Origin of the sequence: Hominibacterium faecale (genome assembly GCF_020734085.1) — a bacterium.
GTDB classification, from domain to species: Bacteria; Bacillota; Clostridia; order Peptostreptococcales; family Anaerovoracaceae; genus Hominibacterium; species Hominibacterium faecale.
On the sequence record NZ_JAJAGH010000003.1, the window covers coordinates 1 to 115343 of the forward strand.

At 46.9% G+C, this 115343-nt stretch carries 98 protein-coding genes, 2 tRNA genes and 1 pseudogene (1 of these 101 running past the window's edge); 80 read left to right on the forward strand and 21 right to left on the reverse strand.

The window, feature by feature from the left end:
• The first annotated feature begins 314 nt into the window (after positions 1 to 314).
• Together LG211_RS02930 and LG211_RS02935 are read left to right on the forward strand one after the other, a co-directional pair.
• The gene (locus LG211_RS02930) at positions 315 to 851 is read left to right on the forward strand and encodes a flavodoxin family protein (protein WP_148396751.1); all 537 of its coding nucleotides are present in this window, start codon (positions 315 to 317) and stop codon (positions 849 to 851) included.
• Positions 852 to 1514: 663 nt separating this feature from the next.
• Positions 1515 to 1682 (forward strand): annotated as a pseudogene (locus LG211_RS02935) (D-alanine--(R)-lactate ligase); the annotation flags it as partial.
• 24 nt (positions 1683 to 1706) lie between these two features.
• On the opposite strand, the gene LG211_RS02940 reads toward LG211_RS02935, so the two are convergent.
• A complete protein-coding gene (locus LG211_RS02940) occupies positions 1707 to 3452 on the reverse strand; it encodes a helix-turn-helix transcriptional regulator (protein ID WP_269476974.1) in 1746 nt (581 codons plus the stop codon).
• A gap of 220 nt (positions 3453 to 3672) precedes the next feature.
• Here LG211_RS02940 and LG211_RS02945 point away from each other — a divergent pair, with 220 nt between their 5' ends.
• From LG211_RS02945 to LG211_RS02990, 10 genes are all read left to right on the forward strand, one after another.
• Positions 3673 to 4896, forward strand: a complete 1224-nt coding sequence (locus LG211_RS02945; RefSeq protein WP_269476975.1) for a saccharopine dehydrogenase family protein — start codon at positions 3673 to 3675, stop codon at positions 4894 to 4896.
• Between the two features lie 34 nt (positions 4897 to 4930).
• Positions 4931 to 6565: an APC family permease gene (locus LG211_RS02950; protein WP_148396747.1), complete on the forward strand. Its 1635-nt coding sequence runs from the start codon at positions 4931 to 4933 to the stop codon at positions 6563 to 6565.
• Positions 6566 to 6791: 226 nt separating this feature from the next.
• Positions 6792 to 7586, forward strand: a complete 795-nt coding sequence (locus LG211_RS02955) for a TetR/AcrR family transcriptional regulator (protein ID WP_148396746.1) — start codon at positions 6792 to 6794, stop codon at positions 7584 to 7586.
• Position 7587: 1 nt separating this feature from the next.
• Entirely contained in the window at positions 7588 to 9012 is a 1425-nt protein-coding gene (locus LG211_RS02960) for an MDR family MFS transporter (RefSeq protein ID WP_253019348.1), read from the forward strand.
• 40 nt (positions 9013 to 9052) lie between these two features.
• The gene (locus tag LG211_RS02965; protein WP_148396744.1) at positions 9053 to 9685 is read left to right on the forward strand and encodes a cytidylate kinase-like family protein; all 633 of its coding nucleotides are present in this window, start codon (positions 9053 to 9055) and stop codon (positions 9683 to 9685) included.
• Between the two features lie 58 nt (positions 9686 to 9743).
• Entirely contained in the window at positions 9744 to 10859 is a 1116-nt protein-coding gene (locus LG211_RS02970; RefSeq protein ID WP_269476976.1) for a cysteine desulfurase family protein, read from the forward strand.
• A 32-nt stretch (positions 10860 to 10891) separates the two neighbouring features.
• Positions 10892 to 12079, forward strand: a complete 1188-nt coding sequence (gene thiI / locus LG211_RS02975) for a tRNA uracil 4-sulfurtransferase ThiI (RefSeq protein WP_148396742.1) — start codon at positions 10892 to 10894, stop codon at positions 12077 to 12079.
• 104 nt (positions 12080 to 12183) lie between these two features.
• Positions 12184 to 12564, forward strand: a complete 381-nt coding sequence (locus LG211_RS02980) for an STAS domain-containing protein (RefSeq protein ID WP_148396741.1) — start codon at positions 12184 to 12186, stop codon at positions 12562 to 12564.
• Between the two features lies 1 nt (position 12565).
• Positions 12566 to 12991, forward strand: a complete 426-nt coding sequence (gene spoIIAB / locus LG211_RS02985; protein ID WP_265333419.1) for an anti-sigma F factor — start codon at positions 12566 to 12568, stop codon at positions 12989 to 12991.
• Entirely contained in the window at positions 12981 to 13727 is a 747-nt protein-coding gene (locus LG211_RS02990; RefSeq protein ID WP_148396739.1) for a sigma-70 family RNA polymerase sigma factor, read from the forward strand. Before spoIIAB ends, LG211_RS02990 begins: the two co-directional genes overlap by 11 nt.
• 40 nt (positions 13728 to 13767) lie before the next feature.
• On the opposite strand, the gene LG211_RS02995 is transcribed toward LG211_RS02990, so the two are convergent.
• Positions 13768 to 14397 carry a hypothetical protein gene (locus tag LG211_RS02995; RefSeq protein WP_148396738.1) on the reverse strand — a complete coding sequence of 210 codons (630 nt, stop codon included), beginning with the start codon at positions 14395 to 14397 and terminating at the stop codon, positions 13768 to 13770.
• A 14-nt stretch (positions 14398 to 14411) separates the two neighbouring features.
• Positions 14412 to 14942, reverse strand: coding sequence for a cysteine hydrolase family protein (locus LG211_RS03000; protein WP_148396737.1), 531 nt, complete (start codon positions 14940 to 14942; stop codon positions 14412 to 14414).
• 98 nt (positions 14943 to 15040) lie between these two features.
• On the opposite strand from LG211_RS03000, the gene LG211_RS03005 reads away from it, so the two are divergent.
• Positions 15041 to 15775 carry an alpha/beta fold hydrolase gene (locus LG211_RS03005; protein WP_227754838.1) on the forward strand — a complete coding sequence of 245 codons (735 nt, stop codon included), beginning with the start codon at positions 15041 to 15043 and terminating at the stop codon, positions 15773 to 15775.
• On the opposite strand, the gene LG211_RS03010 is transcribed toward LG211_RS03005, so the two are convergent.
• The 4 genes from LG211_RS03010 to LG211_RS03025 form a co-directional block, all read right to left on the reverse strand.
• Positions 15764 to 16270 (reverse strand): DNA-deoxyinosine glycosylase, encoded by a 507-nt coding sequence (locus LG211_RS03010; protein WP_253019350.1) that lies wholly within the window; start codon positions 16268 to 16270, stop codon positions 15764 to 15766. The two genes, LG211_RS03005 and LG211_RS03010, sit on opposite strands and share 12 nt — an antisense overlap.
• Before the next feature lie 117 nt (positions 16271 to 16387).
• Positions 16388 to 16462 (reverse strand) — tRNA-Thr (locus LG211_RS03015).
• A gap of 84 nt (positions 16463 to 16546) precedes the next feature.
• The gene (locus LG211_RS03020) at positions 16547 to 17788 is read right to left on the reverse strand and encodes an MFS transporter (protein WP_227754840.1); all 1242 of its coding nucleotides are present in this window, start codon (positions 17786 to 17788) and stop codon (positions 16547 to 16549) included.
• An 86-nt stretch (positions 17789 to 17874) separates the two neighbouring features.
• On the reverse strand, positions 17875 to 18519 hold the full coding sequence (locus LG211_RS03025; protein ID WP_269476977.1) for a TetR/AcrR family transcriptional regulator: 645 nt from the start codon (positions 18517 to 18519) through the stop codon (positions 17875 to 17877).
• A 237-nt stretch (positions 18520 to 18756) separates the two neighbouring features.
• Between LG211_RS03025 and LG211_RS03030 the strand changes: the two genes are divergently transcribed.
• The 3 genes from LG211_RS03030 (at position 18757) to LG211_RS03040 (ending at position 25821) form a co-directional block, all read left to right on the forward strand.
• Positions 18757 to 19410, forward strand: a complete 654-nt coding sequence (locus tag LG211_RS03030; RefSeq protein WP_269476978.1) for a hypothetical protein — start codon at positions 18757 to 18759, stop codon at positions 19408 to 19410.
• Positions 19411 to 19421: 11 nt separating this feature from the next.
• Positions 19422 to 20102: a TIGR00266 family protein gene (locus LG211_RS03035; RefSeq protein WP_269476979.1), complete on the forward strand. Its 681-nt coding sequence runs from the start codon at positions 19422 to 19424 to the stop codon at positions 20100 to 20102.
• Between the two features lie 1090 nt (positions 20103 to 21192).
• Positions 21193 to 25821, forward strand: coding sequence for a leucine-rich repeat protein (locus tag LG211_RS03040; protein WP_269476980.1), 4629 nt, complete (start codon positions 21193 to 21195; stop codon positions 25819 to 25821).
• A gap of 237 nt (positions 25822 to 26058) precedes the next feature.
• On the opposite strand, the gene LG211_RS03045 is transcribed toward LG211_RS03040, so the two are convergent.
• On the reverse strand, positions 26059 to 26367 hold the full coding sequence (locus tag LG211_RS03045) for a helix-turn-helix domain-containing protein (RefSeq protein ID WP_148396730.1): 309 nt from the start codon (positions 26365 to 26367) through the stop codon (positions 26059 to 26061).
• Positions 26368 to 26606: 239 nt separating this feature from the next.
• Between LG211_RS03045 and LG211_RS03050 the strand changes: the two genes are divergently transcribed.
• Complete coding sequence (locus tag LG211_RS03050; protein ID WP_269476981.1) at positions 26607 to 28592, forward strand: fibronectin type III domain-containing protein; 1986 nt, start codon at positions 26607 to 26609, stop codon at positions 28590 to 28592.
• A gap of 123 nt (positions 28593 to 28715) precedes the next feature.
• Complete coding sequence (locus LG211_RS03055; RefSeq protein ID WP_148396728.1) at positions 28716 to 29444, forward strand: NAD-dependent protein deacylase; 729 nt, start codon at positions 28716 to 28718, stop codon at positions 29442 to 29444.
• Between the two features lie 7 nt (positions 29445 to 29451).
• Here LG211_RS03055 and LG211_RS03060 read toward each other — a convergent pair whose 3' ends face one another.
• Positions 29452 to 30195 carry a ZIP family metal transporter gene (locus LG211_RS03060; RefSeq protein ID WP_227754846.1) on the reverse strand — a complete coding sequence of 248 codons (744 nt, stop codon included), beginning with the start codon at positions 30193 to 30195 and terminating at the stop codon, positions 29452 to 29454.
• 96 nt (positions 30196 to 30291) lie between these two features.
• Between LG211_RS03060 and LG211_RS03065 the strand changes: the two genes are divergently transcribed.
• The gene (locus LG211_RS03065) at positions 30292 to 31122 is read left to right on the forward strand and encodes a 4Fe-4S binding protein (protein ID WP_269476982.1); all 831 of its coding nucleotides are present in this window, start codon (positions 30292 to 30294) and stop codon (positions 31120 to 31122) included.
• Between the two features lie 76 nt (positions 31123 to 31198).
• On the opposite strand, the gene LG211_RS03070 is transcribed toward LG211_RS03065, so the two are convergent.
• The 3 genes from LG211_RS03070 to LG211_RS03080 all read right to left on the reverse strand — a co-directional run bounded on the left by LG211_RS03070 (position 31199) and on the right by LG211_RS03080 (position 32777).
• The gene (locus tag LG211_RS03070; RefSeq protein WP_227754848.1) at positions 31199 to 31348 is read right to left on the reverse strand and encodes a hypothetical protein; all 150 of its coding nucleotides are present in this window, start codon (positions 31346 to 31348) and stop codon (positions 31199 to 31201) included.
• Positions 31349 to 31509: 161 nt separating this feature from the next.
• Positions 31510 to 31586, reverse strand: a tRNA-Arg gene (locus LG211_RS03075).
• 291 nt (positions 31587 to 31877) lie between these two features.
• The gene (locus LG211_RS03080) at positions 31878 to 32777 is read right to left on the reverse strand and encodes a LysR family transcriptional regulator (protein ID WP_148396725.1); all 900 of its coding nucleotides are present in this window, start codon (positions 32775 to 32777) and stop codon (positions 31878 to 31880) included.
• A gap of 228 nt (positions 32778 to 33005) precedes the next feature.
• On the opposite strand from LG211_RS03080, the gene LG211_RS03085 reads away from it, so the two are divergent.
• The 4 genes from LG211_RS03085 to LG211_RS03100 all read left to right on the forward strand — a co-directional run bounded on the left by LG211_RS03085 (position 33006) and on the right by LG211_RS03100 (position 36692).
• Positions 33006 to 34256 carry an MFS transporter gene (locus LG211_RS03085; RefSeq protein WP_148396724.1) on the forward strand — a complete coding sequence of 417 codons (1251 nt, stop codon included), beginning with the start codon at positions 33006 to 33008 and terminating at the stop codon, positions 34254 to 34256.
• Positions 34257 to 34625: 369 nt separating this feature from the next.
• Positions 34626 to 35087, forward strand: a complete 462-nt coding sequence (locus LG211_RS03090) for a methyltransferase family protein (protein ID WP_465250772.1) — start codon at positions 34626 to 34628, stop codon at positions 35085 to 35087.
• 31 nt (positions 35088 to 35118) lie between these two features.
• Entirely contained in the window at positions 35119 to 35418 is a 300-nt protein-coding gene (locus LG211_RS03095; protein WP_148396722.1) for a DUF1330 domain-containing protein, read from the forward strand.
• Between the two features lie 428 nt (positions 35419 to 35846).
• On the forward strand, positions 35847 to 36692 hold the full coding sequence (locus LG211_RS03100; RefSeq protein WP_269476983.1) for a pentapeptide repeat-containing protein: 846 nt from the start codon (positions 35847 to 35849) through the stop codon (positions 36690 to 36692).
• 73 nt (positions 36693 to 36765) lie between these two features.
• On the opposite strand, the gene LG211_RS03105 is transcribed toward LG211_RS03100, so the two are convergent.
• Positions 36766 to 37194, reverse strand: a complete 429-nt coding sequence (locus tag LG211_RS03105; RefSeq protein ID WP_269476984.1) for a hypothetical protein — start codon at positions 37192 to 37194, stop codon at positions 36766 to 36768.
• Between LG211_RS03105 and LG211_RS03110 the strand changes: the two genes are divergently transcribed.
• The 5 genes from LG211_RS03110 (at position 37163) to carB (ending at position 44429) form a co-directional block, all read left to right on the forward strand.
• Positions 37163 to 38110 carry a 2-hydroxyacid dehydrogenase gene (locus LG211_RS03110; RefSeq protein WP_269476985.1) on the forward strand — a complete coding sequence of 316 codons (948 nt, stop codon included), beginning with the start codon at positions 37163 to 37165 and terminating at the stop codon, positions 38108 to 38110. The genes LG211_RS03105 and LG211_RS03110 overlap by 32 nt on opposite strands.
• A gap of 15 nt (positions 38111 to 38125) precedes the next feature.
• Positions 38126 to 39388, forward strand: coding sequence for a D-serine ammonia-lyase (locus LG211_RS03115; RefSeq protein WP_269476986.1), 1263 nt, complete (start codon positions 38126 to 38128; stop codon positions 39386 to 39388).
• 72 nt (positions 39389 to 39460) lie between these two features.
• On the forward strand, positions 39461 to 39919 hold the full coding sequence (locus LG211_RS03120; RefSeq protein ID WP_148396719.1) for a PaaI family thioesterase: 459 nt from the start codon (positions 39461 to 39463) through the stop codon (positions 39917 to 39919).
• Positions 39920 to 40150: 231 nt separating this feature from the next.
• Positions 40151 to 41260, forward strand: a complete 1110-nt coding sequence (gene carA / locus LG211_RS03125) for a glutamine-hydrolyzing carbamoyl-phosphate synthase small subunit (protein ID WP_465250773.1) — start codon at positions 40151 to 40153, stop codon at positions 41258 to 41260.
• Complete coding sequence (gene carB, locus LG211_RS03130) at positions 41253 to 44429, forward strand: carbamoyl-phosphate synthase (glutamine-hydrolyzing) large subunit (RefSeq protein ID WP_148396718.1); 3177 nt, start codon at positions 41253 to 41255, stop codon at positions 44427 to 44429. Before carA ends, carB begins: the two co-directional genes overlap by 8 nt.
• A gap of 84 nt (positions 44430 to 44513) precedes the next feature.
• Here carB and mutM read toward each other — a convergent pair whose 3' ends face one another.
• Positions 44514 to 45353 carry a bifunctional DNA-formamidopyrimidine glycosylase/DNA-(apurinic or apyrimidinic site) lyase gene (gene mutM / locus LG211_RS03135; protein WP_148396717.1) on the reverse strand — a complete coding sequence of 280 codons (840 nt, stop codon included), beginning with the start codon at positions 45351 to 45353 and terminating at the stop codon, positions 44514 to 44516.
• A 39-nt stretch (positions 45354 to 45392) separates the two neighbouring features.
• Positions 45393 to 45941: a metallophosphoesterase gene (locus LG211_RS03140; RefSeq protein ID WP_227754854.1), complete on the reverse strand. Its 549-nt coding sequence runs from the start codon at positions 45939 to 45941 to the stop codon at positions 45393 to 45395.
• A 100-nt stretch (positions 45942 to 46041) separates the two neighbouring features.
• On the opposite strand from LG211_RS03140, the gene LG211_RS03145 reads away from it, so the two are divergent.
• Positions 46042 to 46602, forward strand: coding sequence for a radical SAM protein (locus LG211_RS03145; RefSeq protein ID WP_148396715.1), 561 nt, complete (start codon positions 46042 to 46044; stop codon positions 46600 to 46602).
• Positions 46603 to 46686: 84 nt separating this feature from the next.
• Here the strand turns inward: LG211_RS03145 and LG211_RS03150 are convergent, their stop codons facing one another.
• Together LG211_RS03150 and LG211_RS03155 are read right to left on the reverse strand one after the other, a co-directional pair.
• Positions 46687 to 46866: a (2Fe-2S)-binding protein gene (locus tag LG211_RS03150; RefSeq protein WP_148396714.1), complete on the reverse strand. Its 180-nt coding sequence runs from the start codon at positions 46864 to 46866 to the stop codon at positions 46687 to 46689.
• A 64-nt stretch (positions 46867 to 46930) separates the two neighbouring features.
• Complete coding sequence (locus tag LG211_RS03155) at positions 46931 to 47620, reverse strand: MgtC/SapB family protein (protein WP_227754855.1); 690 nt, start codon at positions 47618 to 47620, stop codon at positions 46931 to 46933.
• Positions 47621 to 47784: 164 nt separating this feature from the next.
• Between LG211_RS03155 and LG211_RS03160 the strand changes: the two genes are divergently transcribed.
• The 26 genes from LG211_RS03160 (at position 47785) to LG211_RS03285 (ending at position 81122) form a co-directional block, all read left to right on the forward strand.
• Positions 47785 to 48510 (forward strand): Fic family protein, encoded by a 726-nt coding sequence (locus tag LG211_RS03160; RefSeq protein WP_148396712.1) that lies wholly within the window; start codon positions 47785 to 47787, stop codon positions 48508 to 48510.
• A gap of 58 nt (positions 48511 to 48568) precedes the next feature.
• A complete protein-coding gene (locus tag LG211_RS03165) occupies positions 48569 to 48934 on the forward strand; it encodes an Hpt domain-containing protein (RefSeq protein WP_148396711.1) in 366 nt (121 codons plus the stop codon).
• 52 nt (positions 48935 to 48986) lie between these two features.
• A complete protein-coding gene (locus tag LG211_RS03170; protein ID WP_269476987.1) occupies positions 48987 to 52721 on the forward strand; it encodes a sensor domain-containing diguanylate cyclase/phosphohydrolase in 3735 nt (1244 codons plus the stop codon).
• A gap of 36 nt (positions 52722 to 52757) precedes the next feature.
• Complete coding sequence (locus tag LG211_RS03175) at positions 52758 to 53444, forward strand: Crp/Fnr family transcriptional regulator (RefSeq protein WP_227754857.1); 687 nt, start codon at positions 52758 to 52760, stop codon at positions 53442 to 53444.
• A gap of 70 nt (positions 53445 to 53514) precedes the next feature.
• Positions 53515 to 54282, forward strand: coding sequence for a formate/nitrite transporter family protein (locus LG211_RS03180; protein ID WP_148396708.1), 768 nt, complete (start codon positions 53515 to 53517; stop codon positions 54280 to 54282).
• Positions 54283 to 54284: 2 nt separating this feature from the next.
• Complete coding sequence (gene asrA, locus LG211_RS03185) at positions 54285 to 55307, forward strand: anaerobic sulfite reductase subunit AsrA (protein WP_269476988.1); 1023 nt, start codon at positions 54285 to 54287, stop codon at positions 55305 to 55307.
• The gene (gene asrB / locus LG211_RS03190; RefSeq protein ID WP_269476989.1) at positions 55294 to 56088 is read left to right on the forward strand and encodes an anaerobic sulfite reductase subunit AsrB; all 795 of its coding nucleotides are present in this window, start codon (positions 55294 to 55296) and stop codon (positions 56086 to 56088) included. Before asrA ends, asrB begins: the two co-directional genes overlap by 14 nt.
• 12 nt (positions 56089 to 56100) lie before the next feature.
• A complete protein-coding gene (gene asrC, locus LG211_RS03195) occupies positions 56101 to 57066 on the forward strand; it encodes a sulfite reductase subunit C (protein ID WP_148396705.1) in 966 nt (321 codons plus the stop codon).
• Positions 57067 to 57376: 310 nt separating this feature from the next.
• On the forward strand, positions 57377 to 58042 hold the full coding sequence (locus tag LG211_RS03200) for a response regulator transcription factor (RefSeq protein WP_269476990.1): 666 nt from the start codon (positions 57377 to 57379) through the stop codon (positions 58040 to 58042).
• A gap of 11 nt (positions 58043 to 58053) precedes the next feature.
• A complete protein-coding gene (locus tag LG211_RS03205; RefSeq protein WP_148396703.1) occupies positions 58054 to 59085 on the forward strand; it encodes a sensor histidine kinase in 1032 nt (343 codons plus the stop codon).
• Between the two features lie 80 nt (positions 59086 to 59165).
• Entirely contained in the window at positions 59166 to 59933 is a 768-nt protein-coding gene (locus LG211_RS03210; protein ID WP_227754862.1) for an ABC transporter ATP-binding protein, read from the forward strand.
• Positions 59923 to 61965: an FtsX-like permease family protein gene (locus LG211_RS03215; protein WP_227754863.1), complete on the forward strand. Its 2043-nt coding sequence runs from the start codon at positions 59923 to 59925 to the stop codon at positions 61963 to 61965. The genes LG211_RS03210 and LG211_RS03215 overlap by 11 nt, the downstream gene beginning before the upstream one ends.
• A 56-nt stretch (positions 61966 to 62021) precedes the next feature.
• On the forward strand, positions 62022 to 63392 hold the full coding sequence (locus tag LG211_RS03220; protein ID WP_148396700.1) for a YjiH family protein: 1371 nt from the start codon (positions 62022 to 62024) through the stop codon (positions 63390 to 63392).
• Between the two features lie 144 nt (positions 63393 to 63536).
• The gene (locus LG211_RS03225; RefSeq protein WP_269476991.1) at positions 63537 to 64826 is read left to right on the forward strand and encodes an O-acetylhomoserine aminocarboxypropyltransferase/cysteine synthase family protein; all 1290 of its coding nucleotides are present in this window, start codon (positions 63537 to 63539) and stop codon (positions 64824 to 64826) included.
• A gap of 397 nt (positions 64827 to 65223) precedes the next feature.
• The gene (metA, locus tag LG211_RS03230) at positions 65224 to 66141 is read left to right on the forward strand and encodes a homoserine O-acetyltransferase MetA (RefSeq protein ID WP_148396698.1); all 918 of its coding nucleotides are present in this window, start codon (positions 65224 to 65226) and stop codon (positions 66139 to 66141) included.
• Positions 66142 to 66520: 379 nt separating this feature from the next.
• Complete coding sequence (locus LG211_RS03235; RefSeq protein ID WP_148396791.1) at positions 66521 to 67246, forward strand: hypothetical protein; 726 nt, start codon at positions 66521 to 66523, stop codon at positions 67244 to 67246.
• Positions 67247 to 67786: 540 nt separating this feature from the next.
• Entirely contained in the window at positions 67787 to 68590 is an 804-nt protein-coding gene (locus LG211_RS03240) for an MBL fold metallo-hydrolase (protein ID WP_148396697.1), read from the forward strand.
• A 435-nt stretch (positions 68591 to 69025) separates the two neighbouring features.
• Positions 69026 to 69478: a cysteine hydrolase family protein gene (locus LG211_RS03245; protein WP_227754865.1), complete on the forward strand. Its 453-nt coding sequence runs from the start codon at positions 69026 to 69028 to the stop codon at positions 69476 to 69478.
• 125 nt (positions 69479 to 69603) lie between these two features.
• Positions 69604 to 70044, forward strand: coding sequence for a GNAT family N-acetyltransferase (locus tag LG211_RS03250; RefSeq protein WP_148396695.1), 441 nt, complete (start codon positions 69604 to 69606; stop codon positions 70042 to 70044).
• Between the two features lie 25 nt (positions 70045 to 70069).
• Entirely contained in the window at positions 70070 to 70642 is a 573-nt protein-coding gene (locus LG211_RS03255) for a DUF6434 domain-containing protein (RefSeq protein WP_269476992.1), read from the forward strand.
• 476 nt (positions 70643 to 71118) lie between these two features.
• Positions 71119 to 71451, forward strand: coding sequence for a DUF3795 domain-containing protein (locus tag LG211_RS03260; protein ID WP_269476993.1), 333 nt, complete (start codon positions 71119 to 71121; stop codon positions 71449 to 71451).
• 387 nt (positions 71452 to 71838) lie between these two features.
• A complete protein-coding gene (locus LG211_RS03265) occupies positions 71839 to 73788 on the forward strand; it encodes a fructose-1,6-bisphosphatase (RefSeq protein ID WP_148396693.1) in 1950 nt (649 codons plus the stop codon).
• A gap of 16 nt (positions 73789 to 73804) precedes the next feature.
• Entirely contained in the window at positions 73805 to 74392 is a 588-nt protein-coding gene (locus LG211_RS03270; protein WP_148396692.1) for a hypothetical protein, read from the forward strand.
• Positions 74389 to 76029, forward strand: coding sequence for a GH3 domain-containing protein (locus LG211_RS03275; protein WP_148396691.1), 1641 nt, complete (start codon positions 74389 to 74391; stop codon positions 76027 to 76029). The genes LG211_RS03270 and LG211_RS03275 overlap by 4 nt, the downstream gene beginning before the upstream one ends.
• Positions 76022 to 78583: a diguanylate cyclase domain-containing protein gene (locus tag LG211_RS03280; RefSeq protein WP_148396690.1), complete on the forward strand. Its 2562-nt coding sequence runs from the start codon at positions 76022 to 76024 to the stop codon at positions 78581 to 78583. Before LG211_RS03275 ends, LG211_RS03280 begins: the two co-directional genes overlap by 8 nt.
• Before the next feature lie 79 nt (positions 78584 to 78662).
• On the forward strand, positions 78663 to 81122 hold the full coding sequence (locus LG211_RS03285; protein ID WP_148396689.1) for a DsrE/DsrF/DrsH-like family protein: 2460 nt from the start codon (positions 78663 to 78665) through the stop codon (positions 81120 to 81122).
• A 142-nt stretch (positions 81123 to 81264) separates the two neighbouring features.
• Here LG211_RS03285 and LG211_RS03290 read toward each other — a convergent pair whose 3' ends face one another.
• Together LG211_RS03290 and LG211_RS03295 are read right to left on the reverse strand one after the other, a co-directional pair.
• The gene (locus LG211_RS03290; RefSeq protein WP_148396688.1) at positions 81265 to 81936 is read right to left on the reverse strand and encodes a Crp/Fnr family transcriptional regulator; all 672 of its coding nucleotides are present in this window, start codon (positions 81934 to 81936) and stop codon (positions 81265 to 81267) included.
• Positions 81937 to 82043: 107 nt separating this feature from the next.
• The gene (locus LG211_RS03295; protein ID WP_148396687.1) at positions 82044 to 82694 is read right to left on the reverse strand and encodes a hypothetical protein; all 651 of its coding nucleotides are present in this window, start codon (positions 82692 to 82694) and stop codon (positions 82044 to 82046) included.
• 285 nt (positions 82695 to 82979) lie between these two features.
• Between LG211_RS03295 and LG211_RS03300 the strand changes: the two genes are divergently transcribed.
• The 20 genes from LG211_RS03300 to LG211_RS03395 all read left to right on the forward strand — a co-directional run bounded on the left by LG211_RS03300 (position 82980) and on the right by LG211_RS03395 (position 108602).
• Positions 82980 to 84122, forward strand: a complete 1143-nt coding sequence (locus tag LG211_RS03300; RefSeq protein ID WP_148396686.1) for an acyl-CoA dehydrogenase — start codon at positions 82980 to 82982, stop codon at positions 84120 to 84122.
• Between the two features lie 20 nt (positions 84123 to 84142).
• Positions 84143 to 84940, forward strand: a complete 798-nt coding sequence (etfB, locus tag LG211_RS03305) for an electron transfer flavoprotein subunit beta (protein ID WP_148396685.1) — start codon at positions 84143 to 84145, stop codon at positions 84938 to 84940.
• A 19-nt stretch (positions 84941 to 84959) separates the two neighbouring features.
• The gene (locus LG211_RS03310; protein ID WP_148396684.1) at positions 84960 to 86240 is read left to right on the forward strand and encodes an electron transfer flavoprotein subunit alpha; all 1281 of its coding nucleotides are present in this window, start codon (positions 84960 to 84962) and stop codon (positions 86238 to 86240) included.
• Between the two features lie 130 nt (positions 86241 to 86370).
• Complete coding sequence (locus LG211_RS03315; RefSeq protein ID WP_148396683.1) at positions 86371 to 88287, forward strand: leucine-rich repeat protein; 1917 nt, start codon at positions 86371 to 86373, stop codon at positions 88285 to 88287.
• A gap of 19 nt (positions 88288 to 88306) precedes the next feature.
• The gene (locus LG211_RS03320) at positions 88307 to 89764 is read left to right on the forward strand and encodes a 4Fe-4S dicluster domain-containing protein (RefSeq protein ID WP_148396682.1); all 1458 of its coding nucleotides are present in this window, start codon (positions 88307 to 88309) and stop codon (positions 89762 to 89764) included.
• A gap of 106 nt (positions 89765 to 89870) precedes the next feature.
• Positions 89871 to 90326, forward strand: coding sequence for a MarR family winged helix-turn-helix transcriptional regulator (locus LG211_RS03325; RefSeq protein ID WP_227754872.1), 456 nt, complete (start codon positions 89871 to 89873; stop codon positions 90324 to 90326).
• Positions 90327 to 90341: 15 nt separating this feature from the next.
• Positions 90342 to 91769, forward strand: coding sequence for an MDR family MFS transporter (locus LG211_RS03330; protein WP_227754873.1), 1428 nt, complete (start codon positions 90342 to 90344; stop codon positions 91767 to 91769).
• Between the two features lie 21 nt (positions 91770 to 91790).
• Positions 91791 to 92273 carry a CBS domain-containing protein gene (locus LG211_RS03335; RefSeq protein WP_148396680.1) on the forward strand — a complete coding sequence of 161 codons (483 nt, stop codon included), beginning with the start codon at positions 91791 to 91793 and terminating at the stop codon, positions 92271 to 92273.
• A 260-nt stretch (positions 92274 to 92533) separates the two neighbouring features.
• Positions 92534 to 93457: an agmatinase gene (speB, locus tag LG211_RS03340; RefSeq protein ID WP_148396679.1), complete on the forward strand. Its 924-nt coding sequence runs from the start codon at positions 92534 to 92536 to the stop codon at positions 93455 to 93457.
• Between the two features lie 183 nt (positions 93458 to 93640).
• On the forward strand, positions 93641 to 95014 hold the full coding sequence (locus LG211_RS03345; RefSeq protein ID WP_227754874.1) for a sigma-54 interaction domain-containing protein: 1374 nt from the start codon (positions 93641 to 93643) through the stop codon (positions 95012 to 95014).
• Between the two features lie 257 nt (positions 95015 to 95271).
• Positions 95272 to 96792: a BCCT family transporter gene (locus LG211_RS03350; protein WP_227754875.1), complete on the forward strand. Its 1521-nt coding sequence runs from the start codon at positions 95272 to 95274 to the stop codon at positions 96790 to 96792.
• A 29-nt stretch (positions 96793 to 96821) separates the two neighbouring features.
• A complete protein-coding gene (gene speB / locus LG211_RS03355; protein ID WP_148396676.1) occupies positions 96822 to 97742 on the forward strand; it encodes an agmatinase in 921 nt (306 codons plus the stop codon).
• A 203-nt stretch (positions 97743 to 97945) separates the two neighbouring features.
• Complete coding sequence (locus tag LG211_RS03360; RefSeq protein WP_269476994.1) at positions 97946 to 98401, forward strand: hypothetical protein; 456 nt, start codon at positions 97946 to 97948, stop codon at positions 98399 to 98401.
• Between the two features lie 116 nt (positions 98402 to 98517).
• Positions 98518 to 99543 (forward strand): carbon-nitrogen hydrolase family protein, encoded by a 1026-nt coding sequence (locus LG211_RS03365; RefSeq protein WP_269476995.1) that lies wholly within the window; start codon positions 98518 to 98520, stop codon positions 99541 to 99543.
• Positions 99544 to 99831: 288 nt separating this feature from the next.
• Positions 99832 to 101241, forward strand: a complete 1410-nt coding sequence (locus LG211_RS03370; RefSeq protein WP_148396673.1) for an MFS transporter — start codon at positions 99832 to 99834, stop codon at positions 101239 to 101241.
• A gap of 42 nt (positions 101242 to 101283) precedes the next feature.
• Positions 101284 to 102903, forward strand: coding sequence for an amidohydrolase (locus LG211_RS03375; RefSeq protein WP_148396672.1), 1620 nt, complete (start codon positions 101284 to 101286; stop codon positions 102901 to 102903).
• A 231-nt stretch (positions 102904 to 103134) separates the two neighbouring features.
• Positions 103135 to 103890, forward strand: a complete 756-nt coding sequence (locus tag LG211_RS03380) for a helix-turn-helix domain-containing protein (protein WP_148396671.1) — start codon at positions 103135 to 103137, stop codon at positions 103888 to 103890.
• A 211-nt stretch (positions 103891 to 104101) separates the two neighbouring features.
• Positions 104102 to 105523 carry an MFS transporter gene (locus LG211_RS03385; protein ID WP_227754878.1) on the forward strand — a complete coding sequence of 474 codons (1422 nt, stop codon included), beginning with the start codon at positions 104102 to 104104 and terminating at the stop codon, positions 105521 to 105523.
• A gap of 42 nt (positions 105524 to 105565) precedes the next feature.
• A complete protein-coding gene (locus LG211_RS03390) occupies positions 105566 to 106855 on the forward strand; it encodes a M28 family peptidase (protein ID WP_253019369.1) in 1290 nt (429 codons plus the stop codon).
• A 175-nt stretch (positions 106856 to 107030) separates the two neighbouring features.
• Positions 107031 to 108602 (forward strand): Na+/H+ antiporter NhaC family protein, encoded by a 1572-nt coding sequence (locus tag LG211_RS03395; RefSeq protein ID WP_148396668.1) that lies wholly within the window; start codon positions 107031 to 107033, stop codon positions 108600 to 108602.
• A gap of 128 nt (positions 108603 to 108730) precedes the next feature.
• On the opposite strand, the gene LG211_RS03400 is transcribed toward LG211_RS03395, so the two are convergent.
• Entirely contained in the window at positions 108731 to 109867 is a 1137-nt protein-coding gene (locus LG211_RS03400; protein WP_253019370.1) for a DUF1002 domain-containing protein, read from the reverse strand.
• A gap of 194 nt (positions 109868 to 110061) precedes the next feature.
• Between LG211_RS03400 and LG211_RS03405 the strand changes: the two genes are divergently transcribed.
• From LG211_RS03405 to LG211_RS03415, 3 genes are all read left to right on the forward strand, one after another.
• A complete protein-coding gene (locus tag LG211_RS03405; protein ID WP_269476996.1) occupies positions 110062 to 110931 on the forward strand; it encodes a reverse transcriptase family protein in 870 nt (289 codons plus the stop codon).
• Positions 110918 to 111358: a GNAT family N-acetyltransferase gene (locus LG211_RS03410; protein WP_253019372.1), complete on the forward strand. Its 441-nt coding sequence runs from the start codon at positions 110918 to 110920 to the stop codon at positions 111356 to 111358. The genes LG211_RS03405 and LG211_RS03410 overlap by 14 nt, the downstream gene beginning before the upstream one ends.
• A gap of 229 nt (positions 111359 to 111587) precedes the next feature.
• Complete coding sequence (locus LG211_RS03415; protein WP_269476997.1) at positions 111588 to 113948, forward strand: S8 family serine peptidase; 2361 nt, start codon at positions 111588 to 111590, stop codon at positions 113946 to 113948.
• A gap of 17 nt (positions 113949 to 113965) precedes the next feature.
• Here LG211_RS03415 and LG211_RS03420 read toward each other — a convergent pair whose 3' ends face one another.
• Positions 113966 to 114565: a Maf family nucleotide pyrophosphatase gene (locus LG211_RS03420; RefSeq protein WP_148396662.1), complete on the reverse strand. Its 600-nt coding sequence runs from the start codon at positions 114563 to 114565 to the stop codon at positions 113966 to 113968.
• 201 nt (positions 114566 to 114766) lie between these two features.
• Between LG211_RS03420 and spoVAC the strand changes: the two genes are divergently transcribed.
• Entirely contained in the window at positions 114767 to 115243 is a 477-nt protein-coding gene (spoVAC, locus tag LG211_RS03425) for a stage V sporulation protein AC (protein WP_148396661.1), read from the forward strand.
• A 9-nt stretch (positions 115244 to 115252) separates the two neighbouring features.
• Positions 115253 to 115343, forward strand: the beginning of a protein-coding gene (gene spoVAD, locus LG211_RS03430; RefSeq protein ID WP_148396660.1) for a stage V sporulation protein AD. The gene runs 992 nt beyond the window's last position; 91 of the gene's 1083 nt are visible here — the first part of the coding sequence; it begins with the start codon at positions 115253 to 115255; its stop codon lies off the right edge, out of view.

Here is a 115343-nt window from a genome sequence, read left to right on the forward strand (position 1 = left end):
GTCCTCAGAACCCCGCGTTTGCGGGGTTCCTGCGGAGATAGCCTGCGCAGAAGCATTCTCCTTTTAAGTGGGCGGCCTGGGTTGTTGGGAGGGGCCGCTGCGGTATGCTCTGGCGGCTGGTCCTCGGGGCCGCCGCCGGGACAACTCAGGATCAAAGAAAATGCGTAGATTCCATCAGAAATGGGCCAGATCACGGATCCTGGAACCAGGAACAGTTTCGAAACAGCTGCCGGGGCACTGTTTTTTTCGCCGCATTTGTATTATAATGAATCAATAATAGTTGATAAAAGTTTAATTGTTGAGGGAGGTAGCTAATGAAAGCGTTATTGTTAAATGGAAGTCCAAGACAAGGAAATACTTGCGCAGCACTGGAGGCTTTGACGAAGGGGCTGGAGCATATCCAGGGGATGGAAATTGAGGAAGTGAAAGCTGCGGAAGTATCTGTGGGACCGTGCATTGCCTGTGAATGCTGTGGAAGCAGTAGCCACTGCACATTCGATGATGATACCAATCAGATTGTAGATGCGGTAGCGGCGGCGGATATCATCGTTTTTGCTACACCGGTTTACTGGTGGGGCGTAACGGCACAGCTGAAAACAATTATCGACAAATTTTACTGCCAGTCTCAAACGCTGCACGATTTAAAGAAAAAAATCGGTGTAATCGTGATCGGAGAAGCTGAGCAGGGCGACGCCCAGTATGAGATCATTCCCAAGCAGTTTGACTGTATCTGCAATTATCTGGGTTGGGAAATCGCTTTTTCCAAGACCTATACGGCAGCAGCGCCCGATGATTTATCAAAATCCGCGGATGCGATGAACGAATTGGAATCGCTCTGGAAACTGTTTTAACAAAGAAATTTGAAAAAGGGGCATGTCACATCATCAAATGAGTGATGAATGTAATATGCTCCTTTTTTGTACACATTCTGCTAAGTTTGTTGGAAAGAGAATGATCCGTAAAACTCCATATTCTAGGCGTCTTGACTCAGATCGGGAAAATTTTATTAAAATGCTACGTTTTTTAACAAAGCCCAGGGTTTGTGAACCTGATCTTGAAAAACTTCATACATACAATCTTAATACTTTCATCACAATCCCATAAGAGATCCATAAGCTTGCCTTAAAACAAAGCAAGCTGACCTCTGTTACAATTTACTTGTAGAAAAAAAGTGTGTGAGAAAGAAGGAACAACCCATGGGGAGAAAACGGTTGACGGAAGTTTTTCCGTGGACACTGCCAATACGAAAAAAACAGAAAACCCTTTGCTATCAAAGCCTGAAAGTGTGCTGCCTGCCAAACAGGCAGAAGAAGGAGAGAAGACAAAATGAATAACAAAAAGAAAATTGCAGTATTGTTCGGAGGTCGCTCATCGAAACATGAAATTTCTATGCAATCCGCTTTCAGCGTGATTAGCAGCATGAACCGATACTGATCGGCATTACCAGAGAAGGAAAATGGGCGCAAAAGGAGGGATACCCTCTATTCGTAAAACCGGCGGCAGAAGGATCTTCCGCCAGAGTTGACCTCTTTCTCACGCCGGACGGAGAAATTATTTTTAATGAAGTCAACACCATTCCCGGATTTACAAATCACAGCCGGTATCCCAATATGCTGAAACATATCGGGCTTTCTTATGAAGATATCATTGAACGCCTGATCGAGACGGAGGTGGGAGCATGAAAACGGTTATGACCGGCCTTGTGCTTACCCTTCTTTAAAACTAAGCAAAACAAACGTATTGGGCGGAATGTCCAGGTCCAGCCTGGGATCAAGCTGGCATTTCAACTGAAAAAACTGGGTTTCCCCTGAAGCAGCGCGCCAAATGTGCTCCTTCAGGGGTTTTGTTATTTCCTGTGGGCTGCCTAGAGCCTCCAGCATTGCTGCGGGGCTGTGTTCCTTGCCAAAGCGCTGCTCGATCACTTGAACATCCCCTTGGAAATTATGAAAATGCAGGTGGGTGCTGAGGGCAAAGGCAGCATCTGTCTGATAGAGCAATATGAAAAGATAGGGAGCATGGGACACCAAAAGATATTGCTCCCGCCTTTCACAGATGCTCCCGCGAAGCCCTGCGAATAACGAATAGATGGTATAATAGGGGCTGGGAAGGCCATCATTGGTAAAAAGGGCGCAGGACTCACCGAAGAGCCGGATGGAAGGGTCGGGATCCTCCAGAATCGATGCAAACGCTTCTGAGATAGTGGCAGCGGGAGTATTGCGCAGATCCGGCGGTGTCTGCCAGATCTCCGGCTGGATTTGCGCAGGTAAAAGATCGGATAACAGTGCTTCTCCGCACGGAACCGCCTGCAGCGCACCGGCAGATATCCCCAATGCCTGCGGGGCCAGCGGCCGGAGCTTTTCCCAGCAGTAACCGAGGCGCGCCAAATCGCCGACAGAATCGACAAAGATGCGCAGTGAAAAATTACTCTGGAAGTCTCCGAAGGAAGAAGCCCCTGTCCGCACCGGGAGAAACATGTGGTGGGATGCGTGGTTTTGCACCTTGCTCCGCTGCTTTGACTGAAAGGCGTTCAGATAAGGCTTTAAGAGAGCAAGGGCCTCCGTTTGGCTGTAATCCTTGTGCAAGGCTCTTTCGCACAGCTGGAGCTGTTTGCGGTATTGGGACGGGGTCAAATGATGCCAGGTTTTAAAACACTTATTAAAGTATGAAGGGGAAGAAAAACCGCAGAATTCGCTGATCTGCGTCAGAGTCAGCTTGTTTTCGGCGAGAAATTTTTCTGCGTATTCCACCCGTACATAATTGAGGAAATTCTGAAAGCTCAGGCCGGATGTTTCCTTGATCAGATGGGAAACGTAGTAGGGGCTCAGATGCTCCAATTCGGCCAAGTCATCCAAGGTAATCTTTTGGTCGTAGTTGAGATAGATATATTTAATGATTCGGTACAGCCGGTCCAGATCGATGGAGTTCACCTCGTTATGGCTGGTTTTAAACTGATTATCCTCAATGAAAAAACCCTGGAACTGATTGACCATCAAGAAGATGAACTGGTGAATTTTTTCCATGAGCAGCTGGCTATTATCCTCCCTGGAGGCGGTCAGCGTCATGATTTCCGCCAGATGGTGCCGGAGAAAAGCTACTTTGTTCTGCAGCTGCTGGTGGCGGGAGGTCGATTCTCTGGCGCATTCTTCACAGGCAAAGATCATAAAGTCAATGTTGGGATAAAGATCATTGAAAAACTCCAGATCCACGTACATAGTCAGCATGAGAACATCCTCTGACGATTGGTCGATCCGGTGAAGATCCTCCGTATCGACGATAATCACATCGCCGGCTGACAGCTGATACTTCTGGTGATGGATCCGGTAACTGGCCGTGCCCCTGAGAATGAGAGCCATCTCCATTTCTCTGTGATAGTGGGGCGGCTCCTTTGCCACATTGGAAAAACCAATGGCAAAGGGCAGATTTTTTTCATAATTGATTTGCTCCGGTAACATAGGAAGGACCTTCCTTTCCTGGTAAGCTTAACATAAATATTCAAAATCTTCAAAGCAAAAACAACAGATCTTGCGAAAAAAAACCTCAAAACTTGCAAGCGTAATAATTATAATTTTCTGAAAATTATGTGCTTTTATGGCAAGGAACGTATATTTGTTATTTCTTTAACGGCTAGAATAAAAGATAGAGAAGGAAAGAAAGACAAATGAGGTGAATATTATGAAAAAGATTTTAATTTTAGGTGTCGGAGCACAAGGATCAACTGTGGCACAGCGCATGGATGAAGAACCCAATGTAAGTGAAATCATCTGTGCCGACTACGATGAGAAAGCGGTAAGTGAACTGGTGGGTATCCTGAAAAAAGGAAAAGGTATGAAAGTGGATGCTTCTGACATCGAGAGCATCAAAGCTGCCGCCGAGGGCGTAGACCTGATCGTGAACGGACTGCCGCTCCAGTTTGGTAAAAACGTGCTGGAAGCAGCTCTGGCTGTTAAGACAAATTATCAGGATTTTGCAGCTACCGAATCCATCCATAAGGACTGGGTGGAAGGAATTAAGATCATGTACGACGAATATGGAAAACGCTTTAAAGAAATCGGAAAGACGGCAGTCATCGCCACAGGATCGGCCCCTGGCCTAATCTGTGCTGCTGCCAGACGTACCATGCAATACCTGGATACCTGTGATACCATTTATAATATTGTCTATGAAGGAGTTGAGGCAAAGCGGTTTTTACCATTCTGGTGGTCCCCGGTGACGGCCTTAAGCGATATGGGCGGTATCCCCAATGCTTTTGAAAACGGCGAGATGATACAAACAGAGCCTTTCGGACGGCCGATTTATCGAACATATGACTATGTGGGCAAAGAAATCCGTTTTGTGGAGCACGACCACGATGAACCGGTACATATGGGACTGAACGCAAAAGAATTTTTTAAAGGGGCAAAGAATATTTACTTTAAGTACGCCGGCTCAGGCGTGACCTTCGCAGAGCCGATCTACCGGGCAGGGCTGTTATCCAAAGTGCCGGAGGAAATCGATGGGCAGCAGGTAATCCCGTTCAATGTGGTTTTGAAGCACATTCCGCCTGCACCGAAGTACAGAGACGAGATAAAAGAGATCATTGAAGAGGGCCTTGTAACGGACTCCGGGGCAATGGTGGTGGAAGCTATCGGTGAAAAGGATGGAAAAAAAATCAAAGTGGAAACCCATGTCTTTGCTCCCGGATTAAATGAATCCTTTAAGCGGGCCGGCATCACGTCAGAGATGTATCTGACCGGACAGGGAGGCGCTCTTTTCACAAAGATGTTTGTGGAGGACAAATTTACACAGACTGGACTCATATCATCCGACATGCTGACCTTTGATCAGGTGGATTATTATTTTAAGTGCGCGGAAAAATTAGATATTACCCTCGATACAAAGGTTACGGAGCTGAAATAGCTCCTCAAAGAAGTTAGGAAAGGAGCACACTGCTATGAAAGATCAACATCAGCCGAAGGTAAGAAGCGGCGTAAAAGATGTGGTGAAATCCAAAGTGGGGGTTCTGCCAGTTGTGGGAATGTTCTATGCGATTTGCTGCGCAGGGGCTTACGGTATTGAAGAGATGGTGCCGGAATGCGGGCCAGGGCTGACGATTGTTTTACTGCTGATTATTCCAATTGTCTGGGCGTATCCATACGGAATGATCTGTGCGGAAATGGGTGCTGCCAGGCCGGTAGAAGGCGGATCCCTCATCTGGGTAAAAGAAGCACTGGGTGAATTCTGGTTTGCGATTATGGCCTTTAGCAATGTGATCTGGAGCTTGGTGTGCAATACCGTATATGTGGTTCTGGCTATCAGCTACCTGGGGATCTTTGTAGAGCTGACTCAGGTAGAGGCATATCTTTTGAAACTGCTGATGATCGTGGTATTTTTTATCATCAATGTTTTGGGCATAAAAGAAGTGGGCGTTGTCAGCACGATTATGTCCATCATCATAATTTTGGCCTTTGCGGTAGTAGCTGTCGTCGGCTTTATGAACTGGAATCAGAATCCAATGGATCCCTTTGTACCTGATGACGTAGGCGTTTTGGAAGGCATCGGCGCAGGGCTTGCCATCGGAATCTGGATGTATTCGGGCTTTGATGAGATGTCTCTGCTCGCAGGAGAGATTGAAGGCGCCAACCGGGTTATTCCCAAAGCTCTGATGATTGTAATTCCGCTGATTTCTCTGACCTATATACTGCCCACATTGGCTGGAATCGCATCCATCGGGAATTGGGAAGAATGGACGACAGAGTCCGGTGGTATCGGTTATACGACTGTTCTTACAGAGAATGTTGGAGTGGGATTCGGCGCAGTCTTTATGGTTGTGGCGATCATCGGTCAGTGTTCCATTTTCAATGTGTGCCTGGCTACAGGCTCCAGGGGCATTCTAATTTTATCTGATGAACACCTGGGACCTCAATTCTTTGCCAGATTGACGAAGAAGAAAGGATCGCCCTATGTGGGACTGATTATTGTTGCTCTTGTCAGTGCAATTTTAATTCCCTTCAGCTTTTCGTTCCTGGTAGTGATCGATGTGTTCTTTATGGTAATTGTATCGGCGCTGACGGTCATTGCGGCGATTATTCTGAGGAGAAAAATTCCCAGAGAAGAGGTACCCTTCAAGATACCGGGAGGAACGCCGATGCATGCACTGATGTGCACCTGCGTTCTCATCATCTGTGTACTGACCACATTGCTCAACGGTACCGATTGGTTCCTGGGAGGACTTTTATGGATTCTCATTGTTCCCATCCTTTATATCCTGTGCAAGCGGAAGTTTGGCGGCTTGACCGTTAAGGAGCCGGAGCAATACCCGATCAACCCGCGTACCAGACTGGGTCCTTTGGATCTGCATAAAGCCGGATACTTATATATGGGAATTGGCATATATGCCATACTTGCCAGATGGTTCCTCCAGTGGTATGAAGGAGCAGACGCAGCAGAGTATTACCTTGATGAATGGGGCAGCGGCTTGTTCAGCGACTTCCCTCTGATGCTCAATGTAATAACTCTGACCGGTATGATCGTCTTTATAGTCGGCATTCTCTTCTATCTACTGGGGAGAAAGCTGGAAAAACAATAATTTCCTTCCGCCCGCTACTGCCAAGTTACACAGCGGACGACAGGCTTTATGAATAGGCGCTTCCCCTGACAATGAAAAGGCTGGGGGAAGCGCTTGTTTTTTCGGAAACCTCTTGACAAACGCAGAATAAATGCGCATAATAAAACTATAAAGTTTTAAAAAAACTCGCCGGTACTCGTCCGCAAGGCAGAGCAAGGGGGAGTTTTTCTTTGGGAGGAAAACATTCATGGATTTAAAAAAACAGCATATTCTGGAAGCTGCGGCAACCCTATTTATGGAGAATGGCTATCCGAAGACATCCATGCAGGATGTTGCCGAAGCCTGCAATGTTTCAAAAGCAACGCTTTATAAATTCTTTAATTCCAAGGAGAGTCTGGGAATTTTAGTCGTCTTTTATCTGACGGATCAAATGATGCAGAAGGTGGAAAAGATCACAGAAAATAAGGACCTTTCGCCTAAGAACATCCTGCGGGAGAGCATTATCGCCCGAATGGACCGGTTTGCAGAACGCAACCGGTTTATGGATGAGTTGCTTTTCTCTTTGACCCAGGATCAGCGGGAGAAATATCTGCCGGCTGTCAATAAGAGCCGATTTGACATCTTTGAACAGTTCTCCGGCATCATTAAGAAGGCATTCTCTTTAAAGAGCGAAACAGCGGCAGGAGAGCTGACTCTGAATCTCAACGGACTCATCAAGGAAATCACCTTCGTGGCCGGAGAAGATGTGATTGACCTGGATGAAAGGAAGATTGCCGACTTTATGGTTGACAGCCTGGAAGCGATCCTGGAGAAAAGGAAGGGCAAGCGACCGCTGATGACAAAAGAACAGCTTGCAGCTCTGCGCAAAGCCTTCAGTGATGAGGAAAAATGGCTGCAGCCAGTACTTAAGAAAAAACGGCTGATTCATTCTCTGAGGGGAACGCTGGATGATTATGAAAAAAACGGCAAGATTCTCAACTTGAAGGAAGCAGAATCGCTGATTAGCCAATTAAAAAAATTAGAAGAAAGCGAGGAATCATAATATGGTGGAAAAAAACGTAACAAACGGGAAGCCGGACCGCTACATGTTAATTATTGGCATCATGCTGTCGGGAGCCTTCATTGCTGTACTCAACCAAACCGTCCTCTCTCCGGCCCTGCCCAGCATTATGAGGGATCTTTCCATAACGGCTGTAGAAGGCCAGTGGCTGACCACGGCTTTTATGCTGGTTAACGGTATCATGATCCCCATAACCGCCTATCTGATCAACCGCTTCACAACCAGACAAATCTTTCTCAGTTCTATGATCCTGTTTACCGCAGGAACTGCTTTGGCAGGATTTTCGAAAGGTTTTTTGCTCCTTTTAGTAGCCCGCATTCTACAGGCAATGGCGGCAGGGGTTTTGATGCCCATGATTCAGACCGTTATTCTGCTCCTTTTCCCCAGGGAAAAGCGGGGATCAGCCATGGGAACCGTGGGAATCGTCATCGCCTTCGCTCCGGCCGTGGGTCCTACTTTGTCGGGATGGGTCGTGGATGTCTGGGGCTGGAACAGCATCTTTTTAATCATTGCGCCTCTGGCAGCCATCGACGTGATTCTCGGATTCGGGCTGCTAAAGAATGTAGGTGAGACGAAGAAGCTCAAGCTGGATCAGCGCTCGGTCATATATTCAACATTGGGATTCGGCGGGCTGCTCTACGGGTGCAGCTCTGCAGGAAGCTACGGATGGGCCCATCCCATGACTTTGGCTCCACTGGTAGTAGGCATCGTGTTTTTGGCAATCTTTGTCAGGCGGCAGATGAGGGCAGAGGCGCCGCTTTTAGAGCTGCGAATTCTAAAGACTAAAATCTTTGCCTACTCTACGATCATTGCTATGATTATCAATGCCTCTTTGATCGCAGGTACGATTATCACGCCCATCTACTTGCAGAATGTGCTTCATTTTTCCGCCCTTCAATCGGGTCTGATTATGCTTCCGGGCGCGGTGATTATGGGTGTCATGAGTCCGATTACCGGGAATCTGTTCGACCGTTTCGGGCCGAGGGGAATTGCCATTACCGGGCTTGCGATTATGACTGGATTTTCCTTCTTCTTTGTGTTTATCGATGAAACCTGGATTTTTTCACATTTGTGCATCATTTATACGGTGAGAATGTTCGGCATGTCCATGGTCAATATGCCCCTTACCACTTGGGGACTCAACTCCCTGGACAATAACATGATCGCCCACGGCAGCGCCATCAATAATACGGCTAGGCAGGTAGCGGGATCCATCGGAACGGCTATCCTGATTACGATTATGGCTATGGTGACGGCACTGAATCAGAGCGCCGGAGAACTTGAGGCTACGCTGCGGGGAATGCATGCTGCTTACGGCGTGGCTGCATCTTTGGGTGTAATCGCGCTGATTATGGCCATCCTCTTTGTGAAAAAAGAAAAACGCACCGATGATATCTTTTGCGACTGATTCTATGTTAAAATAAAAGAAAAGAACAGGAGGCAGAACAATGGAAAAGCATCATGTGATAACCATAGGCAGGCAGCTGGGAAGCGGCGGCTCAGACATGGGAAAGGCGATTGCGAAGCACTTTGGTTTTAAATACATAGACAAAGAGATTTTGGTCAAAGCGGCGGAAGTGATGAATATGACGGAAGAAAATCTGGCATACGTAGATGAAAAGAATACGACTGTTTGGACGACGCTGGCCCAGACCGCGGTGTATGAAATGCCCTATATCGCAGATGAATGGTATGTGCCCACCAGCAAACAGCTCTTTGACACACAGACCAAGATCATGCGGGAGGCGGTGGAAGAGGGTCCATGCGTTATCATCGGCAGATGCGCGCCTTATCTGTTCCGCAACTATGAAAAGCACGTCAGCATCTTCCTGCAAGCTGATCTGGAACCCCGGATGAAGCGTTTGGAAAAAACTCTGGGCAAACCAGTACGCGGAGATAAAGGTCGAAAGCTGATGGAAAAGGAAGACCGGGAGAGGGCGAGATATTATAATACCTTCACCGGAAAAAAATGGCTGGATTTGCGGGAATACGATTTTGTGCTGGACACAACGCCTTTTACCGATGAACAGATTAAAGAACTGTTAGTCCATTATATTAAGGTGCGGTTTCCAGAACTGTAAGGTTGACGCATTGGAACCAATGGGATAAAATAAATAGGTTACAGACAAAGGAGAACCTATGATTTATTTGGATAACAGTGCGACAACAAGACAGCATGATCGAGTGACTGAGGTCATGGTGCAATATATGCGGGATGATTTTGGAAACCCTTCTTCGCTATATAATTTGGGGATCACAGCGGAAAAGGCGGTTAAAGAGGCTCGGAAACAACTGGCCCGGGCCATGGATCTGCCGGAGGGCAGCCTGTATTTTACGTCCTGCGGCACAGAAGCGGACAATATGGCCATCTTCGGCGCAGCCTCGGCCCAAAGAAGGAGAGGCAGCCGAATCATCACCACCCAGGTGGAGCATCCGGCTGTGCTGGAGGCATGCGGCCGGCTGGAGCAGCAGGGTTTTGACGTGATCCGCATCCGCGTGGATCAGGACTGCCGCCTCGATCTGGATCAGCTGAAAGAGGCCATCAATGAGGAAACCATACTCATATCTGTCATGCAGGTGAATAATGAGACCGGCGCCATCATGCCCATCGATGAAATTGCAAAAATGAAGCAGAACGCTTTTTTGCACACGGACGCGGTACAAGCCTTTGGCAAGATCCCTTTAGCAAAATGCGCAGACTTGGTTACTGTCAGCGGCCATAAGATTCACGGACCAAAAGGAATCGGCGCGTTGTGGATCAAAAAAGATGTGCATATTCCTGCTTTTTTCGCGGGCGGAGGCCAGGAGTCGGGCATGCGGTCGGGCACGGAAAACGTTCCTGCCATCGCAGGCTTGGGCGAAGCCGCCGCGCTTTTGTCCGAAGAAGGTTCGGTTAAAGAGCTCAGAGACCGGCTGCTTTCAGGCATTCGGGACGAAATCAAGGATATTCGTGTCAACAGCCCGGACGACGGCTGTCCCTCTGTGTTGAATATATCCTTCCTGGGAACCAGGGCGGAAGTTCTTTTGCATACCTTGGAGCAGGACGAAATTTATGTTTCAACCGGGTCCGCATGTTCTTCCAATAAAAAAGGACAGAGTCACGTACTCAAGGCCATGGGCCTTTCCGACCGGGAAATTGAAGGAGCAATCCGATTCAGCTTTGGCAAGTATAATACGGCCGAGGAAATGGACCAAGTGGTGGACAAAGTGAAAAAGGCGGTAAGCCGTTTTCGCAGACTGGGCAGCTTCCGGTAAGCCACGCTGACAAAAATAGATAAGGAGAAACCATGAATCAGGAACACATTTTCATCGTGCGCTGCGGAGAAGTGGCGCTGAAAGGGATGAACAAACCATATTTTGAACGCATGCTGGCAGAACGCATCCGCAAGCTTCTTAAACGAAAGTTTGAACGCTTTGACGTGAAACGCCACGAAGGTCTTATTTTCGTCCGGGCAGATCAGCAGTATGATAAGGACGCCATTATCAAGGAAATTTCCAAGGTATTCGGCGTAGCTTCCATCAGCCCGGCCGTGGAAACCGAATCCAACCTGGATGCCATCGGAGAAGCCGCCGTGGCATATATGGAGGAACTGATCGAGGAGAAGGGAATCAAGACCTTTAAAGTCAACGCTAAACGGGCGGACAAGAGTTTCCCCGTAAAATCCCCGGAGATCGGCCGCATCATCGGCGCCAAAATCCTGATCGGCTGTAAAGTGCTGAAGGTGGATGTCCACGATCCTGACTGTCTGCTTTTCGTCGATGTGAGACATGATAAATCTTATATCTACCAGGACAAAATTGCTGGTTTCGGGGGGCTGCCTCTGGGAACCAACGGCAAAGGAATGAGCCTGCTCTCCGGCGGCATCGACAGCCCGGTGGCAACCTGGATGATGGCCAAGCGGGGAATGCTCATTGAGGCGGTTCACTTTCATTCTTACCCTTATACCAGCCAGAGAGCCCAGGAAAAGGTGGAAGATTTGGCAAAGATCGTCGCCACTTATTGCGGACGCTTTAAAATGCATGTAATCAATCTGCTGCCAATTCAGGAGCAGATTGTTGAACATTGCCCAGAAGAAGAAACAACTATTCTGGTACGACGATTCATGATGCGAATTGCTGAACAGGTGGCCCGCGAGACAGGCTGCGGGATGCTGATTACCGGGGAAAATTTGGGACAGGTAGCCAGCCAGACCGCAGAAGCGCTGGTGGTTACCGATGCTTCCGTACAGATGCCGGTTATGCGGCCGCTGATTGCCATGGATAAGGTGGACATCATGGATAAGGCCAGAGAGATCGGTACCTATGAAACGTCCATCCAGCCTTATGAAGATTGCTGCACCGTATTTCTGCCAAAACATCCGGCGACCAAACCAAAGCTGGAACGGATTCTGGCATCGGAAAGCAAGTTGAACGCAGAGCAGTTAATCGCAGATGCGGTCGCATCCCGCGAAACAATCGACATAAAACCAGAATAATCGCTAAAAATAGAAGAATTTCCTCCTTTTCTCTTAAGGACAAGCTGCAGGACACGTACTATAATTGAATTGTACGCTGCGGTTAGAGAAAGGAGGATTTTTATATGCATTTAAAATTTCAGATGACCGACAATATTCTCATTGCTTCGGCGTTCGGTGAACTGGATCATCACAGCGCCGGAGCAGTGAGAGACGAGATAGATGAAACGATGGAGGCCTTCCAATGCTGCCACTTGATCCTGGATTTTGCAAAAGTAACGTTTATGGATAGTTCGGGTATCGGCGTAGTGCTGGGCAGGTACAATAAAGTGACGAAAAAAGGCGGCAGGATTTTCCTGGCCGGTTGTTCGGACTTTGTCGAAAAGATTCTATACATGGCGGGAATCTTTACAGTTGTGGACAAGCAAAAAAACGTAGAGGATGCCATCTGTCTTATTAAGGGACAGGAGCAGCTGCAGATGGAGGTGACGCTCAGTGGAGAATAGAATGAAGATTGAATTTGCTGCCATGGCGCAGAATGAAGCCTTCGCCAGGTCGGCAGCAGCGGCTTTTGTGGCCTGCATGGATCCGACCATCGAGGAACTGACGGAAATAAAGACAGGCGTATCGGAAGCAGTCAGCAACAGCATCATACACGGATACAAGGAGGATTCCAGCGGGACCGTGGAACTGGAGTGTCAGATTCGTGAAGGGGGAAAGGTTGTGATTGTGGTGCGCGATCATGGCGTTGGAATTGAAGATGTGGACAAGGCAAGAGAGCCCATGTTCACCACAGGGAGAACAGAAGAACGATCTGGAATGGGCTTTACGGTTATGGAAAGCTTTATGGACAGATTGGAAGTAGAGTCTCGGGCCGGAGAGGGAACGACGGTGACGATGACCAAGCAGCTTGACCTGAGCGATGGCATCTAAATATGTGCCGGTAAAAAAGGAAGATACATACGCGCTAATAAAACGAGCTCAGCAGGGTGATGAAGACGCCCGGGAGCAGATCGTAAATCAAAACACTGGACTTGTAAAAAATCTAGCATTGAAATTTACCGGCTCCGGTTATGAACTGGATGACCTGCTGCAGATCGGATTTATGGGCCTTCTCAAAGCCATCGACCGATTTGACACAGGGTTTGACGTTATGTTTTCCACCTATGCCGTTCCCATGATCCTGGGGGAAATCAAGCGGTATATCCGGGATGACGGAAAGATTAAAGTCAGCCGTCAGCTGAAAATGGATATACGAAATTTAAAGCGAATAAAAGAAGAGTATTATAACAAGAACGGGACCTGGCCCAAGTTGAGCTATCTTGCAGAGGAAATGGAGCTGCCGGTTGAAAAGATTCTGGAGATTTTGGATGCGGGCGAAGCCTTGTCCAATGTGGAAAGTTTGGACAACAGTGAAATTTCCGAGGGCTATCGGGAGAAAAAGATCAGTCATATTTCGGAAGAAGAGAAAAACATCGATATGATCGATTTGAAAATGATCATCGGTACTCTGTCGGATCGGGAAAGACAGATTATTGTGCTGCGGTATTTTAAAGATATGACCCAGCAGCAGATCGCAGGCAAAATGGGGATTTCCCAGGTGCAGGTCTCGCGTATCGAAAAAAAGGTTCTCAAAAATTTGAGAGAAAAAATGGCAGAAACCGTCTAGGATCGAAGTTTGATACCTGGATGGTTTCTGCGGGCAAACGTTAATCGGCAGAAAACCATACGATAACTGCGCGGACAACGTCGAATTGGGAAAACTTGTCCGCAGATGGATAAGACTCAAGAGGCGGAGCCGCGCCTTCATCGGCATCGGTTTTGGCTCGGGCCGTCATGTAAACGGCGATTTCTTCATCCGGCTTGATTGGCACAGGTTTATCAATCGTGGATGCAACCAGACCGTCGTCGGGTGACAGTTTTGCAAGGCCGGTAACTTCACTGCTCAAAGATCCGCCTTCTTTATGGGATGAGGCGATGTGCGCCGTACGCCCTTCATCACCAAAGGTCACTAAAAGCTTGCCATTGAACTGGTCAAATTGGGAGTCTCCCGACACATCTTCCCATTTGCCTGTTTTACTTCGGTATTCCATAATTTTCACATGGAGCGTTGTTAGAGAGTCATCGACTTGATACGCGATCAGTCCGGTGCCGTCCGTGCCGTCCAGTCCGGCCATGGAAAGAAGATCCGCTTCATCAGTCGTCAAAGGTTTGGGACCGATTTCCATCTTTCCTGGACCTGCAGTCTTGCTTTCTTCTCCGCTGTTACCGGATCCACAGCCTGCCGTGGACAGGATAAGCAATAAGATGAACGAAACGATCAAAATCCGTCTTTTCATAATTTAATTCCTTTCTAAATAATCCTAATCTGACAGGCTTTCATAGCCTTCAGCGCGTTTTCATGGCTTTTGGGGGTCACTCCGGCGCAGCAGGAGCTATCTACTGTTACAGGTATTTCCGGAAGAAATGCCTTAATCATCAGAGCGTTGGAAATCACGCAGATATCGGTACATAGTCCCACCAGCTCGATTTCGTCAGGGGCGTTTCCCGCCCGTTCCAATTCCATCATCATGATTCCCAGATCTTTTGAGCCAAAGGTTTCTTTTTCAATCACAGGTGCATCCTGCGGGCGAAAGAGGCTGGCGCAGATTTCCCAGCCATCGCTTCCCTTGATGCAGTGGGGGACCGGCAGGTTTCGGCCTTCCTGGGTCTGCAAATAATCTTCGCCGTGGGTATCGGCGGTAAAGATGACCAGATCGCCTCTGGCATCGTATTCTTTAATTTTCTTGTTGACCGGTTCGACAATTTTTTCGGCTTCCGGGGTTCCCAGCGCTCCGTCGATAAAGTCTTTTTGCATATCGACAACAATCAGTAATTTACTCATTGATAACCTCCCTGTTTCTTTGTTATGAAAATCATATACCAGAAAGCCTTCTTTCGCAATGAAAATTTGCTATAATGAAAAGATGAGGTGAAGGAAGAATGAAAATGAAAGGATTGGTGCTTGTGGTGATCCTGCTGGTCACAATGGTCGGATGCGCCGCGGGCCGGGAAGAACAATACATCGATGTGAACGGGGTCAGTTTGGCCTATGTCCGGCAGGGAGAGGGCGAGCCTTTGATCCTGCTCCATGGAGGCGGCGGAAGCGGCCGCAGCTTTGATCATGTGATCGACAGGCTCAGCGAAACGTTTACCGTATATGCCATAGACAGCCGGGGGCAGGGGAAAAGCAGCGCTGTGGGCGAATACAATTATCAAGATATGGCGGATGATGCGGCGGCTTTTATAAACGAATTGCAGCTGGACCATCCGGCTCTGTACGGGTTCAGCGATGGCGGGATCGTCGGTTTGATCCTGGCGTCTCAGCATCCGGTTTTGCTGTCAAAGCTCATGGTCAGCGGCGCCAATGCGGATCCCAGTGGTATTGTAGATGAGGACCGGGCGGCCATGGAGAGAAGCTATTCCGCCACCGGAGATGGACTTTTGAAAATGGAGTTAACCCAGCCCCATTTGACTGTGGAGGATTTGAATCGGATCCGCATCCCTGTGCTGGTGACAGCCGGAAGCGATGATATGATCAAGGAATCCCATACCCGATTCATTGCCGAAAACATACCCGGCAGCCGCCTGGAGATTCTCCAGGGAGAAACCCATACCAGCTATGTTCTGGAAAGTACTCAGGTTGCCGATCTGATTGAGGATTTTTTAAAGAAATGAGCGGATGGCCTGCCAGTGGTCTGCTAGTTTGTCTAAGGTCCAGGCGGCGTTGGCCGGGCTGGTGGAAGGCAGTTTGACCGCCGGCCTGCCAGTGTGCGGCTGGCAGTATGTTTCATAAAGTTTATGGGATTTGGCTCCGTTGCAAAAAATCTGTGCAACAGGTGCTGCATCTAAAATTCTGGACAGGTCGTTTTGCACCACATTGCGGATGGTGCTGTCGCTGGAGCCTGCGATTTCACAAGAAGCGATTACGTCCCATACAGCGATGTTATTCTCAAGCAGGAAGGCTTTTTTCTCGTCAATGGTCTGGGGCACCGGATGACCTAACACCTGGGCCAGCACCTTCCAGAAACGATTCTGCGGGTGGCCGTAAAAAAACTGGGCTTCCCTGGATTTGACCGAGGGAAAGCTGCCCAAAATCAGAATTTTGGAATGGGCGTCGTATACGGGCTCGATGTTGTGAACCTGGGGAGTTGTTTTTGCTGTCTGCGCCATGAGGGGCTCCTTTCTTTGGAATGAATTGCCTAATAATTGGAATTTTTAAAGTGCGGAAAAACAAGAAAAAATCCCCTCAAACCTGTTGAAAACAATGGATTTGAGGGGATTTATCTTTGGAGCTACTGGTCGGATTTGAACCGACGACCTGCTCATTACGAGTGAGCTGCTCTACCCCTGAGCCACAGTAGCATCTGATACGATCAATATTATACAACGGAACGGGCAGCTCTTTCAATAGTTTTTTTCAAAAGTTTTCGAGAAATTTTGCCAGCTTTACCCCAGATTTTCCTCAGCGGTATTGTTGATATGGCTGAAAGCTTTTCTGGACGCGATGACAATGACAGCCGCGGCGGCCATGCTCCCGAGAATGATCCATTGGGGCGCCGCCCAGTCAAAGAGCAGACCGTAGAGGGCCTGGCCCAAAGGCTGGGAGCACATGGACATGGCCATAACAAAGGAAATCACTTTTCCGATCAGGCTTCCCGGCACCTCGCTCTGCACGAAAGAAAGCATCTGAACGCTGAACATGGTGGCGAGCACCATCATCAGGAAGTAACAGCAGACGATGACCAGATAGGAAACCATGGGAGGCGCATCAAAGAGCAGGCAGAGCGCCATGGGCAGCAGGGTTGCTGCGGCAGCCAGGAGCAGCTTCCATACTTTTTCGGCCCGCAGCCGGTTTGCCAGAACGCCCACGAGGATACCGCCCGCCAGGCCGCCGGCAGCGGATATTCCCTGCGCGTAGCCGTACAGCTGGCCGGACAATGCCAAATGTATTTTGATGATGACCGGAATGCCCACGATCACCATGGAGGTCAGTACCAGATTGAACAAGGCTACAATGATGATGACTTTTTGGATGACCGGTTTTTCTCTGTGAATGTAGTGAATGCTTTCAGCAAAATCCCCTTTTACAATGGAGAGAATACTGCCGTTCTCAGGAAGCTTGTTTACAGGAATGCGGATGAACAGCTCCATGACAGCAGACAAGAGAAAGCAGATTCCGCTGATGAGAACCACCTGGGTTACGCCGAAGGCTTCATAAACAATACCGCCCAAAACCGGACCGATGAGGTTTGCCAGGGCCGACACCTGATTGATGATAGCGTTGGCTGTCATCAGGTTTCCTTTCTCCTGCAGGAAAGGAATGCTGGCCTGAACAGAAGGCTGATACAGAGATTGAATTCCCGAAAGCAGCATCATTACGATGAGGACCAGCGCCTGAGGTGATAAGGAACCGTTGAGCAGGAGGAAAAGGCCGGTTAAAAAGGCGGTTAGAAAGTCTAAAAAAACCATAATATTCCGCTTGTTGACCCGGTCCGCAAGAAGGCCGCCTATAGGCGAGAGTATCACCATAGGAATAAAGGAACAGGCCAGAACGATGCCGAACAGGGATGACGACCCTGTTCGGTCCAGCAGATAAAGGGGCAGCGCGAACCGCAGCGTGGCATTTCCAAAGAGCGAAATGATTTGTCCGATTAATATCAGTGTAAAATTTCGATTTAGCAGTTTCATAAAAATCTCCTTTCATACATACGGTTGGTATGTTCAATCCCAATAAATTGCTTCCCGTAGGAAGCGATAACAAGTGAAAACGGACACTAATCGTCTAAGCATTCCCCATAGGACAATGCGGCAGCCATGACCTTTTCGTCCATAACCGGCAGGCCGATCTGGTCCAGGAGCGTCTTTAAAAAGCGAACTTTCTCCGTGAAGGCAGCCCGGGTTTCATGAAAGACCAGCGGATTGATCCAGATGTTGATAAGCAGCAAAAACACTTCCGCGGCCTCTTTGGGCTGGGATACGGTGATCGATCCATCCTCCACGCCTTCCTCGATGTAGGGCAGCAGCATCTGAGGCGAATGTTTCACAGACTCGAACACTTCCTGCGCGAGAAACTTTGGATTGTGATAATAGTCAGGCACTGCTTCCATCAGTTGATGCTGCTGGACGCTGGTCATACAAGCCAGGCAGATTTCCTTCAGTTTTTCCAGCCCGGTCAGTTGATCCTCACGGCCCTTGAACATAGACGCAAAGTCCACGTTCGCATACATCCGCTCGCCGACCGCCTGAATAATGTCTTCCTTTGATGAGAAATGATGGTAGATAGCGCCTTTGCTCAAATCCCCCAGATCATTCACAATATCCTGGATGGTCGTCTTTTCGTAGCCCTTTTGTAAAAACAGCTTTGTAGCAGAATCCAGAATCCGGTTAACCGTGACCTCCGGATATTTGTTCCTCGACATATCAATGGTCCTTTCCATACATACGTTTGGTATGTATAATAAATTATCACGGAAATGACCCCGTGTCAAGTGGTTTGCCGGGCAAACATATCAAGAGCGCCATTTGGTCATGAAAGGAACGCATTGTCTTTTGCAGGGCGGTAACATATAATAGATTTATTAAAGAAAGTGCCTGCGCCGGCGTTTTCGGGAAAAATGGGGGAATTGTCAGGCGTAATCAGAAAGAGAGGATAAGGAATGAAAAAGTGTATTTGTGTGTTATCAATGGTTTTAATTTTTGCTGTATCTCTGATCGGCTGCGGCCGGGATCCGGCAGATGTCCAGCTGAGCGATCAGCAGATAAAAAGTGTGACCGAGCAGCTTACTGCGAGAGAGCCTTACGATCAAGATGAGGCGGAATATCTGGACGTTCAAACTTTTGACTCGCTGAAAGTCTACGGCGCCCGCGAGAAAGAGGGGTATACAGAAATCTATGTCTGGGATCTGTCGGGAGACTTTGTGAAGTACAAGGATGCTGCTTATGAGCTATCAGGCAGCTCCATGCCGTTGACCTTGGTAACGGAGATCAGCGGAGAATCCGTAAAATTAATAAACGTGAAATTTCCGGAAGACGGCGACCGATATGGGCCTTCTATTGAAGCAATGTTTCCAGAAAAATATGCGAAAGAAGCGATTGGGGAGGGAAACGGGCTGGTGGGAAAGCTGAAAAAAGAGCAAAAGGAAAAGATTAAGGCGCTTTGGAACGTGGAAATCAGCGAAGATCTTTTTGATTTGAATCCAGATACGGGAGCCTTTACCATAACCAGAGTCGTAAATGATGGCAGCAGCGGTGCCGAAGATTTTAAGACAAAGGTGATAGAGAAAGGGCGTTTGACAAAAAAGGAATTATAAAGGAGGAGAAAATGAATTATCAGATGGTAGGCAAAACTGTTCCTGCGGTGGAAATGCAGTTGAACAGAGGAGAAGTTATTTTTACCCAGTCCGGCGGGATGGCCTGGCAGAGCGACGGGATCGCCATGTCCACAAACACCCGCGGAGGCGTGCTGAAAGGGCTTGGCAGGATGCTCGCCGGAGAGTCCATGTTTATCGCCCACTATGAAGCCGTCTGCGACAATGCGGTGATTGCTTTTGCCTCAACGGTTCCAGGGAGTATCCTCGATGTGGATGTCAGAGGCGCCAATGGGCTGATTATACAGAAAGGCGCATTCTTGTGCGCAGAAAATTCCGTGGAGCTGGAAACCGTGTTCACGAAGCGATTTTCTTCCGGCTTTTTTGGCGGGGAAGGGTTTATTCTACAGAGGCTGACCGGAAGCGGCAAGGCGTTCCTTGAAATTGACGGAGATGCTGTAGTGAAAGAGCTGGCGCCGGGGGAAATGCTGAAAGTGGACACCGGTAATGTGGTGGCCTTTGCGCCGACTGTGAACTACGAGGTGGAAACGGTAAAAGGCATGGGCAATATCCTCTTCGGAGGAGAGGGCCTCTTTCTTACAAAACTAACCGGCCCGGGAAAAGTCGTTCTGCAGACCATGAATTTTGCCGACTTTACAGGGCAGATTGCAGCCAGAATTCCATCGGGAGACTGAGGAAGCATAGGCAAGGAATGGCATTCGGTGCATTCGGGTTGATGGGAAAAGGACACTGGTGCGGTGAAAAGGCGGATTGTTTGATGATATTTGGAGCTGGGCCGGGCTATTGCATTTTGTATTACCGTGGAAAGGGGCGGTTGCTGAAGCGGCGCGGCTCAGTTCTGTAATTGCCGGGGATATATGTAAAATATTCCTATTTATATTCGAAATGGGTTGATTTGGAGGCAATGTCCATATAAATTTTGGATTCTAGAGGAAAAGATGGTAAAAAATTAATTTAAATGGAACTAATTGAAAATTAGTTTTGTAAAGTTAGTGCAAACTTTCTTGATTATACTTCCGAATTGACCGCAAATCGGTTCTTTTCAAGCGATTGGCGACGGAAAATGCTTTGTTTTTATATGGACCAGCACTCTGTTTTTGGTGATTTCGAATATAAATTGAGAAAATAAATGAAAATTCAGGCGATTGCGCCTGGGATATTCGATTTTGTAAGTAAGGTTAAGGCACAGGATAACAAGGCGGATAAATTGATATGTTTGTTGACTAATGTATTAGGCATAGCTGATCGGTTTGGGTCGTGGCTGTGCCTGATTTTTTTATTTTTTGATAGGAAGTAAAGTTGGAATCGGATTTTGATTTTTGATGAGCCTGCATCAGGGTGAGGGAGTGGAAGACATAGGACGTCCGGGACATGAACGCTGGAAAATTGGAAGCATGCTTTTTGGGACCTTTTCCAGACCCATTTCCAGACCTGGCAGTGACGCGGCGTAATAATTGTTGACAACAGGCATTATATATATATAATATGATAGATTGTATATACTAAATTTATATGAATTAAAAAATGATGCTCGATCAAAGTGAGCGATTATAATGGGGGAAACGGGGTGCCTTAGGGTACTCTTTTTTGTTTGGTTCCAAGTGTTACATTTTGAGGGTTAAAGGTTACGGATTGTTGTAACGGAGGACAGTGAGGGTGAGTGTATAAATCGCTGATCGTGAAAGTTGTGCTAAGCATACAGCAACATAAAAAAATTAGGGTTGAAAACATATAATTTATGTCGGTTAAATAAGGAGCGGTATTATGAAAAAGAAATGGATAAGTTTGATGACTTCAGTGATGATGTTTGCAACAATATTAGCCAATCCGGCGATTGGGGCTGCGGCTGAGAAGCAATCAGAAGCAAAAGACGTGCAAACAAAAACAGTAACGTCAGTCGAACCTACTAAGGCAAAAGAAGAGAAACCGGAACCTTCAAAAGCGAGCAAAGCGACTGCACAAGCGGCAAGTAGTAAGGGTATTGCTGTTAGTGAAGGCGTGACTGGCGGGAATATCTACTTTGATGAAACGACGGGGACGATTACGGATTGCGATGTGGAAGTAACAAAAGTAATAATTCCAAAAGCAATAAGAAGTGTAGAAGTGAAAGCTATAGGAGACAATGCATTTAGTGGCTGTGGCCTAACCAGTATAACGATTCCAAATAGTGTGACAAGCATTGGAGACGGGGCATTTTCCGAGTGTGATGGATTAATTAGTATTAATGTAGATAAAGATAACTCTAAATATACATCTTTAGACGGAGTGCTATTTAATAAATTAAAAACAAATTTAGTGCAATATCCTATAGGTAACAATAGAACAAACTATACAATTCCAGATGGTGTAACAAATATAGGAAACAGCGCATTTAAAGCGTGTTATAAATTAATAAATATAAACATTCCAAGCAGCGTGATAAGTATTGAATATGAAGCGTTTTGGGGATGTGATTCATTAACAAGTATAACTATTCCCAATGGTGTAACAAGCATTGGGGACGAGGCCTTTGCGTGGTGTGATGGATTAGCTAGTATCGATGTAGACAAGGATAACTCTAAATATACAGCTTTAAACGGAGTGCTATTTAACAAATCAAAGACAAATTTAATACAGTATCCTATAGGTAACAGTAGGACAAGATATACAATTCCAGACAGTGTAGTAAGTATTGGAGTTGCTTCATTTTCTGACTGTATGAGTTTAACAACAATAACAATTCCAAATAGCGTAACTAACATTGAATCTGATGCATTTTGGGGATGTGATTCATTAACAAGCATAGCTATTCCGAATAGTGTGACAAGTATCGCATACCATGCATTTTTTGGATGTAACGATATAACCATTTACGGCTATTCAAATTCCTATGCCGAATCCTACGCACAAGAGAATGATATCCCATTTATAGCAATTGGCAGTACCGGAACAAAACCCTCATATAAACCAGTAGAAGATGTTAAATTTGACTTATCGCAGAGTTTAGGTAAAATGCAGCTTTTCGAGAATATGGGCGGAAGCGCAGGTAACCAGCCGATCACAAAAGTTTTTCCAGAGAGCTATAATTTGAACTTCAAAGCTGTGAATACAAAGATTAAAAAGGAAACCATGAAAGACGGTACATATAAATACAAAATGTCAATTGGCTTAAATGAAAATTTGGCTTTTAGTTCAGATAAAGCATGGGAGAATTTGAAAAAAGATATTAACGACGCAAAGAAAAACGTTAATAGCACAGCGTCACTGCGTACTTTTATGAATAAGTGGAACGCCCCGTCAGGATTTTTCACAATAACCTCCAAATTTAAAGCCAAACCAGCCATGAAAGCCGCAGGTTATTACGAAGCTATTTGTGATGAAAACGGGCGCATTCTTACAGAGAGCGGCGGCGTTTTGCTGGATTGTCAATGGAATGCAAAAACTACGAACCAATGGCTGATTGGCCCAGTGCCCATTTATGTGGAACTAGGCGGAAATCTGAAAGCTGCTGTAAAAGGTGGAATGCGAAAAGATTTAGAGAATCCAAAACTTTCTTTAACCGGTACTGTTAAGGTCACGCCAGGGATTTCTGCGGGAGCAGGTGCTGGTATAAGCGGTGCGGCTACTGTAGGAGTTAAAGGCTCTGCGGATATAGATATTCGATTGATACCCGCATCGAAAGGAGATTTTACTGCAGGAATTGCGGCTACAGCAAAGCTTATCTTTGTTTTTGATTGGGAATATACGTTGGCCAAAAAAACATATCCTCTTTGGAATAAAACGAAAAAGAAACAATATAGCTTGGCCAATGCAGGGGAGAATCAGGAGCTGGCACTCACCGATCGAACTTATCAGGATAAGACATCTGTCTGGAATGGATCCATGCCGCGAGTACGAAAAAATAGTAAAATAGCAGTCATGCGGGCAGCAGAATCAGGAATTTCTTCCTGGGAACTTCAGAGCTACATCCTGCCAAATACGATACCAAAGATGAAGAAGGTGGGAGATGATACGGTTATGGTATTCCAGTCCAATGATCCGGATAGAGAAACAGCTAATAGCGTCAAGGTCATGTACTCTGTTTATGACGGAAATACTTGGAGTCAACCAAAGAATTTGTGGGATAATGGCACCCTCGATACTTTCTCGGATATGGAAGTGATTGATAATGAGCTGTATGTAGTTTGGCAAAAATGCAAGGAGGTTTTAAAAGGAAGCGACGCCAATCGTTTAAGCGAGCAAGCGGCGCAGACAAGCGAGCTTTGCTGGACAAAATATAATCCATCAAGCAAATCTTTTGCACAAGCGCAGTATATAACCAATGACGAAAAAGCAGACCTAATGCCTGTATTAGTAAAAGATGCAGATGTTCCAGCAGTAATGTGGGTAAGCAACCCTGAAAATGATTTGATTGGACTGGATGGAACAAAGACCATTTACCTTTCGAAGCTGAACGGCGCAGAATGGAGCTCACCGGAAATCGTGGGAACCACAGAATGCTATATCTCTGAGCTGGACGGGATTTGGCATGATAGAAAATACATAGCAGCGTATATTGGAAGCCTTGCGGGAAACACCCCGTCTCTGTTCACGGCAGAATCGGGCACAGTAGTACCAATTGCTCAGCAGGGGGAGGCCGTAATCTCAGGGCTGAAATGTAAGGACGGAACGATTTCCTACAACCAAGAAGGAACTTTGAAACAATATAACCTTGCCGATCAAGCAACTTCGGAACTCATAGCAGGAGAATCACAAATGATTAGCGCAAATGCAGAAATGTTCAAACAAGGTGAAAAAACTGCAATGATTTGGATGGCTAATAGTGAAGAAGGGTGCAGTATCTACTCTTCAGTGAAAACAGAAAGTGGATACAGTGAACCAGTGGAGCTATACAGAGATGAAAATATAATCGGTAATTATATTACTGCGGTAATGAACACCGATGGGAGTTGGGATATTGTCCTCAATGCTACCGATAATGAGAACCCAGAGAAAACTTCAATGTTTTTTATTGAAACAGCGAACAAACCAAAAGCTGTACTAAACGATGTGATTATCAATGAAAGTGAAATGGAGGATGACTTGCAGCCAATTTCCTGTTCAGTTACCAACGACAGTGAGGAAACGATTACGAAGCTGAATCTCATAGTAAGAAATGGCAATGAAACATTGCTTAATGAAGAAATTCTTCGTACGATATTGCCAGGCGAAACCGTGTATTTGGATGAAAGTATTGATCTTAATAACATAGACCAAAAAGCAACTCTAAATATCGAAGCAACTGCTCCTGGGCAGGTTGATTTATTGGCCTCGGTGCAGGAAGAAGAAATTCAATTATCCGATTTCGATGTGACAGTGGAAAAAGAAGTTATGGACAACTCCGTAAAATTTGCAGCAACTGTTAAAAACTGCGGGAGGGTAGCATCCGGAGGAACCGTAAATCTTTATGGTGATGCAGAAGGCAAAAGAAGGATACAGTCAGAATCATTTGACGTGCTTTCACCGGGAGAGACGACAACAGTAGAGCTGACTTATCCAATATCCAGCATGGAGTTTAACGCGGAGCAAAGTGCATATTCCATGATCAAAGTAGAGACTGGTAGTGAGGAATATAACGTAGAAAACAACCTTTATTACGGAGCGACGTATCTTTGGGAATTACCAGAAGATAACTTTAATATTGCCAACTTTGACCTGATTGGCGCGGACGGAAGCTATACTTATGACGGCAAAGCCATTCAGCCGGCTGTTCGTGTAAAGGGATTAAAGCAGGGAACCGATTATACGGTTTCATACAGGAACAATGTTAATGCAGGCAGGGCAAAAGTAATCATAACAGGCATTGGGATTTACCATGGCACAATGGCAAAAGAATACATAATTCAGAAAGCCAACCAGGTTGTAACGGCAGGATCATATACCAAGACCTATGGAAACAAACCGTTTTCTCTGAACGCCGGCGCAAAAAGCCAGCTGTCCTACCAGTCCAGCAACCCCAAAATCGCCACTGTTTCCAGCACCGGAAAAGTGACGATCAAAAACACCGGAAAAGCTCAGATCACCATTACCGCCGCTGCCACAGCTAACTATAACGCAGCGTCCAAGACGGTTACCATCACCATCAACCCGAAAAAGGCAGCGGGCCTGAAAGCCAAAGCCGGTAAAAAGCGCATGACCGTCAGCTGGAAAAAAGACACTAAAGCCAGCGGCTACCAGATCACCTACGCCCAGAACAAAAAGTTCAAAAAAGGCAAAAAGAACGTGATCATCAGCAAAAACAAGACAACGAAGAAAACCATCAAAAAGTTGAAGGCTAAGAAGACTTATTATGTAAAAGTACGGGCATATAAAAAAGCCGGGAGTCAGAAACTTTACGGCGCATACAGTGGTGCGAAAAAGGTCAAAGTGAAATAAGAAAACATGATAAAAAGCTGTCTCCGAAGAAAATCCCGGAGGCGGTTTTCTATTTATACGAAGCTGTCGGTATTTAAGCAAATCCGCCTTTAACTTGATACTTTTTTTCACCCAGGAGCAACAAAAGAGAGCTTTTAAAGGTGCTGCCATTGATTCGTTAAGTAACAAAAGGACCAATTGGTCCTTGTTAAAGATGCATTGAAGTTTTCCAGAGGGTGATGCTGTACAAAAGGCGAACTATTTTTTCAAACCTTTGACAATTGCCGCAATGTGATTGAACTGATCGGGATCGATCTCCCTCAAATCATTCATCAGCTGGAGGATCTTTATGTCAGTAAACTGACTGCTATCGAAAAAATCTCTGGGCGTGATATCGAAGTATTCACAGATATAGAAAAACACCGTCATGGAAGGAAGCATCTGCTTATTCTCAATGCGGTTGATATAGGAAGCACTCTGGCCGATTGACAGGCTCATATCACGGGCAGACACACCCTTTTGAAGGCGCAGCTCCGTTAATCTGTTGGCAAAGAATTTTTCATACATGACAGTGTCCTCCCTATGCATATTATTGTAATATATGGAAGCAAAAATTGTGTAAATTCTCTGTATCTATATTCCTTGACAGCGTGCAGTATAAATATATATAATAAAATCGAATATATATTTTAAATATCAGTAATAAAAATCATAGAGAAGATCGCCGTCTTATAGCTCTAAGAGGCGAACGACTTGTGATAAAAACGGGTATTGGCGCTATGCACTTATTAAGAGGAGGACATATTTTGAAAGTCAAAAAACGAATTAGTTTAGTTATTGCATTGATGATGCTGATGACGGTGTTTGCCGTTCCGATGCTGGCATACGGTAAAGAGAATAAAGTTAAGGCAACGCCGCGGTCGGAAGGAAGCGGGTTTTATATTACAAACAACTCAGCGGGAGAGGGAGATATTGACGATTTATATATGGACCTAAACGATAGCGTGCAGTTGTATTTATTTGAAATGAGCAGCCCAATAACCACTTTGCCAAGTGGGTGGTCTTGGAATTCTGCTGATACTGAAACGATCACAATAACATCCGATGGGATAATAAATGCTGTTTCCAGAGGTTATGCAAGTATAACGGTTACAGATGACGAGGGGAATATTCTGGCTGCGCTGAGGGTTTATTGCGGATATAATGAAAGCTCTGGCTATGTCGTTAAATCCGCCGAAGGGGGTTCCTTTGACAACAACCCCTATGTTGATGAGTACGAATCATTGTATACAACACTTGGTACTTCATCGGGAAACAACACAATGAAGTTAAAAGTTGGATCGGATGACGAAACAACAATTAACCAGACAGATTGGACTTGGGAAGTGACAAATGATGATGATAATGGAGATCAGATTCTTTCGTTGAGTGAAACAAATAGCAATGGCGTGACTGCTACTGGAAAACAAAGCGGAATTGTACAAGTTCGGGCCTTTAATGAAATTGACGATTATACGAAGGTGCTGACAATTTATGTTGGTGATGCTTACGATTGGTATCTTGTGGACGGAGCTGACAATCAAGAAGGTTTTGTTGGTGTTAATAACACACTGAATTTGTACTTAAAAACAATACCGGAAAACAGTGTAATTCCATCTGATTACAATGTAGCTGTGGAAGATATCGACGATAATCCAATTACAGGCGTAGTTAGGATTGATAAAAACGGGAACAAGATAGGAGTAACAGGATTAGCAGAAAGCGAGAGCGCTCTATGGATTTATGCGTATGTAGAAAAAGACGGTGATACGCGCTGGAGTCCTTCTTACTATTTGAGAGCAGGAAGTGAGCTGCTTTGGATAGATAAAGGTTCAGTTGATTGTCAATTCACTCTGTTTACAAAAAGCAAAACGGCAAAAGTTAGCAGCGTTTATGCTTATGACGATGCAGTCAAAACTTTGACAATTCCATCATCGGTAACGGCATCGAAGGACGATGTATATAATCCGGGAACATATACGGTTACTTCAATGAAGTCGGATCTGTTAGTTGGAGAGGATTTGAACAGCATTACGATTCCAAACACAGTAACCAGCATTGGCGCTTACGCTGTAGGTTATGATAAGTTTGAAAATTCATCGGGAAAAGAAATTTACTCTAAGATCCCAAACTTCATCATCTACGGCTACTCCCCAACCTCTGCCGCCGCAAACTATGCAGCAGCCAATGGTTTCCGCTATATCAATATCGGCTCAAAACCGGCCCAGAGCATCAGCGGAGCAAGCTCGTTTACAAAAGCATACGGCAGCAAAGCCTTTAGCCTGGGCGCAAGCTCTTCGAATGGCGGCGCTCTGACCTTCAGTTCCAGCAACACAAAAGTTGCGGCAGTCAGCGCCAGCGGCGTAGTGACTATCAAAGGCACAGGAAAAGCAACGATTACAATCACCGCTGCTGCCACAGACCTCTATGGAGGAGGAAGCAAAACTGTTAACATCACCGTTACACCGAAAAAGGTTGCCGGTATCAAAGCCAAAGCAGGAAAAAAGAGTATGACCGTCAGCTGGAAGAAAGACACCAAAGCCAGCGGCTATCAAATTACATATGCCCAGAAAAAGAATTTTAAAAAGGGTAAGAAAAACGTTACCATCAGCAAGAATAAAACAACAAAGAGAGCCATCAAAAAGCTCAAGTCCAAGAAGACCTATTATGTGAAAGTCCGAGCTTACAAGAAAGCCGGAAGCCAGAAACTTTACGGTGCATACAGCGCTGTGAAGAAGGTTAAAGTAAAGTAAAAGAAAATGGAAAGCTGCCTCTGGGGAAACCTGGGGGCAGTTTTGCTTCTCGAAGGATTAGTGGTATAATGACCCAATAGAGAAAACAAAGTTAGTGCGCGATGCGCATGCGAGGTGAACATCATGAGAAACAAAGAGTTTGTAAAAATCGTCGAAGAGAGCGAAAACATCGTGTTTTTCGGCGGCGCCGGCGTTTCCACAGAAAGCGGAATTCCTGATTTCCGCTCAGATGAGGGGATTTATAAAGCCTGGACCGAATACGGCCGCCCTTCGGAAGAGATTATTTGCCGTCCCTTCTTTGACAGAAAACCGGAGGTGTTTTTCGAGTATTACAGAAAAAACCTACTCTATCCGGAAGCCAAGCCCAATGAGGCTCATCGGGCGCTGGCGAGGCTGGAGCGGCAGGGAAAGGTCAAGGCGGTCATTACCCAGAATATCGACGGCCTCCATCAGGCGGCCGGCAGCAAAAACGTAATCGAGCTCCACGGTTCCGTTCTGAGAAACTACTGTATGAAATGCGGCTTGTCCCACAGCATGGAATACGTGCTGGAAGCGGACGGCGTGCCTCTGTGCCAGGCCTGCGGCGGCATTGTAAAGCCGGACATTGTCCTGTATCAGGAAGAAGTGGGAAGCGATGCGCTGGATCAGGCCATTGCAGCCATTAAGCAGGCAGAAACGCTCATTGTGGGCGGCACTTCCCTGGTGGTTTATCCGGCTGCGGGGCTGGTGGAGCATTTTCAGGGAAAGCATCTGATCTTAATCAATAAGTCCCAAACCCAGTACGACGAACGGGCCGATCTGGTGATCAATCATCCAATCGGAGAAGTTTTTGCCGGATTGTATGAGTTTTAGCCCTCGATCAGATATGCTGCATGAGCACCACCACAATGACTCCGGTAATGAGAGAAAAGGTGGCGGCCCGCTGATACCCATGTTCGTGGGATTCGGGAATGATTTCATCGCTGACCACGTAGACGATGGCGCCGAAAGTAAATGCGTAGAAAAACGATGAAAGCAGGGTTGGCAGGGCTCCCAGCAGGACTCCGGCCACGATTCCCGGGAGCATCATAAAGGCGATCAGCAAGCTGATTTTAAAGGCTTTTAGTCGTTTCATGCCCATCCCCAGAAGCGGAACAGCTACAATCAGACCCTCCGGTATTTTCTGCACGATCATAGATACGGCCACCATCACTGCGCTGTCGGTGAGGCCATCGCTGAAAACGATACCGGTGGCAAGCCCTTCGGGGATGTTGTGGATGGCAATGGCGATGATGAGCAGCAGGACTCTGCTGCCGTGGCCTTTTGTTTCGCTTTCCTTCATATGCCCGCCGTCAAAGTGGACATGGGGGACAAAGCGGTCGATGAGGCTGATTAAAAATGCCCCCGCAAAGACGCCGGCGGCGCCGGTTAAAACAGGGATCGGGCGAAACTGTTCAAAGGCCGTGGGAAGCAGGCCTAAAAAGGCAGCTGTAAGCATAACGCCGGAGGCAAAGCCCAAGATCATATCGTTGGCCCGGTGGGTGATTTTCTTGAAAATCAGACCGGCCAGGGAGCCGATGACGCTTGCCAGTATTACAAATAGACCGGCGATGATTCCGTACATGGGTATTCTCCAATCTGAATAATTTGATACTATTAGCAATTCCCGATTTCTTCCGTTTTTAAACGGTATGTTTTGATTAACCAGGGAGGCTGGAAAATGAAACATTTAAATGTGTTGGAAGCGAAGCTGACGGACTTTGTTTGTCAGGCTTCTGGAAACTACATAAATGAAGAGAACGCTATCACAAAGGATTTGATCGGCCTGCGGATTTATGATGCTCCGCTGATCGGGGCGGCCCCAGTATCCGATGTTCTCTTTGAAGCGTTGAAAAAACCGGAGGCCATAGGAGAACATTTTATGCTGCCCAAGGATTGGATGCCGGAGGGCAGAACAGTGCTTTCCTTTTTTCTGCCTTACACAGAAGCTGTTAAGCTAGCTAATGCGAGAGATGGGCGGGAACCGGCCCCGGAATGGCTTCATGGGCGAATAGAGGGCCAATCATTTTTGACGGAAGCATGCGCTTATTTAAAAGACACCATTGAGCATATGAGCGGGACTGTGATTGTGCCGACATGGGATCCGCGTTTTTGGAAAAGTGAAACACCAAAGGGCGTGGAATTCCCGGATTACGAGTTTACCAGCAACTGGTCGGAGCGGCACATTGCCTTTGTCTGCGGCCTCGGAACCTTCGGCCTTTCGCGGGGGCTGATTACAAAGGCGGGAATCGCCGGCAGGTTCGCCAGCCTCATTACAGATTTGGAATTCGAACCTGTGCCCCGCGAATATGATGGGCTCTATGATTATTGTACCAATTGCGGCGCTTGTATACGAAGATGTCCGGTAAATGCAATCTCTTTCAAAACGGGGAAGGCGCACGAACCCTGTGCAAGCTTTCTGGATTATACGGAGGAAGCCTATGCGCCGCGCTATGGCTGTGGAAAATGCCAGACCGGCGTTCCTTGCGAAAGTGGAATTCCCGGAAAATAGCGGTTTGGCAGGGTAAAGCGGAGTTTGTGGCCGGTATCGCCGCAGACTCCGCCTTTTCTTTGGCTCCGGAAGCCACTTAATTGCGCACCCGTTTATTTCCAAGCAGCAGGACACAGGCAACAAGGCTGAGGGCAGCGATGGCGATGCATACTGCCCAGCCCAGATGCCACATGCCACGGGCTCCAAAGATAACTCCAACCAGCAAAGGTGCCGCAGGCATTCCCATATCGCCGGCGCCTCCTTTTTCAGTCGGCTTGGACCCGTCGCTGCTCAGCTGTCCGCCGGACAGCTGAACTTAACGCTCCGGCCCTTTCGGGTTCGAATCCCTTTAATTCTGTGAACACCAAATAAAAAAGCAATCTCACATTCGTAAGATTGCTTTTTATCTGGCGCGCCATTAGGGATTCGAACCCCAGACCTTCGCATTCGTAGTGCGCTACTCTATCCAGCTGAGCTAATGGCGCTTATTTTGTTACCGAAAACTATTATACAATAAAAGGGCATGCTGTGTAAAGCGAAATTTTAATTTTTCTTTCGTTTTCTCTAAAAGCTACAAGCTAGACTTACAAAGCCGATAGGAGGCTCTTGCTTGTAAAACCGCGCAGACGCAGAATACAGATTTCCTGAGGGACCGCAATAATTCGTTTATCGGCCATGCTTAGAACATATTTCATTTGACCTGCAATCTGCTGAACTTCGGCGCTTTACAGAACAGGCCAAATTCAGAATCGCCGGTTAAGCCTCCCGAGGGCACTCTACCGGCCCGCGCCGCAGGAAAACGAATCACACAAATCTAGAAACAGTTGCATAAGTGGGCTGATCCATTTGTTTTTGTGATGTGCGCAAACGGCAGTAATGTTTGTGCCTGAAATATCAGTTGGAATTTTCTCTAATTCACCACGATTTAATTCCTCTTTTACAGTAAATTCGGGGAGAAAGGAAACGCCCACATCGTTTTTAACAAGATTTTTGATTGTCGGAATGCTCCACAGCTCAATCGTATGGTCGAGAATGATTGACTTATCACGAAGATATTGTTCAAAAATCTGTCGAAATATGCAATTCGGTTCATTGATGATGAGAGGGGCCGGAATCGTTCTATCCGGTGTCACAAAATCCGGATACCTGTTTTTTATTTTAGGGGATGCTACCAAAACGACCGGATAATCCTCCAAACGCTTAACCGTAAGATTCGAGCCAAAGCCTCCCACGTCTTCATAGAACACGCCTAAATCTAACCTCCCGCTGAAAAGTTCATCCCGAATATCATAACAATTCATAGAGCGCAGGAACAAACGGGCTTTCGGCGCTTGCTTGTGAAATTCTTTCAATATAGCAGGGAGCTTGTAGCATAGCAAACTTTCGCCGATACCAATCTGGATGTCTCCCGGGCATTCCGATAAATGTTCGCCTAAAAAAGACAACTTATCCACAGACTGGAGAACTTCATCCACATAAGGAATTAAATGCTCTCCTGCCTTTGTCAAAACCATTTTTCTACCAATTTTTTCAAATAAAATTGTGGATAAGTCGCGTTCAAGTTGTTTCATTTGAAATGTAATTGTAGACTGTGTATAATTCAGCTTTTCAGCAGCTTTAGAAAAACCGCCTTCCTCAATAATTGTGCGAAATGTTCTTAACCCTCTAAGCTCCATTGGTCCCCCATCAAATACTTCAAAAAAAATGAATTATATCTATAAATATTTTGATTTGTTTGTTGTATTGCTGTGTGTTATTATAGCAGGCAAGAGAAGGAAGCGCAAGGATCAGTTTCCAAAATGTTCAGGAATACAAAATTCAGCAATCAGTAAGGTCCTATTTAGCAATAGGATAGGACGTATCTATATGTTTTGATATGCAACTTAAGAGAGGCGGCGTTATTCATGGGGCAATTTGAGATACAACGGGAAAAAATACATAAAATAGGTGCTTTTCAAATCATCGTCGTGGTGGCTGCGGCGTGCCTTGTTCACGGAGTTATGCAAGGAGTACACGATAATTACGGCATTATGTTGAATGGGCTTCTATCCATAACGCATGTCGATTATGCCGGTATCAGTTTTTGTATTGGCGCCGGAGCGCTGGTTTATGGATTTGCGCAACCGTTTCTCGGAATGCTGGCACTGCGGAAATCAAATGTTTTTGTGATTTTTATAGGCATTTTATTTACCATCGTTGGTTTGGCGATTACACCGTTGTGCCGGAATATATGTACGTTATTTATTTTCTTTGGCTTGGTTTTGCCCTTTGGGACAACAGGGCTCTGCTTCGGAATTGTTATGGGCGCGATCACACCGGTTCTTGGGGAACGTCGGGCAGCTATTGTATCCGGGATTGTACAAGCAAGCGCGGGAATTGGCGACGCTCTGATGTCTCCCGGACTGGAAAAGATGATTTCTGACTTTGGAGTTCGCACCGCCATGACAGTTACAGCAGTCCCTTTTCTTGTAATGGTTCCGGTCGCCCTCTGGCTGGGTAAAAAAAATAGGGCTTACACGGTTGCTGCAAGAGACAAAAAGACAATAGAGAATCAATCTCTTTCGTCCATTTTGAAAAATGCCTTTGTGGACAGGGATTACCGTTTGCTTTTGATTGGATTTGCCACCTGCGGTTTCAATATGTCTATTATTGAAAGCCACTTGTTTTCACAATACCTGTCCTATGGAATCTCTGGAAAAACAGCATCCTTAACGCTTACCGTATATGGGATTGCAACGATGACAGGCGCGGTAGTTGTAGGTTTTCTTGGCACAAAATTCCGTATGAAAAATATCCTTGGTTGTGTTTATGCCATGAGAGTATTGATTTCTTTGGCTTTTCTCATTTTACCCAAAACAGTGCCCTTCGCGTTCCTTGCTACAGCACTTCTGGGAATGAGCGGCGATGCTACTGTACCACCCACGTCAGGTATTATCAGCCGTAAATTTGGCGCGGAGAAAATGGCCGTTTTGTATGGGTTTACCTTGATCGGACATCAGATTGGAGCTTTTGCGAGCTCATATCTTGGAGGCATCCTTGTGAAAATGAATATGGGATATGATCCGCTATGGACAATCAATATGATTTTGGCTATAATCGCTTCTATCGCAAGTTTTTCTATTCGTAACAACAGAAGTCCTATTGGGAATGTTTAGCGAGGGCAGGAACAAATATCTTGCGAACTTTGACCATTTCAGCCGCTTAATCATCGGCAATCTGAGCACAGAGCGTAATTCTGAATATGCGCTGGAACAGGTTTACAAGGCGATCGGCAGCCGGTAATTAAGCCGCCTGCCGTTCATTATCGCCATCAATCTACCGCTTGCGGAGTTGCAGGCGCTAAAGATTTAGCAAACGTTCAGATTACCGGTATATAGCGCCAATTCTCCAATTTTATGATATACTAACTACACTGGTTCATCCAAGAAACCAGGGTGCACCGGGGATAAGAAAGAGAGCAGCATATGCATGGGTTTTTGTTGTTGATACCATTTTTGTTAATCAGGTTTGGGCTGCTGTCCGTTTTGGACAAAAGCGCAATCAAACGCGCGGCTCATTTTCCGCCAATGATGGGGAAGGAAAGAGGGGCATATTGGATTTATCAGCTCTCAAATACTGCGATCATTGTGTACTTATGTTTTCTTTCCATTGCCGTAGATTTTTCTCCGCAATTTTACATTGGGCTCGTAATTTATATTCTGGGCTGCCTTCTCTGCACGGTTTCCATGATCAACTTCGCTGCGCCTTCAAATGGCGGGCCGCATAGCAATGGACTTTACCAGTGCTCCCGCAACCCTATGTATGTGTCCTATTTGATCTATTTTGCGGGATGTGCGCTGCTTACCCGATCCTGGCTGCTGGGCGGATTTGTTTTAATCTTTCAGATCGCATCCCATTGGATCATTCTCGCAGAAGAACGGTGGTGCCTGGAACAATTCGGTCAAACATACCGCCAGTATATGAATCGCGTGAGGCGATATATTTAAAAGGTAGAAAAACGGCAAGGAGGAATCAAGCATGGCATGGTATTTTATCGTCGACACCTATATCGACGAACAAAGAGGGCGCGGAGAATACGACGACTATATCCGCGAGGTGAAACCAATCGTTGAACATTACGGAGGCGTATATCTGGCAAGAACGGATACACCCTGCAGTCTTTCGGAAAAAAGGCAGCCGCAGCGCGTCATTATCGTCCGATTTGATACAAGAGAGCAGCTGGATCAATGCTTTTCCTCCAGTGAATATAAAGCCATCATGTCAAAGCGTACCGGCAGCGTTGACAGTAGAGCGGTCATAGTGGAAGGGCTTGTATAATCGCGAATTTCCATTTATATTCGAAATGCAGTGATTTGGACACAATGTCCAAATAAATTCGGACTGTGGCTGGGTTTATGCGGCTAAAACAGGGTGAATGCGGAGCTTTTCCTGAAATGGCTAGCGCAAACTTTTCTTGACTGGACTTACAAATCAAAACGCTGGCTTATAGGCTGCCAAAATGGAAATAACCTTGTATAATAACAAAGCATTTGTCAGGAATTGCAGCCTGTAGGCGTTGGAAAAATCTCAACAATAAGTTAAAATTGATACATTGTTGAACGAATTGTCTCATTCGACAATTTTCGACATTGCACCTCTCGGCAAAGCCGCATTAATTAATCAAGATATTCTATCAACTTATGCGCATATCCGATATAATATAGGTAAAGATGGTTACTGACAGGTAAAGAAAAAAGGAGATCGCGATGGATCGGAATATACATATGGAAAATCAATTTGAGGACCTGCGTGCCCAGCTTCACATCGACTGCGGGAAATGCTGCGGCCTTTGCTGCACAGCTTTATATTTCTCAAAGTCCGAAGGCTTTCCCAGCAATAAAAAGGCGGGAAAACCGTGTCCGAATCTTCTTTCCGATTTCCGCTGCAAGATTCACTCTCAGCTTTCACAAGAGGGCCTGAAAGGCTGCATCGCATATGATTGCTTTGGTGCCGGGCAGAAGGTGACACAGATGATTTACAGCGGATCCGCCTGGAAAACCATGCCGCCGGATCGCGCGCAGGAAATGTTCGACGTTTTCATACGGGTTTATCAGCTGCACCAAATTCTTTGGTACCTGATCGAAGCCCTATCTTTGACAGCCGCACAAAAGCATAAAAACGAACTGAAAGGACTCATCCTAAAAATTCAGACGACCGTGGGAAACTCTCCGGCAGATATCTGCAGCTTTGATATCGAAGCATACCGGAAAAGGGTCAATCATGTGCTGAAGGAAGCCGGCGACAGCGTTGGCGAGTCAGTTGGCGGGAATAAGACCGGAAAATTGGATGAAAGCGAATATCTTGGCAGACAATTTGGCAAGGCCGATTTGAGCGGACAGGATTTTTCCATGGCGCTGATGATAGCCTCTGACCTGAGCGGATGCAAACTACGGGGAACGAATTTTCTGGGAGCGGATCTGCGGGATACTGACCTGAGCAATGCGGATCTGAGCGAAAGCATTTTCCTGACACAGATGCAGATCAACGAAGCAAAAGGCAATAAACATACCCGTCTGCCTGATTGGCTGGAGCGGCCGGATCACTGGAAATAGAAGGGGTTGTGTTGCAGGGGATAGGGCGGTGAAACTTTCATCAAGGGAAAAAATAAAAAATTTCATATGAAATTTACGCATTTTTCAACGATTGAACCCCATCAAAATCAGTTTTCAACAGCTGATCAAGCTTTTTCGCCATACCAGGCCCCGCAAATCCACAACTTTGCGTAAAAACAGGCAAGTTTTTCGAAAAGTTTCCGATTCCATCGCCATCGCCATCTCCACCCCCCCTTGCACCCGAAGCCGCCTCCCCAAACCCGCGCCCATTCTTGCAAACCGACCTGTCACTTGATATAATAAACACTAAGCAAATCCTGGAAAACAGATTTTGCAATGGCGCGGAATGCTTTTCGTCCATCACATCCATGGGAAAAGGCCCCGGATGCCAAACAACAACAATAGATCCAGCTGCGGCCGCTTTGCCGCGGACTGTATCCAACAAGGATAAGAACAGGAGGATAAACAAGATGAAAATCGTATTGCTGGAATCTTTGGCCATCAGCCAAGAACTTCTCGACCAATATATACAGCCCCTCAAGGCAGCGGGCCACACCTTTGAATCCTATGAGCGGGAGGACGACCTCAGCCTGCAGATTGAGCGGGCGAAGGATGCGGATATACTCATAATCGCCAATATGCCGCTGAAAGGGCAAGTGATCGAAAACTGCCGGAACCTGAAGTTGATCGATGTCGCCTTTACAGGCGTGGATCATGTGGATTTGGAAGCGGCAAAAAAGCAAAGGATCGCAGTAAGCAATGCTTCCGGCTACTCCAACGATTCGGTGGCCGAGCTGACATTGTGCATGATGCTTTCTCTTCTGAGAAACGTTCCTCAGGTCGATGAGCGTTGCCGCGCCGGAAAGACCAAAGACGGTCTTGTCGGCAGCGAACTGAGGGGAAATACAGTAGGCATCATCGGTACCGGCGCCATCGGTACCAGAGTGGGCGAACTGTGCCGCGCGTTTGGCTGCAAGACCATCGCATATAACGGATTTTCTAATAAACTCAGCACCCAAGAGATGGAATACATGCCCCTGGAGGAAATGCTCTGTCAGTCGGATATCGTCACACTTCACTGCCCGGTGACCGAACAATCCAAGAATATCATTAACAAAGCTTCGATCTCGGCCATGAAGGACGGAGCGATCCTAATCAATGCGGCCAGAGGCCCGGTCGTGGACTCGCAGGCTCTGGCAGATGCTTTGAAGAGCGGCAAGCTGGCTGGCGCGGGCATCGATGTATTTGAAAAAGAACCTCCACTGGATACGGAGCATCCTTTGCTGCATGCCCCCAATACCATCGTCACGCCCCACGTGGCATTTGCAACAGAAGAATCTATGAAAAAACGAGCCAGGATCGTCTTTGAAAACATCGATCAATGGCTGGCGGGAAATCAGATCAATCGAATCCTTTAATGACAGGAGAATATTATGGAACTTGAAGCACGGATAAAGGAATGGCCGCTGATCGGACCTATGAGCGAGTACCGGGAAATCTATTGGGGAAACCCCAGGTATGGCCAAGAAGCGCAGCTGCCTTTTACAATGGCCGATATCGACGATGCGGAGGCTAGACTAAAGAGGTTTGCTCCCTATATAAAAAAGGCTTTTCCAGAAACCCGGGAAATGGGGGGAATCATCGAATCACCGCTGCGGGAAATCCCCGAGATGGCAAAGGCGCTCAATATTGAAGGCAGGTTGTTTTTAAAATGTGACAGCCACCTGCCGGTATCCGGCTCCGTGAAAGCCCGGGGAGGCATCTATGAAATTTTAAAGCTGGCGGAAGCCATCGCCATGGAGCAAGGGATGCTGTCGCTGACCGACGACTACGGCAAACTGACGGAAGAATCTTTTCGCAGGCTTTTTTCCCAATACAGCGTGGCAGTGGGCTCCACCGGCAATCTGGGACTTTCCATCGGCATCATCAGCGCAAAGCTGGGATTCAAAGTGACCGTACATATGTCGGCCGACGCCAGACAATGGAAGAAGGATCGTTTAAAAGAAAGAGGCGTTACCGTAGTAGAATATGAAGACGATTATCAGCGGGCGGTGGCGGAAGGCCGGGCAGCGGCTGAGAAAGACCCAAGCTGCCACTTTGTGGATGATGAGAACTCGCAAGATTTGTTCCTGGGTTATGCGGCATCAGCAAAACGCCTGCAAGTCCAGCTGGAGAGACAGCATATATCCGTGGATGAACAGCATCCGCTGTTTGTTTATCTGCCCTGCGGAGTAGGCGGTGCTCCCGGCGGCATAACCTTTGGCCTCAAAACTGTGCTTGGACCCCATGTCCATTGCATTTTCGCAGAGCCGACTCATGCTCCCTGCATGACCCTAGGCATGATGACCGGCCTCCACGACCGGATCAGCGTCAGCGATATCGGGCTGGACGGCAGGACGGCAGCAGACGGATTGGCAGTGGGCCGTCCTTCCAAGCTGGTGGGGAACGTGGTGAGCACCTTGGTCCAAGGCTGCTATACGGTGGATGACGCCAAGCTCTATCGATATCTAAAGCTGCTGTGGGATGAGGAAAACATACAGATCGAACCTTCCGCCTGTGCGGGATTTGAAGGTCCGGTACATATGTTAATCAACGAACGATATTCCCCGACCCATATCGTATGGGCGACAGGGGGCAGTATGGTGCCTGGGGACGAAATGGAGCGTTACTATCAAAGAGGAGCGGAACTGGTGTAGTCTCCGGCGGATTTTGCCGCACGCCGAACCAATCAATCCTGCACCAGGATATATAGATTAAGGAGGTTTTCTATGGACGGACAAACACAAATGGAAGCATATTTAGACAAAACGATGCATGAAAATAACATAGGCCAGGAAAAGACCATCAATGGAATGATGAAATCGATCAAGGTCGGATGCTCTTATGAAGAGAAATCCATTTCTCTGGGATTTCCGGTTCTGGAGTGGCAGGCCAACCGGGCAGGAATGATGCACGGAGGGGCCATCTGCATAGCTTTCGACATGACTGCGGCTGCGATCGCCAGATTCTGCGCCGGCAAAAATTACGCGCCCACCATCAGCCTTGATGTGAAATATATTCGCCCCATCAAGCTGGGCGATACCCTGATCGTAACGGCCAAAGCCACTGCGGCCGGCCGGCGGATTACGCAGATCGTCTGCGAGGCCGTGAGTAAAGATACCGGAAAGCTGGCGGCAACGGCCGCCACGGTATACATGAACGTGGACACTACAAAAGAAAATCGCTAGGTGAATGGTAAAGAGCACGTCGGAGCAGAAGAACAGCCAAACTGTTTGAAAATTTCTAAAGCTTTCGCCCGAGGGGCTCTTTTTGTGCGCAAAAGACGAATGCCAGACAATTCTACAAGAATAATTTATTCAATCGTGAATTTTTTGTGATTTCATACTTGAATAAACATAAAATGAGATGTATAATTATCTGAATAAAAAATTAAGAAGAGAATAAAAAGGATGAAGACAATGGACAACAAAAAAGAAAAAATGGAGGGCCTGCTGTATCTGGAGGACGGATCCGTTTATAAAGGACATGGTTTCGGATTCAAGGGCACTGCAGTGGGGGAACTGGTATTCAATACCTCTATGACGGGTTATCAAAAGATTTTGACCGACCCGTCCTATAAAGGACAGGTCATTACAATGACCTATCCGCTCATCGGCAATTATGGCATCAGCAAGATCGATAACGAATCCGGCGGTATTCACGCATTCGGTCTGGTAATCAAGGACCTGTGCAGACAGCCGTCCAACAGCAACAGCATTGAAAGCCTGGATGAATGGCTTGTGGAACATAAAACACCGGGGATCTGGGGTGTGGATACGAGAAAGATCACCAAAAAAATTCGTACCGAGGGTACTGTAAAATGCGTGATCAGCAACCAGGGAATCTCCATTGAAGAGGCAAAACATCTATGCGAGACCAACTCCCTGAGAGGGGACTGGATGAAAAGTGTTTCAACGACAGAGCGGATCACCCTGGGGCAGGGCGGTCAATATAAGGTGGCAGTTCTGGACTTCGGAGTTAAATTGAGTATACTTAAAGCACTCATGAAGCGGGGCTGCCAGCTGGAAATGTTTCCTTACGGAACGCCGGCGGCGGAAATTCTCGAATATCAGCCTGACGGCATCTTTTTAACCAATGGTCCCGGGGACCCGGAGGAAGCAGCAGAAGCAGTCCAGGAAACGGCGATTTTGCTGAGAGATGCAGGGGTACCTGTTTTCGGAATTTGTATGGGGCATCAGATTCTGGCTTTGGCCGCAGGAGGAAAGACCTACAAACTCAAATACGGCCACAGGGGCGGCAACCACGGTGTCTACGATAAAGATACGAAACGCTCTTACATAACCTCCCAGAACCACGGCTATGCGGTAAAGATGGAAAGCATCATGCTCAACGGCCTGGAAGTAACCCATTTGAACCTGAACGACGGAACGGTAGAAGGGATGGAACACAGAGATCTTCCCGTTTTTTCCGTGCAGTTTCACCCGGAAGCATCACCCGGGCCCAATGACAGCGCTTATCTCTTCGACAAATTTGTAACTCTGATGAAAGGTGGTAAGGAACATGCCTAGAAAAGCTTCTTTAAATAAATTACTCATCATTGGTTCGGGTCCTATCATCATCGGCCAGGCGGCGGAATTCGACTATGCCGGCACACAGGCATGCAAAGCGATCAGAGAAGAAGGGATCGAGACCATTTTGGTCAATAGCAATCCGGCGACCATCATGACCGATAAAGGCATCGCCGACAAAGTATATATGGAGCCCCTGACCGAGGAGGCTCTTGACAAAATCCTGGAAAAAGAGCGGCCCGATGGAATTCTGGCCGGATTCGGCGGACAGACGGGGCTAAATCTGGCGATGGCTCTGGAAGAACACGGCATCCTGGAAAAATACGGGGTGAAGCTTTTGGGGGTCAATCGGGAAAGCATTGAAAAGGCTGAAGACAGAGAAGAATTCAAAAAACTCATGCAGGAAATCGGCGAGCCTATCCCGCCGAGCATCATAGCTACCAGTATGGAGGAGTGCTATCAATTCGTAGAGAAAATCGGATACCCGGTGATTATCCGCCCGGCCTACACGCTGGGAGGGACCGGCGGCGGCGTGGCAACCAATGACGACGAGTTAAAGCTCCTCTGTCAGCGGGGAATGGAAAACAGCGCCATCGGCCAGATTCTGCTGGAAAAATCAGTAGCCGGGTGGAAAGAAATTGAATATGAGGTTATCCGCGACAGCAGAGATAACTGCATCATCATCTGCAGCATGGAAAACCTGGACCCAGTGGGCGTACATACAGGAGACAGCATTGTCGTGGCGCCGACACAGACGCTGCGTGATGAAGAATACCAGATGCTGAGGGATTCCTCAGTAAAAATCATCCGCAGCCTGGAAATCGAGGGCGGCTGCAACGTTCAGTTCGCGCTCAACCCGGATAATGGAGAGTACATTGTAATTGAAGTAAACCCAAGGGTAAGCCGTTCTTCGGCTCTGGCATCCAAAGCGGCGGGCTACCCCATCGCCAAGATCGCGGCCAAGATCGCCCTGGGCTATAATCTGGACGAACTGAAAAACTACGTTACCCATGAAACCAGCGCCTGCTTTGAACCGGTGTTGGACTACTGCGTGGTCAAATTCCCCAAATGGCCCTTTGACAAGTTCCGCACCGCTTCCAGAAAACTGGGAACCCAGATGAAGGCCACCGGGGAAGTCATGTCCATTTGCAGAACCTTTGAAAGTGCCCTTCTGAAAGCCCTTACTTCGGTGGAAATCAAATGCGACGGACTGCGCATCCCATTTGTCACCAATCTGGACGACGAAAAGCTGATGGAAAAGCTGGCCGCCTGTGACGATGAACGAATTTTCTGCATCGCGGAGGCCCTCAGAAGAGAGCTGATCGATGTGGAAGGGCTCTATCAGCTTTTGCGCATCGACCGCTGGTTCCTCAACAAGATTAAAGGGATCATTGACTTGGAAAGGACCCTCAAAACCCAGCCTTTGACAAAGGAACTGCTTTATGAAGCGGAATCCAGAGGTTTTACGGACAGCGAAATCCTCGGCCTTTCCGGCGTGCCCAGGGAAGTCCTGCAGGACATCCGTATTTATAACGATATCTTCCCGGTCTATAAAATGGTCGATACCTGCGGCGGCGAGTTCGATGCAGCCACCCCTTATTATTACTCCTGCTACGATGCGGAAGATGAGGTGGAGGTCAGCGATGAAGAAAAAATTCTGGTCATCGGTTCGGGACCGATTCGGATCGGCCAGGGGATCGAATTCGACTACTGCTGTGTGCAAGGCGTATGGGCCATCAAGGATCTGGGCTATGAAGCAATTATTATGAATAATAACCCGGAGACGGTAAGCACTGACTTTGATACTTCTGATAAGCTGTATTTTGAGTCTCTTCATATTGATAACGTTATGAACGTGATTAAAAAGGAACGCCCCTACGGTGTCATCCTCCAATTCGGCGGTCAGACATCGCTGAATCTGGCGGAAAAGCTCAACAGCCGGAGCATCAACATTTTGGGAACGCCCTATAAATATATCGACCTGGCAGAGGATCGGGAAAAGTTCTGCGATCTGCTGGATGAGCTGGGTATCGCTGTTCCCCAGGGACTGGCAGTAACTACTGCAGAGGAAGCATTCGCTGCAGTTGAAAAGCTGGGCTACCCGCTGGTTGTACGGCCGTCCTATGTCATCGGCGGCAGAGCTATGCAGGTCGTATACAGCGATGTGGAGCTGAAGCGGTATCTGAAGGAAGCTGTTTCGATCTCCACCGAGCACCCTGTTCTCATTGATAAATATGTTCAGGGAAAAGAAATCGAGGTCGACGCCATTGCTGACGGAGAGGATGTACTCATCCCGGGCATCATGGAGCACATTGAACGGACCGGCGTCCATTCGGGAGATAGTATCTCCGTTTACCCCCATTTCACCCTTTCCAAAGAAGTGGAGGATACGCTGATCGACTACACCAAGCGGATCACAAAAGCCCTCAATGTGGTCGGTCTGGTGAATATTCAGTATGCGTACGACGGCCAAAAAATCTACGTGATCGAAGTGAATCCGAGAGCATCGAGAACTGTGCCGATTTTGAGCAAGGTAACGAAGGTGCCGATGGTTAAACTGGCCGTGGCTGCCATGCTGGGCCATAAGCTGAAGGATTCGGAATATGGAACCGGCCTCTATAAACGGGCGGACTACTACGCGGTCAAGGTTCCGGTATTCTCCAATGCCAAACTGACCAACATGGATATGGCTCTTGGACCAGAAATGAAATCAACGGGTGAGGTGCTGGGAATGGATGCGGATTTGAGCAAGGCGATCTACAAGGGTTTCTTGGCCGCCAATATGAAAATCCCCACAGAGGGCAATATTTTCGTCACATTGAGAGATCCGGATAAAAACGCGGCAACTGCGAAAACCCTCAAACGGTACGAGCAGGCTGGATTCAAGCTGTATGCTTCTGAGGGTACGGGCACCTTTATGAAAGAAGCCGGCATTGGGGCAGAAGTGATTTCCTATGAACAGGCAAAAGAGATGATCGGTGAAGAGATTAAAATGGTCATCAATACACCGAAAGTCGCCAACCGGCCGGAAAGCGACACTTTCCCCATCAGGCGCAAAGCAATCGAGCGGGGGCTGCCGGTGCTGACCTGTCTGGACACAGCTGCGGCATTTCTGATTGCCATCAATCTGAAACAAAAAGGTGTAGAGCTGGATTATAAAGTGATGTAATTCTGACTAAAATTCGTGTAATCCCAGACGCCGGGCGGCTGCATGCGGCAGCCCCTTGGCGTTCGGCTGATCTATTCGCCGCAGCTATAGCTGCGGTTCTTTTTTTTGGCAGCTGGGACAAAAGACACTGGACCTGCCAGCCAGCACCATCTTTTCAAGGGGGCGGCCGCAGATCGGACAAGGTTCCTTTTGACGGCCATACACCTGCAGATACGGCGCGTTGCGATATTCCATCCCTCTTGCGGATAAGTAATCTTCTGCGGAAATGTCATTTTTCTCGATGAAATCTGTCAGTATTCGGGGAATATGATCGGCAAGCCGGCCGCATTCCTGGGCTGTCAGGCTCTTGGCTGTACGGCCGGGGAAAATTCCGGACGCAAAGAGAATTTCATCGGCATAGATATTGCCGATTCCTGCCAATAGGCTTTGGTCAAGCAGACACTCTTTAATCGTTTTTTTTCTGGTTGAAAATCGAATTTGCAGATATTCACCCGTTAACCCGGCATCAAAGGGCTCCGGTCCCAGCCGATGGATTCCTGTAATCGTATCCTCTTCACCCCACTTTAAGAACCAAAGGCGGCCGAAACGGCGGGGATCGATGTAACGGAGCTGACTGCCGTCATCCAGGTCAAAGACTGCATGGGTATGCTTTGCTTTTTCATAGTCAGGCGGGGTGACGAGGAGACAGCCGGTCATACGCAAATGCAAAACCATGCGGTCATTCTTTTCAAAAAAAATGCATAAAAATTTCCCGCGGCGGCTCATCCCGGCCACAGTTTGTCCGCAAACGCTGGTACAGAATGCCTTGGCATCGGGATAGCCGATCACTTGCTGATTGCCGATCTCGATGCTGACAATTTTTCGCCCTTTTATTTGAGGCTCGATGACGCGACGTACCGTTTCTACTTCTGGCAATTCTGGCATGATTTAATTCCTCCATAAAATTTTTTCGTTGTCTGCCGTTTAAAACCGATCGCTGTTATTGAGCATATCCCGCAGCCGCCCGCTGGCGGGAGGCTTCTTCTTTGGAATGAGTCTGGAATAATAGACAATAGCGCAGTGAAATTCTTTTGGAGAGGTATGGATAATGGCGTAAGAACCATCGCTGCCGTCCCTGGGCATGGAAAGGCTGCCGGGATTGACCAGGTAAATTCCGTTTGCTTCTTCGTATGCTGGCCTGTGGGTGTGGCCGAAGAGCACCGCCTTGCAATCGAGCTCCTGGGCCCGATAGACCAGATTCAGCGGAGATATTTTCACATGATCCATGTGTCCGTGGGTCAGAAGAAGCTTTCCATATTCCGTTTCAAGGATTCGGTAATCTTCCGAACTGTAGGAGCCGTCCATATTTCCCTTGACAAAGACAACTTCCGTCTCCAGCTCCTTTTCTAGACGTTTGGCATCTTCAATATAATCTCCCAAATGAACGACCAGATCCACATCGGTCAGCTTGCTCCAGACCTGGGTGACCTTGGATGTCTTTCCATGGGTATCGCTAATTACAAAGATTTTCATATGGTAACCTCCAATAAAGGGATTGTAACATAAGATGAACCAGTTGACTAGATCCGGAGGATAGAGTAAAATTGTTTTGTCTGAGTTAGAGGAGGTAAAGATGAAAATTGAACTGAAGGAAAACGGTCAGCCGTCCAAGGAAGAAATTCTGCAAATGGGACAAGGGCAAAAGCAGGTGATTCTCGCCGGCGAGGAGCCCCTGAACCGCGTGGGGATTGTGGATATCGTAAAAAAGCTGCAGGCAGAGGAAATCTACATAGAAACGGACGGACAAAAGCTGGAATCCATGGCGGAAAAGCTGAAAAAAGCAGGTCTGGCAGGTGTGATCATTAAGGTAAATACCATGCGTTATACCCGCTACAAAAGCAGCAATGACGGCAAAGATTTGGCAAACGTTGTCGATGGAATCAATAGTGCGGTTGGTCATCAATTGAAAGTGAGGCTGCAGGTTTCGCTGGAAAAGGGATTTAGTGATGATGAGGTTCTGGATTTCGTACAGCTGACCTTTCAGCATGACTATGAAATCGTCTTTATGCCAACCATGCCCTATGAAGACATCAAGGCCAAGATGCGTCTGCATCCCGCAAGCGGCGAATACGGCGAAATCGAAATGTTCAAATACGCTGGAGCCAGAGGAAAGCTCGGTTTTTTAAAACAATAAAAAAGAAAAGAGGCTGATGCACGAAGGCAATGATCCTACGTGCTCAACCTCTTTTTGTGTTTCAGGCCTCGCCTGTACGGCTTTCTACTTTACGACCAGTCTGTCCAGGATCTCTTCAATCCTTTCAATACAGCCGCCGCAAACAGAACCAGCTTCCGTTTCTTCCAAAATATCCTCATAGGTCTGCGCACCATTGTCAATGGCATCTTCGATTTTTCCATAGGATACGGATTTGCAGATACAAACTAAGTCATTTCTGTCCATGATCGGTCTCCTTTTTCTTGTATTTCTATATACATACAATAACCCGATCACAAAATGTTATTCATCAAATTTCTTCCACCAGATAAACGCCCTCCAGATGGCTGAATTCATCGATGGCTTGACTGTGATCCATGTTTTTAGGCAAAATCATGGATAGATGAAAGGCAATGCCCCCTTCGGTGACAGGATTATCCTGGCTCAGATGGGTTTCGTAAAAGGCCGCGTCCACCGTGCGTACATGCTGGATGAACGAACGAAAATGCTCGACAGAATCTACTTCAATGTAAAGATCAATGGCGCGGGATCTTCGATAAAAATGATTTTCGACTTTGGGAAGCAAAGAGAGGCTGATGAAAATAACAACGGCTGCAATGACGGCGCCTGAATAAAAGCCAATACCAAGAGCCAGGCCCAGACAAGCTGAAGCCCATAATCCTGCGGCTGTAGTCAAACCTTTGATCTTATGACGGCCGGTGACCAGAATCGTTCCCACGCCGAGAAAACCGACTCCAGTTATGACCTGCGCCCCCAGACGGGCCGGATCGCCAGTGCCGTAGATCTGACAAATATATTCATTGGTGAGCATCGCCAGCGTTGCGCCTACACATACCAGGATGTGTGTACGAAATCCGGCCGGATGGCGGTTGGCGCCCCGCTCCAGACCGATGATTCCGCCAAAGACCACTGCCAAAACCAGCCGCAGCGCTGTAGAAAATAAATTGATATCATAAAAATAATCCGGCAGCGTATACATTTCCGTCCTCCGCTCAATTATGGCATCAGTGCCATTGCTTTTAATCGTTTCAGAAACGCTGCTAAAAAGCAGCGCCGACCTAAATGGTTGGTTTATTATCATTATTATTATACCATAAATCAAAGTTATGTGATAAACTTAGGTAGGAAATAAAGGAGGACCGCATGTACCAGCAATTATTGAAACAAAAGATCGATCTGAGCCTTCGCAGGCCATTTAAAAACGAAACCAATTTAAAGATTAAACGGCTGAACGAGCTGGATTACATATACGGAGGCCTGGCTCTGGACGGTACCGACCTTACGCGGCAGGAAGCTGAGGGGATGATGGAAGGCGTAATACCCAAAACCGCCTCGCTGAAGGAATGCGTATACATCAAAAATTACATGAACGTATTGGAGTTGATCCGGAATTCACTGGCATTAAAAAACAGTCTGGACAAGCGGCTGCTCTTAAAACTGCATAGCACGCTGACAGGCAGCAGCGCCGGTTTCCGGAAGAGTACGCCCACTGTGGTGGATTTCAAACATGTGCCGCCCCATCATTCTGAGGTGGAGGAGCGGATTAATAAACTGTTCCAAGCCGCGTATAAGACAGGTGCAAATGAAATAAGAAGCGCAGCTCGAATCCACTGCGGCATTATGGAAATTTATCCCTTCGAACGATACAGTGAAGCCATGGCCCGGATGGCCATGAACTATTACCTGGAAGAGAGAGGTTTTTATCCGGTGGCGCTGGGCTACAATCGGCGCGAATATATTAAGACCGTTACTGAATGTCTGAAGGATAAAGATATTACTATTTTTTTCTGGGGGCTGGAACGGGCCGAATTTAATAAACAGGAATTGATACGGCAGATTGTAGAAGAAGGCGAAGATGAGGATGCGTAATAATATTGTGTACAGCAGCCTATATGGCGCTGAATAAGAAGAAAAGGAGACAAAGCATATGGAAATGAAAACGGCATTGGCACTTGGAAAAGCCGGAGTGGATACAGAGGCTGCACTTAGGCGGCTGGGCGGAAATACGATGTTGTATGAAAAAGTATTGATCAAATTTTTAGATGATCAAAGTTTTTCTGAGATCGGCCCGGCGCTCGAGCAAGATGATTTCGAAACTGCATTAAAGGCGGCGCATACCTTAAAGGGCGTTTCTGCTAATTTGGGAATGAATCGGCTGGCAGATGCATGCGCCCGAATAGTCAGTCAAATTCGTGCAGAGAAAACGGAGGAAGCAAAAACGGCATATCCGGAGCTTGCGGATGCTTACAATGCTGTTTGTGCGGTGCTGGCGGACGAAAAGGCGGATGAATGAAGGCCGGTGATTTGCAGTAGAGCTTTTATAAATTGGGAAGGAATACAGAGTCATGCATCGGGATACGATACTAATTGTTGACGATATGGAAATCAACCGTACAATTTTATGCGGCTTGTTCAAAGATGAATACCACTTGCTGGAAGCGGAAAACGGCGAGCAGGCTTTATTCCTGCTGGAGCAATATCACAGCAGTATCGCGATTATGCTCCTCGATGTTGTCATGCCAGAGAAAAACGGGTATCAGGTTCTGGAAGAAATGAACGGAAACGGTATGCTCTCCGAGGTGCCGGTAATCGTAATTACGGCGGATGACTCACTGGAAGGAGAATTGCGGGCTTTTGACCTGGGGGCTTCCGATATCATCGCCAAGCCTTTTGAGCCCCATGTTGTTAAGCGCAGAGTTGATAATATTATTGAGTTGTATCTTCACAGACATAATCTTGAAAATCTGGTAGATGAACAAGCGGTCAAACTGCGAGAATCCAACGATGTGCTGATCGATGCACTTTCATCGGTCATCGAATACCGGAGTCTGGAATCCGGTCAGCATATCAAACGAATCCGTATGCTGACAAAAGTACTTTTGGAAGAAGTGAAGCAAACTTGCCCGGAATATGGCCTCAATGAACATAAGATCAATGCCATTGCCTCCGCTTCCGCTATGCATGATATTGGCAAAATCGCCATACCGGATAATATTCTCAATAAGCCCGGAAAGCTGACTGCTGAAGAATTTGAGATCATGAAGACACACTCTGTTAAGGGCTGTGAAATACTGGCGAGCTTGGCGCGTATGGATAATAAAGAATATTTGCGCTATGCTTATAATATCTGTCGGCACCACCATGAACGGTGGGACGGAAACGGTTACCCGGATGGACTTGCCGGTGATGCTATTCCTATTTGCGCCCAGGTGACAGGAATTGCCGATGCTTATGATGCGCTCACTTCAGATCGGATTTATAAAAAAGCGATTCCTCATGAACAGGCAGTGGACATGATTCTTGGCGGTGAGTGCGGAGCGTTTTCGTCGAGTCTGCTAAAATGTTTTGAACGTGTAAAGCAACAAATGGCCGTACTGGTCAAGCGGTATGCGGACGGCAAACTGTTGGAAGAGGAGACGGCCCGGGAGAACAGGCCGGCGGATGTGTTTCGCCAGGAAAATATCAGTGCTTTTGAGAAGGAACGAATGAAATATCAGGCAATGCTGAGGTTTGTGGATGCGACGGTGGCAGAGATCGACCTGGCGGCTGGCAGTTGGCAGCTAGTTTATTCCTATGGGCTCAACGGCCACTCTCTTTTAAAAGGTGAGAACATTGACGCCGTTGCCCAAGACTATATGAAAGAAACCCTCCACCCTGCGGATCAGGAACAGGTTCGCTGGATCTGGGAACATGGGCTGGCCGAATTTTTTGAGGAAGGAAGATTTCGCCAGACCTGGATGCATCGAATTCAGGAGAATGCCGGCAGTGAATGGGAAAAAATAGAAATGACCATCGTCAGACTGGATACGGAACATCCGCAGCAGAAAAAAGGTCTGATGATATGGAAAAAAATTGAAGGCGACGATTCCTTAGAGAAACAGGATGCGATTATCGATAGCCATGTGTTCCGCAGCATTTTTCATGGTATCAGACAAATGCGCAACGATAAATGGCTGACGATTGAACATATAGAAGATTCTTTTCTCGGCTACAGCCATCAGGAAATTGAAGAACGGTTTGATAATCGGTATATTAATTTGATTCATCCCGAAGATCGAAGTCATGTGATCAGGCAGCTGGCTCTGCAGTTAAACCAAGGTTCGGAATATGAAGTTGAATATCGGGCCATCAACGCACAGGGAAAGATCGTTTGGCTGTTGAGCAAGGGACGTCTGCTGATTGATAGGCAGGGCAGAGAAGTTCTGTTCGGAGTACCGATTGATATTGCCAAAACCAAAAATACCGAAGAACAACTGCAGATGAGTCTGGAACGGTACAAGATCATTTTGGAGCAGACCAATGATATCATCTTCGAATGGGACATTGCTTCGGATCATGTTGATTTTTCTTCCAATTGGAAAGAAAAATTCGGCTATGAGCCGATCATGGAGCATGCGTCGGAACGGATCGTCCGGGTCTCCCATCTTCATCCAGACGATATGAAGCCTTTTGATGAATATATTGGGGAGATGAAAGCAGGAAAACGGTATAACGAAATAGAATTCCGTGTTTCGGATGCCAAGGGCCGCTATCGTTGGAGCAAAATCCGCGCCACAACGCAATTTGACAGCAAAGGGGTTCCTTGCAAAGTGATCGGGCTGATCGGGGATATTGACGCCGAAAAACAAGCCACACAAGAATTGCAGGCCAGAGCGGAACGGGATATTCTGACGAAGCTTTATAATCGGGACTGTGCCCGTAAAAGGATCGAGCAGAGATTGACGCTGGTCGATTCAGATACCGCCTGCGCCCTTTTCGTGATTGACCTGGATAACTTCAAGCTTGTCAACGACCGGTACGGTCATATGTTCGGGGATGCGGTGCTGAAAAAAATTGCAGAGCAGCTTACGAAAATCTTCCGCAGCGAGGATGTTCTGTCCCGAATTGGCGGCGACGAATTTATGGCGCTTCTTCAGGGAGAGCTGAGCAAAAGACGTATCAAGGCCATCGCCGAGCGTATTATTAAGCGTTTTCACCAGACCTTTGAAAACCTTCCTCAGGACTGCCGTATCTCCTGTAGTATAGGGATCGCAGTTTCCCCAGATGATGGAATGGACTATAAGACCTTGTTTCAGAAAGCTGATATTGCTTTGTACCGTGCAAAAGCATCCGGGAAAAAGCAGTTTTGTTTTTATGACATGTCTTTAGACGGCATGGCTTTCTGTGCGCCTGAAGTCCGTGCCGAAATTGTAGGTACTAATATTGATTCTGATGGCAGCGATGAGGCGGCCGTAGGTGAGCTGGTACCCGCCGCTTTTCACATTCTCAGTGAAAATGGCGATATGGATACGGCAGTTTCAAAGCTTTTGGAAATGGTAGGCCTGCGTTTAGACGTGGATCGGGTAAGTGTATTCGAGGTGTCCGATGACAGGAAGTTCTATCATAATACCTTTGAATGGTGCAATGAGGGTATCCTTCCGCTGAAATCAACTCTTCAAAATCGTCCTTTTAAGGAGCTGGGCAGCGATTACTTTGACCACTATAACGACCGGGGCGTGCTGTATGCCAGTGATTTAACACAGTTTCCGCCCAATATAAGGACAATGATGAAAGATGTGGGGATCAAATCTGTGCTCCAATGTGCGGTCCGGGTAAACGGTTCCTTTGGCGGATGGGTTGGATTTTCCCATTGCGCCAATCAGCGATTTTGGACCAGCGATCAGATTGATATTCTCTCCTTTATCGCTGAGCTGTTATCCACATTTCTTCTGAAAGAAAGGATTCAGCAGCAGGCTCTGGCCCGGTCCGGTGAATTACAGCAGCTGATGGACAGCTGGAACACATGGCTCTACATCATCGATCCTAAGACTTATGAAATTCTCTATATTAACAAAAAAGCCAGGGGACTTTCTTCCGAAGCAAAGAAAGGAGCCATATGCCATCAGGTTTTCTTGGGCAAGGAAACTGCCTGTGATGATTGTCCGGCTAAGCTGGCGGAAAAGAGTCAGAGTAAGATTAAAGAATTTTACAGCCAAAACCTTCAGGCCTGGATTGCTGCTGAAGCGACGGTGATCCGCTGGGAGAACCAAGATGCGTATCTGATCGAACTTAGGGACATTACGCCATATAAAGAGCTGTAGACGCTTTTACCGGATAGGTAAGAAAGGAAAGTGTTTATGGATATCAAGCAGGCCCTTTGCGCGGCTGAGCTTTTAAAGGATGCCAGCCCCGCTTCTCTTGCGGTTCTGGCGGGCTGCGGCGTTCTCCGCAGCGCGGAAAAGGGCGCTCATCTTTTCCACGATCGGCAGAACGTCGATCTGGTTTATATGATGGTCAGCGGAATGGCAGCCCTTTATAAAATTAACAGCCAGGGAGAAAAGAAAGTGATCTTCGTCCTGGGAAAAGGAAAGACGCTCAATGAAGAGAGTCTCAACGGCCTACCCGCCTCCGTGAGTTGTGAAATTCTCAAGACCGGGCAAGTGCTTTCCTTTCCCGTCAGGCAGATGCTGCTGGCCATGGAGGAGGACCGCGGGCTCAACCGGGCGGTACTGGATTCCATGTCCTTGAAGATCCGCAGGCTGTATCGGCAGATGAAGAACACGACCAATTCCATCCGAGGCGATAAAAAGTTAGCCGCCAAGCTGTGGAAGCTGGCCGCAGACTATGGAGCCGAGTGTCCCCAGGGGACCAAGCTTCAAATGGACCTGACTATTACTTATTTGGCGGATATGCTGGGGACCAAACGGGAAACCGCTTCCAGACAGCTGAAAATACTTACAGACCAGGGCCTGGTCCTGGTGGAAAAGAATCGATTTATCATCCCTGACTGCGACAAATTATCGGACTATTTTAAAAGTCCGTGATGAATCTCACGGCTTCTTATCTCCTTCTTCGTTATAATTCTCACAAATAGAACGAAGGAGGAGATTTTTTATGTTTATGGAGGAATTCGCGGCTGTTACCAAGACGGCCAAAGCCAAAGCTCAGTTTCTCAAGAGTAATCCGCTGGGATACGTTCTGGCGTCCATGCTGGCCGGGGCCTACATCGGATTTGGGATCCTGCTGATCTTCAGCATCGGCGGAATGCTGGAGGGCGCGCCCTATGCCAAGATCGTTATGGGCCTGTCCTTTGGCATTGCGCTCAGCTTGGTGGTGATCGCCGGCGCAGAGCTCTTCACCGGAAATAACTTTGTTATGACAGCCGGGGCCCTGGAGAAAACGGTCGGCTGGGGGCAGGCGGTGAAGCTGTGGGTGGTCTGCTTTATTGGCAATTGGGCCGGGTCCATTCTTTTAGCGGTGATCTTTTATGGAACTGGTTTGGCTGATGGTCCAATCGGACAGTTTATCGCCGATTCGGCGGCAACGAAGATGAGCATTGATTTTCTGCCGCTTTTGCTGCGGGGGATTTTGTGCAATACGCTGGTTTGTCTGGCCGTATGGTGCGGATTCCGCTGCAAGTCCGACAGCGGAAAACTGATCATGATTTTCTGGTGCCTCTTTGCCTTTATCACCACCGGCTTTGAACACAGCATCGCCAACATGACCCTTCTGACCATTTCCATGCTTTCGCCGATGGACGCGGCGGTCAGCTGGGGCGGATATTTCTACAACCTGTTTACGGTCACTTTGGGCAACCTGATTGCCGGAGCAGTGGTTCTGGCGCTACCCTATTACCGCATCAGCAGAAAGAAGGAGGCGTGATCATGGGATATTATCTGAATGCAAAAGCGGCGGACCGGTTTTTCCAAGAGCTGGCCCCGGAGTACGATCTTTACGGACCTGTCAAAATGAAAGGCGACGGCATGTTTTCCGATACGGATACGGTGCGCTACGGAAAAGTATCCAAGGCAGCTGAGATCGTCTTTGACGAAAAGTCGGATTATTCCTTTAAAGAAGTGCTGCTTCCCTTATCGGAAACCTTATTTTTCTTTACGGAAAATCAGATCAAGGAGGCTGACGGTAGAAAGAAGGGCGCGCTGATCTTTGTGCGCAGCTGCGATCTTCACGCTGTAAAACGACTGGATGAAATTTATTTGAAAAACGGCTTTGAGGACTACTATTACAAGCGGATTCGGGATAAGGTAAAATTTGTGCTCATGGGCTGCAGGACCTGCTTTGACGATTGTTTCTGCGTGGATATGGAAACGGCTGAGGCTGATTTTTATGATCTGAGCATGGAGCCTGACAAAGACGGCTATCTGCTGGACAACCGAACGGAGGAGTGGGACGATCTCTTGCAGGAGCTTTGCCAGAGCAAGCCGGATGTGACCCCGTCCCATGTGACGGAAACAAAGGTCAGGGCAGCTGTGCCCGATCATTTGACTCTGGACATCGCGGAGGCCAGGATGTGGGATGAATACGACGGTAGATGTGTCGGCTGCGGCAGATGCAATTTCGCCTGCCCCACCTGCACCTGCTTTACCATGCAGGACATCTTTTATTCGGATAACGGAAAGGCGGGAGAGCGGAGAAGAGTGGCGGCCTCCTGCATGGTGGACGGGTTTACTGATGTGGCGGGCGGCGGCTCTTACCGGAAAAAGAACGGCCAGCGGATGCGGTTTAAGGTGCTGCACAAAATCTACGACTATAAGAAGCGCTTTGGCTATCACATGTGTGTGGGCTGCGGCCGCTGCGACCGCATCTGTCCCGAATACATATCCTTTTCCGGATGCATCGGAAAACTGGCGGAAGCGCAGAAGGAGGTAGAAGCAAATGATGCAGAATGAATATGTTCCTTTTTTCTCAGAGGTTAAGGAAGTGATCCGCCATACGGACATCGAGTACACCTTCCGCATGGCTTATGAGGGCCAGGTTAAGCCGGGGCAGTTTTTTGAGGTGTCACTTCCCAAGTTCGGCGAAGCGCCCATCTCCGTCAGCGGGATTGGGGACGGGACCATCGATCTGACCATCCGCAGGGTGGGCAGGGTTACAGAAGAAATCTTTGAACATTATGAAGGCGACCGGCTGTTCCTGCGGGGGCCTTACGGCAACGGCTTTGACGCGGACCTTTATAAGGGCAAGGAATTGGTTGTGGTTGCCGGGGGAACCGGTCTTTCTCCGGTGCGTGGCATTGTCGACTATTTTGCCCGTCATCCCCAGGAAGTGAAATCCATGACCCTGATTGCCGGCTTCAAGTCAGCTTCGGATATCCTCTTTAAGGAGGATTTGCAGAGATGGCGGAAATCCATGAAGGTGATTCTCACTGTGGACAGCGGAGAAGAGACGAAAGACTGCAAGGTGGGACTGGTGACCGAATTTATTCCCGGGCTGGGGCTTGGGGATGCTGCTTCTGCCGCAGCCATAGTTGTGGGACCTCCTGTGATGATGAAATTCGCGGCTGGGGCGCTTTTGAAGAGGGGATTTTGCGAGGAGAATATCTGGATTTCCCATGAGCGGAAAATGTGCTGCGGCATCGGTAAGTGCGGGCATTGCAAGGTGGATGATACATATATCTGTCTCGACGGTCCGGTGTTCAATTTTACCAAGGGGATCCGGCTGGTGGATTAAAGGAGGAAAGACATGGATATTAATACGAAAGCTTTAAAAAAGAACGCCTTCCGCGTTACCAAGGTGCGGGGGATCACCGCTTCCCGAATCCGGGTGCCGGGCGGCCATTTAAAGACGGAATACATGGCAATGATTCAGGGGATCGCAGATGCGTTCGGCAATGGTACGGTTCACATTACCAGCAGGCAGGGCTTTGAAATTCCGGGCATCCGCTTTGAGGATATGCCGGAGGTGAACCAGCGTCTCCAGCCCATCATTGAAGGGCTGAATATCAATCAGGAGGCGCCGGGAAAAGGCTATCCTTCATCAGGCACCCGAAATGTGACCGCCTGCATCGGCAACCGGGTGTGTCCTTATGCCTGTTATGATACTTCCGCCTTTGCCCAGCGGATCGAAAAGGCCATCTTCCCCAACGATCTGCATTTTAAGATTGCCCTGACCGGCTGTCCCAACGACTGCGCCAAGGTGAGGATGCACGATTTCGGCATCATGGGCATGAGCCGGCCCCATTATGAAAAGGATCGCTGTGTGGGCTGTCAGGCCTGTGTGAAAAAGTGCCGGGTGAAATCGGTGGAGGCTCTGGCCTTCCGCAACTATAAGGTGGAGCGGGATGAAAGGACCTGCATCGGCTGCGGGGAGTGCGTGCTGGCCTGTCCCACGAGGGCCTGGACCAGAGAAGGGGAAAAGCGGTATCGTCTGACCCTGCTGGGGCGGAGCGGAAAGAAGAATCCCCGGCTGGGCATCGATTTCATCAAGTGGGCCGATGAGGACAGCATCATCAAAATCATTCTCAATACCTACGAATATGTGGAGAAATATATCGACCCCAATGCGCCGGGAGGAAAGGAGCATGTGGGCTATATCGTCGACCGGACGGGAACGGAAGAATTCCTCAAATGGGCGATGAGGGACGTGAACCTGCCCCAGGGAGCGGAGCTGATCCAGCCCCTTTACTGGAACGGAATCAAATATCGATAAGCCCCTGGGCTTGTCGAAAAGTGTCGAATGGTTAGTTTTGATATAAACTCGTGAAGAGTAAAGTTTTTTATATCAATCCAATGGGTTTGAGGTCGCTGTTTTTCTGCGGCTGCCTCATTTAAGCCAAGCTCGGGTCAAGGGGAACAAAAAAACATTGCAAAGCGGGATAAATAGATACAAAAAATCGAAACAAAGTATTTTTTGTAACTGTTTATCCCATTTGTCATTTTTTGCAAAAATACGGCAGGGCAAATTCCTATTTGATACCGGCATGATTTGTGGTATTGTTTAAGGAGAACAGGAGAAAGCCATGTACAAAATTATGATTATTGAAGACGATGCGTCGATCCGGCGGGAGCTTTACCTGCTGCTGAAAAACGCTTCCTATGAGCCGGCAGAAACAGCCCTATTCACCGACCTGCCCCAGCAGATTCAGAAGGAAAATCCGGACCTGGTGCTTTTGGATGTCAACCTGCCTGGCGAAAGCGGCCTGGGAGTATGTAGGGAGCTGCGCCAGTTTTCAGACGTTCCGGTGATCTTTGTCACCAGCCAAAACACTTCAATGGACGAGCTGGAGTGCATCACTTCCGGGGGAGACGATTATATCAGCAAGCCGTATCAAGCGCCCATTCTGCTGGCTCGAATCGCGGCCGTTCTCAAACGGACGGGAAAATCACAGGACGGAGCCTCGCTGACTTACAAGGGCGTTACCCTCGATCTGCTGGCCTGCACCGCCAGATACCAGGATCGGGAAGCCGAGCTTTCCAAAAACGAATTCCGCATATTGGTTTATCTTTTTCAGCATACGGGCCAGGTGGTTTCCCGCATGGACCTGATCGAAGACCTGTGGGACAATCAGGTGTTTATCGATGACAATACATTGAGCGTTAACATGACCAGGCTCCGGGGAAAACTGGCCGATATCGGCGTGCGGGATCTGATCGAAACCAAGCGGGGACTTGGGTACAAATTGTAGAGGTGGAAAGCATGACCGTTTTTGAATATATGAGAGACCGAATTTGGACGCTGCTTGTGAATCTGGCCGCAATGATCGCTGTCACGGCTTATCTGACGGCAGGAGGCGTCAGCGCAAGCATGACCGTTCTTCTGATTTTAGGGTGGGCTGTGACGCTGGTCATTTTCTTTGCCCTGGGATATGTGAGGAGAAACCGCTATTTCCGAGATCTGGAGCATACCCTGCAGGCATTGGATAAGCCTTATCTGCTGGGGGAGATCATGGGGAAACCCTATCGCAGCGAAGACCGGAAGTACCGCCAGCTGATCCGCCTCTCCAACAAAGCGGTCATCGAGGCCATCCGCAGGATGGAAGACGAACAGAGAGAATACAAAGAATACATTGAAAGCTGGATCCATGATGTCAAACTGCCCATTACTGCCATAGAATTAATCTGCAGAAACCAGACCGATCCTGCGGCAAAGGAAGCGGCGCGGAAAATCGCGCCCGAGCTTTCGAGAATGGACAATCTGGTGGAATCCGCCCTCTTCTACGCCAGATCCGACTCTGTTTATCAGGACTATTTGATCAGGGAAACCGACCTGCAGGCTGTGATCGATCAGACGATTGCCAGGAATAAGGCTTACCTCATTGCAAACAGGATGATGATTGAAGCAAGCTGCAGCTGCGGCAGCGTGTTCTGCGATGAAAAATGGCTCCAGTTTATTCTGGGCCAGATTCTCATCAATGCGGCAAAGTACAAAAAAGGCCAGGGCGGAAAAGTCCGGATCACTGGAAAAGATATAAAAAACGGTGTGCTCCTTGTCCTTGAAGACGACGGCATGGGCATCCCAGAAAGCGAAATCGGCCGCATCTTTGAGAAAGGCTTTACTGGAACCAATGGGCGGGGCGGCCAAAAGTCCACCGGCATCGGCCTCTACCTATGCAAAAAATTATGCGGCAAACTGGGAATCCAAATAACGGCCGAGTCAGAGGAAGGCGCCTTTACCCGGATTCTGCTGGCCTTTCCCAAAAGCGATCACGCGAGTCTTTCAAATTTGTAAGATTCATGTAAGCAAAAGCGATACATCCGCCTTCCTGCACCGTCTATACTTGAGATATCACAAGGAAAGGAGACATATTGATGAAAGAAACGATCAGAATCTGTGATATCGAAAAATATTACGGCAGCAAAGACCATGTGACAAAAGCCGTAAACCGGGTCAGCTTTGAGGTGAAAGAGGGGGAATTCATGGGCGTTATGGGCGCTTCCGGTTCGGGAAAAACCACTCTGCTCAACCTGATGTCCACCATTGATCAGGTAACTTCCGGGCACATTTACTATGGGGACCTGGATATTACAACCCTGAGCGACGATCAGCTGGCCCAGTTCCGTAAAGAACGGCTGGGTTTTGTTTTTCAGGATTTTAATCTGTTGGATACCCTTACAATGGAAGAGAACATCACCCTGGCTATGGCTCTGCACAAAAAGCCGGCAAAGGAAATACGGAAAAGAACGGCTGAGATTATGGAACGGCTGGGAATCGGGGACATCAAAGACAAATTTCCCCATCAGGTTTCCGGCGGACAAAAACAGAGATGCGCCTGCGCAAGAGCGCTGATCAACCGGCCCCAGCTGATCTTTGCCGATGAGCCAACAGGAGCGCTGGATTCCAAGTCAGCCCAGATCCTCCTGACCACCTTTGAAACCATGAACACCCAGCTCAATGCGACGATTTTTATGGTCACCCACGATGCTTTTTCCGCCAGCTATTGCAGCCGGATCCTCTTTCTGCGGGACGGAGAAATCTTCCACGAGCTTCGCAGAGGGGAGAAGGACAGGCGGCAGTTTTTGAGTCAAATCCTGGACGTTTTGTCCCTTACGGGAGGTGACCTTTCCCATGCTGAATAAACTAGCTGTTCGCAACGCTCGCCGCTCCATGGGGGACTATCTCATCTATCTGGTTACCATGGCGGTGATTGCCGCATTGATGTTCGCCTTTGACTCCATGATTTTTTCCAAGGATTTGGTAAAACTCTACCGGGAAGGCGGAGCGATGATGGCCGTTATGCTCAGTTTGGCGACGTTCTTTATTATTTTTATCATCGCCTGGCTGATTCACTATATCATCCGTTTTATGCTGGAGAAACGGAGCCGGGAACTGGGGACCTACATGCTCCTGGGAATGACCAAAAAGCAGATCAGCCGTCTGTTCATGCGGGAAAACGGGGTTTTGGGAACCGCGGCTTTTCTGCTGGGACTTTTGCCGGGTCTCTTTTTCCAGCAGGTTCTGACCTCGATCATTTACAGCCTTTTCGATAAGCCGTACCACTTATCCCTTGATTTCAGCGGCTGGGGCCTGCTCATGACCGTGTGTCTGTATTTCCTGGTTTATTTTTTTGCCCTTTTAAAAAATAAAAAGCAATTTAAAAAGATGAACATCCACGATTTGATTTATCTGGATAAACAGAATGAGAAGCTTCACAAAAAGACGCGCAAGCTCTCCGGGATCTGGCTGATCGTTTCCCTGGTCTATTTTGCAATCTTTGCTGTCTGTCTCTTTACAGGAGCAATTACATTGGCCGCTGCGCTGCCCATGGTCCTGGGATTGATCGTCTGCATCTATCTGTTTTACATTGGTCTTTCCGGTATGCTGGCCGCTTACATCCATAGAAAAGGCAAGCGGATTTATAAAGGAGCCGGCCTGTTCCTTCTCCGCCAGATGGCTTCCAAGATCAAGACCATGAGCTTTACCATGGGTTCTCTGACCATCCTTTTCACAGCGGCGATGATCGGCTGTTCCATCGCAATGATGTTCAACGATTTTCAGAAAACGGAGCTGGACGCCCGCCTTCCCTTTGATGTGATCGTGTTCAGCGACAAGACGGATGATGATTTTTCAGCCCAGCGGGATATCCTGAGAAAAGAAAACCAGGTAAAGGAAGAACTGGTCTACCGCATCTATGAGAACGGAAACGATCCGGTAAACCAATATCTCTACGATCATCTGCCCTATTTTGATCATGTGACCCCGATGAAAGAAAAGAAGCCGGAATACGGACAGGGGGAATATTTTGATTATGATACCTACATGAAGCTGTCGGACTACAATAAGCTGCGCCGCATGCTGGGATATGAGGCGGTCCGCTTGAAAGAGGATCAGTATCTGATTCAAACCCAGGACCGGGACCGGGATACGCTGGAAGGCTTTGCTTCTTCCCAGACTCTGGCAGCCGGCGGAAAACACCTGCGCTGCCAGGGAATTTCCACTATTCCCTTTTCCCAGTGCGGAGAAAACGGCGCAGACTATGTGCTGGTGGTTCCCGACAGCGCGGCTGCGGGGATGAAACCCTTTTATTCACTTCTGGCAGCCGACCTTGAGGGAGATGCGCCGCAGGGTCTGCAGGAGAAGCTGAGCGCTCTTCAGGATTATGAAGATGAGGAGACGGGTGATATGAAGATGGACATTACCTGGGGATTTGGCACGAATCAGGTGATCTCCATGGAGGATACGGTTCTGGTCAGAACCAATCTGCTGGAAGAAACCCGGTTCGTCATTACGGCAGTCTCTTATCCGCTCTTATACATCGGCATTGTGTTCTTGTGCGTAGCCATGACCATCCTGTCTGTGCAGCAGCTGGGAGATTCGGCTAAATATAAGTTCCGCTACCGGGTGCTGAGCAAACTGGGGCTTACGGAGCGGGAGATCAACCGGGTAGTGCTAAGGCAGCTTTTGATCTATTATCTGTGTCCGGCTTTGGCGGCGGCCTTTCTCAGCGGAGCGGTTTCTGTGTTTGCCAGCCATAAATTTATCTTTTATACGGGGACCCACACGCCGGTGCTGTATTACTATGGAGTCTCGCTGGTCCTTTTCCTGGCGGTATACCTGCTGTATTTCCTAGCAACTTATATTGAGTTTAAAAAGAACATAACCCAGGATTGATCTGGGTGAATAGTATGCTATAATATAGGTGTATGGTTATACGAAAGGAGGTATCTATGGAGAACAATAAGAAGAGCAATCGGCTGGTTAAGTTTTTAGTTCCTTCAATTGTCGGCATTATTCTGTTTATGATTCCAGTCAAGTACGACGGAAGCTGGACGATCTTTGTAAAAATCATAGCGGATATGATCGGCAGTGCATTAGGCGGCGTTCTGCCTATTTTATGTGTTATCATTGTAACCGTTTCAGCAATCATGTCATTAATTTCTTTAGGCAAGCCGAAGTTTATCACAGAACATGTGGTTTTGAAGGATACGTTTTCAGTAAGTATTGTTTGGGTAATTGTGAGAATCCTGGGAGCCGTGTTCATCTGGCTGACGTTCCTGGAAATCGGCGCTGGAGAAGGCGAGACCGGGATCCTGCATATGATTACCGACGGCGGAGCCGGAGGCTTTGTACTGGGAGATCTGCTCACGGTACTGGTTATCATCTTCCTGATTGCGGCACTGCTGCTGCCTTTGCTGCTGGATTTCGGCCTGCTGGAATTTGTCGGCGCCCTTTTGACAAGAATTATGCGGCCGCTATTCAAGATTCCGGGACGTGCGGCAGTAGACTGTATCACCTCCTGGATCGGAGACGGCACCCTGGGCGTTATGCTGACCTGCAATCAATATGAAAGCGGTTACTATTCCACCAGAGAGGCTTCTGTTATCTCAACGACGTTCTCAGCAGTATCCATTACATTCAGTATCGTTGTCCTGGCTCAGGTAGATCTGATGCAGTATTTTGGTCTGTACTATCTGCTCATTTGTCTGGTAGGCGTAATTTGCGCCATTATCGTTCCCAGAATCCCGCCGCTGTCCCTGAAAAAGGATACATATGTGGTGGAAGGCAAGGCTATGCCGGAAACGATTCCATCCCAGTATAAATCAACCAGAGAATATGGACTGGACCTGGCATTAAAGAGAACCGACGAGCAGAAGGGCATCGGCCATTTCTTCCAAAACGGCATGAAGAATGCTGTTGGAATGTGGTTCGGCGTACTGCCCACTGTTATGGCCATCGGTACGGTGGCTCTGGTGCTGGCAAACAACACCCCGATTTTTGAGATTCTGGGCAAGGTGTTCCTGCCGCTTCTGGAAGTATTACAGGTTCCTGAAGCTGTTGAAGCTTCAAAGACGATGATCGTAGGCTTTATCGATATGTTCACGCCTTCGATTATCATCGCAGAAAGTGTTACCGACGCCATGACAAAGTTTATCGTCGCAGTGGTATCCGTAACACAGCTTATCTATCTATCTGAAGTGGGCGGCCTGATTTTGGCTTCCAAGCTCCCTGTAAGACTGTGGGAGTTATTCTTGATCTTCCTGGAAAGAACTATTATCAGCTTGATTATCGTATGCCCAATCGCACACTTAATCTTTTAAGTCGTTATCACAAATAAGATACGAAAAAGTATACCATACATACAGAGAAGGCAGTTTGGAAACGAACTGCCTCCTTCTTGTTTTTTATATGTAAATAGTGTAATATATTCAATATCTATAATAAGGAACAGGAGAAATACAATTATGACAAAGGAACGGAAACCGGCATTTGAAACAAAATGCGTACACGGGGCGTACAAGGCTGGCAGCGGCGAGCCGCAGGTACCTCCGATTGTTCAGAACACCACTTACCGCTATTATAATGCGCAGGACGTTGCGGAGCTCTTTGATCTGGAAAGTCCCAATTTCATGTATACAAGGCTGGCAAGCCCGACCGTTAAAGTTTTAGAAGAGAAAGTGGCTCTCCTGGAGGGGGGAACAGCCGGCATCGCGACTTCGTCCGGGCAGGCGGCAACGTTGATTACCGTCCTCAACCTGTGCAATGCGGGCGACCATGTCATTTCCGCCTCCAATATTTATGGGGGAACTCACAACCTGCTGGGCGTTTCCCTGAAAAAGCTGGGCATTGATGTGGATTTCGTGGACCAGGATCTTCCTGCCGAAGAAATCCTCAAGCTGGCAAAGCCCAATACGAAGGCCGTATTCGGCGAATCTCTGGGAAATCCGGCGCTCAGTATCCTGGATTTTGACAAATTTTCCAAAGTCGCAAAGGAGATCGGCGTACCTCTGGTTGTGGACAACACGCTGGCGACTCCGGCTCTGTGCCGGCCGCTGGAGCTGGGCGCGGATATCGTGATTCAGTCCACCACCAAGTATTCAGATGGCCATGCCAGCTGCGTGGGCGGCATGATTGTGGAAGGCGGCAAATTTGACTGGGCGGCCGCCGGTAAATTTCCCGGACTGACTGAGCCGGATGAAAGCTATCACGGCCTGCGGTTTTATGAAAAATTCGGACCGACTGCGTTCTGCACCAGGCTGACGGCTGTTCTGGTGCGCGACTTTGGCTGCGCGATGGCGCCGCTGAACGCATATCTGACCCACCAGGGACTCCAGACTCTCCATTTGAGAATGGAGCGCCACTGCGAAAATGCCATGGCTCTGGCAAAGCACTTGCAGGATCATCCCATGGTAGAGTGGGTGGCTTATCCGGGGCTGCCGGGGGACAAGTATTATGAGCTGGGCCAGAAGTATTTGCCCAAGGGAACCAGCGGCGTGCTCTGTTTCGGCGTCAAAGGCGGCAAGGCAGCGGGAGAAAAGTTCCTGGAAAACCTGGATCTGACCAGCATTGTGGTCCACGTGGGTGATATCCGCACTTCTGTGCTCCATCCGGCCAGCACGACCCACAGGCAGCTGTCCGAATCGGAGCAGATCGCAGCGGGAATCAGCCCTTCGCTGATCCGTGTATCCGTGGGACTGGAATCGATCGACGATATTATCTATGATTTCGATCAGGCGCTTGCGCAGGTGAAATAGTTTTGTACGGCCGGGTTAAGGCGTGCTTTGCGGGCAGGGGCCGCTGCGGTGCTTGCTGGCTTATGCCTGGCTGCGCGCCCCGGGAGTCCCGATTTTAAGTTTTTTTGCCGAGTTCTATTCGATATGGGCAAAAATCATGGCAATGTCCATAGAAAAATTGCAAATTATTCCTATTTGTTTTTGCGAGAATGACTAATTTGCTAGCTATTGCGGCGATTGATTGCGAAAGTTTGCGCTAACCATTGCGAAAATCCCTGGGTCTTGCTCCGTTTTACCCATAAAAGTCCAATTTTATATGGACATTAGGTCCAAATCACCGTATTTCGAACATAAATGGGAATAATTTCCTGAAAAGACACCCATATAAAAAATATCATAGCAGAAGAGAGGGAGATAAATGCCTTTAATCATACCAAATCAATTACCGGCAGCGGAAGCGCTGCAGAATGAAAACATTTTTACCATGGATCGGGCCAGAGCGATGACCCAGGACATTCGTCCTCTGAAAATCGTCATCGTGAACTTGATGCCTACGAAAATTGCAACTGAGACGCAGCTGGCGCGGGTGCTGGCCAACAGTCCGCTGCAAGTGGAAATGACTTTGGTTCAGATGGACTCCCATGAGTCCACCCATATTTCACAAGAGCATATGGATGCTTTTTACAAGACCCTGGACGAGATCAAACATGAATACTTTGACGGTATGATTCTTACTGGCGCGCCGGTGGAACAGATGCCTTACGAACAGGTGGATTACTGGAAGGAGCTGTGCGAAATCTTTGAGTTCTGTAAAACTCATGTCTACAGCAACATGTTCATCTGCTGGGGAGCACAGGCAGCGCTATATTATTATTATGGCATTGACAAACATCTGTTGGATGAGAAGGTTTTCGGTGTATTTGAGCACCGTGTGACCAGAGCCCACAATCCGCTTATGCGGGGGTTCGATTCGATATTCTATGCGCCCCATTCCCGCCATACACAGATACGCAGAGAGGAAGTGCTGGAGCATCCGGAGCTGCGGATCCTGGCCGAATCGCCGGAAGTGGGACCCCATGTGATCTCCACAGAAAACGGCAGACAAATTTTTGTGCTGGGCCACCAGGAATATGATAAGGACACCTTGGCCGGAGAATATTTCCGGGATATCAAGAAAGGGATGGATATTCAGGTCCCGGCGAATTATTTTCGCGACGACGATCCGAAGAAGGAGGTCCTTTTCCGCTGGAGAGCCCACGCCAACCTGCTGTTTTCCAACTGGCTTAATTACTACGTTTACCAGGCGACCCCGTTTGATTTGCATGAAATACGGTAAAATCAACGGGTTTGCAAGGATTCTTTGGAAACCTGGAAATATCCTAAAATAGCGTAGAATTGGGAGTACAAAGGGAGTATAAGACGTAGCGCATGGGAGTACAAAAATCTTAAAAATGAGGTACATAAAAATAGCAGAAAAGACCTATATAAAAATGGCCTGTATCGAGCAATAAGGGAGCTTTCGCATGAGATGCGATTTGCTCCATGGAGCCTCCAGGCGTCTGGGATTACACTAATTTCAGTCAAATTCCCCCGTTTTCATTATGGTAAACCAAAAAGCACAAGCCATCACCCTGATAAGCCTCCTCCTTTGTGCGGCTAGATGCCAGCAAAGAAGCAGCTACTGGCCGGTGAGACAAATAGTGAGGTTTCAAAATATGCAATTGAGCGATGAGTTAAAACAAAAACAAGTGCATGACATATTGGTAACGTCCATTTCATGTAACAAAAATTACTCGGAGATTGTCTATGAACAGGGCAAAATATTGACCGGGCAAAAATACTACGGAGCTGCTGATGAAGATATGTCAGACTTTGCAGTAGGCTTTTATGAGATCATTTATCAAGACATTTTGGATCAAACGATTTTGGATGAAAAAGGAAAATTTGTCAACAAGGAATTTGCTGGCGACACTATGAATAGCTTTGCTTCAATAGCCAATATCACTTCCAATGCCGGTAAGACCAATCGCAGCAGAACACCAAAAAGTAAATGGCCAATATATTTACAAAATTATTATGAGACGTATCACTGCCTGGCGAACTTCTGGCTTCTTCCTATGAATATTGGAAGAACGAGCAAAAAGTTGAATTATTACGATTCTATGGATCTGTTTTTAAATAGATTGAAGCAAGACTATTCTACTCTATCCGATTATAAAGATTACTTTGAAAAAATCAGCACCTTTGAAGATTATTGCCAAAAGCATTTTGTGAAAACTGGCAGAGGAAAGTCGGAAATTCTAAAGAACTATCAAGAAGGGGACAGCGAAAATCTGGTAAAGTATGCAATGAAAGATATAGAAGAGCGAGCCAGTAGCATCTCCATATCAAAATATGCAGATGATTTATGGGCCTACTTTCATAAGCTGAATCTTTGTTGATAAATTTCGGTTGTGGAGGACATACTGCGCCTTACAGACATACGGACTTTTGGTTCAGATCAGCACTTGGCATTCTTCCCAATGGAATCTTGAATTTGATTGCCGGGCAGTCTTAAAATTACTACCAAATCACGTCTACAAAATCGTCCTATATGGTTCCAGAGCAGGATATCCTTCCGTTTTATCGGAACGTTGCGGGAGAAGGTGTAGCTTTATATGGATAAAAGACGGATGGATTTATCAAGATACCGGCTGGAGATGGGAGAAACGAATACGCAGATATAAAAGCACCCACTCAATTTTGAGGACAGGTGCTTTTTTTAAACTGTTGATAAAGCGGATTGCCGAAGAATGATTGCGCATTGAGATAATGAAACTTGATAAAAGCCTTATATTCTAATAAACCATAATTTAGCATCTTCCTAAAAAATTAAATGGAATGATCGGATATTTTAGTCGCAGCAAAAATATGCTGCAACGCCGCTTGCAAGGTATAATAACAGCAGGCGGCTTGAAACTATGAATTTGGAGGTAAGTGCGATGAATTTAAAAAAGAAACCTGTTTTCACACAACAAACGATACAAAGAATGGAGGATTTCTCATGGTTTACGCATTGTCAAATCTTTGATGACTTACTGGTCGTGGCACAGAAAGAAACCAGTTGTTTCGTTTGGCAGACTGCCGAAGGTCTCGTAGTAATTGACGGAATATGGCCGTCCAAAGCCGTATACGATGCGATTATCTCTGCAATTATCGATGTCGGCTGGAACCCAGAAGATATTTACAAGTATGTGATAACCCATGGACACGTTGACCATACTGGCTGCGGGAAATGGCTGGTTGACCGCCATAAGGCCAAAACCTATCTTTCGAAAGTGGATGATCAGTTCTGGAGGGAGCATCCAACCAAGCCGGACCGCCCGGAAACCTGGAAAGATTTTGAAATTGATTGTTACATTGATGAAGGGGAAACAATTGATGCCGGAGATAAAAAAATCTTTGTATGCGGCACACCTGGACATACGCCCGGCTGCCTAAGTTATCTGTTTCCGGTAATGGAAAACGGAGTCCAACATATGGCTGCTTTGTTTGGCGGGGCCACCCCTCCGTGGAACGATCAAGAAGGAACCAAACAGTATTTGGATTCGATCGATCATTTTATTCGGACTGCAAAAACAATGCATGTGGATGTGGCATTGTCCAATCACACCATATTCGATCAAGGTATTGACCGCATCAACTATTCAAAAAATCGCTGCGCCTATATGCCGAATATTTTTGTTCTTGGGGAAGACGGCTTTGAGCGATTTTGTGAAGTATATAAGGCGCTGGCAGTAGAGTAAGATAGAAAACGACCATTCATTTCCTATTCCGCTTAAACTGCAAGGAAGCGGCCGACCGGCCGGCAGATGAGCTTATAGCAAGGCTGCTGGACTATTTTGAATAGAGATAACTTGGGGGCTGCTTTGGAAGTCCTTTTAAGTTGTGGACAAAGCTAGTTGAAACTTAGAATATTGGATATTGAGATAATGAAGATACAGTGCTATGCTTATGCCGACCATTTTGTTATAATGGAACAAATCGGAATTTGAAAGGAAGAGTTGGTGAAGTACATTTTTATACATGGTTCGGGTCATAAGTCAACAAGTTGGGGTGAAACAATTTCATTTGTAAATGAAGAAAAGCCGAAGATTTTAGCAAAAATATTAAACGAATATTTCAGTGAGACTAAATAAATAATTATAAACTAACTAGGAATTCGATAGGGAGAAATCAGCATGGCAAAAGCATTACTTGTAATCGATTTGCAAGAGGGCTATATAGAAAAATACCCGCCTTTATTACTTGCTTGCGTAAACGAGAGGATTCAAAGAGCAACTGCCGACAAAGAGCTTATTGTATATGTAAAAAATACAAAAAGGCTCAGGAGCGGCAGGAAAACAAATGAGTTGGCTGAGAATTTGAACATCAACTCTGAATATATAATCTGCAAAGAATCAGCCAGTGCTTTTTCTAATCCAGAGCTGCAAGAAATTTTGAGGCAAAATCAGATCACAGAAATTGAAATCGCAGGCATTGATGGAAATTCCTGTATAAAAAGTACTGCAATCGATTCCATGCAAAATGGCTATAAAACGATTTTGCGGTATGAATATATAGGGGTGCAAAATGCCGAACGATTTGAAAAGACGAAGGTATTGCTTTTAGAAAAAGGAATTATTATAAAATAGTCAAACTGTTGGCGAAATTATTGCAGATAATCCTGAAGCAGTGAACAATTTGAAGGGATAAACTACATAGCTTGAAGCAGGTGAATTTGGCAAGCTGGAAAAATATAATATGGAGGTGACCGCTTATGAACATACAAAAAGTCACACACAATAAAAAAGCATATCTCGATTTGTTGCTGTTAGCCGACGAACAGGAAAACATGGTAGACAAGTACCTGGAACGTGGCGAAATGTTTGTTTTAAACGACAATGGAGTAAAGGCCGAATGTGTAATTACGAAAGAAGCAGACGGTGTTTATGAACTGAAAAACATTGCGGTTTTACCAGACTGTCAACGAAAAGGTTATGGCAAAAGAACGATCGATTTTCTGTTTTCCCATTACGCTGACTGTAACACAATGCTGGTTGGAACTGGCGACGTCCCTTCCGCACTTAACTTTTATCACAAATGCGGCTTTGCGGAATCCCATCGCATAAAAAACTTTTTTACGGACAACTATGACCATCCCATGTTTGAGGATGGGAAACAGCTCGTTGATATGGTCTACTTGAAACGGGAGAGATAATTTGGAATTTGAGAAGGGGAACACTATGACGGAAAGACCTGTTTTAGATAAAAATTTAGATAGCAAAAAATTTCGTGATTTCTATTATTTGAAAGAAGAATTAGTAGACTTTTGCAGGAAAAACGGCCTGCCTGTTTCTGGTGGAAAGCTGCAAATAACAGATCGAATTGCTTGTTTTCTTGATACCGGTGAAATTCAAGAACCTTCAAAAGTAAAGAGAAACGTAATGACCGTATCCGATATTAGTGAGGATACAATAATCGAAGTTGATTTTGTTTGTTCAGAAAAGCATCGGACATTTTTTAAGGAACATATTGGAAATCGCTTTTCTTTTAATGTGGCTTTTCAAAAATGGTTGAAAAGCAATGCAGGAAAAACTTATAAGGAAGCCATTGCAGCTTATTATCAAATCCTTGAAGATAAGAAAAAAGGAAAGACAAAAATTGATAAACAGTTTGAATATAACACCTATATCCGAGCTTTTTTTGCGGACAACCGAGGAAAAACGTTAGAGGAAGCAATTAAGTGTTGGAACTATAAAAAACAATTGCAGGGGCATAACGGCTATGAACAGTCTGACCTTGTAGCTTTGGATTGATAGATCCTCGTTTGTCGGTTTGATTTGTTTTCTCAAAATATCGACGGGCTGATTGTATTACGCCCTATTCGTAAAAGGCGTATTAGGAGAGTAGGAGATTTTCAAGATGAAAGAAATCATTAACTTCATTGAAAAGAATGTGGATGGCAAAACGCGGTTTACAAAGGGATTGGTTTACGAACTGGAAAACTACACTATGATTACGAAGGTAAGTGTTTTGACGTAAACACAAAAACTATGCGGCGCAGTGATGGCGCTGATACCTTTCCTCCTTTTCTTTCAATCGAGCGGTAAGCCTTTCATGCAATACAAATCTCCGCTTAACTAGGAATTTGGCAGGGAGAAAACAGCATGGCAAAAGCATGAATATATAGGGGTGCAAAATGCCGAACGATTTGAAAAGACGAAGGTATTGCTTTTAGAAAAAGGAATTATTATAAAATAGACAAACTTAGAACTTGAGGAGGTATATAACCATGAGAAAGATGATTGCATACTGCGGTTTGGATTGCGAAAAATGTGATGCATATATTGCAACAATCAATGACGATCAAGCGTTACGTGAGAAAACCGCGAGGGAATGGGCAGAGCTGAATAATGCGCCCATTTTGCCTGAACACATCAACTGTCTGGGCTGTCGCACTGAAGGGGTCAAAACCGTATTCTGTGATAGTCTTTGCGAAATTCGTCAGTGTGCATTGAAAAAAAGCGTGACGACATGCGGGGATTGTCCAAACATGGATGGCTGTCCGACTGTTGGAGAGATTATTGCAGATAATCCTGAAGCAGCGGACAATTTGAAGGGATAAACTACATATTGACGTTTGTCCTCACGCCGCATCCAAATTCTCCGTCCTGATACTCGATAAACTCACATTCCACTTCCGGTTTAACGGCATATTCAAAAAAATTGTATGCAGTGCCAGCTTTCCATTAAAAAAACGAATGGTTTCGAATATTGAATTCGGTTTTTTTGTATGATTTGAGGTGGGATTTTATGAATACAAAAAACTTAACAACATTTGTCGCGATTTTAGAAAACTGAACGAACCAGCGGCGAATTATCAGAACCGATTGGAATCTTATCTGGATCAGAAGGATATCTTCGTTGCGGCAATAATTGACTTATGATAAAATAAAACAGTCTATACAGTTAATTTAGCTTTCTATCATTTTGTAAAGAGAAGGGAACAAGTATGATTGATGAACAATTCTTAAGGCATTTGTCCAAGGATTATCCAAATATTAAAGCGGCTTCCGCTGAGATAATCAACCTGAGTGCAATCCTGGCGCTGCCAAAGGGAACCGAATACTTTTTGAGCGACCTGCACGGTGAACACGAAGCATTTATTCACATGCTGAAAAGCGCTTCCGGCGTCATTCGTTCAAAAGTGGATGAAATCTTTGGCCCGGATTTATCCAGAGAAGAGCGGGAAGGACTGGCATCGCTGGTTTACAACGCAGAAGCGGAACTGAAACGGAGAAAGGCCTCCGAACAGGATTTTGATAAATGGTGCAGATCAGCCATCTACCAGCTGGTTGAGATCTGCAAGTCCGTCTCCACAAAGTACACCCGCTCAAAAGTCCGAAAACGGCTTCCGGAGTATCTATCCTACAGCATGGATGAGCTGCTTCACGCGGATGACGAAGCGAACAAGGCTCACTATTACAGCGAGATCATCAACTCGATCATAGAGTGCAGGGTTGCAGAAGAATTCATTATCAAACTGTCCAATTTAATTAGCAATTTGGCGGTTGACCGGCTCCATATCATTGGAGATATTTGGGACCGAGGGGCCCATCCTGACGAAATCATGGATTTTTTGATGGACTATCATGACGTGGATTTTCAATGGGGAAACCACGACATCGTATGGATGGGAGCGGCCACCGGCAACTGGGCATGCATCACCAACGTTCTCAGAATGAATATCAGCTACAACAATTTCGATATGCTGGAAATCGGTTATGGCATCAATCTCCGGCCCCTGGCGATTTTGGCAACCACTGTTTATGGGGATGACCCCTGCGAGTTTTTCAAACCTAAAATTTTGGATGAAAACGAGTACGATCCGGTAGACGAAGATTTGGCGGCAAAGATGAACAAGGCGATCGCCATTTGCCAGTTCAAGGTAGAAGGTCAGCGGATTATGGCCCATCCGGAATACAAGCTGGAACACAGGATGATGCTGGATAAAGTGGACTATGAGCATGGGACCATTGAGATCAAAGGGGTTACTTATGAACTGCGGGATAAAAATTTTCCCACTATCGACCCGGCCCATCCTTACGAACTGACAAAGGAAGAAAAAGAAACCCTCCAATCCTTGGAGGCGGCCTTCCTCCAGAGTGAAAAACTGCAAAAGCATATACGCTTTATTTACAGCCACGGCAGCCTTTATAAACGCATTAACGGCAACCTTTTGTATCATGGCTGCATCCCCATGACCGAAGACGGGGAATTCAAGGATTGCACGGTTAACGGGGTTACAAAAAAGGGTAAGGAATACATGGATTACCTGGATGAGCAGGTGAGGAAAGCCTATTTCGTGCCCGACGAGTCTGAAGAGATCGGCAGATCCGGGGATATTATGTGGTATCTGTGGCTCAGCAATAATTCGCCGCTGTTCGGAAAAGATCAGATGACCACCTTTGAACGGTGCTTCATTGCTGATAAAAAATCCCACAAAGAACATACGACGGTTTATTACAAGCTGATCAACGACAAAGAGATCTGCGAAAAGATTTTGGAAGAATTCGGACTGGAACCAAAGACTTCCCACATCCTCAACGGACATGTGCCGGTAAAGATTAAAGATGGGGAGAGCCCGGTCAAAGGCGGCGGCAAGCTGATTATCATCGACGGGGGTATTTCCAAGGCGTATCAGAAACAGACGGGAATCGCAGGCTATACCTTTATTTTTAACTCCCGATATATGGCGCTTTCGGAGCACAAGCCTTATGAGCCTTTAAAGGAGGATGGAACACAGGTGTTCCATGCGCCCAAGATCACTACCGTCGAAACGCTGCCAAAGAGAATGACTGTCCGCGACACTGACCAGGGTAAGGAACTGGAACAGGAAGTGGAAGAGCTGAAGGCGTTGGTAAACGCATACCGCACAGGCCAGCTGAAAGAAAGCTTTTAGGACGGGACGCAAAGTTATGAGCGGTGCATGTATCATAACGGGGCTGGGCGCTTTCGTGTTGTTTGTGATTTATGATCTTAATTCTGTAAGGTTTCAAAAAAAACTGATAAAGCCGGCTTTCTTTGTGGGATTTGTGCTGCTGATCATTGCTACGGCGATGATGTTCGCAGCTGGATGGTCGGAAGAAGTCAGCGGCAGGGTCAGGCAGGTGGTGCTCCTGGCTTTGGCGGCAGTGTTTTTGGCGCTGCTTGTCTATACGCTGTTCTTTGCCCTTCCCTTTCAACCCACCTATATTCGGGAGAATAGCCGGCCTAAGGTTTATTCAGAGGGGGTGTATGCCTTGTGCAGACATCCCGGCGTGCTCTGGTTTATCGGCATGTATGCCTGCTTCGCGCTGGCGATGCCGACGGCGCCGATGATCCGGGGCAGTGTAGTTTTTAGTGTATGTAATGTACTGTATGTCATTATGCAGGACATGTGGACGTTTCCGAAGTATTTTGGTGATTATAGCAGTTATAAAGAGGAAGTCCCATTTTTGATCCCTACGGTGAAAAGTGGGAAGCGCTGCTTTAATACAATCGCAGCAGGAAAGAAGCATGTATGAAATTTGAGGAAAAACTTAAGAAGAAACGTTCAGAGGAAATCTGGAATGAATATTGCGGATTCCTGGATCTGAACATCAGCGAGTACATGGGAATGCAGAAGCGTCTCATGGAAGAGCAGCTGTTTCTTTGGGGAAATTCGGAACTGGGAAAAAGGCTTCTGAAGGGCCGGCGGATCCATTCGATTGAAGAACTGCGGGAGAGCTTCCCGCTGACCACTTACGAGGACTACGCGGACGTGCTGCTTCAAAAACAGAGCAGCATGCTGCCCGGCGATCCGATCATTTGGATACAGACCACCTGGGAAGGGGGAAAACACCCGGTTAAGGTTGCCCCTTACACCCAGAGCATGCTCAACACATATAAAAATAATGTACTGGCATGCATGATCTTATCCACAAGTACGGAAAAGAAAAAATTTGATGTCAAAGCGACAGATACCTTTCTTTATGGGCTGGCGCCGCTTCCTTATGCCACGGGACTGTTTCCCCGGGCGCTTCACGATGAAGTCAGCATCGAATTTCTGCCTCCTGTGGAGGAAGCGGAGCGTCTATCCTTTTCGGAGCGGAACAAAAAGGGATTTAAGCTGGGAATGTCAAAAGGAATCGACTATTTCTTCGGCTTGGGAAGCGTTGCCTATTTCGTCAGTCAGACACTTTCCAAGATGACAAGCGGCAGTTCGGGAAAAAAAGGCAGCTCGATCGTTTCCCTTTCCCCCAGAATCCTTCTGCGCTATTTGAAAGCCAAGCGGATTTGCAAGCGAGAGGGCAGAGCGCTGATGCCCAAGGACATTTTCGATTTAAAGGGCTTCATGGTTGCCGGTACGGATAATCATTGCTACAAAGATGAACTGGAAGAATTATGGGGCGTCCGACCCATGGAGCTGTTTGCGGGCACAGAGCCTTCCTGCATTGGTACCGAAACATGGACAAGGGAAGGTATGTACTTTTTTCCGGATACCTGTTTTTATGAATTCATTCCCGAATCGGAAATGCTGAAAAACATGGAGGACAAAGCCTATCAGCCCAAAACTTATTTGATGGATGAGGTGCAGCCGGGAGAAAAGTATGAAATCGTCATTTCTGTATTAAAAGGCGGGGCTTTTATGCGCTATCGGGTCGGCGATGTTTACCGTTGTATGGGCCTGGAAAACAGCGAAGATCAGACGAAAATCCCAAGGTTTCAGTATATCGACCGAGTGTCCGATGTGATCGATATCGCAGGATTTACCAGGATCACAGAAAGCGCCATTCAGACTGTGGTCGATCTGTCGGGGCTGGATATCGCAGGCTGGTTTGCGTCCAAGGAGTACAATGAAAACAAAAAGCCTTTGATGCACGTTTATGTGGAGCTTGCCGCCGATAGCCTGGCCAGCCAGGCTGTAGGGAAAGAAATTCTCAAGGAACATTTGACCGTTTATTTTAAATATGTGGACCATGATTACAAGGATTTGAAAATGATCCTGGGCATGGATCCGCTCCAAATCACCATATTGAAATGCGGCACCTTGGCGGAATACGAGAATCGATACAAAAAGAAAATTAGGAAAATCAATCCTTCCACCTATGAGATCAAGGAGCTTTTGCAGCTCCAGACATCCAGATATGCAGTGCAAAAGGAGGGGATCCGATATGAATAGTTTTGTGTTCATTCCCATCATTGCTCTCTGCTGCTATCTGCTGCTGCTGTTTGCTTTTATTGCAGCAAAAAAGACCAAACTCAACGATGCCTTCATCATGGTTTTGATTTTGGGCGTCCTCTGGGTTGGCGGCTCATTTTGTATGCGCATGCAATTTTGGCCCGGTGAAAAGCTTTGGTATGATGTCTCTATTTTCGGCTTGCTGATGATGCCATTTGCCTTCTTTTGCTTTATGGAAGCATTTGTCGGAGCGAAAAAATCAAAGCTGCGTCCTCTATGGCTAACGCTTTCTCTGGCGGTTAACATCATCAATATCTTTACGGGACTCTTTTTAGAGGCACCTCTGAGCGTAGAGCACCCGGGCGGGCAAGTGCAATTTGTGTATCAAGTTACATGGAGCGTGACGGTTCTATTCCTTGTATGCGGCGCGGTTCTGATCCATATGTTTATCATTATGCTGAGGGGCTATAAGACCGATGAAATTCGCAAGCGCCAGCTGACACCGATTTTGATCGGTATTGTCGGTGTTTTTCTAGGACAGGCCTGCTTATGCCTTCCCCTATTTGAAGGTTTTCCCATTGATGTGCTGTCGGCGCTTTTGATGGTTTGCTGTATGTTTTATGCAATGTACAGAAGGCGTCTCTTCAAATTGACGCTTCTGGTATCAAAAGGCAGCTGCTATGTGGCTGTGTTTGTAATCGCAATTCTGTTGTTTGCCAATGCGATCAGGCCGCTGGAACGCTTGATCAGGAGAATTCTTGGACAGTATGAGGACAGCTATGTGCTGATTACGGCGATTCTGTTTACCTTATTTACCTTCTTGCTGTACTATATCATGAAAAAATTTGTGGACACGGTTTTTATCAAGGAAGAAATCACCAGATCAGAAACCCTGAAAGAATTCAGCAAAGCGATTTCTTGCAGCCTGGAAATCCATCAAGTACTGGAAAAGGTTACTCGTACGGTCCAGCAGACACTGGATGCTGAAAAAGTCTACATTTTTATTGAGAATGGAGAAGAGGGATCCTATCATATTGCCTACAGCGCCAGCCCCTTGGATGATAAGACCGTGTCATTGGATAAAAGCAATCCAGTGATCGTTTATCTCAGACAACACAATGAATGCCTGCTGATGGAAGAGTTCCAATGCCTGACGGCTTACAAGGCCATGTGGGAGGAGGAAAAGAAGCAAATTCATAATTTGGGTATTCACATGTTTGCGCCGCTCAAGGACGGCGATACATTGATCGGTTTAATAGGAACAGCTGCAAGGGATCCTCACGCCCGGTTTACTTATGACGATATTAGTTTCCTTACTTCTATCAGTTCTATAGGTGCCATTGCAGTGAAAAACTCCAGACTTTATGAAAAGGTGTACCAGGAAGCAAGGACCGATGATTTGACGGGGCTGCTGAATCGGAAATATTTTTATCAGGTTCTGGAAGATGAATTTGAGAAAAACAAAGACCGGTCACTGGCGTTAATCATCCTAAATCTGGATGATTTCAAATTGTACAATCAGTTGTACGGAGACCGGGAAGGAGATCTGGCCCTTCAGCGGGTAGCGAGGATCATTGCGGCCAGCGTGGGTAACAATGGTTACATCTCCAGATACAGCGGAAAGGAATTTGCGATTATTTTGCCGGGATACGATATGCTGTCTGCCAGTAATTTAGCGGAAAACATTCGCAGGCAGATTATGGAGATGAACAAGGCTGAGCAAGACTATGCGCTTAAGGTGCTGACCGTCAGCGGAGGGATCAGCTCATATCCATATGGTGCCGGCAGCGTCAAAGAACTGGTTGAAAATGCGGATATGGCGGTCTATCAGGTCAAACGGCGGGGTAAGAACGCGATTCTCCTTGCTCATGAAAGTATGAGTAATTCTCGTGAAGAGGATAACGTGGACAGCAGCGAATATAAACAGGGGATTTACTCTGAATACGCGCCGACGATTTATGCGCTTACCGCAGCCATCGACACCAAAGATCATTATACTTTCAGTCATTCAAAGAATGTAGCTTACTATGCTTCCCGTCTGGCAGAAGCCTATGATATGGGAGATGATTTTGTGGAACTGATCCGGGAAGCCGGGCTGCTTCATGACATTGGCAAAATCGGCATTCGGGAGGATATTCTCAATAAGCCCGGCAAGCTGAACGATGAAGAGTACGAAATCATGAAAGGTCATGTGGAAAGTTCGGTTGGAATTATCCGCCACCTTCCTTCTCTGGACTATGTTATTCCGGCGGTCATTGGGCATCACGAACGATATGACGGTCAGGGGTATCCGAGAAAGATATCCGGTGAAGACATTCCAATGTCGGCAAGGATTTTATGCATAGCAGATTCTTTTGACGCCATGGTTTCTATGCGTTCTTACAAAGAACCCTACACTGTTGAGTATGCGCTGGAAGAACTGAAGCGTCAAAGAGGCAGACAGTTCGACCCCAGATTGACGGATCGTTTTATCAAGCTGGTGGAGGAAGGAGCGATTGTGCCAAAGCTGGATGCGGAGCTGGCGGTGCAAGAGGCTGATCAGAAAAAAATTTGACTTGTGTGATCCGGTCACAGAAATCAGGTGCAGGAAACGATATAATGACCTCACAAAGAAAGATTGTGAGGTTTTTATTATGGCTAAGAAAACAGTTATTATAGGGGGAGTTGCCGGCGGAGCCACTGCAGCCGCCAGGCTGAGAAGACGGGATGAATCCATGGAAATCGTTATCTTTGAACGTGGAGAATACATCTCTTATGCCAACTGCGGGCTGCCTTACTACATCGGCGGCGCCATCAAAGAACGGGATGTACTGCTGCTGCAAACGCCTCAGGCAATGAAGGAAAAGTTCAATATTGATGTAAGAATTTCTTCAGAAGTAATTAGAATCATGCCAGAAAAGAAACTGGTAGAGGTAAAGGAATTGCAGGGAGGGAGGACCTACCAAGAGTCTTACGATACTCTGGTCATCGCCGCGGGATCATCGCCGATCAAGCCTCCTATCCCGGGAATCGATGGAGCCAATATCCATACTCTTTGGACGGTTCCGGACACGGATATGATTAAAACCTTGATTCAGGAGAAGAAGCCAAAACGGGCCGCGGTTATCGGCGGAGGGTTTATCGGGCTGGAAATGGCGGAAAACCTCAGTGCCCAGGGGATACATGTAAGCCTGATTGAAATGCAGGATCAGGTCATGGCGCCGCTGGATCGGGAGATGGCCCAGCTCCTGCACGAAAACATGACTATGAATCATGTAGATCTGATTTTGGGCGACGGTGTCCGTTCTTTTGAGGAATCGGAAGGAAGCACAACAATACAGCTGGGCAGCGGCCGGAGCCTTTCTGCGGATTTGATCATTTTGTCCATAGGTGTGCGCCCCAATAGTGAACTGGCAAAAGAGGCCGGCCTTTTGCTCAATGAAAAAGGGGGGATCAAGGTGGATGGAGAACTCCACACCTCCGACCCGGATATTTACGCGGTGGGAGATGTGATCGAAGTGGAGAACTTTACCCTGGGGACACAGACCATGGTGCCCCTTGCCGGTCCGGCCAACAAACAGGCCCGGATCTGCGCCGATAATATCGCCGGAGATCATAAAATTTATGAGGGAACCCAAGGCACGTCGGTAGCTCAAGTTTTTGATCTGACGGCAGCCTGCACGGGCGTCAACGAAAAGACCCTGAAAGCCATGGGAAAGCAAAAGGGCGCGGACTATCACTCGATCATCATTAATCAGAAGTCCCATGCCGCTTATTATCCGGGCGCAGTACCTCTCACATTAAAGCTGATCTTTGGTAAAAACGGCGAGCTATTCGGAGCCCAGGCCGTAGGCCAGGAGGGAGCGGATAAGCGAATCGATGTCATTGCTGCGGCAATGCGCCTTGGGGCAGATGTTTCAGATTTGGAAAAACTGGAGCTGGCCTATGCGCCTCCCTATTCCTCGGCAAAGGATCCGGTTAACATGCTGGGCTTTACGGCTCAAAATGTGCTGGACGGTCTGGTATCTTTCGTAGGCCCGGATGAGCTGGATCATCTTTTGGCAGAACCGGCCGGGGAGGACTATATGATCTTGGACGTGACAGAAGACACGGAGCGAATGGTTTTCCAGATACCAGGCTCTTATCATATCCCGCTTGGTCAGCTGCGCGGCCGTCTGGATGAGCTGGATCAAACAAAACGAATCATCGTTTACTGCTCTGTGGGGGTGCGGTCTTACAACGGAGCTAGAATCTTAATGGAAAAAGGGTTTACCAATGTACAGGTTCTGGAAGGCGGAACGACTTTTTACAAATCCATGCACGATAAAGGGGAGTGGAGAGAAGAACCAGCCAGGGAACAACCGCCTGAAGAGCCGGAGGGCAGAGAGATGAAAATCGTTGATTGCTGCGGTCTTCAGTGTCCTGGCCCCATCATGAAAGTCAATGAAGCTATTGCCCAGATGGAGGATGGGGAGCTTTTGAAGGTTTCGGCTACGGACTTGGGCTTTGCCAGGGATATTGCCGCTTGGTGCGAACGAACGCAGAATACGCTGGTGAAAACGGAGAAGCAGGGCAAGGAAAATCTGGTATATATTCGAAAAGGCGGGGATTGCTGCTGCCCGGCGCCGCAGGAACAAAAAGGCGGCGACGGCAAGACGATGGTGGTGTTCAGCGGGGATCTGGATAAGGCGTTGGCATCCTTCATTATTGCCAACGGTGCAGCAGCTATGGGGCGGCCGGTAACGATGTTCTTCACCTTCTGGGGGCTGAATATCCTGAGAAAACGGGAAAAGCAGCCGGTGAAAAAATCCTTTGTTGAAAAGATGTTCGGTGCGATGATGCCCAGGGGAACAGAAAAACTCAAATTATCGAAAATGAATATGGGCGGTATGGGTACGAAGATGATGCGCAGCGTTATGAAGGAGAAGCATGTGGATTCTTTGGAAACATTGATGCGGCAGGCGATGGACAACGGGGTGAAGCTGGTCGCCTGTACCATGTCCATGGATGTGATGGGGATTCGGGAAGAAGAGCTGATCGATGGGGTAGAACTGGCTGGGGTTGCCAGCTATCTGGGGGATGCGGAAAAGTCCGATGTAAATCTGTTTATATAAAAACGGTGTTTTCCCGATCGTCTGCCTTAAGGCATGACGGTCGGGGAGGGAAATGCACGTTTGGGCTGCCGGGGGAAATGAGCTGTTGGATCGTCGGGGTGATGAATGGCTGGGCCGCCGCCAGCCTGCCCAGTCAATCCGATCAAATTATTTCCATCAGTTTTTCTCGGTCTCGAATTTTTACCATTCCCCGCGAAAGCTCAACCCAGCCCTCCGACGAAAAATACTTCAGCATGCGGGTGACCACTTCTCTGGCGCTGCCCATCATACGGGCAATTTCCTCATGGGTCATCTTGATGGACTCAGAGCCCTGCGCGGCAGATTCATCGATCAAAAAGGTAGCCAGCCGCCGATCAAAACTCATAAAAAGGATTTGCTGCATGGCCCACATTACATCGGAAAACCGTTCCGTTGCCAGCTTATAAGCGAATGCCTCCGCGTAAACGTTTTCTCCCATTACCTTTGAAAAGGCAGCGGAACTGATTTGGATTACGTCACAGTCCGACACGGCATCGATGCACACATCAAAGGTAATCGCCTGCAAGACACAAGCTGCGGAAAGGATGCACACGTCCCCTGAAGAAATGCGGTAAAGGGTGATTTCCTTTCCGTCTTCGGAAAGCATATAGACGCGAAGCGTGCCGCTTTTGACCAGGAGAATCCCGATACATTCAAAATCAGCAGTGTGAATTGCCGTATGTTTATCATAGAGGACAGATACAGCATTCTGAGATAATAGAAGCTTTTCCTCTGAAGATAATCGATTCCAAAATGGTAAACGGTCTTTCAATATGGATATTTCTGTTTCTTTCATAATGTTACCTTCCTTAACAAAAGAGACTGAGCGCGAACCTCGTGCAGCAGTCTCTTTTGATTACTGTTTGCATATGATCTTCTATGATCCTCGACTAGATATAACGTTTATTCTTCAATTTTATTCCACTGATCGGAATCCCGGTTCCACTCAGGAAAGTCGAGAATTTCCGGTGCAGGGTAGTCAACTCCTAGAATTCCAACGATGTTTCCTTCACTGTCATGGAATGGTGCAAATGCGGACCAGCAGAGGTCTTTTCCTTCCTCATCATCTGCCCATGCAGACCGGGCTGCCGCCGGAGAGCCTTTCCAGGCCTCCTGGAATTGAATTTCCCACTCATACTCCTCACCGTAAGGGTCAGGATCCTCCGAACCGTCTACCGTGATCATAAATGGTTTGGAATCCACATTTTCAAGATCCGTTGGATACAGGGCATATATATAATATGCTCCGCTCTCTTCTCTATAGCTGTCAAGAACAGCTTTCATGTCTTTGTAGTCTTTGTACTTTTCTCCTTCCTTTGATTCCAGTAAAGCAACTTGCTGGTCGCCCCAGTCGCCATCTAGTTTCTTTGCGTACTTTTCCGCAAGACCAGTAACTTTGTCTTTGACTGCCTGTACTTCCTCTGGCACGGTTACTGCTGCCGCAGTGGTTTCTTTTGGCTCCTCTTCACTGTTACTGCTGCCGCAACCTGCGAAACAGGCCATCACTAAAGACAATGTTAAAAATGCAACGATCAGTTTTGCTCTTTTTTTCATATAACCCTCCTTAATACATATGGCTATAAAGACTTACATATATTTTACCATGCTAAAGGTTAGAATTGCAAGGAAAATGAGGGAAGAATCTGAATATTCAAAACCGTATTTGAATCCTTGATAAATATTTTACGGAAAGTAAAAAAACCACTTGCAATAATGAACGCAATATGGTCTAATAGGAATGTATGGTCGTTACTTTTGTAACGAAGTTGACTATTAAAACGCGGACAATTTTAATAGACAAAAAACGTACCGTTATTAATAATTTAAGGAGGCATTTACATGAACTTTCAACTCACGAAGGAACAAGAATTCGTAAGAAAAATGGTAAGAGAGTTTGCTACTAACGAAGTTGAACCGTTGGCAGCCGACATCGACCAGGAACACAGATTTCCAGTTGAAACTGTAGAGAAAATGGCAAAATACGGCCTGCTGGGCGTACCGTTCCCTACAGAATACGAAGGAGCTGGTGGAGACCACATCTCCTATGCGATCACAGTTGAGGAACTGTCAAGAGTCTGTGCATCTACAGGCGTTATCTGCTCCGCACACACTTCCCTGTGCTGCTGGCCGATTTTTAACTGGGGAAATGAAGAACAGAAGAAAAAATATCTTCCTGACCTTCTCTCCGGCAGAAAATTAGGCGCATTCGGACTGACTGAACCTGGTGCGGGTACAGATGCTGCAGGACAGCAGACAAGAGCAATCCTGGAAGGCGATCAGTGGGTTCTGAACGGATCCAAAGTATTCATTACAAACGGCGGATACGCTGATACATTTGTAGTAATGGCTATGACTGACAAGTCAAAGGGAACAAGAGGAATTTCCGCGTTTATCGTAGAAAAAGGTGACGAAGGATTCTCCATCGGTAAGACTGAGGACAAACTGGGCATCTGCGCATCCTCCACAACAGAGCTGATTTTCCAGAACTGCAGAATCCCGAAAGACAGACTGCTGGGAGAAATCGGACAGGGCTTCAAAGTTGCCATGTCCACACTGGACGGCGGACGTATCGGTATCGCTTCCCAGGCTCTGGGTATCGCACAGGGCGCGCTGGATGTAACCGTTGATTATATGAAAGCCAGAAAACAGTTCGGCAAAAAGTTATCCGAAATGGAAGCTCTGAGATTTGACATTGCTGAAATGGCAACCAGAATCGAAGCCTCCAGACTTCTGATTTATCAGGCTGCCGACATGAAGGATAAGCACCTGAATTATGGACCGAAATCCGCGATGGCAAAACTGTTTGCTGCTGAAACAGCTATGTATGTAACAACGAAGTGTGTACAGCTGCACGGCGGCTACGGATACACCAAGGATTATCCGGTTGAAAGAATGATGAGAGACGCTAAGATTACAGAGATCTACGAAGGAACTTCAGAAGTTCAGAAGATCGTAATCGCTGCATCCGTTCTGGGCAAATAATAAAGAGGGAGGATTAAAAAATGGCATTTAAAATAATCGTATGCGCAAAACAGGTTCCTGATACAAACGAAATCAGAATCAACCCTGAAACAGGTACGTTGATGAGAGATGGTGTTCCCAGTATCTTAAACCACGACGACGCAAACGCTTTAGAAGAAGCATTAAAGATAAAAGATAAGTTTGATGATGTACATATCACAGTAGTAACAATGGGACCTCCGCAGGCACAGGATCTGCTGATCGAATGTCTGGCTATGGGAGCTGATGAAGGTATCCTGATCAGTGACAGAGCCGTAGGCGGTTCCGACACATGGGCTACTTCCAACGCAATCGCGGCAGCCGTTAAGAAGATCGGCGATTTCGATCTGATTTTCGCCGGACGTCAGGCGATCGACGGAGACACGGCTCAGGTTGGTCCGCAGCTGGCTGAAAAACTGGGTCTGCCTCAGGTTACGTATGTACAGAAATTTGAAATCGCAGACAACAAAAAAGATATCAGAGTTGAAAGAGCTCTGGAAGATGGGTACGAAGTAATCGATATCCAGACTCCTTGCATGCTGACCGCGATCAAAGAACTGAACACTCCAAGATACATGTACATGAAGGGTATCTTCGATAAAGAAAAAGAAATCAAAGTTTGGAACGCAAAGGACATTGAAGTTGACCTGACCACAGTAGGTCTGGATGCTTCCCCGACAAACGTATTCCGTTCCTTTACACCGAAGCCCAAGGGAAAAGGTGTAATCGTTGAAGGAGATACAGAAAAAGATCTTGCCAAGAACCTGCTGATCGGTCTCAAGGGCAAACATGTAATCTAAGAAGGAGGAGGAAATAATAATGGCTATTCAAGTTATAAAAGATAAATGTAAAGGCTGCAAATTATGTCTGAAAGCTTGCCCGTTCGATGCGATCGACATGGAAGGCAAACTTGCTGTAATCAACGATAAGTGTACAGCTTGTAACCAGTGTATCGACGCCTGCCCGTTCAAGGCCATCGAAAAAACTGGCGATGACGAAGTTGTTGACCTTTCCGCTTACAAGAACGTATGGGTATTCGCAGAACAGAGAAACGGCAAACTGATGAACGTTGCTCTGGAACTGATCGGCGAAGGCTACAGACTCGCAAAAGAAATCAGCGAAGATACAAAAATCTGCGCAGTTCTCATCGGTGACGGCATCGGCCACCTGGCTGAAGAATGCTACGCTTACGGCGCAGAAGAAGTTATCCTCATCGAGGATCCGCTTCTCAAGAACTACACAACAGATGCGTACACCAAGGTATTGGTTGACGCTTGCAACGAATACAAACCGGAACTGGTTATCTACGGCGCTACTCACATCGGTAGAGACCTGGCTCCAAGAGTAGCTGCAAGAATGAACACTGGTCTGACTGCTGACTGTACAAGACTGGACATCAGAGTTTCCAGCTACATTGACTACGCGAACAAGAGCACCACTCTGGACACATCCACACTGGATCCGACCGATCCTTCCACTGGAATCAAGCAGACTCGTCCGGCATTCGGCGGTAACCTGATGGCTACCATCATCTGCCCGAAGACAAGACCGCAGATGTCCACAGTAAGACCTGGCGTAATGCAGAAGAGAGATAAGGTTGAAGGCGCAAAAGGCGAACTGACTGTTTACAAACCTCAGATTGCTGAAAGCGACATTCACATCAAGCTGGTTGACATCGTTAAGTCCGCTAAGGAACTGGTTTCCCTGACTGACGCTGAAATCATCTGCTCCGGCGGAAGAGGCCTGGGCGATCCTTCCGGATTCGAACTGATCAAAAAGTTCGCTGACAAGGTTGGCGGAGTTGTTGGTTCTTCCAGAGCAGCTGTTGATGCTGGCTGGATTGATCACTCCCACCAGGTAGGACAGACCGGTACAACCGTTAAGCCGAAAATCTATTTTGCATGTGGTATCTCCGGTGCTATCCAGCATCTGGCAGGTATGCAGACTTCCGACATCATTGTTGCGATCAACAAGGATCCGGATGCTCCGATCTTCGAAGTTGCGGACTACGGAATCGTAGGCGACCTGTACAAGGTAATCCCGCAGATCATCGAAGAGTGGGATAACGCAGAAGCGCTGTATGACGCTTCCACAAAATAAGCTTACATAAATCGTTAAGCATAATAAAAGAGATGTGAGTGATCACATCTCTTTTTTGTTGGCTTTCAGGCGGGGGCCATGGTACAATGTAGATAGCAGTTATGGGCTTTGTGTGTATTGAGGTGTTACAATGAAACGATTAAATGTGAGCTTTATAGGAGTTTTTCTTTTTTCGATTCTGATGTTCTTCGCTCTGGGGACCAGTTCCGCCGACGCGGCTGAGAAAACGCTAATACCGGTTGAAGGAGGAAGTATCTATTTTGACCGGGACAGCGGCGCCATTGTCGATTGCGATAAAGGGGTGACGAAGGCGGTAGTTCCGGCGGAGGTCGAGGGGAGCGCGGTAACTTCCATTGGAGAAAGAGCTTTTTCAGATTGCGCTGCCCTTGAGCAGGTCGAGCTTCCTGACTCTATCACAGCGATCGAATCCGCGGCTTTTATCAGATGCGCCAATTTAAAAACGATTAACTGGCCGCAGAACCTAGAAACCATTGGTAACCATGCCTTTTGGGGTTGCGCCATGGAGACAGAAACGCTTCCGGAAAGCGTTTCTGATATTGGGCGAGGCGCCTTTTACAAATGCAAAAACCTGAAAAAAGTAGTCCTGCCCAGCAATTTGAAAGAAATACCGCCTATGTGTTTTTCCGACTGCGATCTGCTGGCGGAAGTGGTGATTGAAAATGAAGTTCAATCAGTGGGCGAAGGTGCGTTTCAGTTCTGCAAATCCTTAAAAGAAGTTATTCTTCCTGATTCCACAAAGAAACTGGGACGTATCGCTTTTTCCGGTTGCCGTGATTTGGAAAAGATCGTGCTTCCCCAGCAGATGGAACAATGGGATGAAATGGTCTTTCAAGGATGCGAAAGCTTGATGAAAATGAATATACCGGAGGGAATCGAAGCGATCGATCAGTTTTCTTTCTATGGATGTAAAAATCTCACCGAAGTGACGGTTCACGAAGGCGTTAAGTCCATCGCCTATAATGCGTTTGGGTTTTGTGATAAGCTGCGGATCATAACGCTTCCTCAGTCCCTAAGGGAGGTTGACGAGAGTGCTTTCAGCGGCATGGATTACAATGTTTTTACCGTGTACGGCTATCGATGGACACCGGCGGAGATGATTACCTGGAAGTTTGTCAATCTGGGGACCGTCTGGACGGTCAACTCTTTGACTGGATATCAGGATAGGAATGGTACGGTCAACTTGAAATGGGATAAACAGACGGATGCCAAAGGATATGCGGTCTACCGAAAAGAAAAAAACGGCGCTTATGAAAAGGTGGGAGAAACGGTACGGACAAGTTACAATGATCTGAGCATCGCACTGGGCACAATCTACAACTACCAAGTCAGGCCCTATCGGGACAGCGGCACGCGACGTATCGAAGGAGATGACAGTAAAGGGGTAACGGTTGATGTGAAAGATTTCACCGGCAATCAAATCCCGCCTTGGGAATATACGGCGGCAGAAGCTGAACGCAGCAAATATGCGCCAAAACAAATCCAAATTGATACGCAAGGTGCCAAGGCAGTCAAGCTTGCATGGACATCGGATATAGCGCAGAATCATTTTTATGTATACCGTTCCAGCAGTACCAATGGGAAATACACATATGTGGGACAATATCTTAACGGCTATAAAAATGCCCAATGGACCGATAAGAAGGTAAAGGCGGGCCAGACCTATTATTATCGAATTAAACCCGCGGTTGAATCCAAATGGAGTAAACCGGTTAAGGCGAAGGCGGTACCGAAACGGCCGTTGTTGAAAACAAAGGGGCTTCGCGGAAAGAAAGCTAAGCTAAGCTGGAAGAAAGTAAGCGGCGCCGACGGTTACTTTGTTTATCGAGCGGAAAAGCAAAACGGGAAATATAAAAAGATTAAGACTATAAAAGGAAACAAGACTTCCTTTACCGATCATAAACTAAAAAAGAAACGTTATTACTATAAAGTAAAAGCCTATGATAAAATTGGCAAAAAGAGCTATACTTCGTCGTACAGTAATGTTTGCCAAGTAAAAAGGACTTCAAAAAAAGGAACTTACAAATAGCAGAAAAAGGTGAAAAAGCATGAGAATTTTTGACACAAATGTACAGGAACTAAAGTACAAAGTACTGATGGAGGTGGCCTATCAGACTTGGCTTGGCAACGATTCCTTTGCGGTATTTAATGAAATCGCAAACGAAATTGTGAAAAAAGACCAGCCGCCGATGCGATGCTGCATTTATAAGGATCGGGCCGTAGTAGCCGAGCGCATTCGACTGGCGCTGGGAGGCAATAAAAAGGATAAAAATGTGATACAGGTAATCGACATCGCCTGCGATGAATGTCCGGAAGCCGGCCACACAGTAACGGATCTCTGCCGGGGCTGCATTGCCCACAGATGCGCCGATGCCTGCAAATTGGGAGCAATTACCTTTGACGAGGAGCAAATTGCCCATATTGATAAGAGCAAGTGTGTGGAATGCGGCAAATGCGCAAAAGTTTGTCCTTACAGCGCCATTGCCGATTTTAAGAGACCCTGCGAGCGGGCCTGCAAGCTGGATGCGATCAGCATGGCCGAAGGCGGGGAGGCGCAGATTGATGAAGAAAAATGCGTTGCCTGCGGCGCTTGCGTTTATCAGTGTCCCTTCGGTGCCACAGTGGACGTTTCTAGTATCGTAGATGTGATCAATACGATCATCAGAAGCGAGAACAATACCAAATATAAAGTTTATGCCATGGTAGCGCCGGCGATCGCCAGCCAATTTACATATGCCAAACTGGAACAAGTCATTACGGCTATTCAGGAACTGGGATTCTACAGTGTGGAGGAGGCCGCATTAGGTGCGGACATGGTTGCTTATAACGAGGCTCAGGAATTGATGGAACGGGGATTTCTCACTAGCTCCTGCTGCCCGGCCTTTGTAAAATATATAAAGACAAAATTTCCGGAGTTAAAGGATCATATTTCTCATAATTTATCGCCTATGGCCCAGCTGGGCAAATTTATTAAAGAGCATGATGAGAACGCGAAGATCGTTTTTATCGGACCATGCACGGCTAAAAAAGCAGAGATCAAACAGGAACATGTGAGAGACTATATTGACTACGTTATGACCTTTGAGGAACTTCAGGCTGTGATTGACAGCAGAGATATCATCGTAGAGGATTTGCCGGAAACTGCGCTGGATGAAGCCTCCTATTACGGAAGAATATTTGCCAGAACAGGCGGTGTTACCGATGCGGTGGCCGAGGCTGTCAAAGAGCTTGGCAGGGAAGACTTTGCATTTGATCCCATCGTCTGCGAGGGCATCGATAAGTGTAAACCGGCCTTAATGAGAGCAAAAAAAGGCGTGCTGTCAAGCAACTTTATCGAAGGCATGATCTGCAGCGGAGGCTGTATTGGCGGTGCCGGATGTTTGACCCATGGAGAGGCTAATAAAAAAGAAGTGGACGAATACGGCAAGAGCGCTTCCCATGAAGCAATCAAAACCGCAATCGATGATTATAGCAAAGAATTTACAAAGATCAATCAGATGGATTGACAGATTGAGTGAAAGAGCGTAGAATAGTTAGCACACTAGTAATTAGTGCGCTAACTATTTTGTTTGCAGTCCGTACCAAAGGATGTGGAGAAAGGAACCAGGCAAAATGGGAGAATCAAATTTTTATTACAGCGATTTGTATAAGAGAATTGCCAATCAGCAGAAGGTGCTGCTCAATAAAGAAATGGATAAACATGGCGTGACTTACGTGCAGTCTCTGGTTGTGCTATATGTACTGGAGCAGGAGAAACAATTCGGCCCGGAACATGAGGTGACGCAAAAAGATGTGGAGCACTATCTCAACCTGAGAAGCTCTACAGTAACGCATATTCTTGCCAGAGCAGAGGAAAACGGGCTTATTACCCGGGAAAAAAGCCTGAAAGATAGCCGTGCCAAGCATCTGTCTGTAACTCCCAAAGGCCAAAATCTGATACCAGTATTTTTCAGCGTATTGGACAGCATCGAAAACAAAATGACAGCAGGAATGAACGAGGAAGAACGGCAGCTTTTAAAGAGACTGCTCTCTCAGGTTGCCGACAACCTCACAGACGAAAAAGGCTAAAAAGGAGATGTTATTTTGAAAGACAAAAGTCAATCTATGGCGGGACATTCCGCGGTTACCAGAAGAGACATTCTGGTGATCGGAATTGTTGTAGCAGGCGCTTTTATTGCCATCCTGAACCAAACAGTTCTGTCACCAGCGCTGCCCAAGTTGATGGAAGATTTTCAGATCACTGCGGGTACAGCCCAATGGGTAACAACCATCTATATGCTTGTAAATGGGATTATGGTTCCAGTTACAGGCTTTTTAATTGACCGTTTTTCTACAAGAAAGCTATTTATCGGTTCTATGTGTATTTTTATGGTCGGTACTTTAGTGTGCGCGGCAGCCCCGTCGTTTGCAGTTCTAACGGCGGCGAGAGTTCTGCAGGCCATGGGCGCCGGAATTCAGCTGCCACTGGTGGCTTATGTGCCCATGCTGGTATTTCCAAGAGAAAAAAGAGGTACAGCAATGGGCATGGCAGGAATCGTCATGAGCTGCGCCCCGGCCATCGGGCCTGTAGCTGCCGGCTGGGTCATCGATTCCTTCGGATGGCGGATGATGTTTGCGGCTATTCTGCCGCTTTCCGTTTTGGTTACCATACTGAGTGGGGTTTTTCTGCGCAACGTGGGAGAATTGAAAAAGCCCCATTTGGATTTACTGTCCGTTCTCTTGTCAACGCTGGCTTTCGGCGGCCTTTTATACGGCTTTTCCAACGCCAGTAACCTGGGCTGGGCCAATCTGCTGGTCATTGTTCCTGCGGTGGTAGGCGCATTGGCGCTGATCTGGTTTATCAGACGGCAGTTTTACCTGCATGAACCCCTTCTGCAGCTTGATGTTCTAAAAACTCCGGTTTTTGCATGTTCTGCTTTTATAGTTACCGTAATCAATTCGGCACTTGCAGTAGGCAGTATTATTCTGCCGATCTATCTGCAGAATGTACTGGGCTGCTCGGCGCTGGTTACCGGTATTTTAATGACACCGGGGGCGGTGGTTTCAATTTTTATGAGTCCAATCAGCGGGCTGCTGTTCGACCGGTTCGGACCGCGGACCATTTCCATCATAGGCCTTACGGCCCTAACAGGGGCACTGGCTGCTTTGACTCTGATTGGTCCTGATACCTCCAAGCTATATTTGATCTGTATCTATATGATTCAATCTTTTGGTCTGACCTTGGCCAATATGCCAATTAATACTTGGGGTATCAATTCCCTGCAGAACCAATTCATCGCCCATGGAAATGCCATTAGTAACACGGGCCGTCAGGTTGGAGGCTCGATCAGTACGGCACTGATCGTCACCATCATGACCATGGTAGCCGGTGCCAGCCATTCCGGATCCGCCCTTATGGATACTTCCAACGGGATTCGGGTAGCTTATGGCGTTTGCGCGTGCGTAGCGGCAGTGGCACTGGCCGCGGCAATCTTAAAAGTTAAAAATGCCCCTGTCAAGGCAGAGGCATAAGTTCAAAGAGGAGGCAACAAAATGAATAAACCCATCGGAAGCATTATGAATAAGGATGTGTATACCTGTCATTACAGCCAGACCCTGGAAGATGTAGTAAAAATACTGGTGGATAAAGAAATCGGCGGTCTGACAATCGTTGATGATGATAAACGAGTTGTGGGTTTTATCAGCGACGGGGATATCATGCGAAGTGTGGCAAAGCAAAAGACTCGGTCTATTTTCGGCGGCGCTGATTCAGTTATGGTCCTGTATGATGATGAAAGTTTTGAACAGAAGGTTGCTGAGTTCAAACAACGCAATGTGATGGAGCTGGCAACGAGGAAAGTTTATTGTGTATCTCCGGACAAAAGTATAGAAGAAGTGGCGGAGATCCTCTCTAAAAAGAAATTTAAAAAAATTCCTATTGTGGATAAAGATGGAACCGTTTTGGGTATCGCGCGGCGTTCAACAATCATACGCTATATCTTTAAAATTCTGTTTGAACTCCCATTGCAGGAATAAAATTATTCATAGTCGAATAGACGATTATTTCTGAATACACGCACAATGTACAACTTCCTACATACAATATAAATCCAGCAGGCCGGTTATTTGTAAATGAATAGCCGGCCTGGCTATATTCCTGTAACATGTTGAAAATAGTGGATTTTGAATTGGCATAGGATTTGCATTAAAGTAAAATGAGAATTAACTCTTTCAATGTGAGCAGACATAGAAAGGATCGTAAAGAAGATTTTGAAAAAAAGAGAGGGGATTTCAAGATGAAATACGAAGTGCAAGAACATTTACATTATGCGGGAATTGCAACCTGGAATCATTGCCCGGTAACACAGGAGGTCGATGATGCGGACATCGTTGTTATGGGAGTGCCCTTTGACAGCGGCGTAACCTTTCGGCCGGGCGCACGTTTTGCGCCGAGGGCGATCCGGGAGCAGAGCTTGATTGCATGCTGCTTCAAATATCCCTGGGACTACAAGCTGTGCGATGCTGCCAAGGTGGTGGATTACGGCGATGTCGGTTACTGGGTAGGCGCAAAAGCAACAGAATTCATGGTGGAAGATACCTATAAACATGCAAAGAAAATCTTGGAAGCAGGGTGCAGGCTGATGACCATCGGCGGTGACCATACGATTCCATATGGACCGGTTCGTGCTGCCAGTGAAAAATACGGAAAGCTGGCGCTGCTTCATTTTGACTCTCATCAAGACAGCACCAAGAGCGAAACAAAAGGGGACGGCACAAGAAATCTTTCCCATGCTAATTTTGCCTATGACCTGCAGGAAGAAGGCTGCATTGATCCGGCCCATTCGGCTCAGGTTTATATCCGTACGGAAATGACCGAATGCGGTTACAATGTGATCCATTCCATGGATGCCCTCGATATGACACCGCAGCAGCTGGCAGCCAGACTGAAAGAGATTGTAGGTGATATGCCGGTTTACCTGACCTTTGATATCGATGCGCTGGATCCAGCTGCGGCACCGGGCACTGGTACGCCGGTAATCGGAGGACCCACATCCGATCAGGTAAGAAAAGTACTGCAGGGTTTGAAAGGTATCAATGTGGTAGCGGCCGACATGGTGGAAGTGCTGCCGGATAAAGATCCGAGCAATATTACGGCTATTGCCGGAGCAGCCATTACGCAGGACATTATGTATCTGATGTATGAAAGTATGAAAAAATAGGAATTTTGCTGCGGCAGGCTGATCGATATATAAATAAGAGCCTTGAGTTTGACGACTCAGGGCTTTTTCTGTGTTTTAGCGGCAATCCTTATTGGGAGTATGAGAGATTTTCTTTCTAAATCGCTTCATACATGGTAGACTATACCTATGAAATCAAGAAACCTGGAATGGAGTTCAACGCTTATGAAAGAAACAAATTTGGCCAATCATTTCAATGAAATTTTGGATGTGATTCACGAAGACTTGATGATTACAGACGGAGAGGGAGTGGTTTTGAAAGTCAGCCCCACCTTCCAAAAGATGTACAAAATTTCGGCGGATTACGCCATCGGAAAGACAGTCTATCAGCTGGAACAAGAAGGCTACTTCAAGCCGTCCATCGTTGCCCAGGTCATTCGGTCAGGGCAGAAAGTAACGATGAAACAGGCAACAAAAACCAAACGGGATCTGGTTGTCACCGCTACGCCGGTCTTTGCTGAGGACGGAAGCATCGAATTCATTGTCAGCTTTTCCAGAGATATTACAGAACTTCTCCAGCTTCAAAAACAATACTCCAAGCTGGAAAACGAAATTGAAAAGTATACCGCAGAAATCAATCACCTGCGAAAGGATGTGGCCGTCGGAGAAGGAGTTGTGGGTCAGTCCCCTCAAATGATCAAGATTTTGGAAACCATCAAACGGGTGGCTGATTTTGACGCCAACATTCTTCTCCTGGGTCCGTCGGGCGTAGGCAAGACGATGCTGGCAAAAATTGTACATAAAAACAGCAATCGCAGGGATGGTCCTTTTATTGAGATTAACTGCGCCGCGATTCCTGAGAATTTATTGGAATCAGAGCTGTTTGGATACGAAAAAGGCTCTTTTACAGGAGCCAGCACCAGCGGCAAGGTTGGTCTGATCGAACTGGCCAATGGAGGAACGCTGCTCCTGGATGAAATTTCCGAAATGCCTCTGAGCCTGCAGGCTAAACTTTTAAAGACCATACAGGATAAGATCATAACGCGGGTAGGCGGAACAAAAGCGGTAAAAGTCGATTTTCGCCTGATTACCGCATCCAACCGCAATTTGGATGAGTTCTCAGATCAGGGACTATTCCGCAAAGATCTCTATTATCGTCTTAATGTAATTAATATTGATATTCCGCCCCTCTGTGAGAGGCGGGAGGATATTATCCCGCTGGCCGAACATTTTCTTGAAAAGAGCAATGCACATTATGGTCTTCAAAAATCCTTCCATCCCCAGGCAATGGAGGCGATGATGAATTACAGCTGGCCCGGCAATGTGCGGGAGCTGGCCAACGTGGTGGAGCGGGTTTCGATGACCAGCGAGAAAGATATCATTGAAAAGAAGGCTCTGCCCGATGAGGTGAGAAAAGAAAAGAAACAGGCGTCCGGCCCGGTCCACGACCTGGACCAGGCAGTCGAAGAATTTGAAGGAACCATTATACGCGAAGCCTACGAAAAATACAGAACAACCGTTGGTGTGGGAAATGCCTTGAATATCAGCCAATCCACAGCCTTTCGGAAGATAGAAAAATATGTGAAAATAAAAAAATAATTATACAAATTTGAATAAGAGTATTCAATTATGAATAAATTATTCAAAACAGAATACAGTGAAAAGACCAATTGCGCTTGAAGGGTTCAAATAGGCCGGATAGGGCCGATTATTCATTTATGAATAATCGGTTTTTTGGTTTTTGCCGGCAAACGTTGAAAAATGGCGGATTTTGTTTGGCACGAGTCTTGCGATTTATATGGACAAATCGCATGCATGCTACATAAGTTACTACTTATTTGTTAGGAGGATGTTTCATGGAAAAGCCAAATAACGCAATTAAACAAAAAGCGATAATCGATAAGCCGATTTCCATTGTCTGCATTATACTGGTTGCTATTTTTGTATGCTTCATGTGCTTGAAACCGGATGCCACGTTAAATGCAGTTAATACAGTATTTAATGCTGTAACTGCTGTCATGGGCGTTCCAATTTTATGGTTTGTTTTTATCGGATTATTTCTTTGTCTGTATCTTGCTTTGAGCAAGCACGGCAATGTGAAGCTGGGTGAAGGAGAGCCGGAGTTCTCCATGTTCAGCTATATTGCTATGATGATGTGCGCAGCCCTGGCTGCTACGGCCGTCTATTATTCCTTTGTTGAATGGTCCTTTTATTATGCGGATCCGGCCTTCGGCATTGAGCCTTACTCTCAGGAAGCCGCTGAAATTTCGCTGCCGTATGCATTTTTCCACTGGGGGTTCAGCGTACAGGTAATCTTTGTACTTACTGCGGTATCTCTGGCGTACGGATACCATGTCAAAAAAGTGCCAGTGCTGAGAATCAGCGCTGTTTGCGAAAGAATGATGGGTAATTTCAAATACAAAAAGCCCCTCGGAAAACTAATCGATGCTCTGACCATTCTCAGTATCGTAGGAGGCATGGGTGTCTCCTTGGGAGTAGGGGTGCCGCTGATCAGTGCGGGAATTGGAAAAATTTTCGGCGTTGAAGTGACCTTTACGACCAATGTCATCGTACTGGTGCTGGTTGCCGTTGTGTTCTCCATTACATCGGTGGTCGGCATCGAAAAAGGAATGAAGAAACTCAGCGACTGGACCATGTATGCTGCGATCTTCTTGATCGCCTTTATCTTCATCACTGGTCCCACCCAGTTCATTTACAAGAACTTTACTTATAGCGTGGGTAAGATGTTCAGCAACTATGTGGATATGAGCCTCTTTACCGACCCAATCCGCAATTCCGGGTTCCCGGAACTCAATACGATTTTCCTGTTCACGCTGGCCCTCAACTATGCGGCGCTGATGGGAATTTTCATCACCAAGATTTCCAAGGGAAGAACCATCCGAGAAATGATTCTCACCTGCCTGGGCGGAATCAGCGTGGGAACCTGGATCATGTTCGGCATCAACGGCAGCTTTGGAATGAACGCAGAGCTGACCGGACAGTTCGCCCTATCCAAGGCAGAGGATGTTCAGGCTGGATTATTCGATCTGCTGGGAACACTGCCGGGAGGCAGCATGATCATCCCCATCATCTTTACCCTGGTTACTTTGGGATTCCTGGCCACTTCTATGGATTCGGCTTCGTTCACTCTGGCCGCTTCCGCTACCAAAAAGCTGGATGCCAAGGGAAATCCCAATTCCAAATTCAGATTGGTATGGTGCGTGGTTCTGGCTCTGGTACCCCTTTCCATCATGTTTGCCGGAGCGCCCTTCACCGCGATCAAGACCGTTTGTATCGTGCTTTCGGTACCGTTCCTGTTCATCATCATCGGCATGCTCATAGGGCTGTTCAGATGGTTTAAAGAAGATAATAATTAAGTTTTATAAAAAAGAGAGGAGATTTTAACATGAAATACGAAGTACAAGAACATTTACATTATGCAGGGATTCCCAGCTGGAACCATGCTCCGGTTTCACAGGACGTTGAAAATGCGGATATTGTTGTTATGGGGGTACCCTTTGACAGCGGCGTGACTTTCAGACCGGGAGCACGTTTCGCGCCGAGAGCGGTAAGAGAACAGAGTCTGATCGCCTGCTGTTTCAAATATCCGTGGGATTACAAGCTCTCTGATGTGGCAAGGGTAATCGATTACGGCGACGTGGGCTATTGGGTAGGCGCAAAGGCGACAGAATTTATGGTTGCGGATTCCTATAAGCACGCGAAGAAAATTTTGGACGCCGGATGCAGATTGATGACTATCGGCGGCGACCATACGATTCCGTACGGACCGGTACGCGCCGCAAGCGAAAAGTACGGCAAGCTGGCTCTGATCCACTTTGACTCCCATCAGGACAGCACCAGAAGTGAAGAAAATGAAAACGGTACCAGAAATCTTTCCCATGCCAACTTTGCTTATGACCTGCAGGAAGAAGGATGCATCGATCCGGCTCACTCCGCGCAAGTGTATATCCGTACGGAAATGACTGAATGCGGATACAATGTATTCCACGCCATGGATGCCATCGACATGGGACCGGAAGCGCTGGCTAAGAAGATCAAAGAGATCGTAGGCGATATGCCAGTATATCTGACCTTTGACATCGACGCACTGGATCCAGCCGCGGCTCCGGGAACAGGCACACCGGTTATCGGAGGTCCTACATCGGATCAGGTGAGAAAAGTGCTGCAGGGACTGAAAGGAATCAACGTAGTAGCGGCCGACATGGTAGAAGTGCTGCCGGACAAGGATCCAAGCAACATTACTGCCATCGCAGGAGCAGCCATCACACAGGATATCATGTACCTGATGTATGAAAGCATGAAATAAATTCTGCAATTGAGAAAAAAGCCTTGGAGACGGATTCTGAGGCTTTTTCCCGTTTTGTGTGATATAATATTTTTACCATCTGTACGGCGTTGCCGCAGGGTAAAAAATACTGAAACTTGCTCGACACGGCTCGCAAGCTATACTATTCCAACCATTGGCAGCCAGTGACTGCCGGAGCTGAATGATTTATAGGAGGTCGTAAAATGAAAAAACTTGCCCTTATTTCCCACTGCGTGCTCAACAGTTTCTGTGAACTTCCGGAAGCTTCGGACACATTTCGCAAAGATGTTATCAATCTCTTGACCGATAAAAAGATCAGCATGATGCAGCTGCCATGCCCGGAGCTCTGTTATCAAGCTTTAGAGCGGGAATCCATTACTCCGGAAGATCCCAAGGCCGGGGAGTACGAACAATATTGCGGGGAGCTTCTTGCTCCTGTTATTAGCAATCTGAAGGAGTATCACAGCCATGGCATAGAAGTGGCGGGGATCATCGGTATCGATACCAGCCCTTCCTGCAGCGTGGCTGACAGCGTCGCCATCATGAGCAAAGTCCTGCTGGAGCGGATGAAGGAAGCCGGTATCCCATGGGGCCAGCTGATCGATATGCCCATCGAAGGAGACGGAAAGACATTTTTCGACCAGCTGAAAGAGTGGTAGAAAGATAACACTGCTCCTTCTTTCTGATCTTATTGGCATATAATTTGCATTAAAATATATGTACCAACAAGAAATAGATCTGGATGAGATCTTAATGACAGAAAGAGGAGGAGAACATGAGCGGAAAGATTTTTAACGGCAGACAACGTGTAAAAGCTGCTATCGCGCAGATTGCGCCTGTTTTTATGGACAAAGATAAGACCATTGAAAAGGCCATCGACTACATTGGTATGGCAGGGGAACAGAAGGCGGATATCGTGGTATTTCCGGAGTCCTTTATACCAGCGTTCCCATATTGGCAGGAGGGACCCAACGATGCGATGGAGGATTTCGCCAAGGTCAATTTGGATTTTCAGAATAATGCGGTGCTGGTAGGATCAGAGGATACGGACCGGCTGGCACAAGCGGCCTTGAAAGCCAATGTCAATATTGTCATGGGCTGTACGGAGCTGGATGATCGAATCGGCTCGAGAACCCTGTATAATTCCATGCTTTATTTCAGCAGAACAGGTGAATTGGCTGGAAGACATAGAAAAGTAGTGCCGACCAATACAGAAAGGTGCTTCCACGGCATGGGCCAGGGCGGTGAAAATTTAAAGATCAAGAACTTGGACATCGGCAGAGTGGGAGGCCTGGTCTGCTGGGAAAACCATATGATTATGATGCGGGCGCTCCTGGCGTGCCAGGGAGAAGAAATTCATGTGGCCTGCTGGCCGGGAACGTTTTCCGGCATGCCCGACGATTCGATGACAGTGGTTGATTCCGAGCGGAAGAACCCGCAGAATTACAATACCAGCGATATCGAACCGGCGATCCGCTGCCATGCTTTCGAGAGCCAGGGGTTCGTTCTCAGCGCGTGCGCCTATATGCCGGAAGAGGAGGTGCCCGGAGACTTTCCCTACAAAGACCGAACCAATTGGGATTGGGCTTATGGGGGCAGTTCCATCGTGGATCCGTTCGGCTGCTATCTGGTAGAGCCGGTCTATGACCGGGAAGAGTTGATTGTGGCAGAGTTGGATTCCGATCTGATCCGGCTGGCCAAACATTCCTTCGATGTGCTGGGACATTATTCCCGCCCGGATTTGGTAAAACTTGTGTATAAGGATACGGAAGAGGACTATTTGGTGAAAATGAGCGATTAAAGAACCATCCTTATTTCAGTATATTTAGAAATTTTTGCCGATAATATTCGTTTGCAAATACGGTATTTGTGTAAGAATATTTTGAAAATACGCGCAAAACGTTCAAATAAAACGGTGTCAAGAAAATCATGCGCCGAGGCTATTCATAGAGGAATAGCCTCGGCGTTTTATAATTCCAAAAACATTGAAAAATAGCCATTTTTGATTGGTATAATCCTTGCATGTTTATTAATTAATTCTTAGAACTTATGTTTATATTTTTTCGTTTGCGGAAAGGAGGATGAAACCGTGAACAACAAGCTATCATTAGGAGCTAAGACTGGATATGGAATGGGTATGATCGGCGAATGTCTTGCCATGAATACGTTTTATATCTATTTTCTTTTCTTCCTGACAAACGCAGTAGGGATCAACGCCGGCGTCGCCGGGACCGTGGCTATGATTGCAACCTTTTGGGGGGCTTTCACAGATTTAATCGCAGGTACCAGAACGGACAACAGCACCAATCCAAAGGGAAGAAGGAGACCCTTTATCTTTAAGGCTGCCATTCCGTTGGGTATTGTAACTTTTCTGATGTACACGGACTGGTCCATCGTTCCTGATGGGGCAAAACCGGTCTATTTTACCATAGCGGCTATGATTTTCTGGCTGGCATTATCCTTTACGGATATTCCTTATGTATCGTTCGGATCGGAAATCACCGATGATTACGATGAGAGAACATCCATCAGAGGTATTTCTAACATTATCAACTATGCGGGAATGATTCTGGCAAGTTCAGGAACACTGACGGTTGTAGCTATGCTTTCGAAAGACGGAGGTGTGGGAGATACCGCAGCCTGGTCAAAATTAGGCCTGATCTTTGGTATTCTTACGCTTGCTGCTTACTGGATTGTTGTAGGAACTTCCAAGGGCAGAGAAAAACCGTATGTACGTCCGGCCGAAGATGCGAATGTGAAGCAGCCGGGCTATTTCAAAACCTGCCTGGAAGTGATTAAGATCAAGCCTTATAGACATATCCTGATCTATACCATTTGCGCCTATGGCGGAGTGCTGCTCTTTACCAGTATGTACATCTATTACTTATCGTACAATGTAGGCATGACTGAAGGTCAGTCGGCGACGGTTATGCTCGTTTATTGCTTCATGGTTATGGGCGTGTCAGCCATATACGGCAAAATCCGCATAGAGAAGAAAAATATTGTAATCGGAGCGACCATGATTTGCGGCATCGCCTTATGCGCAGGCAAATTCCTGCCTGTGGGCACAGTAGGCGTGTATGTGCTGTTCTTCTTGTTTGCTCTTGCAATTTCGGCATATTTTGTACAGATTTATTCCATGGTATACGATGTATGCGACATCGATGAATTTAAATCTGGCGGAGGAAGAGACGGCGTAATTGTTTCTCTGTTCTACTTTATCGGCAAGTTTATCGGCGGTATCGCCATGGCAGCGGTAGGCTGGATTCTCGAGTTCAGCAAATATGACGCCGCAAGTCTGGAACAGACGCCGCAAACACTGTCGGGCATCGCCTCCGGAGCATTGCTGCTGCCGGGAATTCTGATGATTATCGGCGCTTTGGTCATGGTGAAATACCCTGTCAACTCCAAGAACTTCAATGCGCTCAGAGGTGCCATCGATGCCAGACATGAAGGAAAAGAATATTCAACGGAGGACTTCGAAGAGCTGCTGAAATAATGCAGGAGAAGGATTTCCGCTGGAGGGAAAAGGAGGTACTATATGAGCTATCCCTCAATGATCATCAAGGGCAATGCCATCTTTGACGGCACAGGCCGGGAGCCTTTTTCAGGCGCAGTCATCATCGAAGATCATAAAATAAAAGCGGTGATGGAAGGCGGTGACATTGGTTCTTATGCAGGCCCTGATACAAAAATTTTAGAATACAACGACAAATTGATCATGCCCGGCTTTAATGATTGTCATACTCATATGTCGTCAGGTGCTTTTTTAGAAGATGAGGACTTTTGCTTCAATGTTCTTTCTGCCAAAAGCAAAGAAGAGGCATTGCAGATGACAAAAACTTTTGCCGACGCCCATCCTGAAAATGAGTGGATCGTGGGCTATATGATGAACAATCTGGCTTGGGAAGATCAAACATTACCCACCCGCTATGATCTGGATCAGGTGATTTCCGACCGGCCGGTAGCGCTGCAGCTTGCCGATATGCATACGATTATCGCCAATACCTGTGCCATTAAGAAAGTTGGTTATACCAATGATACACCGGATCCCGATGACGGGGTTTTGGAAAAGGATGAAAAGGGCGTTTTGAACGGCCGGTTTTTCGACGGCGCAGGCTTTGCCTTTACAGAAGCATTCTATAATGCGGATGATGAGGTTTACATGAACGCCTATCGGAAATTCTTTCAGAAATTAAGCAAGCTGGGAATTACGGCGACAAGCCTGTTGTCGCCTTTCGGGGTGCCCAGGGATCCGGTACAGTTTTATGAAAAGCTGGAAGAAGAAGGATCGCTGACAGCCCGTGTATGTTTATATCCCAACCTGGCGGAATATGACAAAGAGCGTTATGATGCCTTATATGCCAAACACCATGACGGTAAGATCAGGCTCAGAGGCTTAAAACAGCTCATTGACGGCGTTACTTCCGTATACACCGCCTACTTGCTGGAACCGTACACCAATAACCCTGAAACCTGCGGCACCACGTCCATCGAGCTGGATGTTTTCCATGAGCAGATGATGAAAGCCATCGCAGACGGAAGAGCGGTTCGTATCCATACCATCGGTGATAAAGCAATCCGGGTTGTTTTGGATTACTTTGAAGAGGCGAAAGAAAAATACGGCGACCAGGGACTGCGCCACGTGCAGGAACATATTGAAAATGTTCATCCCGATGATCTGAGTCGTTTTGCAGAGCTGGGCATTGCCTGCGGCATGCAGCCGCTGCACATGCTGTTTGATCTGGAAGGAGACGATAAGGAGAAAGCTATTGGACATGAACGGTGTAAACATGCCTGGCCAATGCGTGAACTGCTGGATGCCGGTACTGTGATCGGGCTGAGTTCCGACTTCCCAGTGGTGGAAATCGAGCCGATGCATGAGGTTTACGGAGCTGTGACCCGTCAGACCTTTTCCGGAAAACCGGAAGGCGGATGGTTCCCTGAGCAGAGAATTACCATGGCTGAGGCCCTGAAGGCCTATACCTGGGGTTCTGCGTATGTAGAAGGCTGTGAGGACGACTACGGAACCCTGGCGGAAGGGAAGCTGGCAGATTTAATTGTACTGGATCGGAATTTGTTTACTGCTGACCCGTCTGAGATCATTGACTCTGAGGTGGAGCTTACAGTATTTGACGGTCAGGTTGTTTACCAGAAATAAGAATAATAGTTAGCGCCCCCTTTCTTTAGAGATGTGCTTTTGGCAACGACCATTCCTTTTTTCACATTGCGGGGGCAAAGCGTTTTCGGAAAGGCCGGCACGCGGTTTTGATTGTGGCCGCTGTGCAAAAGGCCTTTCGCCCGGAAAACGAATCGTGAAGGAGCGGCGGGCTTGGCCCGCCGTTTTGCTGCATAAGACGCGTTAAGGAAAATATTACTAAGGGGGAATGTTATGTCCACATTAAAAGATAACGAACTTCAGATTATCAGCGATATTTTGCTGAAACTGTATTATATGGAAGATATTAAAGAGCTGGAGCGAACCTTTCTGACTCTGATTCGGACGCTGATTCCATATAATCAGAGCAACTTTCGTGTGATCGATCCTAAGACCAGAGAAATTCTTCGTAAGGAAGCGATTTTCATCGATACCGATGAAACTATGATTCCGGTTTTTTTCGCCAATATTGAACCGGAAAAGAATTATTTGAAAAACTTATTCAATTACACCCAATCGGTGGTATATGTGGATTCGGATATTCTCGGCGATGATGTTCGTAAAAAGACGGAGTTCTACCGGGATTTTCTCGAACCTCAGGGGATTCCCTATGGGTGCGGTATTATTCTCATCAAGGACGGCGATCTGATCGGCGTCATCAGCCTCTTCCGCAGCGAAGAATGGGGCGATTTTACCAGCAAAGAAGTGTTTGTCCTCGATTTGTTCAAGGCGCATATCACCAAGATCGTCGATCAATGTCTCTCGGCCAACCGAAATCACCGCATTTCTTACCAGGGGCTTGAGGAAGAATCGCTGACTCAGCGGGAGAGGGAAATCGCCGCGCTCATCATCGAAGGGTATTCCAACGAGGAAATTGCGGACAAGCTCTGTATTACCGTTTCCACGACTAAAAAGCATGTTTACAATATATTCAGCAAATACGGAGTCAAGAACCGTATGGGCCTGATCAAACTGTTTCATTCCCGATAGAACTGGAGTGGTAGGTATACACAACTAGTTCTAATTTTCAGATTCTTTTTCGAACCTGAGGACAATAGGAAAGACGGGCGAAAAAAGATATACTTTATATCGATAAGAGGTATATCTTTTTTTATGTACAAAGGCCTTTCTTTTTTAAGGGATGGAGCGTGCCGTTTCGAAACTGGACATCCCCGTGAACCCACAGCGCAAGGAGGAAATTATGGAACAAAAGTTAGTTTTACAAAGGCAGCAGAATAGCAAATTGCCATTGAAAGTGAAACTGGCATATGGATTATCGGGTTATTCAAGCTTTATCACCTGGACCATATTCAGCTTATACGGCTTATATTTTTTTACCGATGTGGTCGGCATGTCAGCGGCTTTTGCCGGTGCGATCATATCTCTGGGCACAATTTGGGATGCGATTACCGATCCTATTATCGGAAGTGTTTCCGATAACTTGAAGTGCAAGAAAGGAAGGAGAAGACCGCTGATTATCGGAGTGGCGGTACCCTTTGTATTGATCAGCATACTGCTATTCACCAATTTCGGCTTCAGCGAAACAATATCCAAGCTCTATTTTGTCATTGTAATTCTCTTATACTATACGGCGCAGACGGTTTTGGACATCGCAAGCTCGGCCCTGGGCTCGGAAATGACGCTGGATTATGATGAACGTTCCAGCCTGGCCACATATAAGAATTTTTTCTGCATGGTGGTTGTGATTATCGTCAGCCCTACGCTGATGCTCGCTACATACTTCGGCAAGTTCTTTGAAAACTCCAGTTTTGGGTGGAGCTGCACGCTGGCCGTCTATATGGTCATCGCTCTGGCCTGTATCCTGATTCTCTGGAAAGCAACCAAAGGCTATGAACGATACAGCGAGGACAGTAACAATAAGATCGGATTTAAGGATATTAAGGAATTGTTAAAAAACAAGTCAGTGAGAATCGTCATGGCTATATTTGCCCTTGCGGTATTTGGAAATACGATCAACCTTTCGCTGCAAGTTTATTACTACAGCTATTATGTACAAATGACGGAAGCGCAAATTGCCAGTGTAACCATGGTAGTGGGAATCATTTCCTGCATAGCGGCCTTTGGCGTCGACTTTTTATGCAAGAAATTTTCCAAAAAAGCGGCCTGGATTATCGCTGTCGGCGTAGAAGCACTCTCTATGATTGTGTTTATCGGGCTGATCATTCATCCGGGACAAGTGGGACTCATCTATGTATTGGTAATTTTAATGGCGCTGGGATTGGCCTCAGTTTATCAGGTCCCTTGGAGCATGATTCCCGACTGTGTGGATGTTCACCAGTTGGTAACCCAGAAGAGAACCGACGGCATCATATTCGGGTTTATCGCCTTTCTCCAGAAGGTAGCCGGTGCCGTTGCCATTGCCGCCGTTGGATCGACCCTTACAGCCATCGGGTATGTAGCGGCCGCTGAACAGACGGCGGAGACGCTCCAGTCGATGAAATATGTATACGGCTTTGGATGCGGAGGGATTTTCCTGATTACCGTATTGATCATACTCTTATACCCGCTCTCAAAGAAACGCCATGACGATGTTCTGGAGGCTATTGACGCCAGAGAGCAGGGAGAAGCAGTCGATATGAGCCAGTTTAAAGATTTATTTTAGAAAAGCCCTGTAGAGCTTTGCAGGCATAACAAACAGGAGGATATGATGTATAAAGAAGCATACGAACATACGAGATTTTTTGCGGAAGAATGCGGTAAGCGAATTGCGGGAACCGATGCGCTGATGAAGGCCAGCGATTATATTGTTGATTTCTACAAGCAGAAGGGGATCGAGGTTGAAACGCACGATTTTGAGGTTCCCGTCTGCAGTATTAAACATTCCAGCTTAAAGGCTAATTTCGGCGGTACCTGGAAAGAACTGAACCATACTGCTGCTCTATTTTCAAAGGAAACGCCTGCCGGCGGCCTGACCCTTCCCTTGGTTTATGCGGAGAACGGAAGTATCGCCAATTTGAAAGAAAAGGATGTAAAAGGAAAGGCAGTACTTATCTGCCGGGATGTCTACATGGTCTACCCGGATATCTGGATGTATAAAAGGCTGGCCCAGTTCGGTGCTGCGGCGGTCATCTATACCACCGGGGACGGACATAAAGATGTCCCCTATGTATACGCCAATTACGAAACGATGGAAGAAGACTTCACTATTCCTACTGCCGTCGTGCATTACGATACGGCTCTGGAGCTGGTGAATAGCGGCGCGGAGGAAATTTTTTATGAGGCCCAGTTTGAAGTGACCATGGGCAAAACCAGGAATACGGCAGGCGTGATACCTGGATGCGGCAAAGAGGACGAAACGATCTTTGTCTGCGCCCACCTGGATTCGGCCATGGGCAGCGTGGGGGCTACCGATGATGTGGCTGGCGTGGGAATGATCATGGAGCTGGCGGCCTACTATCATCATCAGGCTTTAAAAGGAAAGAAGCCGGAGCGGACGATTCGCTTTATGGCATGGTCCGGCCATGAGTGCGGGCTGCACGGAAGCAAATACTATCTGCTCAATCACAAAGAGGTCTTTGAAAAAACCAGGTTTGTCCTCAACTACGATGTTGTGGGAAATGCCCTCAGCAACTATAGCATGTGGACCGGCGGCAGCGATGAAATTGAGAAGCAGCTCAATGACATAACCGCTTCCCTGGAGCTGGATTGGCCGGTGAATATGGGGCCTATGGTGGTGGACACCCTGAGCTTTGCAGCAAAGCAGATTCCTCATTTAACGTTGACGGCCGGTGCCTATGGCGGCAACCATACGGTTTACGATAATATGGATTTGATTTCGGAAGAAGGGTTCATAATGCCGATCCGTTTTTCCAAAGCAGTGATCGATTGGGCGGCCTGGACGAAAACTATCAGCCAGGGTTATCCTGCGCAGATGGATGAAGCGATGCGCGCCACAGCCGACATGTACGGGTGGGGACTTTTTGACAAATGCTAAAAAGATAGCTCTTGGGGCGGCGTGATCAAGCCTGCGAGACAAAAAAATAGAATAAAATATAAAAAACGACAGAAATCCCGCATATGATGGAAGAAACTTCTTTACAACTCCATATGTATATTGATACAATAATAAGTACGTATGAATTAATTTATTTTAGAGGAGGTTTTACATTATGGAATGGGAAGCAGTAAGTGTAGGAATTCTTTCTATACTGCCCCCGGTAGTGGCAATCGCACTTGCCCTGATCACAAAGGAAGTTGTATTCTCTCTGGTATTGGGAATCCTTTCTGGGACTGTGATTTATTCGTTTGCCCATGGAGATGGGGTTGTAGGCATCTTTGATACCACATCCACTCTGATGGCGGACAAGCTGGCCGGAAATACGAGCATGATTTTATTCTTATGTTTTTTAGGAATTCTAGTTGCGCTCATCAATAAAGCAGGAGGTTCGAAAGCTTACGGCGACTGGGCCGTAGAAAGACTGAAAAGCAGGCGCAGTGCCTCGGTGGCAACAAGCGGTCTGGGTATTCTGATCTTTATTGACGACTATTTTAACTGCCTTACGGTTGGTACGGTTATGCGGCCGGTTACAGATCGATTCAATATTTCCAGAGAAAAGCTGGCATATTTGATCGATGCTACGGCAGCGCCGATTTGTATCATTGCGCCGATTTCGTCATGGGCGGCATCGGTAATGTCCTATTATCCCGAATCAGCGGACATGAGCGGTATGACTGCTTTTCTCCGTTCGATTCCCATGAACCTGTACGCGATCCTGACGATTGTGATGGTGTTCTACATAGCCATTAAAAAGAACGCGGATTACGGCCCTATGCTAAAAGCAGAACTGCTGGCAGAAAAGGGCATTCAGGAAGGAAAAGAAGAAATTGAAGATATGGAAGAGGAGTTCCTGAGACAGAAGACCAATAATAAAGGAAGAATCTACGATCTGGTAGTTCCCATTTTGGTTTTGATCGTTCTCTGCATCTTGTCCATGCTCTATGTGGGCGGATACTGGTCTGAGGAGGGCTCAACGCTGTTCGACGCCTTCGGAAATACCGACGCGGGTCCGGCGCTGTCACTGGGAGCCTTCGGCGCTCTGCTCTTCAGCTTTATCTACTTCATGTGCAGAAAAGTGCTTTCTTTCAGAGATTTCTTCGATTGTATCGGACCTGGAGTAAAATCCATGGTACCGGCTTGCATCATTTTGACTTTGGCCTGGGCGATCAGCGGCGTGTGCCGTGATCTTTTGGGAACAGGACCGTACGTGGCCCATTTGGTAGAAGTTTCGGGAGTACCGGTTCAGATTCTGCCGGCCCTGATCTTTGTAGTAGCCTGCCTGCTGGCGTTCTCGACGGGAACCGCTTGGGGAACCTTCGGTATTTTGATCCCGATTATTATCGCCATCTGCGAAGCGGCTGCTCCGGAGCTGTTGATTACAACTTTGTCAGCCACACTGGCTGGTTCCGTATTCGGAGATCATACTTCACCGATTTCCGATACCACGATTTTGGCGTCCACAGGAGCTCAGTGCAACCACTTGAAGCACGTGGGCACGCAGGTGCCGTACGCGGTGACGGTAGCAGGATGCTGCTTTATCGGGTACATTGTGGCAGGAATTACCGGAAAGCTTGGTTTCGGACTGAGCACGATCATTACTCTGGGCGTATCCCTTGTACTGCTGTTCATAGTTCTTAATATTCTGCCGAAAATCTTTGGTAAGAAACGGTATCAGATTGACTAATTTCATATAGACGATAAAAAACGCCTTTTCCTCTAGCAAAGGAAAAGGCGTTTTTTTATGTTTTATCCTCTCCTGATTTTGCTCATCAAAAAGCAATAATTCACGTGCAGAGCATGTGCAGGCCAATCTTACTGAGGCTGTCCTTCCTGTGAAGCTCCTGTGCCGTCAGTGTCCGAGCTGCTGCTCGTTTCATCTGTCGGGGACTTGTCTTCTTTGGGCTGGGGACTTGTGCTTTCGTTACTGGTGCTTTTGCTGTCCTTAGAGCTTTCGCTGGCTTGAGTGCTGTCCTTCTGATCGGAACTGCCGTCTGTGCTTTCGTCATCTGAGCCGAAGAGGCCTTTAAAGAAGTTGACAATTTTGTCCCACAGGCCTTCGTCTTCGGCAGCGGACTTGATGTCATCCAAAGTGCTGTTGATTACCGCATCATCTCCCAGAACGGTATCCTTGGTATCGTTGATAATCCCGCCGTCGCTGCCGCCGCCGAAGAATCCCTTGATGGAATTCCAGATGCCGGCGAAAAAGCCTTCGCCTTTTCCTTCTAAATTGTCAAGGGTGTTCTTTAAGGCTTTGACATCATAGTCATACTGGGAAATGGTTTTCATGAGAGCGACGATTTTGTCCATCTGCTCTTTAGTGAGTGTGACGCCTTGATTACTGGCCGCCTCATCCACAACCTTTTGGATTTCTGAAGCGTCTGTCAGGTTATCTTCAATGACCTGCTCTTTAACATCATTGACCAGCGCCGATGCCTGTTCTTGTCCGACTGAATCGGCGATTTCTCCAGTGGTTACCAGTTCTTCTACCGCAGCTTCCTTTTGGCCTTCATTCAAATCCTGGCCGCTGGCAGTTTCGTAAGCCATCATAATACCTGTTAGAGCACCGGTTCCCGACACAGCGATGGGCGCTGCGGCTACTACGTTGCAGTTTTCAATCCCGGATGTGGCCAGGGTGCTGGCGATCATGGAACTGGTGACAAAGGTGAGATTGGCTGTTTTCACTTGAACGCCGCCGCTGTCAGTGGGCTCTATGTAGGAACAGCTGAAGGTTTTGCGGCCGATCTGCTGCTCGGTTGCGATGCCTTCCATGTATTTGCGTTCGTCGCTGTTGTTGACCTCGATGGTCTGGACTTGCTCCGGCGTGGTGCCGAAGTACTCGTACATATCAGCCCTCTGCTGTTTGGAAATATTGGCTCCCAGAGTGACAACCTTGGAGCTGTCCGCTGAGACAGTCAGCGTAGAGAGCTGAAACATAACTGTAAAAATCAAAAGAAATGAGATTGCTTTTTTTAACGTTTTCATAATCTAAGGTGTAAGAACACCATACCTCCTTTATTTTTTAATGATTCCTCAGTTATCATACCATATTAGGCTGCGGGAACAAAGGAAAATCTGATTAACAATTTATGAAGATTTTCTGATTTTTGCAGGGATCGGACAGCTTTCTTGCATTGTAACCAAGGATGGGAAGAACTGCTTTATGTGGAGATACGGCTGTCATCGTATACTCTTTTCCCAAAAACAAAATAAAATATGTTAGAATAGAAACAAACAGAGACAATAGCGCAGCCGGACTTGTTCTGGAGCGGGTTCCTGTTTCCGAGTATGCAACAGCTTACCGAAAGGGCGTCTCAGTACGGGATAATGCCGCCGCACATGTGGCAAGCCCTCAAATACTGAAACTGGATATTGAAAACTTTTTTGGCAGTATTACCGATTCCATGGTTTTTACGAAGGCTTTTCCCAGAGAATACTTCCCTTATCCAGCAGCGTCTCTCTTGACTGCAATTTGTTGTTATGAGGGATATCTGCCGCAGGGAGCACCGACTTCGGCTGCTATTTCCAATCTGATCATGAAAGACTTTGACCGGTACATAGGCAACTGGTGCAGAGAAAAGGGTGTTAATTATACCAGATATTGCGATGATTTGACCTTTTCCGGTGATTTCGATTGGGTCGAGGTCAAGAATAAGGTGCGAGCTTTTCTCAATGCCATGGGTTTTGAGATGAATAAAAAGAAAACAAAGCTTTTGACCGCTGGACAGAGGCAGATCGTCACAGGGGTTGTTGTAAACGAAAAATTACAGACGCCCAGAGCTTACCGCCGGGAGCTTCGTCAAATCTATTTTTACATGAAAAAATATGGAATGCGGTCTCATTTACATAATAAGCTGGGGCGTGAGGCTGCGAATGAAGAAATGGCTTCTTATTTGGAACATATTCTGGGACGGGTAAATTTTGTTCTGCAGATTAAACCGGAAGACGGCTGTTTTAAAGAAATGAAAGCTTGGATACTGGAGAAAAAGAAGGAGGAAGCGCATGAATGCTTATAAAACCATTGAAACGGACGATTATCCCGGACTAGCCCGCATGTTTTTCGAAAACGGCCTGGAAGTCGAGCCGGATGCGCCGCAGCCTGAAGGTTTGATTGGCTGCTGGGAAGTCTTAGACAGCAGCGGCAGCCGTGTGGCGGGGATAGAGCTGGAAATGCGGGCAGGCGAATATGTCATTGGCGGGATTACGGTACTCAAGCCCTACCGTAAGTCTGGTATCGGTGAGCTTATGCTGCAGACTGTAGTGGATAAGGTAAGGAAACTGGGCGGACCACGGGTTATGCTAGTGGCAAAAGTACCTGCGTTCTTTGAAAAAGCAGGATTTTACCGTATCGCCCGGGAAGATTCGCCGGAAATATCCAAGTGCTTTACCTGCGATCAGTTCCAGATCAGCTGCTCGCCGGAGATCATGGAAAGGAAGCTGTAATCTTCTATGGAAAATATAGTTCTGTAAAATCCAAAAAACTATAAATTATGTGGATTTTATGATTATTTTTTCCCGCTGCTTGAGCGCCGATAAAAACTGGGATATAATGTATAAAATGTGAAATCAGTTTAATATCTTTTGGCATTGCGATCGGCGAGTTTAACTTTGGCTTCACCGATTCAATTGTGGAATACAGCCTTGTATTCTGGTAACAAAGGAGAACTACGAAATGGAAACTAAAAAAACGAAAAATCGGATTATAAGCCTTTTCGTCATTTTATGCATGGTCGTTTCTGTCTGCAGCGTTGGACTGGAAGGAACTGCAGTCTTTGGGGCGGAAAAGCAGAGTCAGGAGATCAGAGGCGATTATGCAGAAGATCAGATCATCGTCGTGTTTGAGGATGATGTTAATAAAAAAGAAGCCGCTAAAATCGTCGATAAAAAAGATGGCGAAGATTTAACGTTGCTGGATACGCCGCAGGATGAAATTACGGCTGTCGTGGAGCTTCCAAAGGCGCAGACGGTGGAAGAGGCAGTGAAAACCTATGAGAAGGATTCCGAGGTTGCTTATGCTCAGCCCAACTATCGATATAGCTTGATCGAAGATGAAGAATCGGCTCAGCCCACAGCTAAAACAAATGCGGCGACTGCAGCTTTGAATGATACCTATGCAAAGGACCTCTGGCATTTGGATACGATCCAGGCAGAAGGGGCATGGGAATTGTTGAATGGGGCTCTTCATCAGAAAACAAGAGTTGCGGTACTGGATACGGGGGTGGATACTAGCCATTCGGATTTGCAGGAAAATTTGAACAAGTCCTTATGTAGAGATACTTCCTATGGAGATGAACGTTCGCTGAGCGGCGATGACGATGGCCATGGGACTCATGTCGCCGGGATCATTGGTGCTGCTGCCAATAATAAAACTGGCGTAGCGGGAGTTGCCAGCGGAAAAGATAACAGCGCTGTGGAACTTTTTGCAGTTGATGTATTTAAGGGTAAAAACGCTTTTACCAGCGCGATTGTCGCAGGTATTCAGTATGCGTCAAAAACCCAGGCAAAAGTAATCAATATGAGCTTGGGATATGCCAACGGAGGAGCCTTGAATTGGGAAGACGATCTGCTGAAAGATGCAGTCGATGAGGTTACTGCCAAAGGGACCACGGTAGTCTGTGCTGCAGGAAACGACAACAATCAAGTGCCCAATTATCCGGCGGATTTTGACTCCTGTATCAGTGTGATTTCAACGAACCAATCGAATCAGAAATCAAATTTTTCCAATTATGGAGCTGCCAAAGATTTATCCGCCCCGGGAGGAGAAACCCAATTGTATTCCAATGGACAAGAAAAGCTCAGAGAGGGAATTCTCAGTTCCTATCCCGGCGGATATGCTTGGAGTGCGGGTACATCCATGGCATCGCCTGTAGTAGCCGGCGTGGCTTCCATGCTTTATTCGATCGATCCTGCATTTTCGACCGACCAAATAAAGGAGCTCTTGTACAGTACGGCTACCGATATTGGAGCTTCGGGCCGTGATGATCAAAGCGGCTATGGTATTGTGAATGCAGAGAAAGCGGTGATCAAAGCATTAGAACAGCTGAGAGTGCCCACAGGATTGAAATTATCCGCATCTCATGTACTAAGCTGGAATCCGGTGGCAAAAGCGACAAGTTATATCGTTACTATAACTGACGAAAATGGAGATAAAACAAAATTTGATAACATCCGTACTCCCCAATATGACTTAGCCGGCCAATTAGCTGTAAGGAACCGGTGTACGATTTCCGTTCAGGCAGTCAACGAAACGAGCGTGAGCCCAGAGGGAATCCTGCAATTTTATGGTAATAAAGTTACACAGCTCAGGCTTTCCAATCGCTATCTTACCATAGGAAAGGGATACAGCACAAAATTATCCGCATCAGTTGTCCCCGGTAGTGCCAGCAATAAAACGTTAAAATGGGAATCTTCGCGGCCAGGGGTTGCAATGATTTCTCAGAGCGGGGTCCTTTATGCAATTGATTACGGAACGACTACCATCACGGTATCCACAAAGGATGGGAGCGGCCTTTCCGCATCCTGTCAAATAACCGTTCCATACACCATCAGCTATATATTAAACGGAGGCAAAAACAGCGCATCCAACCCGTCCACCTACTACGGCAGCCGGGTATCATTGAAAAATCCAACAAGAAAGGGATACACCTTTGCCGGCTGGTACACCAACAGCAGTTACAGAACTAAAGTAACAACGCTTACTTCCGGCAATTATACCCTATATGCAAAATGGAAAAAGGTTAGTGTGAAACGAACTTCAATCAAAAGTTTGAAGCGGGTATCAAAGACAAAACTGAAAGCTACTTATAAAAAAATCAGCGGAGCCAAAGGTTATCAGATCACTTATTCGACCAGCAAGAAATACAGTAAAAAGAAAACAAAATCCGTGACAGCGTCTTCTACTAAAAAAACACTGAAAAAGCTTAAGAAGGGCAAGACCTATTACGTAAAGGTACGTGCGTATAAAAAGGATTCCCGAGGAGGAAAGGTTTACGGAAAATACAGCAAAACGAAAAAAATCAAATTAAAGAAATAAAGGAAAAAGAGCCGGTATTACAAAGATGCCAGCTCTTTTTCAATGCGGCTCCAGGGAAAGCCGATCACATTTTCATAATCGCCTTCGATATGGTCCACATATCTGCCGAAGGTGCCTTGGATGGCGTAACCACCGGCTTTATCATAAGGTTCGTCCGTATTTATATAGGCCTCCAGCGCTTCCTGGGAAAAATCCTTAAAGTACACTTTGGTTATTTCACAAAAGAGTTTTCTCACCGGCAGTTCTGGTTTCAGCAGACAGACGCCGGTGGCCACATAATGCGCGCTTTTTCTCAGAGAAGCAAGGATTTCTTTGGCCTGGTCCGGATCTGCGGGCTTGCCGATGATGCGGTCTTTATACACCACTGTGTCGGCAGCGACCAAGATTGGCGAATTTATTTTCTGCTCTTGGGGAAGATGTTGTTCCGCCCATAAAGCCTTTTTGCACGCCAGGTACATGACTGCGCTTTCCATTCCCATGGTAATGGGAATGGTTTCATCAACTTGAGCCGGAAAAATGTACGGTTCATAGCCTTTTGCTCTCATCATTTGAATTCTCCTGGGTGAACTGGATGCCAGGACCAGATTGTTTATTGCCATAACCATTCCTTTCTTCATATTTCAGAACAAAATCGTTAGATGGAAGTAAGCTGATATTGATTTTGATTATAGCACAAAGCAGAGCCTTTTTTAATAGGCCAACCGATAGTTATTATGACATAAAACGATTAATCAAATGAAAATAGCGGGATCTTTCTTCCAATGGCATAATTTTTTAGAATTGGGAATAATAAAAAGGAAATCTGAAAGGAGGACTTTATGGCGGATAAAGAGAAACAAGAAAAAAAGCAGAAAAAGCAGGTGGCAAAAGCGTATGAACAATATGCAAGTCAATTTACGCCCAAGCCGAATTATTTCCTCAATTGCCTGAAGGCCTTTCTTGTAGGAGGGCTCATTTGTGTATGCGCGCTTTTACTTGAAAAGGCCCTGGTAGGGTATGGGCTGGACCAAAAAAATGCTGGAATCTATGTGACGGTGATCCTGGTCATGATCGCCCAGCTGCTGACAGGGCTGGGGCTTTTCGACTCCATCGGCAAGTTCGCAGGGGCAGGTGTGATTGTTCCGATTACAGGCTTTGCCAATTCTATGGTGGCGCCTGCTATTGAATATAAACAGGAAGGAATTGTTCTTGGCGTTGGGGCCAAATTATTCAGTTTGGCAGGGCCAGTGCTGGTATGCGGAATTTCAGTCGCAACCGTCATAGGTATCATTTACTGGATTGCAGGGCAGTTTTAGGAGAGGAATATGATAAAAAATAAAATGGGGAATCAGACTTTAGATTTTTCCAGAAGGCCGGTCATTCTCGGCGCGGCCTCCGTGGTAGGTAAAAAAGAGG

Coding starts and splice junctions, on each gene's coding strand:
- LG211_RS03410 (WP_253019372.1), top strand. CDS start 110,918: ATGAATGCTTATAAAACCATTGAAACGGACGATTATCCCGGACTAGCC.
- LG211_RS03110 (WP_269476985.1), top strand. CDS start 37,163: ATGAAAATCGTATTGCTGGAATCTTTGGCCATCAGCCAAGAACTTCTC.
- LG211_RS03285 (WP_148396689.1), top strand. CDS start 78,663: ATGGCTAAGAAAACAGTTATTATAGGGGGAGTTGCCGGCGGAGCCACT.
- LG211_RS03225 (WP_269476991.1), top strand. CDS start 63,537: ATGACAAAGGAACGGAAACCGGCATTTGAAACAAAATGCGTACACGGG.
- LG211_RS03035 (WP_269476979.1), top strand. CDS start 19,422: ATGAATTATCAGATGGTAGGCAAAACTGTTCCTGCGGTGGAAATGCAG.
- LG211_RS03055 (WP_148396728.1), top strand. CDS start 28,716: ATGAGAAACAAAGAGTTTGTAAAAATCGTCGAAGAGAGCGAAAACATC.
- spoVAC (WP_148396661.1), top strand. CDS start 114,767: ATGGCGGATAAAGAGAAACAAGAAAAAAAGCAGAAAAAGCAGGTGGCA.
- LG211_RS03360 (WP_269476994.1), top strand. CDS start 97,946: ATGAAAAAACTTGCCCTTATTTCCCACTGCGTGCTCAACAGTTTCTGT.
- LG211_RS03150 (WP_148396714.1), bottom strand. CDS start 46,866: ATGGACAGAAATGACTTAGTTTGTATCTGCAAATCCGTATCCTATGGA.
- carB (WP_148396718.1), top strand. CDS start 41,253: ATGCCTAGAAAAGCTTCTTTAAATAAATTACTCATCATTGGTTCGGGT.
- speB (WP_148396679.1), top strand. CDS start 92,534: ATGAAATACGAAGTGCAAGAACATTTACATTATGCGGGAATTGCAACC.
- LG211_RS03315 (WP_148396683.1), top strand. CDS start 86,371: ATGAAACGATTAAATGTGAGCTTTATAGGAGTTTTTCTTTTTTCGATT.
- LG211_RS02970 (WP_269476976.1), top strand. CDS start 9,744: ATGATTTATTTGGATAACAGTGCGACAACAAGACAGCATGATCGAGTG.
- metA (WP_148396698.1), top strand. CDS start 65,224: ATGCCTTTAATCATACCAAATCAATTACCGGCAGCGGAAGCGCTGCAG.
- asrB (WP_269476989.1), top strand. CDS start 55,294: ATGATGCAGAATGAATATGTTCCTTTTTTCTCAGAGGTTAAGGAAGTG.
- speB (WP_148396676.1), top strand. CDS start 96,822: ATGAAATACGAAGTACAAGAACATTTACATTATGCAGGGATTCCCAGC.
- LG211_RS03045 (WP_148396730.1), bottom strand. CDS start 26,367: ATGTATGAAAAATTCTTTGCCAACAGATTAACGGAGCTGCGCCTTCAA.
- LG211_RS03290 (WP_148396688.1), bottom strand. CDS start 81,936: ATGAAAGAAACAGAAATATCCATATTGAAAGACCGTTTACCATTTTGG.
- LG211_RS03405 (WP_269476996.1), top strand. CDS start 110,062: ATGGGAAGAACTGCTTTATGTGGAGATACGGCTGTCATCGTATACTCT.
- LG211_RS03170 (WP_269476987.1), top strand. CDS start 48,987: ATGCATCGGGATACGATACTAATTGTTGACGATATGGAAATCAACCGT.
- LG211_RS02965 (WP_148396744.1), top strand. CDS start 9,053: ATGGAAAAGCATCATGTGATAACCATAGGCAGGCAGCTGGGAAGCGGC.
- LG211_RS03415 (WP_269476997.1), top strand. CDS start 111,588: ATGGAAACTAAAAAAACGAAAAATCGGATTATAAGCCTTTTCGTCATT.
- LG211_RS03395 (WP_148396668.1), top strand. CDS start 107,031: ATGGAATGGGAAGCAGTAAGTGTAGGAATTCTTTCTATACTGCCCCCG.
- LG211_RS03275 (WP_148396691.1), top strand. CDS start 74,389: ATGAAATTTGAGGAAAAACTTAAGAAGAAACGTTCAGAGGAAATCTGG.
- LG211_RS03100 (WP_269476983.1), top strand. CDS start 35,847: ATGGATCGGAATATACATATGGAAAATCAATTTGAGGACCTGCGTGCC.
- LG211_RS03160 (WP_148396712.1), top strand. CDS start 47,785: ATGTACCAGCAATTATTGAAACAAAAGATCGATCTGAGCCTTCGCAGG.
- LG211_RS02950 (WP_148396747.1), top strand. CDS start 4,931: ATGAAAGATCAACATCAGCCGAAGGTAAGAAGCGGCGTAAAAGATGTG.
- carA (WP_465250773.1), top strand. CDS start 40,151: ATGGACAACAAAAAAGAAAAAATGGAGGGCCTGCTGTATCTGGAGGAC.
- LG211_RS03200 (WP_269476990.1), top strand. CDS start 57,377: ATGTACAAAATTATGATTATTGAAGACGATGCGTCGATCCGGCGGGAG.
- LG211_RS03095 (WP_148396722.1), top strand. CDS start 35,119: ATGGCATGGTATTTTATCGTCGACACCTATATCGACGAACAAAGAGGG.
- LG211_RS03325 (WP_227754872.1), top strand. CDS start 89,871: ATGGGAGAATCAAATTTTTATTACAGCGATTTGTATAAGAGAATTGCC.
- LG211_RS02995 (WP_148396738.1), bottom strand. CDS start 14,397: ATGAAAAGACGGATTTTGATCGTTTCGTTCATCTTATTGCTTATCCTG.
- LG211_RS03115 (WP_269476986.1), top strand. CDS start 38,126: ATGGAACTTGAAGCACGGATAAAGGAATGGCCGCTGATCGGACCTATG.
- etfB (WP_148396685.1), top strand. CDS start 84,143: ATGGCATTTAAAATAATCGTATGCGCAAAACAGGTTCCTGATACAAAC.
- LG211_RS03000 (WP_148396737.1), bottom strand. CDS start 14,942: ATGAGTAAATTACTGATTGTTGTCGATATGCAAAAAGACTTTATCGAC.
- asrA (WP_269476988.1), top strand. CDS start 54,285: ATGGGATATTATCTGAATGCAAAAGCGGCGGACCGGTTTTTCCAAGAG.
- LG211_RS03140 (WP_227754854.1), bottom strand. CDS start 45,941: ATGAAAATCTTTGTAATTAGCGATACCCATGGAAAGACATCCAAGGTC.
- LG211_RS03245 (WP_227754865.1), top strand. CDS start 69,026: ATGGCAAAAGCATTACTTGTAATCGATTTGCAAGAGGGCTATATAGAA.
- LG211_RS03300 (WP_148396686.1), top strand. CDS start 82,980: ATGAACTTTCAACTCACGAAGGAACAAGAATTCGTAAGAAAAATGGTA.
- LG211_RS03005 (WP_227754838.1), top strand. CDS start 15,041: ATGAAAATGAAAGGATTGGTGCTTGTGGTGATCCTGCTGGTCACAATG.
- LG211_RS03235 (WP_148396791.1), top strand. CDS start 66,521: ATGCAATTGAGCGATGAGTTAAAACAAAAACAAGTGCATGACATATTG.
- LG211_RS03270 (WP_148396692.1), top strand. CDS start 73,805: ATGAGCGGTGCATGTATCATAACGGGGCTGGGCGCTTTCGTGTTGTTT.
- LG211_RS03320 (WP_148396682.1), top strand. CDS start 88,307: ATGAGAATTTTTGACACAAATGTACAGGAACTAAAGTACAAAGTACTG.
- LG211_RS03280 (WP_148396690.1), top strand. CDS start 76,022: ATGAATAGTTTTGTGTTCATTCCCATCATTGCTCTCTGCTGCTATCTG.
- LG211_RS03180 (WP_148396708.1), top strand. CDS start 53,515: ATGTTTATGGAGGAATTCGCGGCTGTTACCAAGACGGCCAAAGCCAAA.
- LG211_RS03335 (WP_148396680.1), top strand. CDS start 91,791: ATGAATAAACCCATCGGAAGCATTATGAATAAGGATGTGTATACCTGT.
- spoIIAB (WP_265333419.1), top strand. CDS start 12,566: ATGAAGATTGAATTTGCTGCCATGGCGCAGAATGAAGCCTTCGCCAGG.
- LG211_RS03065 (WP_269476982.1), top strand. CDS start 30,292: ATGAAACATTTAAATGTGTTGGAAGCGAAGCTGACGGACTTTGTTTGT.
- LG211_RS03120 (WP_148396719.1), top strand. CDS start 39,461: ATGGACGGACAAACACAAATGGAAGCATATTTAGACAAAACGATGCAT.
- thiI (WP_148396742.1), top strand. CDS start 10,892: ATGAATCAGGAACACATTTTCATCGTGCGCTGCGGAGAAGTGGCGCTG.
- LG211_RS03390 (WP_253019369.1), top strand. CDS start 105,566: ATGATGTATAAAGAAGCATACGAACATACGAGATTTTTTGCGGAAGAA.
- LG211_RS02945 (WP_269476975.1), top strand. CDS start 3,673: ATGAAAAAGATTTTAATTTTAGGTGTCGGAGCACAAGGATCAACTGTG.
- LG211_RS03260 (WP_269476993.1), top strand. CDS start 71,119: ATGAGAAAGATGATTGCATACTGCGGTTTGGATTGCGAAAAATGTGAT.
- LG211_RS03145 (WP_148396715.1), top strand. CDS start 46,042: ATGAAAATTGAACTGAAGGAAAACGGTCAGCCGTCCAAGGAAGAAATT.
- LG211_RS03215 (WP_227754863.1), top strand. CDS start 59,923: ATGCTGAATAAACTAGCTGTTCGCAACGCTCGCCGCTCCATGGGGGAC.
- LG211_RS02960 (WP_253019348.1), top strand. CDS start 7,588: ATGGTGGAAAAAAACGTAACAAACGGGAAGCCGGACCGCTACATGTTA.
- LG211_RS02940 (WP_269476974.1), bottom strand. CDS start 3,452: ATGTTACCGGAGCAAATCAATTATGAAAAAAATCTGCCCTTTGCCATT.
- asrC (WP_148396705.1), top strand. CDS start 56,101: ATGGATATTAATACGAAAGCTTTAAAAAAGAACGCCTTCCGCGTTACC.
- LG211_RS03345 (WP_227754874.1), top strand. CDS start 93,641: ATGAAAGAAACAAATTTGGCCAATCATTTCAATGAAATTTTGGATGTG.
- LG211_RS02955 (WP_148396746.1), top strand. CDS start 6,792: ATGGATTTAAAAAAACAGCATATTCTGGAAGCTGCGGCAACCCTATTT.
- LG211_RS03105 (WP_269476984.1), bottom strand. CDS start 37,194: ATGGCCAAAGATTCCAGCAATACGATTTTCATCTTGTTTATCCTCCTG.
- LG211_RS03175 (WP_227754857.1), top strand. CDS start 52,758: ATGGATATCAAGCAGGCCCTTTGCGCGGCTGAGCTTTTAAAGGATGCC.
- LG211_RS03020 (WP_227754840.1), bottom strand. CDS start 17,788: ATGAAACTGCTAAATCGAAATTTTACACTGATATTAATCGGACAAATC.
- LG211_RS03210 (WP_227754862.1), top strand. CDS start 59,166: ATGAAAGAAACGATCAGAATCTGTGATATCGAAAAATATTACGGCAGC.
- mutM (WP_148396717.1), bottom strand. CDS start 45,353: ATGCCAGAATTGCCAGAAGTAGAAACGGTACGTCGCGTCATCGAGCCT.
- LG211_RS03060 (WP_227754846.1), bottom strand. CDS start 30,195: ATGTACGGAATCATCGCCGGTCTATTTGTAATACTGGCAAGCGTCATC.
- LG211_RS03265 (WP_148396693.1), top strand. CDS start 71,839: ATGATTGATGAACAATTCTTAAGGCATTTGTCCAAGGATTATCCAAAT.
- LG211_RS03385 (WP_227754878.1), top strand. CDS start 104,102: ATGGAACAAAAGTTAGTTTTACAAAGGCAGCAGAATAGCAAATTGCCA.
- LG211_RS03030 (WP_269476978.1), top strand. CDS start 18,757: ATGAAAAAGTGTATTTGTGTGTTATCAATGGTTTTAATTTTTGCTGTA.
- LG211_RS03080 (WP_148396725.1), bottom strand. CDS start 32,777: ATGGAGCTTAGAGGGTTAAGAACATTTCGCACAATTATTGAGGAAGGC.
- LG211_RS03025 (WP_269476977.1), bottom strand. CDS start 18,519: ATGTCGAGGAACAAATATCCGGAGGTCACGGTTAACCGGATTCTGGAT.
- LG211_RS03040 (WP_269476980.1), top strand. CDS start 21,193: ATGAAAAAGAAATGGATAAGTTTGATGACTTCAGTGATGATGTTTGCA.
- LG211_RS03295 (WP_148396687.1), bottom strand. CDS start 82,694: ATGAAAAAAAGAGCAAAACTGATCGTTGCATTTTTAACATTGTCTTTA.
- LG211_RS03070 (WP_227754848.1), bottom strand. CDS start 31,348: ATGGGAATGCCTGCGGCACCTTTGCTGGTTGGAGTTATCTTTGGAGCC.
- LG211_RS03240 (WP_148396697.1), top strand. CDS start 67,787: ATGAATTTAAAAAAGAAACCTGTTTTCACACAACAAACGATACAAAGA.
- LG211_RS03250 (WP_148396695.1), top strand. CDS start 69,604: ATGAACATACAAAAAGTCACACACAATAAAAAAGCATATCTCGATTTG.
- LG211_RS02930 (WP_148396751.1), top strand. CDS start 315: ATGAAAGCGTTATTGTTAAATGGAAGTCCAAGACAAGGAAATACTTGC.
- LG211_RS03255 (WP_269476992.1), top strand. CDS start 70,070: ATGACGGAAAGACCTGTTTTAGATAAAAATTTAGATAGCAAAAAATTT.
- LG211_RS02990 (WP_148396739.1), top strand. CDS start 12,981: ATGGCATCTAAATATGTGCCGGTAAAAAAGGAAGATACATACGCGCTA.
- LG211_RS03085 (WP_148396724.1), top strand. CDS start 33,006: ATGGGGCAATTTGAGATACAACGGGAAAAAATACATAAAATAGGTGCT.
- LG211_RS03420 (WP_148396662.1), bottom strand. CDS start 114,565: ATGAAGAAAGGAATGGTTATGGCAATAAACAATCTGGTCCTGGCATCC.
- LG211_RS03380 (WP_148396671.1), top strand. CDS start 103,135: ATGTCCACATTAAAAGATAACGAACTTCAGATTATCAGCGATATTTTG.
- LG211_RS03165 (WP_148396711.1), top strand. CDS start 48,569: ATGGAAATGAAAACGGCATTGGCACTTGGAAAAGCCGGAGTGGATACA.
- LG211_RS03375 (WP_148396672.1), top strand. CDS start 101,284: ATGAGCTATCCCTCAATGATCATCAAGGGCAATGCCATCTTTGACGGC.
- LG211_RS03310 (WP_148396684.1), top strand. CDS start 84,960: ATGGCTATTCAAGTTATAAAAGATAAATGTAAAGGCTGCAAATTATGT.
- LG211_RS02980 (WP_148396741.1), top strand. CDS start 12,184: ATGCATTTAAAATTTCAGATGACCGACAATATTCTCATTGCTTCGGCG.
- LG211_RS03010 (WP_253019350.1), bottom strand. CDS start 16,270: ATGGCGCAGACAGCAAAAACAACTCCCCAGGTTCACAACATCGAGCCC.
- LG211_RS03365 (WP_269476995.1), top strand. CDS start 98,518: ATGAGCGGAAAGATTTTTAACGGCAGACAACGTGTAAAAGCTGCTATC.
- LG211_RS03205 (WP_148396703.1), top strand. CDS start 58,054: ATGACCGTTTTTGAATATATGAGAGACCGAATTTGGACGCTGCTTGTG.
- LG211_RS03350 (WP_227754875.1), top strand. CDS start 95,272: ATGGAAAAGCCAAATAACGCAATTAAACAAAAAGCGATAATCGATAAG.
- LG211_RS03155 (WP_227754855.1), bottom strand. CDS start 47,620: ATGTATACGCTGCCGGATTATTTTTATGATATCAATTTATTTTCTACA.
- LG211_RS03220 (WP_148396700.1), top strand. CDS start 62,022: ATGGAGAACAATAAGAAGAGCAATCGGCTGGTTAAGTTTTTAGTTCCT.